At 43.8% G+C, this 115,343-nt stretch carries 111 protein-coding genes, 13 tRNA genes, 2 rRNA genes and 1 pseudogene (1 of these 127 running past the window's edge); 19 read left to right on the top strand and 108 right to left on the bottom strand.

What is annotated here, in order from left to right:
• Positions 1 to 101, bottom strand: partial view of a glycosyltransferase family 2 protein gene (locus K4I03_RS05955; RefSeq protein WP_227964025.1) — the 5' end (the start) only. 769 nt of this gene lie to the left of the window's left edge; only the first 101 of its 870 coding nucleotides appear in the window; the start codon lies at positions 99 to 101; the stop codon falls past the left edge of the window.
• A gap of 211 nt (positions 102 to 312) precedes the next feature.
• On the opposite strand from K4I03_RS05955, the gene K4I03_RS05950 reads away from it, so the two are divergent.
• A complete protein-coding gene (locus K4I03_RS05950; protein WP_227964024.1) occupies positions 313 to 1,293 on the top strand; it encodes a nuclease-related domain-containing protein in 981 nt (326 codons plus the stop codon).
• A 48-nt stretch (positions 1,294 to 1,341) separates the two neighbouring features.
• On the opposite strand, the gene K4I03_RS05945 is transcribed toward K4I03_RS05950, so the two are convergent.
• The 6 genes from K4I03_RS05945 to K4I03_RS05920 all read right to left on the bottom strand — a co-directional run bounded on the left by K4I03_RS05945 (position 1,342) and on the right by K4I03_RS05920 (position 7,604).
• Positions 1,342 to 2,757 (bottom strand): LPXTG cell wall anchor domain-containing protein, encoded by a 1,416-nt coding sequence (locus tag K4I03_RS05945; RefSeq protein WP_227964023.1) that lies wholly within the window; start codon positions 2,755 to 2,757, stop codon positions 1,342 to 1,344.
• 118 nt (positions 2,758 to 2,875) lie between these two features.
• The gene (locus tag K4I03_RS05940) at positions 2,876 to 3,805 is read right to left on the bottom strand and encodes an aldo/keto reductase (protein WP_227964022.1); all 930 of its coding nucleotides are present in this window, start codon (positions 3,803 to 3,805) and stop codon (positions 2,876 to 2,878) included.
• A gap of 9 nt (positions 3,806 to 3,814) precedes the next feature.
• Positions 3,815 to 5,593 (bottom strand): glycoside hydrolase family 35 protein, encoded by a 1,779-nt coding sequence (locus tag K4I03_RS05935; protein ID WP_227964021.1) that lies wholly within the window; start codon positions 5,591 to 5,593, stop codon positions 3,815 to 3,817.
• Entirely contained in the window at positions 5,594 to 6,955 is a 1,362-nt protein-coding gene (locus K4I03_RS05930) for a PTS sugar transporter subunit IIC (protein ID WP_227964020.1), read from the bottom strand.
• A 5-nt stretch (positions 6,956 to 6,960) separates the two neighbouring features.
• The gene (locus K4I03_RS05925; protein WP_227964019.1) at positions 6,961 to 7,278 is read right to left on the bottom strand and encodes a PTS lactose/cellobiose transporter subunit IIA; all 318 of its coding nucleotides are present in this window, start codon (positions 7,276 to 7,278) and stop codon (positions 6,961 to 6,963) included.
• Positions 7,279 to 7,286: 8 nt separating this feature from the next.
• Positions 7,287 to 7,604, bottom strand: a complete 318-nt coding sequence (locus tag K4I03_RS05920) for a PTS sugar transporter subunit IIB (RefSeq protein ID WP_321573156.1) — start codon at positions 7,602 to 7,604, stop codon at positions 7,287 to 7,289.
• A gap of 204 nt (positions 7,605 to 7,808) precedes the next feature.
• Between K4I03_RS05920 and K4I03_RS05915 the strand changes: the two genes are divergently transcribed.
• The gene (locus tag K4I03_RS05915; RefSeq protein ID WP_227964017.1) at positions 7,809 to 9,005 is read left to right on the top strand and encodes an ROK family protein; all 1,197 of its coding nucleotides are present in this window, start codon (positions 7,809 to 7,811) and stop codon (positions 9,003 to 9,005) included.
• A gap of 88 nt (positions 9,006 to 9,093) precedes the next feature.
• Here the strand turns inward: K4I03_RS05915 and K4I03_RS05910 are convergent, their stop codons facing one another.
• Together K4I03_RS05910 and K4I03_RS05905 are read right to left on the bottom strand one after the other, a co-directional pair.
• Entirely contained in the window at positions 9,094 to 9,990 is an 897-nt protein-coding gene (locus tag K4I03_RS05910; RefSeq protein ID WP_227964016.1) for a DUF7916 family protein, read from the bottom strand.
• 233 nt (positions 9,991 to 10,223) lie between these two features.
• On the bottom strand, positions 10,224 to 12,116 hold the full coding sequence (locus K4I03_RS05905; RefSeq protein WP_227964015.1) for a M13 family metallopeptidase: 1,893 nt from the start codon (positions 12,114 to 12,116) through the stop codon (positions 10,224 to 10,226).
• Between the two features lie 149 nt (positions 12,117 to 12,265).
• Between K4I03_RS05905 and K4I03_RS05900 the strand changes: the two genes are divergently transcribed.
• The 4 genes from K4I03_RS05900 to tpx all read left to right on the top strand — a co-directional run bounded on the left by K4I03_RS05900 (position 12,266) and on the right by tpx (position 15,427).
• A complete protein-coding gene (locus K4I03_RS05900; protein WP_321573155.1) occupies positions 12,266 to 12,985 on the top strand; it encodes a metal ABC transporter ATP-binding protein in 720 nt (239 codons plus the stop codon).
• A gap of 1 nt (position 12,986) precedes the next feature.
• Positions 12,987 to 13,835, top strand: coding sequence for a metal ABC transporter permease (locus tag K4I03_RS05895; RefSeq protein WP_032909605.1), 849 nt, complete (start codon positions 12,987 to 12,989; stop codon positions 13,833 to 13,835).
• 19 nt (positions 13,836 to 13,854) lie between these two features.
• Complete coding sequence (ssaB, locus tag K4I03_RS05890) at positions 13,855 to 14,784, top strand: metal ABC transporter substrate-binding lipoprotein/adhesin SsaB (protein WP_227964012.1); 930 nt, start codon at positions 13,855 to 13,857, stop codon at positions 14,782 to 14,784.
• A 151-nt stretch (positions 14,785 to 14,935) separates the two neighbouring features.
• Complete coding sequence (gene tpx, locus K4I03_RS05885; RefSeq protein ID WP_033179104.1) at positions 14,936 to 15,427, top strand: thiol peroxidase; 492 nt, start codon at positions 14,936 to 14,938, stop codon at positions 15,425 to 15,427.
• Between the two features lie 20 nt (positions 15,428 to 15,447).
• Here tpx and K4I03_RS05880 read toward each other — a convergent pair whose 3' ends face one another.
• The 3 genes from K4I03_RS05880 to K4I03_RS05870 all read right to left on the bottom strand — a co-directional run bounded on the left by K4I03_RS05880 (position 15,448) and on the right by K4I03_RS05870 (position 22,237).
• Positions 15,448 to 16,548 (bottom strand): DUF3114 domain-containing protein, encoded by a 1,101-nt coding sequence (locus tag K4I03_RS05880; protein ID WP_227964011.1) that lies wholly within the window; start codon positions 16,546 to 16,548, stop codon positions 15,448 to 15,450.
• A gap of 287 nt (positions 16,549 to 16,835) precedes the next feature.
• On the bottom strand, positions 16,836 to 19,076 hold the full coding sequence (locus K4I03_RS05875; RefSeq protein ID WP_227964010.1) for an SEC10/PgrA surface exclusion domain-containing protein: 2,241 nt from the start codon (positions 19,074 to 19,076) through the stop codon (positions 16,836 to 16,838).
• Between the two features lie 278 nt (positions 19,077 to 19,354).
• The gene (locus K4I03_RS05870; RefSeq protein WP_227964009.1) at positions 19,355 to 22,237 is read right to left on the bottom strand and encodes a GBS Bsp-like repeat-containing protein; all 2,883 of its coding nucleotides are present in this window, start codon (positions 22,235 to 22,237) and stop codon (positions 19,355 to 19,357) included.
• A gap of 227 nt (positions 22,238 to 22,464) precedes the next feature.
• Here K4I03_RS05870 and K4I03_RS05865 point away from each other — a divergent pair, with 227 nt between their 5' ends.
• The 3 genes from K4I03_RS05865 (at position 22,465) to K4I03_RS05855 (ending at position 24,098) form a co-directional block, all read left to right on the top strand.
• Positions 22,465 to 23,112 (top strand): metal-dependent transcriptional regulator, encoded by a 648-nt coding sequence (locus K4I03_RS05865; RefSeq protein ID WP_227964008.1) that lies wholly within the window; start codon positions 22,465 to 22,467, stop codon positions 23,110 to 23,112.
• A 106-nt stretch (positions 23,113 to 23,218) separates the two neighbouring features.
• On the top strand, positions 23,219 to 23,680 hold the full coding sequence (locus K4I03_RS05860; RefSeq protein ID WP_227964007.1) for a MarR family winged helix-turn-helix transcriptional regulator: 462 nt from the start codon (positions 23,219 to 23,221) through the stop codon (positions 23,678 to 23,680).
• A complete protein-coding gene (locus K4I03_RS05855) occupies positions 23,673 to 24,098 on the top strand; it encodes an EVE domain-containing protein (RefSeq protein ID WP_125410776.1) in 426 nt (141 codons plus the stop codon). The genes K4I03_RS05860 and K4I03_RS05855 overlap by 8 nt, the downstream gene beginning before the upstream one ends.
• Positions 24,099 to 24,210: 112 nt before the next feature.
• Here K4I03_RS05855 and K4I03_RS05850 read toward each other — a convergent pair whose 3' ends face one another.
• Entirely contained in the window at positions 24,211 to 24,825 is a 615-nt protein-coding gene (locus tag K4I03_RS05850; protein ID WP_227964006.1) for a CPBP family intramembrane glutamic endopeptidase, read from the bottom strand.
• 499 nt (positions 24,826 to 25,324) lie between these two features.
• On the opposite strand from K4I03_RS05850, the gene K4I03_RS05845 reads away from it, so the two are divergent.
• Positions 25,325 to 26,122, top strand: coding sequence for a DUF4037 domain-containing protein (locus K4I03_RS05845; protein ID WP_227964005.1), 798 nt, complete (start codon positions 25,325 to 25,327; stop codon positions 26,120 to 26,122).
• 93 nt (positions 26,123 to 26,215) lie between these two features.
• On the opposite strand, the gene dtd is transcribed toward K4I03_RS05845, so the two are convergent.
• The 10 genes from dtd to K4I03_RS05795 form a co-directional block, all read right to left on the bottom strand.
• Positions 26,216 to 26,659 (bottom strand): D-aminoacyl-tRNA deacylase, encoded by a 444-nt coding sequence (gene dtd / locus K4I03_RS05840; protein ID WP_227964004.1) that lies wholly within the window; start codon positions 26,657 to 26,659, stop codon positions 26,216 to 26,218.
• 56 nt (positions 26,660 to 26,715) lie between these two features.
• Positions 26,716 to 28,935: a RelA/SpoT family protein gene (locus K4I03_RS05835; protein WP_227964003.1), complete on the bottom strand. Its 2,220-nt coding sequence runs from the start codon at positions 28,933 to 28,935 to the stop codon at positions 26,716 to 26,718.
• A gap of 131 nt (positions 28,936 to 29,066) precedes the next feature.
• Entirely contained in the window at positions 29,067 to 29,351 is a 285-nt protein-coding gene (locus tag K4I03_RS05830) for a hypothetical protein (protein WP_227964002.1), read from the bottom strand.
• On the bottom strand, positions 29,338 to 29,742 hold the full coding sequence (locus K4I03_RS05825; protein ID WP_023916748.1) for a hypothetical protein: 405 nt from the start codon (positions 29,740 to 29,742) through the stop codon (positions 29,338 to 29,340). The genes K4I03_RS05830 and K4I03_RS05825 overlap by 14 nt, the downstream gene beginning before the upstream one ends.
• A complete protein-coding gene (locus K4I03_RS05820) occupies positions 29,727 to 31,082 on the bottom strand; it encodes an alpha/beta hydrolase family protein (RefSeq protein WP_227964001.1) in 1,356 nt (451 codons plus the stop codon). Before K4I03_RS05820 ends, K4I03_RS05825 begins: the two co-directional genes overlap by 16 nt.
• Positions 31,083 to 31,087: 5 nt before the next feature.
• On the bottom strand, positions 31,088 to 31,480 hold the full coding sequence (locus K4I03_RS05815) for a DUF1310 family protein (RefSeq protein WP_227964000.1): 393 nt from the start codon (positions 31,478 to 31,480) through the stop codon (positions 31,088 to 31,090).
• Between the two features lie 105 nt (positions 31,481 to 31,585).
• The gene (locus K4I03_RS05810) at positions 31,586 to 31,978 is read right to left on the bottom strand and encodes a DUF1310 family protein (RefSeq protein ID WP_227963999.1); all 393 of its coding nucleotides are present in this window, start codon (positions 31,976 to 31,978) and stop codon (positions 31,586 to 31,588) included.
• Positions 31,979 to 32,072: 94 nt separating this feature from the next.
• Entirely contained in the window at positions 32,073 to 32,474 is a 402-nt protein-coding gene (locus K4I03_RS05805) for a DUF1310 family protein (RefSeq protein WP_227963998.1), read from the bottom strand.
• A 45-nt stretch (positions 32,475 to 32,519) separates the two neighbouring features.
• Positions 32,520 to 32,912, bottom strand: coding sequence for a DUF1310 family protein (locus tag K4I03_RS05800; RefSeq protein WP_227963997.1), 393 nt, complete (start codon positions 32,910 to 32,912; stop codon positions 32,520 to 32,522).
• Between the two features lie 450 nt (positions 32,913 to 33,362).
• Entirely contained in the window at positions 33,363 to 34,019 is a 657-nt protein-coding gene (locus K4I03_RS05795; RefSeq protein WP_227963996.1) for a hypothetical protein, read from the bottom strand.
• 250 nt (positions 34,020 to 34,269) lie between these two features.
• Here K4I03_RS05795 and K4I03_RS05790 point away from each other — a divergent pair, with 250 nt between their 5' ends.
• Complete coding sequence (locus K4I03_RS05790; protein ID WP_227963995.1) at positions 34,270 to 36,681, top strand: bifunctional 2',3'-cyclic-nucleotide 2'-phosphodiesterase/3'-nucleotidase; 2,412 nt, start codon at positions 34,270 to 34,272, stop codon at positions 36,679 to 36,681.
• Positions 36,682 to 36,724: 43 nt separating this feature from the next.
• Here K4I03_RS05790 and K4I03_RS05785 read toward each other — a convergent pair whose 3' ends face one another.
• The 5 genes from K4I03_RS05785 to K4I03_RS05765 form a co-directional block, all read right to left on the bottom strand.
• Positions 36,725 to 37,477 (bottom strand): 16S rRNA (uracil(1498)-N(3))-methyltransferase, encoded by a 753-nt coding sequence (locus tag K4I03_RS05785; RefSeq protein WP_227963994.1) that lies wholly within the window; start codon positions 37,475 to 37,477, stop codon positions 36,725 to 36,727.
• Positions 37,478 to 38,431, bottom strand: coding sequence for a 50S ribosomal protein L11 methyltransferase (gene prmA / locus K4I03_RS05780; protein ID WP_321573167.1), 954 nt, complete (start codon positions 38,429 to 38,431; stop codon positions 37,478 to 37,480). It abuts the gene before it with no gap.
• A gap of 144 nt (positions 38,432 to 38,575) precedes the next feature.
• Positions 38,576 to 39,046, bottom strand: coding sequence for a GNAT family N-acetyltransferase (locus K4I03_RS05775; RefSeq protein ID WP_227963992.1), 471 nt, complete (start codon positions 39,044 to 39,046; stop codon positions 38,576 to 38,578).
• Positions 39,043 to 39,495: an NUDIX hydrolase gene (locus tag K4I03_RS05770; RefSeq protein WP_227963991.1), complete on the bottom strand. Its 453-nt coding sequence runs from the start codon at positions 39,493 to 39,495 to the stop codon at positions 39,043 to 39,045. Before K4I03_RS05770 ends, K4I03_RS05775 begins: the two co-directional genes overlap by 4 nt.
• A 9-nt stretch (positions 39,496 to 39,504) precedes the next feature.
• A complete protein-coding gene (locus tag K4I03_RS05765; RefSeq protein ID WP_227963990.1) occupies positions 39,505 to 39,975 on the bottom strand; it encodes a DUF3013 family protein in 471 nt (156 codons plus the stop codon).
• 87 nt (positions 39,976 to 40,062) lie between these two features.
• Here K4I03_RS05765 and K4I03_RS05760 point away from each other — a divergent pair, with 87 nt between their 5' ends.
• Together K4I03_RS05760 and K4I03_RS05755 are read left to right on the top strand one after the other, a co-directional pair.
• Positions 40,063 to 41,331, top strand: a complete 1,269-nt coding sequence (locus tag K4I03_RS05760; RefSeq protein ID WP_227963989.1) for a replication-associated recombination protein A — start codon at positions 40,063 to 40,065, stop codon at positions 41,329 to 41,331.
• A 265-nt stretch (positions 41,332 to 41,596) separates the two neighbouring features.
• A tRNA-Lys gene (locus K4I03_RS05755) sits at positions 41,597 to 41,669 on the top strand.
• 81 nt (positions 41,670 to 41,750) lie between these two features.
• Here K4I03_RS05755 and K4I03_RS05750 read toward each other — a convergent pair.
• From K4I03_RS05750 to K4I03_RS05635, 24 genes are all read right to left on the bottom strand, one after another.
• On the bottom strand, positions 41,751 to 42,878 hold the full coding sequence (locus K4I03_RS05750; RefSeq protein ID WP_227963988.1) for a site-specific integrase: 1,128 nt from the start codon (positions 42,876 to 42,878) through the stop codon (positions 41,751 to 41,753).
• 1 nt (position 42,879) lies between these two features.
• Positions 42,880 to 43,062: a DUF3173 domain-containing protein gene (locus K4I03_RS05745; RefSeq protein WP_125375658.1), complete on the bottom strand. Its 183-nt coding sequence runs from the start codon at positions 43,060 to 43,062 to the stop codon at positions 42,880 to 42,882.
• Between the two features lie 15 nt (positions 43,063 to 43,077).
• Positions 43,078 to 44,088, bottom strand: a complete 1,011-nt coding sequence (locus tag K4I03_RS05740; RefSeq protein ID WP_227963987.1) for a replication initiation factor domain-containing protein — start codon at positions 44,086 to 44,088, stop codon at positions 43,078 to 43,080.
• 4 nt (positions 44,089 to 44,092) lie between these two features.
• A complete protein-coding gene (locus K4I03_RS05735) occupies positions 44,093 to 44,512 on the bottom strand; it encodes a hypothetical protein (protein ID WP_125375656.1) in 420 nt (139 codons plus the stop codon).
• A 264-nt stretch (positions 44,513 to 44,776) separates the two neighbouring features.
• On the bottom strand, positions 44,777 to 46,150 hold the full coding sequence (locus tag K4I03_RS05730; protein WP_227963986.1) for an FtsK/SpoIIIE domain-containing protein: 1,374 nt from the start codon (positions 46,148 to 46,150) through the stop codon (positions 44,777 to 44,779).
• A 13-nt stretch (positions 46,151 to 46,163) separates the two neighbouring features.
• The gene (locus tag K4I03_RS05725; protein ID WP_227963985.1) at positions 46,164 to 46,385 is read right to left on the bottom strand and encodes a hypothetical protein; all 222 of its coding nucleotides are present in this window, start codon (positions 46,383 to 46,385) and stop codon (positions 46,164 to 46,166) included.
• 51 nt (positions 46,386 to 46,436) lie between these two features.
• Positions 46,437 to 46,772, bottom strand: coding sequence for a hypothetical protein (locus K4I03_RS05720; RefSeq protein ID WP_227963984.1), 336 nt, complete (start codon positions 46,770 to 46,772; stop codon positions 46,437 to 46,439).
• Positions 46,773 to 46,960: 188 nt separating this feature from the next.
• The gene (locus K4I03_RS05715) at positions 46,961 to 47,467 is read right to left on the bottom strand and encodes a hypothetical protein (RefSeq protein ID WP_227963983.1); all 507 of its coding nucleotides are present in this window, start codon (positions 47,465 to 47,467) and stop codon (positions 46,961 to 46,963) included.
• Positions 47,468 to 48,262: 795 nt separating this feature from the next.
• On the bottom strand, positions 48,263 to 50,113 hold the full coding sequence (locus K4I03_RS05710; RefSeq protein ID WP_227963982.1) for a Cna B-type domain-containing protein: 1,851 nt from the start codon (positions 50,111 to 50,113) through the stop codon (positions 48,263 to 48,265).
• A gap of 467 nt (positions 50,114 to 50,580) precedes the next feature.
• Positions 50,581 to 52,203 (bottom strand): chaperonin GroEL, encoded by a 1,623-nt coding sequence (gene groL / locus K4I03_RS05705; protein WP_002914472.1) that lies wholly within the window; start codon positions 52,201 to 52,203, stop codon positions 50,581 to 50,583.
• 23 nt (positions 52,204 to 52,226) lie between these two features.
• A complete protein-coding gene (groES, locus tag K4I03_RS05700) occupies positions 52,227 to 52,508 on the bottom strand; it encodes a co-chaperone GroES (protein ID WP_002898579.1) in 282 nt (93 codons plus the stop codon).
• Between the two features lie 203 nt (positions 52,509 to 52,711).
• Entirely contained in the window at positions 52,712 to 53,002 is a 291-nt protein-coding gene (locus K4I03_RS05695; protein WP_002914474.1) for a hypothetical protein, read from the bottom strand.
• 12 nt (positions 53,003 to 53,014) lie between these two features.
• Positions 53,015 to 53,845 carry a PTS system mannose/fructose/sorbose family transporter subunit IID gene (locus K4I03_RS05690; protein WP_002923061.1) on the bottom strand — a complete coding sequence of 277 codons (831 nt, stop codon included), beginning with the start codon at positions 53,843 to 53,845 and terminating at the stop codon, positions 53,015 to 53,017.
• A 1-nt stretch (position 53,846) separates the two neighbouring features.
• Positions 53,847 to 54,704: a PTS mannose/fructose/sorbose/N-acetylgalactosamine transporter subunit IIC gene (locus K4I03_RS05685; protein ID WP_111676703.1), complete on the bottom strand. Its 858-nt coding sequence runs from the start codon at positions 54,702 to 54,704 to the stop codon at positions 53,847 to 53,849.
• A gap of 27 nt (positions 54,705 to 54,731) precedes the next feature.
• A complete protein-coding gene (locus tag K4I03_RS05680; protein WP_002896729.1) occupies positions 54,732 to 55,226 on the bottom strand; it encodes a PTS system mannose/fructose/N-acetylgalactosamine-transporter subunit IIB in 495 nt (164 codons plus the stop codon).
• A 43-nt stretch (positions 55,227 to 55,269) separates the two neighbouring features.
• Complete coding sequence (locus K4I03_RS05675) at positions 55,270 to 55,707, bottom strand: PTS sugar transporter subunit IIA (RefSeq protein WP_002919851.1); 438 nt, start codon at positions 55,705 to 55,707, stop codon at positions 55,270 to 55,272.
• Positions 55,708 to 55,927: 220 nt separating this feature from the next.
• Complete coding sequence (locus K4I03_RS05670) at positions 55,928 to 57,211, bottom strand: ABC transporter substrate-binding protein (RefSeq protein WP_227963981.1); 1,284 nt, start codon at positions 57,209 to 57,211, stop codon at positions 55,928 to 55,930.
• On the bottom strand, positions 57,208 to 57,891 hold the full coding sequence (locus tag K4I03_RS05665; protein WP_227963980.1) for a response regulator transcription factor: 684 nt from the start codon (positions 57,889 to 57,891) through the stop codon (positions 57,208 to 57,210). The genes K4I03_RS05670 and K4I03_RS05665 overlap by 4 nt, the downstream gene beginning before the upstream one ends.
• The gene (locus tag K4I03_RS05660; RefSeq protein WP_002928969.1) at positions 57,884 to 59,197 is read right to left on the bottom strand and encodes a sensor histidine kinase; all 1,314 of its coding nucleotides are present in this window, start codon (positions 59,195 to 59,197) and stop codon (positions 57,884 to 57,886) included. Before K4I03_RS05660 ends, K4I03_RS05665 begins: the two co-directional genes overlap by 8 nt.
• Positions 59,197 to 60,183 carry a substrate-binding domain-containing protein gene (locus tag K4I03_RS05655; RefSeq protein WP_125378546.1) on the bottom strand — a complete coding sequence of 329 codons (987 nt, stop codon included), beginning with the start codon at positions 60,181 to 60,183 and terminating at the stop codon, positions 59,197 to 59,199. Before K4I03_RS05655 ends, K4I03_RS05660 begins: the two co-directional genes overlap by 1 nt.
• Before the next feature lie 279 nt (positions 60,184 to 60,462).
• Positions 60,463 to 60,858, bottom strand: coding sequence for a single-stranded DNA-binding protein (locus K4I03_RS05650; protein WP_227963979.1), 396 nt, complete (start codon positions 60,856 to 60,858; stop codon positions 60,463 to 60,465).
• 442 nt (positions 60,859 to 61,300) lie between these two features.
• On the bottom strand, positions 61,301 to 61,927 hold the full coding sequence (ytpR, locus tag K4I03_RS05645; protein ID WP_227963978.1) for a YtpR family tRNA-binding protein: 627 nt from the start codon (positions 61,925 to 61,927) through the stop codon (positions 61,301 to 61,303).
• Entirely contained in the window at positions 61,924 to 62,259 is a 336-nt protein-coding gene (locus K4I03_RS05640) for a thioredoxin family protein (RefSeq protein ID WP_227963977.1), read from the bottom strand. The genes ytpR and K4I03_RS05640 overlap by 4 nt, the downstream gene beginning before the upstream one ends.
• Positions 62,256 to 62,543, bottom strand: a complete 288-nt coding sequence (locus K4I03_RS05635) for a DUF4651 domain-containing protein (RefSeq protein WP_048772530.1) — start codon at positions 62,541 to 62,543, stop codon at positions 62,256 to 62,258. Before K4I03_RS05635 ends, K4I03_RS05640 begins: the two co-directional genes overlap by 4 nt.
• 170 nt (positions 62,544 to 62,713) lie before the next feature.
• Between K4I03_RS05635 and pepA the strand changes: the two genes are divergently transcribed.
• Together pepA and K4I03_RS05625 are read left to right on the top strand one after the other, a co-directional pair.
• Positions 62,714 to 63,778, top strand: a complete 1,065-nt coding sequence (gene pepA / locus K4I03_RS05630; protein ID WP_048771982.1) for a glutamyl aminopeptidase — start codon at positions 62,714 to 62,716, stop codon at positions 63,776 to 63,778.
• Between the two features lie 119 nt (positions 63,779 to 63,897).
• Positions 63,898 to 65,382, top strand: a complete 1,485-nt coding sequence (locus K4I03_RS05625; protein ID WP_227963976.1) for a DUF1846 domain-containing protein — start codon at positions 63,898 to 63,900, stop codon at positions 65,380 to 65,382.
• Positions 65,383 to 65,435: 53 nt separating this feature from the next.
• Here the strand turns inward: K4I03_RS05625 and K4I03_RS05620 are convergent, their stop codons facing one another.
• The 32 genes and pseudogenes from K4I03_RS05620 to pbp1b form a co-directional block, all read right to left on the bottom strand.
• Entirely contained in the window at positions 65,436 to 65,870 is a 435-nt protein-coding gene (locus K4I03_RS05620) for a hypothetical protein (RefSeq protein ID WP_227963975.1), read from the bottom strand.
• Positions 65,871 to 65,879: 9 nt separating this feature from the next.
• Positions 65,880 to 66,044, bottom strand: coding sequence for a hypothetical protein (locus tag K4I03_RS05615; RefSeq protein ID WP_227963974.1), 165 nt, complete (start codon positions 66,042 to 66,044; stop codon positions 65,880 to 65,882).
• A complete protein-coding gene (locus tag K4I03_RS05610; RefSeq protein ID WP_002896748.1) occupies positions 66,041 to 66,244 on the bottom strand; it encodes a helix-turn-helix transcriptional regulator in 204 nt (67 codons plus the stop codon). Before K4I03_RS05610 ends, K4I03_RS05615 begins: the two co-directional genes overlap by 4 nt.
• A gap of 147 nt (positions 66,245 to 66,391) precedes the next feature.
• Positions 66,392 to 67,429 carry a sensor histidine kinase gene (locus tag K4I03_RS05605; RefSeq protein WP_227963973.1) on the bottom strand — a complete coding sequence of 346 codons (1,038 nt, stop codon included), beginning with the start codon at positions 67,427 to 67,429 and terminating at the stop codon, positions 66,392 to 66,394.
• A complete protein-coding gene (locus K4I03_RS05600; RefSeq protein ID WP_045498108.1) occupies positions 67,396 to 68,094 on the bottom strand; it encodes a response regulator transcription factor in 699 nt (232 codons plus the stop codon). Before K4I03_RS05600 ends, K4I03_RS05605 begins: the two co-directional genes overlap by 34 nt.
• Positions 68,095 to 68,106: 12 nt before the next feature.
• Complete coding sequence (locus tag K4I03_RS05595) at positions 68,107 to 68,829, bottom strand: lantibiotic ABC transporter permease (RefSeq protein WP_227963972.1); 723 nt, start codon at positions 68,827 to 68,829, stop codon at positions 68,107 to 68,109.
• Positions 68,829 to 69,617, bottom strand: a complete 789-nt coding sequence (locus tag K4I03_RS05590) for a lantibiotic ABC transporter permease (protein WP_125337880.1) — start codon at positions 69,615 to 69,617, stop codon at positions 68,829 to 68,831. Before K4I03_RS05590 ends, K4I03_RS05595 begins: the two co-directional genes overlap by 1 nt.
• A gap of 1 nt (position 69,618) precedes the next feature.
• Entirely contained in the window at positions 69,619 to 70,326 is a 708-nt protein-coding gene (locus K4I03_RS05585; protein WP_125341206.1) for an ABC transporter ATP-binding protein, read from the bottom strand.
• A gap of 94 nt (positions 70,327 to 70,420) precedes the next feature.
• A complete protein-coding gene (gene folK, locus K4I03_RS05580; protein ID WP_227963971.1) occupies positions 70,421 to 71,233 on the bottom strand; it encodes a 2-amino-4-hydroxy-6-hydroxymethyldihydropteridine diphosphokinase in 813 nt (270 codons plus the stop codon).
• 87 nt (positions 71,234 to 71,320) lie between these two features.
• Complete coding sequence (folE, locus tag K4I03_RS05575; protein ID WP_002903492.1) at positions 71,321 to 71,875, bottom strand: GTP cyclohydrolase I FolE; 555 nt, start codon at positions 71,873 to 71,875, stop codon at positions 71,321 to 71,323.
• Positions 71,856 to 73,250, bottom strand: a complete 1,395-nt coding sequence (locus K4I03_RS05570) for a bifunctional folylpolyglutamate synthase/dihydrofolate synthase (RefSeq protein WP_227963970.1) — start codon at positions 73,248 to 73,250, stop codon at positions 71,856 to 71,858. The genes folE and K4I03_RS05570 overlap by 20 nt, the downstream gene beginning before the upstream one ends.
• Before the next feature lies 1 nt (position 73,251).
• Entirely contained in the window at positions 73,252 to 74,205 is a 954-nt protein-coding gene (gene folP / locus K4I03_RS05565) for a dihydropteroate synthase (protein WP_227963969.1), read from the bottom strand.
• Between the two features lie 194 nt (positions 74,206 to 74,399).
• Positions 74,400 to 75,045, bottom strand: a pseudogene (locus K4I03_RS05560) (CPBP family glutamic-type intramembrane protease).
• Positions 75,046 to 75,162: 117 nt separating this feature from the next.
• Complete coding sequence (locus K4I03_RS05555) at positions 75,163 to 75,912, bottom strand: CPBP family intramembrane glutamic endopeptidase (RefSeq protein ID WP_002896762.1); 750 nt, start codon at positions 75,910 to 75,912, stop codon at positions 75,163 to 75,165.
• Between the two features lie 143 nt (positions 75,913 to 76,055).
• Positions 76,056 to 77,249 (bottom strand): acetate kinase, encoded by a 1,194-nt coding sequence (locus K4I03_RS05550; RefSeq protein ID WP_227963968.1) that lies wholly within the window; start codon positions 77,247 to 77,249, stop codon positions 76,056 to 76,058.
• A 36-nt stretch (positions 77,250 to 77,285) separates the two neighbouring features.
• Positions 77,286 to 78,251: a class I SAM-dependent methyltransferase gene (locus K4I03_RS05545; protein ID WP_227963967.1), complete on the bottom strand. Its 966-nt coding sequence runs from the start codon at positions 78,249 to 78,251 to the stop codon at positions 77,286 to 77,288.
• 81 nt (positions 78,252 to 78,332) lie between these two features.
• The gene (gene comGG, locus K4I03_RS05540; RefSeq protein ID WP_124765832.1) at positions 78,333 to 78,725 is read right to left on the bottom strand and encodes a competence type IV pilus minor pilin ComGG; all 393 of its coding nucleotides are present in this window, start codon (positions 78,723 to 78,725) and stop codon (positions 78,333 to 78,335) included.
• The gene (gene comGF, locus K4I03_RS05535; protein WP_002901713.1) at positions 78,706 to 79,143 is read right to left on the bottom strand and encodes a competence type IV pilus minor pilin ComGF; all 438 of its coding nucleotides are present in this window, start codon (positions 79,141 to 79,143) and stop codon (positions 78,706 to 78,708) included. The genes comGG and comGF overlap by 20 nt, the downstream gene beginning before the upstream one ends.
• Positions 79,127 to 79,420: a competence type IV pilus minor pilin ComGE gene (gene comGE / locus K4I03_RS05530; protein WP_125337891.1), complete on the bottom strand. Its 294-nt coding sequence runs from the start codon at positions 79,418 to 79,420 to the stop codon at positions 79,127 to 79,129. The genes comGF and comGE overlap by 17 nt, the downstream gene beginning before the upstream one ends.
• Positions 79,386 to 79,820: a competence type IV pilus minor pilin ComGD gene (gene comGD, locus K4I03_RS05525; RefSeq protein ID WP_227963966.1), complete on the bottom strand. Its 435-nt coding sequence runs from the start codon at positions 79,818 to 79,820 to the stop codon at positions 79,386 to 79,388. Before comGD ends, comGE begins: the two co-directional genes overlap by 35 nt.
• Positions 79,780 to 80,097: a competence type IV pilus major pilin ComGC gene (gene comGC / locus K4I03_RS05520; RefSeq protein WP_227963965.1), complete on the bottom strand. Its 318-nt coding sequence runs from the start codon at positions 80,095 to 80,097 to the stop codon at positions 79,780 to 79,782. The genes comGD and comGC overlap by 41 nt, the downstream gene beginning before the upstream one ends.
• Positions 80,097 to 81,131: a competence type IV pilus assembly protein ComGB gene (comGB, locus tag K4I03_RS05515; RefSeq protein ID WP_265333620.1), complete on the bottom strand. Its 1,035-nt coding sequence runs from the start codon at positions 81,129 to 81,131 to the stop codon at positions 80,097 to 80,099. The genes comGC and comGB overlap by 1 nt, the downstream gene beginning before the upstream one ends.
• Complete coding sequence (gene comGA, locus K4I03_RS05510; protein WP_002896773.1) at positions 81,061 to 82,002, bottom strand: competence type IV pilus ATPase ComGA; 942 nt, start codon at positions 82,000 to 82,002, stop codon at positions 81,061 to 81,063. Before comGA ends, comGB begins: the two co-directional genes overlap by 71 nt.
• A 129-nt stretch (positions 82,003 to 82,131) precedes the next feature.
• The gene (locus K4I03_RS05505) at positions 82,132 to 82,512 is read right to left on the bottom strand and encodes a DUF1033 family protein (RefSeq protein WP_227963963.1); all 381 of its coding nucleotides are present in this window, start codon (positions 82,510 to 82,512) and stop codon (positions 82,132 to 82,134) included.
• A 318-nt stretch (positions 82,513 to 82,830) separates the two neighbouring features.
• The gene (locus K4I03_RS05500) at positions 82,831 to 83,937 is read right to left on the bottom strand and encodes a glycosyl hydrolase family 8 (RefSeq protein ID WP_002896776.1); all 1,107 of its coding nucleotides are present in this window, start codon (positions 83,935 to 83,937) and stop codon (positions 82,831 to 82,833) included.
• An 8-nt stretch (positions 83,938 to 83,945) separates the two neighbouring features.
• Complete coding sequence (locus K4I03_RS05495; RefSeq protein WP_002901729.1) at positions 83,946 to 85,256, bottom strand: glycosyltransferase family 2 protein; 1,311 nt, start codon at positions 85,254 to 85,256, stop codon at positions 83,946 to 83,948.
• Positions 85,249 to 85,392, bottom strand: coding sequence for a hypothetical protein (locus K4I03_RS05490; RefSeq protein ID WP_002896778.1), 144 nt, complete (start codon positions 85,390 to 85,392; stop codon positions 85,249 to 85,251). Before K4I03_RS05490 ends, K4I03_RS05495 begins: the two co-directional genes overlap by 8 nt.
• 11 nt (positions 85,393 to 85,403) lie before the next feature.
• Positions 85,404 to 86,192, bottom strand: a complete 789-nt coding sequence (locus K4I03_RS05485; protein ID WP_002896779.1) for a hypothetical protein — start codon at positions 86,190 to 86,192, stop codon at positions 85,404 to 85,406.
• Positions 86,185 to 87,342, bottom strand: coding sequence for a non-hydrolyzing UDP-N-acetylglucosamine 2-epimerase (wecB, locus tag K4I03_RS05480; RefSeq protein WP_227963962.1), 1,158 nt, complete (start codon positions 87,340 to 87,342; stop codon positions 86,185 to 86,187). The genes K4I03_RS05485 and wecB overlap by 8 nt, the downstream gene beginning before the upstream one ends.
• Positions 87,343 to 88,104: 762 nt before the next feature.
• Entirely contained in the window at positions 88,105 to 91,752 is a 3,648-nt protein-coding gene (rpoC, locus tag K4I03_RS05475) for a DNA-directed RNA polymerase subunit beta' (RefSeq protein WP_227963961.1), read from the bottom strand.
• 40 nt (positions 91,753 to 91,792) lie between these two features.
• On the bottom strand, positions 91,793 to 95,359 hold the full coding sequence (rpoB, locus tag K4I03_RS05470; RefSeq protein WP_125337894.1) for a DNA-directed RNA polymerase subunit beta: 3,567 nt from the start codon (positions 95,357 to 95,359) through the stop codon (positions 91,793 to 91,795).
• 394 nt (positions 95,360 to 95,753) lie between these two features.
• Entirely contained in the window at positions 95,754 to 98,168 is a 2,415-nt protein-coding gene (gene pbp1b, locus K4I03_RS05465; protein ID WP_002918362.1) for a penicillin-binding protein PBP1B, read from the bottom strand.
• Positions 98,169 to 98,322: 154 nt separating this feature from the next.
• Between pbp1b and tyrS the strand changes: the two genes are divergently transcribed.
• Both tyrS and K4I03_RS05455 read left to right on the top strand, forming a co-directional pair.
• Entirely contained in the window at positions 98,323 to 99,579 is a 1,257-nt protein-coding gene (gene tyrS / locus K4I03_RS05460) for a tyrosine--tRNA ligase (protein ID WP_227964816.1), read from the top strand.
• A 92-nt stretch (positions 99,580 to 99,671) separates the two neighbouring features.
• Positions 99,672 to 100,520, top strand: coding sequence for a putative RNA methyltransferase (locus K4I03_RS05455; RefSeq protein ID WP_227963960.1), 849 nt, complete (start codon positions 99,672 to 99,674; stop codon positions 100,518 to 100,520).
• An 84-nt stretch (positions 100,521 to 100,604) separates the two neighbouring features.
• Here the strand turns inward: K4I03_RS05455 and K4I03_RS05450 are convergent, their stop codons facing one another.
• Positions 100,605 to 101,735: an ABC transporter ATP-binding protein gene (locus K4I03_RS05450; RefSeq protein WP_002919877.1), complete on the bottom strand. Its 1,131-nt coding sequence runs from the start codon at positions 101,733 to 101,735 to the stop codon at positions 100,605 to 100,607.
• A 177-nt stretch (positions 101,736 to 101,912) separates the two neighbouring features.
• Positions 101,913 to 104,306 (bottom strand): SIALI-17 repeat-containing surface protein, encoded by a 2,394-nt coding sequence (locus tag K4I03_RS05445; protein WP_227963959.1) that lies wholly within the window; start codon positions 104,304 to 104,306, stop codon positions 101,913 to 101,915.
• Positions 104,307 to 104,661: 355 nt separating this feature from the next.
• On the opposite strand from K4I03_RS05445, the gene K4I03_RS05440 reads away from it, so the two are divergent.
• Entirely contained in the window at positions 104,662 to 105,264 is a 603-nt protein-coding gene (locus K4I03_RS05440) for a TetR/AcrR family transcriptional regulator (RefSeq protein ID WP_002896831.1), read from the top strand.
• Between the two features lie 203 nt (positions 105,265 to 105,467).
• On the top strand, positions 105,468 to 106,040 hold the full coding sequence (locus K4I03_RS05435; RefSeq protein ID WP_227963958.1) for a TetR/AcrR family transcriptional regulator: 573 nt from the start codon (positions 105,468 to 105,470) through the stop codon (positions 106,038 to 106,040).
• A 142-nt stretch (positions 106,041 to 106,182) separates the two neighbouring features.
• Here the strand turns inward: K4I03_RS05435 and K4I03_RS05430 are convergent, their stop codons facing one another.
• The 22 genes from K4I03_RS05430 to K4I03_RS05325 all read right to left on the bottom strand — a co-directional run.
• Positions 106,183 to 106,785, bottom strand: coding sequence for a DUF6287 domain-containing protein (locus tag K4I03_RS05430; RefSeq protein WP_004193774.1), 603 nt, complete (start codon positions 106,783 to 106,785; stop codon positions 106,183 to 106,185).
• Positions 106,786 to 106,870: 85 nt separating this feature from the next.
• Positions 106,871 to 107,089: a heavy-metal-associated domain-containing protein gene (locus K4I03_RS05425; RefSeq protein WP_004193776.1), complete on the bottom strand. Its 219-nt coding sequence runs from the start codon at positions 107,087 to 107,089 to the stop codon at positions 106,871 to 106,873.
• 4 nt (positions 107,090 to 107,093) lie between these two features.
• Positions 107,094 to 109,355 carry a heavy metal translocating P-type ATPase gene (locus K4I03_RS05420; RefSeq protein WP_227963957.1) on the bottom strand — a complete coding sequence of 754 codons (2,262 nt, stop codon included), beginning with the start codon at positions 109,353 to 109,355 and terminating at the stop codon, positions 107,094 to 107,096.
• Complete coding sequence (locus K4I03_RS05415; protein WP_004193780.1) at positions 109,355 to 109,798, bottom strand: CopY/TcrY family copper transport repressor; 444 nt, start codon at positions 109,796 to 109,798, stop codon at positions 109,355 to 109,357. Before K4I03_RS05415 ends, K4I03_RS05420 begins: the two co-directional genes overlap by 1 nt.
• 148 nt (positions 109,799 to 109,946) lie before the next feature.
• Positions 109,947 to 111,449 (bottom strand): zinc ABC transporter substrate-binding protein AdcA, encoded by a 1,503-nt coding sequence (locus K4I03_RS05410; protein ID WP_227963956.1) that lies wholly within the window; start codon positions 111,447 to 111,449, stop codon positions 109,947 to 109,949.
• 9 nt (positions 111,450 to 111,458) lie between these two features.
• Complete coding sequence (locus K4I03_RS05405; RefSeq protein WP_009659808.1) at positions 111,459 to 112,265, bottom strand: metal ABC transporter permease; 807 nt, start codon at positions 112,263 to 112,265, stop codon at positions 111,459 to 111,461.
• Entirely contained in the window at positions 112,258 to 112,968 is a 711-nt protein-coding gene (locus K4I03_RS05400; protein WP_125434554.1) for a metal ABC transporter ATP-binding protein, read from the bottom strand. Before K4I03_RS05400 ends, K4I03_RS05405 begins: the two co-directional genes overlap by 8 nt.
• Positions 112,965 to 113,408, bottom strand: a complete 444-nt coding sequence (locus tag K4I03_RS05395) for a zinc-dependent MarR family transcriptional regulator (protein WP_227963955.1) — start codon at positions 113,406 to 113,408, stop codon at positions 112,965 to 112,967. Before K4I03_RS05395 ends, K4I03_RS05400 begins: the two co-directional genes overlap by 4 nt.
• Before the next feature lie 358 nt (positions 113,409 to 113,766).
• Positions 113,767 to 113,850 (bottom strand) — tRNA-Leu (locus K4I03_RS05390).
• A 12-nt stretch (positions 113,851 to 113,862) separates the two neighbouring features.
• Positions 113,863 to 113,934, bottom strand: a tRNA-Gln gene (locus K4I03_RS05385).
• Between the two features lie 13 nt (positions 113,935 to 113,947).
• Positions 113,948 to 114,020 (bottom strand) — tRNA-His (locus tag K4I03_RS05380).
• A 10-nt stretch (positions 114,021 to 114,030) separates the two neighbouring features.
• Positions 114,031 to 114,101, bottom strand: a tRNA-Trp gene (locus tag K4I03_RS05375).
• A gap of 8 nt (positions 114,102 to 114,109) precedes the next feature.
• Positions 114,110 to 114,190 (bottom strand) — tRNA-Tyr (locus K4I03_RS05370).
• A gap of 13 nt (positions 114,191 to 114,203) precedes the next feature.
• Positions 114,204 to 114,276: transfer RNA gene (locus K4I03_RS05365), tRNA-Phe, on the bottom strand.
• 5 nt (positions 114,277 to 114,281) lie between these two features.
• Positions 114,282 to 114,355 (bottom strand) — tRNA-Met (locus K4I03_RS05360).
• Positions 114,356 to 114,374: 19 nt separating this feature from the next.
• Positions 114,375 to 114,464, bottom strand: a tRNA-Ser gene (locus tag K4I03_RS05355).
• Between the two features lie 7 nt (positions 114,465 to 114,471).
• Positions 114,472 to 114,543: transfer RNA gene (locus tag K4I03_RS05350), tRNA-Glu, on the bottom strand.
• 15 nt (positions 114,544 to 114,558) lie between these two features.
• Positions 114,559 to 114,632, bottom strand: a tRNA-Ile gene (locus K4I03_RS05345).
• A gap of 33 nt (positions 114,633 to 114,665) precedes the next feature.
• Positions 114,666 to 114,736, bottom strand: a tRNA-Gly gene (locus K4I03_RS05340).
• A gap of 7 nt (positions 114,737 to 114,743) precedes the next feature.
• Positions 114,744 to 114,816: transfer RNA gene (locus tag K4I03_RS05335), tRNA-Val, on the bottom strand.
• Between the two features lie 104 nt (positions 114,817 to 114,920).
• Positions 114,921 to 115,036 (bottom strand): 5S ribosomal RNA (gene rrf / locus K4I03_RS05330).
• Between the two features lie 116 nt (positions 115,037 to 115,152).
• Positions 115,153 to 115,343, bottom strand: a 23S ribosomal RNA gene (locus K4I03_RS05325); the annotation flags it as partial.

Genomic DNA, 115,343 nt, shown 5'->3' with positions numbered 1-115,343 from the left:
AGATTTTGATATGTCTGACGACAGACGCTGTTCACACATTCTGCTAAATACTGCTCAACATTGTAAACAGGGATGATAACACTGATTAATTCCTGAGACATGATAACTCCTATTCTTTTCCTGTCTTTTTATTATACATGATTTTTTAGGTTTGTGAGGTGTTTTTGGGAAAATAAATTTTTAAAGGGTAGTTTCCGCTTTTTAGACATATTTTGATTTGTTGTTCAATTGTTTTGTTTTTACACTTATAAAAATCTTCCGTCCTTTATTTTATGCTATACTCGAATTAGGGATTTTAAGGGAGATTAGGAAATGTTTGGATTCTTTTTCGTTGCATTTGTGGCTGTCTTTGGCATCGTCTTTTTTATCAGTTATAAGCTACTTGAAGACAGGGAAGATACGGACTCGGATTGGTCGTCCAGCCAAAGCCCAGAGCCTGACTATTTCCAGCAAACCCAGACTGCTCCTTGGGAACTAAAATATAACAAGGGAAAACAGGGAGAGTACCAGCTTGGTCAGGTCTTGAACCAGCTCTATGGCTATAAAAAGATCTTGTACAATCTCTATATCTTCAAAGAAGATGGCACTACCACTGAGATTGATGCCCTGCTGATTCATCCGTCTGGGATTTATATTTTTGAGTCAAAAAACTACAAGGGCTGGATCTTCGGCTCAGAAAATCAGCAATACTGGACTCAGGTTCTTTCCGGAGGCCGTGGAAAATCTTACAAACATTCTTTTTTCAATCCCATTATTCAAAATAAAGTCCATCTCAGATGGCTCAGCTACTATCTCAACCAATACACGCCAAATCTATATTCCTATATCGTCTTTGGCAATGACTGTCAGCTTAAGGAAATCCATCTAAACAGTGACAGGCATAAGGTTATTCAGACCTGGCAAGTGATAGGGGCAATTGACCGGCAGGCCTGCCAAAGTCAAGTCTACCTGTCGCCCGAGCAGATTGACGACCTCTATCGTATGCTCCTGCCCTTGACCAAGCGAAAGCAGGTCGTCAAAGAGCGCCATATTAACAGCATTGCTCAGAATAAACAACGTAGAGAAGCAGAAAAGATCTGTCCTCGCTGCCAGCATGGATTGGTGCTCCGTACAGCATCCAAGGGTTCTAGGGCTGGTCAGCAATTTTGGGGCTGCTCCAACTTCCCAAGATGCCGCTTTACTCAAAAATACCAAGAGCCTGTCTGCAGTCCGCTTGCCGAGCAGGTTGCGCAAGTACCTAATTTCGAACAACCTGTCGTGCAAAACCTAACTCAAACACAAAGCAACAGCTAGAAACTGCTGTTGCTTTTTTGTAGATTATTTTTCCTCTAGCTCGCAAAACTAAGATTTTTTCTTCAAGCCAAGGAAGCCAGCTCCCAGCCCTAAGAGTCCGAGTCCAAGCAGATTGGTCAATAGACTGCTTTGGCTGCCGGTCTTAGGTAGTTGTTTGGAAGAAGCTTGTTGAAGAGTTGGCTCTTGAGACGATGCTTGAGGGTCCGTCTGGCCGTTTGCTTTGTAGGTTAGATTTTCCGCTTGGCTACTCTTTGAATCAGGACTTGCAGGAGTTTGCTGCTGGGCTTGATTTTGAGAGGCCTGCTCCATATCGGCCAACGGTACGATACTCTTCATAAACTCATCTTGTGAAATGGCCCTTTCTTCGACTGCATCTTGAATACCAGTGAGGCTGACAAAATAGTAACGAGCCCAATCCTTGGTCAGTCGCTGAATACCAGCCAGACCAGCTCCTGGATACCAGAGCGGCTTACTCACTTCTTCAGCAAACTTCCAGTCACCGCCAACTTGAATACCAAGCTTGGCATCCGGGTCAGATTTTTCAGAAATACGAGCTTCTACGGAAACTAAAACAGCCCGAATGGTTTGAGGATTTGGAATATCACGGGCCTGATCAGAACCCCAGTGGGCAACCCGATCCTGCTTAGGTAATACCTCAATAGCTGTTCCCCCACCAGCCAAGGCTTCCTGACGTGCATCTCCTACGTTGCTGGACATATTTCCCTTGAATTGAGAAACCCATTGAACTCCTTGAGGGTGATCCACAATTTTCTCCCAGACATTGGAATCCTTCCGGAGCACAAAAGCCTGCATGTTACGAATATCCGCCCATGCATTGCTGGCCTTATTGTCCGTCATTTCCATCACAACGCCCCAAGGATCAAATTCGTTCATCCATTTGCCGCGTTCCTTGTCAAAGACAGCCTGTGCTTCTTCGTCAGTCATCCCTTCGCCTTTATAAGCAAGGTAGTACCAATCCGCAGCTGGGTCATAAGTCGGACGGCCGCCTAACACGACGGCTCCGCCATTAAATTGACCAGGACCGCCATTAGGACCGCGCTTTTGACGCTCCCCATTTTCTTCAACGACATTTTCCTCCGACCAAACCCAGACATCCCCTTGATTGGCTCCCATCTGAGCAATGGCGCGCTGCTTCTGCTCATCGGACATGACCTGACTGGCTGGCAGCTCGCTAGCGGCTGCAGCTGATTCGGCCTGATTTGCAGGAGCTGCTTGGGGTTCAGCTACAGCTGGATTTTCAGCCTCGGGACTTGCTTGCGCTGCTGGAGAAGCCGGCGTTTCAGCTACTGCTGCAGGAGCAGGAGCAACATCTTCCGCTTCAACTCTTGATACAGCTGTCAAAGCTGCTAAGGACAAGAGGGAAGCACATAGCAGCAAGCTGCTCCCATACTTGGCAGCAGAAGCAGATTTTGCTAGGGCTTGCCAAGAAAACTTATTATTCATATCATTCTCCTTTCATAAGGTACAGAGTCGAGCCTAATCAATGAAATATGCAGACCGATTCGCTGATCTTAGCCTTCATTGATTCTGAATAACAAATAATCTCCCTGCAAAAACAAGCTTAGGGCAGAGGATTTCCCGCGCTCTTATAAATCTTATACCAGTCAGCTCGAGAGAGCTCAATATCAAAAGCAGCCACCATTGAGCGAATTCGCTGCGGATTCATGGAGCCAACAATCGGCTGCATCTGAGCCGGATGGCGCAAAATCCAGGCGAGAACTAAGGCTTCAAAAGAAACTTGATAGTCTGACGCAAAGGCATGCAGAGTTTCTGTAAGCTGAGCATATTTAGGATGCTCTATAAAGAGTCCCTGGTTCAAGTCAACCTGAAATGGTGACCAAGGCTGAATCGTGATATGATGCAATCGACAATAGTCTAACACACTACCATCCCGAACGATTGCTAAAGGATTGAGCATATTGGCATTGAGCCCAGCATCCAGCATCGGAGTATGGGCAGGACCAAACTGCAGTTGGTTGGCAATCAAGGGCTGCTCCACACTTTTCTGCAGCAGCTCGATCTGATAAGGATTTTGATTGCTGACTCCGAAATGGCGGACCTTCCCAGCTTGGTGTAGCTGTGAGAAAGCCGCAGCCACCTCTTCTGGCTCCACAAGAGCATCTGGCCGGTGCAGGAGGAGCACATCCAGATAGTCCGTCTGCAAACGCGCCAAGCTGGCTTCAACCGAGCTGATGATATAATCCTTAGAAAAGTCAAAATGATAGTTATTGTGAACATCCCGCAGTCCGCACTTGGACTGGATGAGAACTCGGTCCCGGGGGATCTTAGCCGTACGCAGAGCCTGCGCAAACTTGGCTTCAGACTGGCCGCCAGCATAGACATCTGAGTGGTCAAAGAAATTAATTCCCACTTCTAATGCTGTTTCAAGAACAGAAACAACCTCTTCAGGAGCATGCTCTGCCAGTCGCATGCAGCCCAAAATCAGCTGACTCGCTTCTTTCAGTTCATTCCCGACTGTTATATATTTCATCGCAGCACCTCATTTCTTATAGACTGGGTGGTCAAGCAAAGTCAACTCTTCAATCTTGACATTTTCAGTTTCAAAGACGATAAATTCATTCTTTTCCTTAAGCAGGCCAGACGGCACATAGAGATAGTGAATCGGCCCTTCATTCCAGTAGCGGCCAAGGTTGAAACCATTGACCGAAATACAGCCCTTCCCATACTTAGAGCAGTCGATGAAGGTATCAGCGATATCATCCAACTCCGCTTCAAAGCGATAGAAGGTCGGTGCTTTGACTCTTTCCGGTGGAGCTGAGTAGCAGTCTAGCTTGGCCAGCATTTCCTTGTCAAACTTGAGCGCATAATGCTTCCAGCCCTTTCGGAACTGGTGGTTAATCATGATACCACCCTTGACTCCTTTGGATTGACTGGGTGCGCCCAGCTTGTAACCATAGTTGACTCGCCCCATATTTTCCACCAGCACATCAATCTGAATCCGCTCGGTATCAGCTGAGAAGAGCATCTCATCACCGATTTCTTCCCGATACTGGGTAGCTAGGTGCTCCTGATTGACATAGAAATGACAGCGGTCATGAGTCTCCAAGGCCTTGAGCCTTTCCTCATGGTATTGATTTTTGATATCAGAACGGTAGAGAATATAGCCATGATTCTGCCCAATCTGCTCCATAGGCTGCGGATAATCCAGCAGAATTTCCTCTGTGATATCCGCTGCCACATCCAGCAGATTTGCAGTACCAAGCAGTGGAAAACTGCCATAGGCCTTGGCTTGTCGGCTAATCGGCTCCATCTGCTCAAGCTCTGGAAAGACCTCGTGGGTCACCCGCTGAACAGCGTAGTATTTCTCGGTCGGCTGTCCCCACTCAGTAATAGGAGCGTCAAAATCATAGGAGGTAATCTGCGGCAAATCCTTGGTCTTGCGGGCCGAACAGCCGCTGATAAAACCAAAATTGGTCCCACCTCTCAGTAGAAAGAGGTTCATACTGCCCAACTGCAGCATTTCTTTGACAGCCTGGGCCAAATCTTCTGCCTCTCGCCGAACGATTTCCTCGCTCCAGCGGCTGAACCAGCCGTCCCAAAACTCAGTACACATAAGAGGCCATTTCTTGCCATAGCGCTCCATGAAAGCTCGTAGATTGTCTGTATTTTCCTTGGGCTGAGAGCCAAAATTCCCCGTCACAAAAATATCATCCTCAATCAAGGTTCCAGATTCCAAAGCCTCTATCCATGTCCCATCAGAAGTAAAGAGGGGAACCGTAACGCCACGAACCTTCATCATCTGCGCAATGCTGCGCATGTAGGCCTTGTCCTCGGCGTAAGAACCGTATTCATTTTCCACCTGCATCATGAGGATAGGGCCGCCCTGATTACTCTGATAGGGCAGAAGCTTGGGAAAGAGCCAGTCATAAAAATGACTGACCTTTTCCAGAAACAGCGGATGATTGACCCGCAGTCGCATCGAAGGATATCTCAAGAGCCAGGCCGGCAGACCGCCAAAGTCAAACTCTGCACAGATGTAAGGCGTTGGCCGGACAATGAGATAAAGCCCCATCTCCTCAACCAACTTGAAGTATGCTTCAAAATCCAGCACGCCCTCTGCCTGAAACTGACCTTCCTGAGGCTCATGCAATGCCCAAGGAATATAGGTTTCTACCGTATTAAAGCCCAGAGCTTTGAGATTGTAAAGGGTATCTCGCCACTGGTCTGGATGAAGCCGGAAATACTGAATAGCTCCCGATAAAATCTTAAAAGGCTTGCCATCCAAGTAAAATTCTTCTTTAATTTCAAATTTTGCCATTTATCCAAGCTCCTCCTGTTTATCTGCCATCTTGACAAAGGGCAGATATATAGCGGTCGAAATAGCGATATTAACCAGCGAAAGAATAATTGCCCGCCAGTCGAAGGCTGTCGCAAAGAAACCGTAGAGAATCGGCGGCATGACCCAAGTAACGTTTTGAGTAACCGGTGCAACCAAGCCCATAGAGGTTGCAAAGTAGGCTACTGTCACCATGACCATTGGCGTCAGGACGTATGGAATAAACATAATTGGATTCAAAACGATTGGCAGACCGTACATGACCGGCTCACCGATGTTGAAGACCATTGGGAAAATTCCCAACTTGGCCACTTCGCGATAGTGCTTGTTCCGAGATTGCCAGAGAATGGCAATGGCAACCCCAATCGCATCAAACCAGACAAAAGCACCGAAAGAATTATCCGTCCACATGTAAGGAATCGCATGCCCAGCCTGATAAGCTTCTAGATTAGCCAGCATGGTCACACCAAAGAGACTGGCCATAACTGGCGCCAGCACATTACCGCCGTGCAGTCCGAAGAACCAGAAAATCTTATTGAGAAAGACAATGAGCAGCACAGCCCAGAAACTTTGAGACAAGCTGAGAAGCGGTGCCTGAAGAATCTTGTAAATCCAATCAATCAACAGCTCGCCTGTCACCAGATTAAAGAGATAGGTCGCAATCCCCACGACATACATGGCAATCGCAGCCGGAATGATAGACAGAAACGGCTTCATGATAGCTGGCGGAACAGAATCTGGAAGTTTGATGGTCCAGTTACGATTCATGACCTTACAGAAGATGATAACAGACACAAAACCAATCAGAATAGCAGTAAAATAACCACGCGCACTAATCTGGTCACCTGGAATGACACTGTTAATCATCACAGACAGATTACTGCCGTCAAGTTTTAGCTCTGGGAGTTTTGAAATTGCCTTGCTCAGCCCCGGTGTTTTGCCAGCCAACTCAAAGGTTTTAGTAACAGAGCCACCAATTGTAATGATATAGGAAGCAACTGCTACCAGACCAGCAGATACCTTATCAGTATTGTAAATCTTAGCGATATTGACTCCGAAGGTAAAGAGGAACAAGAGGGTAACGATAGGAATACTGCCCTTAAATACCAGCCAGTTAATATCAATCAGCCACTGGAAGGTAGAGGAAATCCAGGTCCAGCCGAACTGTCCTGGCAAGTCAGATAGAAAAGCATTGACCATTAGGGCGAAAGAACCCGTCATAATCACAGGCATGGTTCCGATAAAGGAATCCCGCAGGGCAACCAAAAATTTTTGGTTGCCGATTTTATTGGCAATAGGCATGAGACGTGCTTGCCATTTATCAACCAAACTACTCATCTGCATTTCTCCTATTCATCAAATTTTTTATGCAAATCAACAATCTCCTTTGCCAAATCAACAAAGGCGATACTGGTCATGAGATGATCCTGCCCATGCACCATAAATAAACTAAATTCTGTCTTCTCTCCTTGTGCCTCCTTGCTCAGCATTTCAGCCTGGGCGTGATGGGCTTGCAGCAGAGCTTTCTCAGCCTGACTCAGTCTCTCCTGAGCTCGGTCAAAATCCTGCTTTTTAGCTGCTGCAATGGCTTCGATAGCACAAGACTTGGCCTCTCCGCCATACATAATGAGGGTCATAGCGACCTCTAAGGAATCTTTATTTTCCATAGGAGCACCTACTTCATGAGCGACTCTGCCAGATTCAGAACTTTATCCCCCTTCATCATTCCGTAGTCCGTCATAGGGATGACATCGACCGGAATGCCTTTTGAAGCTAGTTTTTCCTGCAAATTCTCCAGCAGATAGCGGACCTGAGGCCCCAGCAAAAGGACATCAACCTTTTTCTCGCTTAGATAGTCTTCTGCTTCTGACACTGGCACCGCAAATATCGTCGCAGCTAAACCTCGTTCCTCTGCAGCTTTCTGCATTTTATTGACCATGAGACTGGTGCTCATCCCAGCCGCACAGACTAACATAATCTGTTTTGTTTCCATTGGCATCCTCCTTTATGAATCTGACCTAGCCTGCAACAATGCTTGCCATTTATTTTTAATATATAAACAAAAATCCAAAAAAAGAATATTTTCAACCATGTTATTAATATTCTATAAATATTATAACTATTTTTCTGTACTATGTCAACGCTTACATTTGAGATTTTAAGCTTTTTTTGATAGTATAGCAGCAGAGGAAACAAGATGACACGAACTAGAAAACAAAACGAGCTAAGGGCAACTGTTCTGGATCAGCTCTATGCCAAACGACCGATTTCTCGGATTGATATTTCAAAAGAAACTCAAATTACACCAGCCACGACCGGCAGCATCATCAATGAACTGATCAAGGAAGGCTTGGTACTGGAGCTAGGCGAGCTCAATGACGAGAGCGTAGGCCGCAAGAAAACCCTGCTGGATATTGCGCCTCGTAGTCGCTACTATCTAGGTTTTGAGATTTCTGAAAAACAGTTGGCCATAGTCATCGCTGACAATACCGGTGAGATTGCAGAAAGCAGCATTCGGACATATCAAATCGAGGTGACAGGCGGACCGTCTGACCAGGAAATCATCCAGCTGATTCAAGATTTTCTGAAAAAGAACAGCCAATACCCCATCTCAGCGATTGCCCTCGGGCTGCCGGGGCATGTGAATCTCTCTGAGAGTGATTTTATCATTTCTAAAAACCCCCACTGGGGGCAGATTAACCTGCGGACTATTCAAGAAGCATTTGACCTTCCTGTCTACTTTGCCAATAAGTCCCACTGTTTGACACTGGCTGAACGCCTCTTTAGCTATCATCCTACAGACAGTAATTTTATCGTCTATCATGTCGCCAGAGGTATTCATTGCTCTTACATGTACAAGGGCAGCATTTACAGTCAGGATAATTATCTTATCGGGGAGGTGGGGCATACCGTCATCAATCCCGAAGGGGAGCGCTGTCCTTGCGGTAAGCACGGCTGCCTGCAGGTTTATGCCAGCGAGAGTGCCCTGATTGATAAAGCGGCTATCCTGTATCGGGCTTCCCAGACCTCGCTCTTAAAGACCCTTGTAGAGGACGTCAATGACATTGATTTGACAAGTCTGATGACCGCCTATCGCTTAGGAGACTTGGGCAGCATTGAGTTGATTCATACTGCCTGCCGCTATCTGGCCATTTCCATTTCCAATCTCTGCCAGCTTATTGATAGCGAAAGGATTTATCTGGACGGCCAGCTCTTCTCCTATCCGGTGATTGCCGAGCAGGTTCTGGCTCAGTTAGAGCAGGAAGTACCTCTCTTTCCAAAGCAAAAACAAGCAGAGATTGTTATTATCCCCTACTCTAAATACAGCATTGCCCGCTCTGCAGTCAGCCTCTGTGTCTATCATGAATTTTTAGATAAAAAAGGAAACCTATAAAAGCCGAGACATCAATCTCGGTCTTTTTTTATAAAAAATAGAGACAGGCTTTCTAGAAGCTTACCCCCTAAAAGTCTGTCTCATTTTACTATCTATTAATCGAACGTGAAATCATGGAAATGGTATGGCGCTGTCCTCTGAGAGCCTTGCTCATAGCAAAGATATTTTCAACCGGAGCCAGACAGCCGTAGCCTGAATCTCCGATATGCTGGATATCTACACCGCAGATTTTGTTGCGGATGGCCATTTGCTTGACTATATCCTCATCAGCACTCTCCTGGCTGGTACCGATAGCACTCATAACCAGAGCCCCCTTTTGATGGGCCAGTCGGACAATCTGCTTCAAGTCCTGCTCATCAAAGCCCGGCACACTGCCGACTGCCGGTGCTAGGACAATATCAACACCTGCTTCGATAAATTGAGCGATTGCTTCCAGGTCTGCTACCGGCTCATCCACACCTGAAGCATGCATTTTGCCTGCAATCAGCAGGCCTGAAAAATTCTCCTTGACCACTCGAATAGTGTCGATAATGGCCTGATTGGTGACACCAGTCCCCGGATTACCCGTCAGGCAGATAAAGTCAACACCCAGCTCTTCTGCTCGCTGAATGGTCGCTAGACTAGCCTGACGCCCCTCATTGATGACCAGGCGTTCTCCTGCCATCTGGGCCTGACTGTCCACCGGCTCTAGATTGATACCGATAGGACGGCCCACCAAGCGGTGCAGCTCCTGAACAAAATTTTCCTTGGCATCCAGACCAGCCACAAAAGGCTGGAAGATATCAATCCCATTCAGCAGAATCAAGTCAGCACCAAAAGACCGAGCAATCTCTGCATTGGTCACATCACCGATATAAGATTCTTTAAAAGCTACGTTTTCAGACAGGATAACACGGCCCTCACTGGCCTTGATGCTCTGTTTCAGCTCCGGCGCAGTCATACTTAAAATTTCTGAAGCATTTGAACTAATGAATCGTTTTACCATAAGAACATCTCTTTTCTTTATTATTCATTAATAAACACTTTGAAATCTATTCTATTTGGATATTTTGTTTGTTTTTTGTTATCAACTACATTATAGCACAAGGTCATAGAAATGTAAACGCTTTATATTTCCTTTGACAAAATAGCCTGCTTTCTCAAACAAAAGCAGACTATTGAAATGAACTCGGTTATTTTTGATTTGAGCAAGATTCGATAAGTACTCTTATCTCTGCATCACCAGATGACCACCCGCTCTTCTGGGCTCCGCCACATGCCATCTCCCTCTTTCACATCAAAGGTTGTAAAGAAGTCGTCAAAGTTTGGCAGCTGTATATTGGTCCGAAGCTTGGCTGGTGCATGGACATCGACGCTTGCTAGGAGCTTCATATATTCCTCCCGCCCCTTCATCCGCCAGATGCGAGCAAAGTTGGTAAAGAATTCCTCTGCAGAGAAATCAGCTTCTTGCTTGGCTGCTTCTAGGGCTGCTGCAATACCACCCAGATCAGCCACATTTTCTGAAACGGTCAGCTTGCCATTGACCTTAGCACCATAGGAATCTTGACCTTCAAACTGGTCAATGACCTTTTGAGTCCGTTCGGTAAAGGCTTGATAGTCGTGCTCCGTCCACCAATTATTAAGACTGCCATTTTCATCAAAGGAAGCGCCATTAGTATCAAAAGCATGAGAAATCTCATGGGCGATGACCGCTCCGATACCACCGTAATTGGCTGATGAGGATTGGTGCAGGTCATAGAAAGGAGCCTGCAGGATAGCCGCTGGAAAGACAATCAGGTTTTTCTGCGGATTATAGTAGGCATTGACCATGTGGGCTGGCATTCCCCATTCCTTGTAATCTACTGGTTGATTCCACTTGCTCCAGCTGTAAGCAATATCAATCTGGCTCAGCTCCTGAGCATTTTCAAAGAGAGTCAGCTTTTCATCGACGACCTTTCGAGAATAACGCTCAGGCAGCTCGTCAGGATAGCCAATATAAGGCTTGATGACATTGAGTTTGACAATAGCCTTGTCCCGAGTTTCTGGTGTCAGCCAGTCATTCTGGGCCAGGCGGTTTTTGTAAACTTCGATCATCGTCGCCACTTTCTGCTCCACATCAGCCTTGGCTTCTGGTGAGAACTTCTGACCGGCATACCAGAGACCTACAGCTTGATTAAAGGGACCTTGGGCCAGGTAAAAGGCTGCTTTTTTCTTATCCTGAGCCTGAGGAGTTCCTGATAGAGCACGATGATAAGCCCCTGCCAAGACACGAATGTCATCCGTTAGATAAGGCGTCGTATTGCGGACCGCAGAGAGAATCAGCAGAGCATGGAGTTTATCCCAGTTAGCAGCTGTATAGATATCCTTAGCTGCTTTCCAGAAGCGTTCCTCAGGCACAATGACCTGGTCGGGTTCTTGACCGATTAACTTGGTGAAAATATCCGCCAGAGGCAACTCTGGTACCAAGGCTTTGAAATCATCCCACTTATAAGGATGGTAGAGCTTAGCGTACTCAGAGCTTTCTTCACTAGACAGAACATACTGAGCAAAAACAGCATCCAGCTCCAAGATCTTGTCCAGAAGATCCTTGATTTCCTCTTCCGCAAAGTCAAATGTTGCCAGCAAATCTTCCTGAGCCTTGCGCCATTTCGCAAGGAGGTCCGCCTTCTGCGGATGGTCCTCAGCATAGTAGGTCGTATCTGGCAAAATCGTTCCTGGTCCGTCTGCCCAGAGGACATTGATTCGGGCATCCATAAAGTCAGGCGCCACACCAAAGGGGAAATAAGTCGGCTTGCCAGCCAGCTCAAAATCTGCAATCTTAGAAGCATAGTCTTCAAAAGATGTTAGGTTGCGAATTTCATCAATGTAAGCACGCGCAGGCTCAATCCCTGCCGCTTCCCGCTTGTCATAATCCGCTGCTAAGCGATGGTAAGCAACAAAGTTCTGCAGAATGGCATCTTCTGGCACTCCATCGCCAGCCAGCCATTTGTCTGTCGTAGAAAGCATAAGTTCCTCAATCTCATCTGCCAGATCCATGAAGCCGCCCGTCACTGGCTTATCATCAGGAATAACCGCCGTCTTGGCCCACTCACCATTAATCGCATCATAGAAATCATCTTGTAGTCGTGTCATCTTCTTCTCGCTTTCATGCTTTTGATATAACCTTATCAAAATCTACTTGTTTTTTCAAACATTTCTTATATTAATTTTAGAGTTTTATTAAAAATTAACTTGACTTAATTTTTATTTTAATGTATATTAATCTCATGGAGGTGTATGAGATGATTACGATTAAAGATTTGACTGTCAGCTATCAGGATACGCTGGCTCTTGAGCCCCTTTCATTAACCATTAAGGAGCCAACTATTACTGGGATTATCGGTCCTAACGGAGCCGGAAAATCCACCCTGCTCAAGGGCATGCTAGGGATTATTGACCACCAAGGCCAGACTCTGCTGGATCAAAAGCCACTGCAGAACTCTCTCCAGCGCGTCGCCTATGTAGAGCAAAAGATTAATATTGATTATCATTTTCCTATCAAGGTCAAAGAGTGTGTCTCTTTGGGACTTTACCCGCAGCTCAAGCTCTTTCAGGGACTAAAGAGTTCCCATTGGGACAAGGTAGCTGAGGCATTGAAACTTGTCGGTTTAGAAGACTTGGCTGAGCGCCAGATTAGCCAGCTGTCCGGCGGCCAATTCCAGCGGGTCTTGATTGCTCGCTGCTTGGTCCAAGAGGCGGATTGTATCTTTTTGGACGAGCCCTTCGTCGGGATCGACTCTGTCAGTGAAGAGATTATAATGGCGACTTTGCGGAGTCTCAAAGCCGCAGGCAAGATCATTCTGATTGTCCATCATGACCTGAGTAAGGTGGTTGATTATTTTGATCAGGTCATCCTGCTCAATCGTAAGCTGATTGCCTTTGGGCCTACCGAGACTAGCTTTACCAAGGACAATATGAAAAAGACTTACGGTTCCCAGATCTTTATGAATGGAGGTGCTTAGGATGATTTTAGAATTTTTCCAAGGGCTGCGGGACTTTCACTTTCTGCAAAATGCCCTCATTACAGCCATCGTCATTGGGATTGTTGCTGGAGCTGTCGGCTGCTTTATCATTCTGCGCGGCATGTCGCTCATGGGGGACGCTATCTCTCATGCGGTTCTGCCCGGTGTGGCCCTGTCCTACATTTTAGGGATTAATTTCTTTATCGGAGCCATCACCTTCGGACTTTTGGCCTCGATTATTATCACCTACATCAAGGGCAATTCCATTATCAAAAGCGATACAGCCATTGGGATTACCTTTTCATCCTTTCTAGCTCTAGGTGTGATCCTGATCGGCGTTGCCAATAGTTCCACAGACCTCTTTCATATTCTCTTTGGGAATATTTTGGCCGTACAGGACATTGATATGTGGATTAGTATTGGAGTCGGAATAGCTGTGCTCTTAATCATCATCCTCTTTTTCAAACAGCTATTGATTACTTCCTTTGACCCACTGCTGGCTCAAGCCATGGGTATGCCTGTCAGCTTCTATCACTATCTGCTGATGATTCTTTTGACCTTGGTCTCTGTGACAGCCATGCAGAGTGTGGGAACCATTCTGATTGTCGCTCTCTTGATTACGCCGGCAGCAACGGCCTACCTCTATGCCAACAGTCTGAAAACTATGATCCTGCTGTCCTCAGGACTGGGCGCTCTAGCTTCTGTACTGGGGCTCTTTATCGGCTACAGCTTTAATGTCGCTGCAGGATCCAGCATTGTCCTGACCTCAGCTCTCATCTTTCTCATCTCTTTCTTTATCGCCCCTAAGCAACGCTATTTAAAACTTAAAAACCGACCTAAACTAAAATAAAATTTGATGGAGGAATCCCATGAAAAAATTAGGTTTTTTATCCCTGCTTTTGCTAGCAGTCTGCACTCTCTTTGCCTGCTCCGGTCAGAAGAAGGCGTCCAGTGACTCGTCCAAGCTCAAGGTTGTTGCGACCAACTCAATTATCGCTGATATTACCAAAAATATAGCTGGCGATAAGATTGACCTGCACAGCATCGTACCAGTCGGCAAAGATCCCCACGAATACGAGCCCCTGCCTGAAGATGTCAAAAAGACTTCTCAAGCAGATCTCATCTTCTACAACGGTATCAACCTGGAAACTGGCGGCAATGCTTGGTTCACCAAGTTGGTCAAAAATGCCAATAAGGAAGAAAACAAGGACTACTATGCTGTCAGTGATGGCGTTGACATCATTTACCTTGAAGGGCAAAGTGAAAAGGGCAAAGAAGACCCTCATGCTTGGCTCAACTTGGAAAATGGTATTATCTATGCGCAAAATATCGCCAAGCGTTTGATTGAAAAAGACCCTGACAATAAGGCCACTTACGAGAAAAATCTCAAAGCCTATGTGGAAAAGCTAACCGCTTTGGATAAAGAAGCCAAGGAGAAATTCAACAATATCCCAGAAGAAAAGAAAATGATTGTGACCAGTGAAGGCTGCTTCAAGTACTTCTCTAAGGCCTACAATGTGCCATCAGCCTATATCTGGGAAATCAACACCGAAGAAGAAGGAACTCCAGACCAAATCAAAAGCTTGGTTGAAAAACTACGCAAGACCAAAGTCCCATCTCTCTTTGTCGAATCAAGTGTGGACGACCGTCCGATGAAAACTGTTTCTAAAGACACCAACATCCCAATCCACGCTAAAATCTTCACAGACTCAATCGCTGATCAAGGCGAAGAAGGCGACAGCTACTACAGCATGATGAAATACAATCTAGATAAAATTTCTGAAGGATTGGCCAAATAACGATAAAAGGTTAGGAAGACAAAATCCTAACCTCTTTATTTTTTTATAATGAGTTCTAAATAGTGACACCCTCAAATTTCCGGTCAAATTATTCGAAAAAAATCACTATTCGCTGTACAATGAAGCTATCAAATATGAATGGAGACTCCTTATGACAACTTTTCTCGGAAATCCTGTAACCTTTACTGGAAAGCAACTGCAAGTCGGCGACACCGCACACGATTTTAGCCTGACAGCAACTGACCTTTCAAAGAAAACTCTGGCTGATTTTGCTGGCAAAAAGAAAGTCCTGAGCATCATCCCATCTATCGATACTGGTGTCTGCTCGACTCAGACTCGTCGTTTTAACCAAGAACTCTCTGACTTGGACAATACCGTTGTTATCACGGTTTCAGTTGACTTGCCTTTTGCTCAAGGCAAGTGGTGTGCGGCTGAAGGCATTGAGAATGCTGTCATGCTCTCTGACTACTTTGACCATTCTTTCGGCCGTGACTATGCTGTCCTCATCAATGAATGGCACCTTTTGGCTCGTGCGGTTCTTGTCTTGGACGAAAACAACACTGTGACCTACGCTGAATATGTCGACAATATCAATACCGAGCCTGACTATGATGCAGCGATTGCAGCAGTTAAGAGTTTATAAGAGATAAAAATACGGACCTGCTAGTCCGTATTTTTTTGTGCGAAAAACTTCTGCCAAAACTGACGAAACCAAACCCAGGAACGCAAGAGGATGGATGGCCGATTCAGCAATTTCTTGAACCGAGCAATCTCTGCCTTTACCTGTTTCTGAGCACTCCGCCCCTTTCGAGCATAAGGGCTCTTAGCCGAACGATAGCCCAGCGGACCACGATTATTCTGAGGTGACTTGAACTTACGACCGCCATTTTCAATGGCAAGCCTTCGAAAGCGAGGATCCCAGACTGCAGGCGTTTTGACATCATAGCGAGTATGAGAAGCCTGATTAACCGGCCGATTGCGCTCACCATAGTTAAAGCTGGCTCCATTCACAATACCATTTTGGCTAGCCCCCTCTGGAGCGATAATATTGAGAAAACGGCCTGTCTGATCCAGGATAAACTCTGTATGAAAATCAATCAGGATTTTTATATTGGCCTGACTTGCTTGACCATCCGGATAAATAGCTTGACTAGACATCTTATCAATATAGGCTTTATTATGCAAGCGAGAGGATTCTTGAAAGTTATAAGGCAGCGCTGGAAAAGCCTTTAGATAGGAGGCCAAGGCTTCTGCATCTGTCATACCAATCTGACGGTAGTGATCTCTGACCCACTGGGCCTGCTGGCAGGAAATGACATAGCGAAACTGATGTAGCTGCCTTTTGAGCTTTTGATTGCCATCCCTTTGGCTGAAATCATCTGCCGGGAAAGCCTGTCGTAAGGTGCTTGAAAAAATCTTCCAAAAGCGATCATGCGGTGTTAGGTCTGGAGCAATTCGAGCCAGTAAAAGATCTGTCTCTGCCTTTTCTCCGCTCAGCTCCTCAGGCATATTAACAAGATTCATAGCCAAAACCAGCAGCTCCTGAGCTCCTAACCTGCTGATTTGAGTCTCCTCAGCCTGCCAGAGCTTTTGAAAAAAAGGACTGCCAAAAAGCTGAGCCCCCTGCAGGTAATCTCCTTCTTCTGACACTGTTTTTCCTTGCCCGTTATTTAACCCTGCAAAAACTTGTTCTAGCGCTGTCTGAGACCAACCGATTGATTGCAATTGTTGAAAGAGCTGCTCTTTCCCTTCTTTCGGATACATGGCTCCCCTCCTTTCTTGTAGCTATAATAGTTCAAAACTGTCTAGATTATAATAAAAAACCTAATGTACATAGAACAATTAGATTTTATCACAAACTCACATGATAACAAAGAACAAAATATGAATCCTTGGAGTGCTAACAATAAAGATGTTCTTAACAAATCACTCGATAAATAAAGAGAAGACCAAACCGGTCCTCTCTCAGTATGAGTTTTGTTTAAATGAGCTGTTCCAACTTTTCACGATTGGACAATTCATCTAGAATTCGATTTTATCAATAAATGCTCTTAAACTTTACGGCGTTTTGCAAAAGCCAGTCCCAGCGTAGAGAGCAATCCCAGACCTGCAAGTGCTAGAGAAGATTCAGCAGAACCTGTTTTTGGAAGAGCTGCCGGAGCCTGATAGGTCTGAACTGGTTTCTTTCCCTTCTTCACTCCCGTTGTAGTGACTTTCAGAACCTTTCGCTCATTCTTAGAAACGAGGTTGGTTGGGTCGCCTGTCTCAAGGGCTGCAAGAGCTGCTTTCAAAGCTTCAAGTTTTGCATTTTCGACTCTATACGTTTCTTCCTTACTTGCCAAGTTTGCTTTAGCATCATTGAGAGCCGCTTCTGCTTCTTTTAGAAGAGCAGGGGCGTTTTGCAAGCGAGTAACATAGTCTTTAGCAGCTTGAACAGCGCGTTGAGCCTCTTCCAGAGCTATAGCCGCAGCAGTTGCCTTTTCTTGAGCGGTCGCTGTAGCTACTTTCAATTCAGCAAGCTTGGCATTAGCTCCCTCAGCTGTTTTTTGCGCACTTGCTTGGGCTGCTTCTTTTTCTTTCAAGCTTGCTTGAGCTTTAGCTAAAACTGCAAGCTTAGCCTTGGTTTCTTCAGAAGCCGAATTCTTGCTATTTTCGAGTTCAGCTTGGTAAGTACGTTCCGCCTTGGCCAACTTGTCCTTAGCAGTTTTCACAACCTCACGCAGTAATGGGGCTGTCTCCTGCTTGTTCTGAGCATTTGTCAACGTACGTTGAGCAGCGTCCAACTTAGCTTGTGAAGCCGCCAAATCTTTACGAGCAGCGTCTGCCTCTTGATTATTGGCATTTGGATTAATCAAAGCTGGCGTAATTTTAGAAGGGTCCTTAATATCGTTGTCGGTATTTGGGAAAAGAAGGAAGTTAATTCGGTTAATAATGCCGTTGTTGCTAAAGTTAACAGCGACATATGCACCTTTTTTCTGACTTTCAAGATGCCCAACTACTTTTTGAGCATAGATAGTTCCTCTAGTTCTATATGCAATGTTATCTCCCAAATCAAATAATTGGAATTTAATATCATCGTAAATTGTCTTTTTCAAGTAGTCAACAGATACATTCTCTTGGCTAGCAAGGATAGGATAGGGGCCTAGTTCATTAGTACTTGCTACTCTATGCCCAAACTGATCAAGTCCAAATTTAGAAACTACATCTTTAGGAATAGCTACATGCATCGTTATAGGTTCTTTGGATTGATATTTATATTTTTCTTCACGAGCCGCTTTGCTTAGAGCTGTTGCATAGTCAATACTGTTTTGCGTCAATGTGACTGGCACTGTACCTGCTTGCTTACGGATTTGATTAATCAAATCTTGTGCATAATAGTTCAATTCCATCAGAACATCATTTGGAATAGCATTGATGTTAACCATTCGTTGCGCATCTTTTTGACTACCAATATAATTGTTGCTCGATTTTAGGGTAGCTGCTTCTTTAGCAAGTGTTTCTTGTGCCTCAGATGTTAACTTTGCTGTTCCGTTGATATTGTTACTTTTAATTGCATTTATATAAGCTTGCGATAGGGTAAAAGTATTGTGAACCTGATCTTGTGACGAACGTTTCGCTTCTTTCTCTTTGATTTCTGCTTGAGCTGCTTTAATGTCTGCTTGGGCTTGATCAATCGATGCTTGGCGTTTGGCATCTTCCGCTTCAGCTGTCTTCAACTGATCTTGATAAGAATCCAGGTTCTTTTGTGCCTTGTCAAGCTCCTCCTTTGCCTTCGTTACCTTTTCACTTACTAGTTTGCTATCCACAGCTTTTTGGGCTGCATTCACAGCATCCTGAGCAGCTTGAGTCTCGGTTTGTGCCTTAGCTGCTTGAGCTTGAGTTTCCTGAGCTACAGCTGCCTGTGTGTTTTCTGCTTTTTTAGCTGTATCAAGAGCTGCTTGGGCTTGCGTGGCTGCGTTTTCCGCTGGAGCAACTTTCTTCTCAGCTTCTGTCACAGCTGCTTGGGCTTCCGCAATTTTTTGTGCACTTGTTTCAGCATTATCTTTCTTAGCTGTTTCAACCTTAGTCTCAGCTGCTGTAACCTGTTCTTTGGCTTGGTCAACAGACGCTTTCGCTTGATTGACCTGCTCCGTTTGCTGTTTAAGAGCTTCTGGGCTTGCAGATAGAGCCTTATCTTGGTTTGCAGATGCATTTGCATCCACTGGAGTTGTATCTGCAGCTACAGTGTGAGCAATGCCAGTACTAGCAAGAACTGCTACACCTAGAATGACATGTTTTTGGATTTTTTTCATGGTTTTCCTCCTGATATGTTAATAGTATAATGAGAAAAGCTTTGTTTGTCAAACTATTTACATGTTTTTTTGAGAACTTTTCTCGCAAATATGTCCAAAAATAGAATCTCATCTCCATCGCTTCCAAAAAACCTGTGTCTCTAGCTATAATTGTATAATGAATTTGACTCTTACTAATCTTGCCAATGATAAAGTCCTAACTGATTACAAACATACTAGTCATAGAATGCAGAAAACCGCCCGTCAAGCAACGAGCGGTCTTCTTATTCACGAATTTCTTATCCTTTGATGGCAATGAAGGGAGAGCCCTCAGTATTATCCGTCGGATCTACACTCTTGACTCCAAAGAGATAGTCTACTGGATACCAGCCATTATTAGCTGCATTATAAGGGTCACGGACATAGGTTTTTCCATTGTCATAGCCTTTGAGAACCAGCTCATGAGTTACTGGATAATGGGCAAAGATACTAGTACCAACGGCACCTAGGACATGATGCCCCTGCGAAAGCGCTTCTTTGACTGCAGAAGCTGTAAACAGGGTCTCAGTCGTCAGATCCCAGTGCTGGGCAGCTCGGACAATACCACGGCTGCTGGTGCCAAATCCATCTTTATTAAATTCATTGGTATGGTTATATAGGTAATCCGCAACAGTTGTCGGAAGCACTTCTGTCCCAGTAATCCCAGAAATAACCATGGCTAGCGTTGTCGGCACGCATCCTGTCGCATCCATGCTGTAAGGACCATACTTCCTGCCACCCCAGCGACCATCGCGCTGTGAGTAGTACGGAGTATTGTAAACTGCTTTGGAGACCTGGGTCGTAGTAGCATCAACAGCGATGAGCTGACCATTGTCCTGCTTATAGTAAAGATGAATCTTGTACTCGCCAGTAGAAAGCTTATGGTCGCTAGCTCGGACTGTAATCTTATAGGTGCCATTCGCCTGCTTTTGAGCTAAATACCACTTGACATCATCCTGATCCTTATCTGTAGACCAAGTTGGCAGATAGACTGCTTGAATTCCACCTGGATTGGAGACATTTGTCACAACTACATCAAAAGTTCCTGTTCGAGCATTATTGTTTTGGATATTGATTTTTCCAGTCGCACGGATATTTTCAGGTGCTACAGAAACCATCAGCTTCTCGCCACCTGCACCTTGCATCTGGCCATCCTCGTTTAGATAGTAAAGATGAACCTTGTACTCACCTACTGAAAACTTATGATCCTGAGCTCGGACATGTTTTTTATAGGTGCCGTCAGCTTGGCGCTCAGCCGTATACCATTGTACATCGTCTTGGTCATCCTTGCTGGACCAAGTCGGTAGGTAGACCGCCTTCAGACCATCCGGGGCGACAATATCGGACACGACTATATCAAATTCGCCTGTCTGCGGATTGTTGTTCTGAATGGTGATCTTGCCCTGTGGTTGCGCGCGAGTAACCACCGTCTTTGTTGAGCCTGCACCCTGAAGCTGGCCTGAATCATTCACAAAATAGAGATGAACATTATACTCACCAAGGGAGTTCTTGTGGTTGCGGTAGCTGACATGCTTGAAATAGGTTCCATCGGCTCGTCTTTCGGCTGTGTACCATTGCACGTCGTCTTGGTCGTTAGCGGTGGACCAAGTTGGAAGACTAACAGACTTCAGGCCATCTGGGGCAACAATATCAGAAACGACAATATCAAATTCACCTGTCTGCGGATTGTTGTTCTGAATGGTAATCTTGCCTTGTGGTTGCGCGCGGTCAACCACCGTCTTAGCCGAACCTGCTCCCTTCAGCTGACCTGCATCATTCACAAAATAGAGGTGAACATTATACTCACCCAGAGAGTTCTTGTGGTTGCGGTAGCTGACATGTTTGAAATAGGTCCCATCAGCTCGTCTTTCAGCGGTGTACCACTGCACGTCGTCTTGGTCGTTAGCAGCTGACCAAGTTGGCAAGTAAACGGCTTTTAGACCATCCGGTGCGACAATATCGGACACGACTATATCAAATTCACCTGTCTGCGGATTATTGTTCTGAATGGTGATTTTTCCCTGTGGCTGCGCGCGAGTAACTACCGTCTTAGCCGAACCTGCTCCCTGCAGCTGACCTGCATCATTCACAAAATAGAGGTGAACATTATACTCGCCCAGAGAGTTCTTATGGTTGCGGTAGCTGACGTGTTTGAAATAGGTCCCATCGGCGCGTCTTTCAGCAGTATACCACTGCACATCGTCTTGGTCATTAGCGGTGGACCAGGTTGGAAGACTAACAGACTTCAGACCGTCTGGGGCGACAATATCCGACACAACAATGTCAAATTCACCTGTCTGTGGATTATTGTTCTGAATGGTGATTTTGCCCTGTGGCTGAGAGCGAGTAACCACCGTCTTAGCCGAACCTGCACCCTGCAGCTGGCCTGCCTCATTCACAAAATAGAGGTGAACATTATACTCACCCAGAGAGTTCTTATGATTGCGGTAGCTGACATGTTTGAAATAGGTCCCATCAGCACGTCTTTCGGCTGTATACCACTGCACATCGTCTTGGTCGTTGGCAACTGACCAAGTCGGCAAGTAAACGGACTTCAGACCATCCGGGGCGACAATATCGGATACGACAATATCAAATTCACCTGTCTGCGGATTGTTGTTCTGAATGATAATCTTGCCTTGTGGCTTTTTGACTTCTGCTGCTGCCAATGGACGCTCTGTAGCAGAAACTGCTTGCGCTAGCTGATTAGAAGCATCACTTTTTTCTGAGTTCTCAGCCACAGCAGGTTGATTTTCTGTCGAAGCTACAGTATCACTTTTCGGCTGGGCATTTTCTACAGGAACTGAAGAAGTAGACTGAGTACTGGTATCGGAAGACGTAGGTACCTGACTAGCGTCAGGAGTTGCAGCCTCCGGTGCTGGTGCAGCCTTATCCATGCTTGACAGACTGGTTTCTGTCACAGTCGGAGTTGCAGCTGTGCTAGCTTGGTCCTCCACAGCCTGGCTGACAGCGACACTATCAGCTGGCTGACTAGGCGCCAGCTGATCTGCCTGCACTGCTCCACCTCCAAGAAAGGCCAGACCAGTCGCAATCGCTACTGAGACTGCTCCTAGACTGCATTTGCGAATGCCAAAACGAGTAAACTTCTCTGCTCGAGACGCCATCATTTGTCTTTTTTTCATAATAGGATTCTCCTTTTGCAAAAAGGTAAAAAGCAAGCCAATTTTCTGCAAACCAGCTAAAGAATTTTTACTTTTTATTTTTTAATTCGTACGCTTTGATTATATAATAATCGTAAAACGATTACAAGCGAATGAAGAAAATCTAAACATCAAAGAAAGGCTTAGACACTGTATTCTTACAGCGATTTTTGTTATACTAATAATAGAAAGTTCAGCGAGGATGCAAGATGACCCCAAATAAAGAAGACTATCTCAAGTGTATCTATGAGATTGGCAGCCGCCACAAAAAAATCACCAATAAAGAAATCGCCCAACTCATGCAGGTTTCACCTCCGGCTGTGACGGAAATGATGAAAAAAATGCTGGCGGAAGAACTTCTGGTCAAGGATAAAAGAGCCGGCTACCTGCTGACTGATTTGGGGCTAAGGCTAGTTTCTGACCTCTACCGCAAGCACCGGCTGATTGAAGTCTTTCTGGTCAATCATCTCGGCTACTCGACTGATGAAATCCATGAGGAAGCCGAAGTCCTAGAGCACACTGTTTCTGAGCGCTTCGTTGAGCGTCTGGATGCCATGCTCCAGTACCCCAAAACCTGTCCACACGGAGGTACCATTCCAGCCAAGGGAGAGCTTCTGGACGAAGAAAACCAACTGACTCTGGAAGAGGCTTCTGCCCCTGGCGACTATATCATCAAACGGGTGCATGACGACTTTGACTTACTCAAATACTTGGAAAAATACAACCTGCAAATCGGCCAAACCATCACCTTCATCCAATACGATTCTTTCGCTCAGGTCTATCTTCTCAAGACAGAAACCCAAGAAATCCAAATCAATCCTATGATAGCCCAGCAGATTTATGTAGAAAAACTATAGACAGAACCCAGTTAGGACTTTTTAGTCTAAACTGGGTTTTTATTGACAAAAATAAGATGTCAGATTATAATAAGTGTACTTACAAAAATATCTAGAGGGAAAGCTAATGGAAAAATCGCAGTTTAACTCTATCTACAAGGATGAATACAAAAAATCAACCGGTCTGCTCTTTATCCGTACCTATCACAAGTGGCATGGGCTGATAAAAAACAAACTGAAAACGATTGATTTGACCCATCCCCAGTTTGTCGTTCTGACCACTCTTGCTGCACTCCTACGTCAGCAAGAATGGGTGAGTCAGACCGATATTGCCCGATTTTCTGACATGGATGTTATGACCGTATCCCAAATCATCCGCCTCTTGGTCAAGAAAGGTTTGATCATGCGGGAAGTCCATCCCAAGGACAGCCGCGCCAACATCATACTTCTAACGGATACGGGGCTGCAAAAGGTCAACCAAGCCCTCCCTCTAGTAGAAGGCATTGATCAGGCATTCTTTGGAAAATTAGGAAATAAAACAGAAATATTAAACCAACTCTTAATAAAACTGGAGGCAGAAAATGACTAGATTTTGGATTGGTGTCGTATCAAAAGAACATGTACTAAGAGGGGTAGAAGGTGGATTTTGTCAAGTCTGCCATGGAAAGAAAGCACCATTGAACCGAATGAAAAAGGGGGACTATCTTCTGTACTACAGCCCCAAGTATCAGCTGAATGGTCAGGAAAAGCTACAGGCCTTTACAGCAGTTGGCAAGATTCTAGATGACACTGCCTACCAAGTAGAGATGTTTGAAGGCTTTGTCCCATTTCGGCGAGATGTCAGCTACTACCAGCCGGTCAAAGACTGCCCCATTGACCAAGTCCGACAGCATCCTCAGTGGCGCCAATATGCTTCTCAGATAAGATACGGACATTTTGAAGTTTCGAAAGACTTCTTCCTTTATGTTTTTGAGCAAATGAAACTAGACAGCCCTGCAAATCAGTAGAAGCAGCTTCGTTTGACTTACACCTAAACCTTTGCTCACCTGTCATAAAATCTAAAGTTCCGATTCTCAAGGGAAATCGGAACTTTTGATTTGAAGTGAAATTATCGATTTATCAAATCAGCATAAATGCCGATAAACTACCCGTAATCACATTTGCTAAAGCATGTATAATCCAGCTAGCTACAATAGAACCATCAGATTTCTTTTCATTGACAAAGCCCATATAGGCCGCGATGCCACCCGTACACAAAATGATGAGCAGGGTTTGCTGCCAAGAGAGCACTGTTATAAACATTAAGCCATGGAGCAGACCAAAAAGAGCAGCTTGTATGGTGTTGGCTACCACAAAGGATAAGCGGCTAGCCAATCTCTTTAAAAGAAAACCTCTGAATAGCAGTTCTTCTGGCAGAGCAGTTTGAAACAGACTATAGATTAGAATAGCTGGCAAGGCTTGGAAGCCGAGGCCTGAAAAGTTTGAAGTCGCTGTCTTAAGACCTTTTACAGTAGTATATAGTAGCAAAAACGAAAGAAGTAAGAAAAATAGTGAACCTAGCAAAATCCATAGCCAGATCTTCCGGCTGCCAGTTTCTTTTAGCGGTTTTAAGCCAAGCCATTCTAAAAATGGACTTTTTCTTCTAGCACTTATCAACCACCAAACAAAAGGAAGAAAAGCAAACAAAGCAATTTGAATCAGAGCATTCAGCATCTGTTGAACTAGATTTTCCATGATAAGAGACTCCTTTCTTTTCTTTAATATGATTATACAAGACAAACTTCAAGAATTTATAAAGTAATTCTAAAATATTTCTAAAGAATAAAAGAAATCATAAACATAAACAAATCAAGGATTATCGCCACTTCAACTTGCTTACTATGCTTCTCATTTTTGGACTAAATGATGCCAAAAACTCTTTAAAGATCTATCTCAAAAATCTAATAAAAGTTGCAGATAAAAATAAGGCGATGAGTTTACAAAATAGAAAATTGACAATGCGTTAAAGAAAGAAAAAAGTCCTAAAATTTTATCACACAAAGTCAAATTTTCAGCCTATCTATCCTAGATCATTTTCTTTTTAGTCAAATACTTCCAGCTCCTGCTCATCCACTTCCTACCCCTCGGGGTTTCAATTTTACAGGCTTGGCACCATGCCAAAAGCTGTTTTTTCCTTCTTGCCAACCCGCTTACATTTTGCTACAATGATGTCAAAAATCAGTAAGGAAAAATTATGCCACAACAACTTTTTAAAGAATTTGCCCAGCTAGATCAAGCGGAAGCTATTGTTCTCGGTGGCTCTCGTGCTGGACAGCATTTTGACAAAGACTCAGACTATGATGTTTATATCTACTTAACAGATTCTATTGCTCCCCTGACTCGACGCGATATCCTCAGCAAGTACTGCTCCTACATGGAAATCGGCAATCAGTTTTGGGAACTAGAGGATGACTGTGTGCTGAAGAGCAAGATCGAAATTGAGCTCATTTACCGTACACTGGATAGCTTTGATAAAGACCTGCAGACTATAGTCCTAGACCACCAAGCTCAGAATGCCTATACCACCTGTATGTGGCACAATCTGCTCCACAGCAAAATCATCTACGACCGAAATGGTCGCTATGAAGCACTTCAAAACAAGTACAGACGACCTTATCCAGCTGAACTGAAAAAGAATATTATCAAGAAGCAGCTCCTCTTACTCAATCAAGCCATGCCAGCTTTCTCCAAACAAATAGAAAAAGCGCTCAAGCGTCAGGACTTGCTCAGTATCAATCACCGTAGCAGTGAATTTTTTGCTTCCTATTTTGACTTGCTCTTCGCCCTAAACAAACAGACTCACCCTGGAGAAAAGAGAATGCTGGAGTTTGCAAAAACCAACTGCCCGCTATTACCTCAGCATTTCGAAGAAAATATACAGACCTATTTTCAAAAGCTCTACACAGAGCCCGCTGAAGCCATAAACCTTATCAATCAGCTAGTGACGACCATCAAAGAAGCCATTCCTCAAGAAATGATTGATGGTTTTTAGAAATGTTGTAGGAAATTATACATTCATTGCTACAGAAGCAAAAAAAATTAGGAGTTTGAACACTAGTGTTCAAACTCCTTTTCATACTTCTTCTCAGCGATTCTTCGTATCCAAGATAATGGTCACTGGACCATCATTGATTAGCTCTATCTGCATGTCTGCGCCAAAAACACCCGTCTGAGTAGGCACCTCCTGCTGCAAGGCAAGATTGAAGGCATCATAAAAATTGCTAGCCATCTCTGGCGGAGCAGCCTTAACAAAGGCTGGCCGATTACCCTTTTTGGTATCTGCATGCAGAGTGAACTGGGAAATGGACAAAATCTCTCCGGCAATGTCCTTGATAGACAGGTTCATCTTGCCCTCAGCATCGGAAAAAATCCGCATATTGACAATCTTCCTGACTGCATAATCCATATCCTCCTGACTATCGTCAGGCCCTACGCCTACTAAGAGCAGGAGACCTTGCCCAATGCTACTGCGCAGCTGTTGGTCAATGCTGACCTGAGCACGTTTCACGCGCTGAATCACTATTTTCATATCTTTTCCTTTGATTTAACGGTAATTTACAGCTCAATAATGATTTCCGAAATAGATCAACCATTAGTCCGCTTGACCGAGTAGACCTCTGGCACGCTCTTGATCTTATCCACCACTGTCGTCAGCATGGACAGATTAGCAATGCCAAAAGAAACGTGGATATTAGCAAATTTCATATCCTTGGTCGGCTGAGCATTTACCGTTGAAATATTTTTAGTGGTATTAGACAGAACCTGCAACACATCGTTGAGGAGGCCAGAGCGGTTGAGACCGTAAATATCAATGTGAGCCGTGTACTCTTTGGTTGTGTTGTTGTCTTCCCATTCCACATCAATCAGCCGCTGCTCGTAATTTTCCTGGGCCTTGAGATTCATGCAGTCCTGCCGGTGAATGGCTACACCTCGTCCTTTGGTAATATAGCCGACAATATCATCACCCGGTACAGGATTACAGCATTTGKCAATCCGGATGAGGAGACCAGACGCACCCTGAATAACCACACCGCCTTCGTGCTTAACCTTGAGGGTGTCTTTTTTGTTTTCAACCTTGACTTCGCCACCCTTGACCAATTCCTCCGCTTCTGCTCTGGCCTTGGCCCGTTCTTCCTCACGGCGCTCTTTTTCTGTCAAACGGTTGAAAATACTAATGGCACCAATCTCACCGAAGCCAATCGCTGCAAAAAGTGCCTCTTCAGTCTTATAACTGGTCTTCTGCAGCACTTCTTCCATGTGCTTCTTGTCCATGTACTTATTGGCTACATAGCCATGCTCCTGAAATTGAGCCTGCAAGAGCTCCCGCCCTTTGGAGATAGATAGCTCCTTGTCTTGATTTTTAAAGAATTGACGGATTTTATTTCTGGCCTTGCTGGTCTTGACAATATTAAGCCAGTCGCGGCTCGGTCCGAAGGAGTTAGCATTGGTGATAATTTCCACCTGATCCCCTGTCCTAAGCTTGGTTGTCAGGGGCACCATGCGGCCATTGACCTTGGCTCCTGTGGCTTTCTCACCGACCTTGGTATGAATCTCATAGGCAAAGTCAATGGGTCCCGAGTCCTTAGGCAGAGAGCGCACTGCTCCATCCGGTGTGAAGACGTAGATTTCCTCAGCCAGATAGCTCTCCTTGACCGAATCAACGAAGTCCTTGGCATCATTGGATTGATCTTGAAGCTCCATCAGCTCCTTGATCCAGTTCATCCCGATGGCTGATTCTTTGCTGTCTACCTGACCCTTGACACCTTTCTTGTAAGCCCAGTGGGCTGCAACCCCATACTCAGCGACTTCATGCATTTCCTTGGTCCGAATCTGAAACTCAATCGGACCTTTGGGTCCATAAACGGTCGTATGGATAGACTGATAACCATTGGCCTTGCGGTTGGCAATGTAATCCTTGAACCGCCCCGGCATAGGCCGCCAAAGCTCATGAATATAGCCCAGCATTGCATAAACATCACTTTGAGTATCCAAGATACAGCGAATAGCGATCAGATCATAAATCTCATCAAAACGCTTCTTCTTGTCCTGCATCTTGCGATAGATCGAGTAGATATGCTTGGGCCGGCCATAAATCTTACCCTGCAGATTGCGCTCGCCAGCATAGGTCTCAATTTTTTGAACTACCTCTTCTACCAGAGCTTCACGCTCCCGACGCTTCTCCTTCATCATGTGGGAAATTTTGTAAAATTCCACTTCATTGAGATAACGGAAAGACAAATCTTCCAGCTCCCACTTGACGCTGGAAATCCCCAGGCGATGAGCCAAAGGTGCGTAAATTTCCATTGTTTCTCGGGAAATCCGCTCCTGCTTATCCTTGCGCAGATGCTTGAGCGTCCGCATATTGTGGAGACGGTCTGCCAGTTTGACCAAAATAACCCGAATATCCTCCGACATGGCCATCAGCATCTTACGGTGATTTTCTGCCAGCTGCTCCTCGTGGGATTTGTACTTGACCTTACCCAGCTTGGTAACCCCATCTACGATCACGCGTACATCCGTCCCAAACTCTCTTTCCAAATCATCCAGCGTCGCACGCGTATCCTCGACCACATCATGAAGAAAGCCGCAGGCAACCGTTACTGCGTCCAGCTTGAGCGTAGCCAAAATCCCTGCCACCTGAATAGGATGCACAATATAAGGCTCACCTGACCTCCGAAACTGCCCACTGTGACAGTCAATCGCATAGATCAAAGCTTTCTGTATAAAGGCCACATCCTCCGCAGCCAGATATTTTCTAGTAAGGGCCAATACCTGATCGCCCGTCAAATTCACTTCTTTTGGCATCTCGTCTCTCCAATTCCTGCCTACTATTTTATCACTTTTAACCCGATATGAAAACCTAGAAGACGGTCCATATAAAAACCCGCCTTAGATGGGCGGGAGTTATCCGATATGAGGTTGGTAAAAACAAAGCCTTACTTATTATCCTGCAATTCCTGAATGCCACTTCTCTTTTGCTGGGCACTTTCTTTGACTTGATTAGAAAATTGACCGATCAAAACTTGATTTAAGCCACCTATAATCTGACCCACAGACCGATCCCAGTCTGTCGCAATAGTAGAGACGTTTTTTTTGACATCATCTCTTTCCTTCTGAACTTCCGCCAATGCTGTCTTACCTAATGTCTTAATCGTCCCTAAAGCCAAAGTTTTAAGGTAAGCGTCTATATCAAGTTTAGCAGCTATTTTACTTTTCCCCATAGATATCTCTCCTTATATGAGCTAATTCTTCATCATATTTATCTGACTTTTTACGAAATCGTTTATCCAAAAGTGAACATTCCTCTTCAACCCCTTCGCGCTCTCTACGGTATTCTATCTCAAGATTATCTTGTGCTTGAAAAACTTTATCATAAAATTCATGGATAAGCTGAGCGCCTTCTGTAGAACGTCTCAAGCAAGCAACTGTATAATCTTCCATATCTTGTATTTGCTGCCTTGCAGAATGATAGAGGTCATCCGTTTCAGCCATCACTTCTTCGAAATTTCGCTTCTCATCTAAATATTTATCATACTCTGCATTATAGCGTTCTTGAGTACTCCTGAGCCGTTCATAAAGCTTATCCTTCTTATTCTCTATATGTTGCCCCATCTTTTGTACTCCCTTGCAAGCCCCTCATCCTTTTTCACTAATTCTTGAATTCCATTAAGAAGTTTAGAACTTAGTCCATCAAATTCTTCTTTAGTCTTGACGGCTTTGTTCCGCATATCTTTCAGCTCAGTTATGATGATAGTTTCAACGGTATCCTTTGTAGCTCCTACTTGAGCAAGAGCATCTATCACCTCTGCTTCACTTAACAGTCTAGAGACATTCGGCATCGCCTGAGCTTGAGCTAACAGAGCATCCCACCTTCCACTGACTTTAGATACACCATAATCACAAAAAGCCATAATTGCTTCAGTCGAAATAGCTGCCAAGTTTTGCAAACTGGATGCAAAAGTCGTAGCCTGCTCACTATCTAGGTAAATCATTTCAGTTCTAGTATAACCAGCAGCAACCATTTTCTGATAGCGTTCACTCAATGCTTTTTTCTTAATATCAAGCTGCTCCATAGCTTGCTTGGCGCGGGCAAGGCGGTAATCCTGAAGATCTGACTCTCTCACATTTAAATGACCTGAGTCATATTCATAACCACCCCACATATGTTGTTGAATCCAGTTATCTTTTCCCTTACTGTTGATTTTTACAAGTGTCCCAACAACTCCCTCGCTCCCCGTTTCTGGATACTGCATAGCAATGAAGTCTTTCGGATCAACATAGTTAAAAATTTTGTACTTGATTTTATCAACTTGCTTCCTCTGTTTATCAGTTAAGACCGGATAAGTATTCGGCCCCTCATATAGATAGGCTCCATCAATGCGCTGCAGGTAGCTGTCTTCTAGACTTGCCAAAGCGACCTGGCCATCCATTGACCCCAGAGAGTGAGCGTAGAGACTAACTCGAGCATTCGGATACTTATCCATCATTTCTTTAAGCCCCTCTGCTGCCAACTTTTGCTGTTTAGCTACTCCTTTATTAATACCAAGATATCTAGAACGCAAAATATTCGCTGCCATCTGAGTATCCGTGAATCCCCAGTCGTTTATCGAGCCATTCACCCCCTCAAAAGAAGAAAAATCAACTTCAGAGCCTTGAAATAATACTGTAATTTCTGTTACATCCTCAGGTTTAACATTTCCTCCCACCTTTTTATCTGTAATGACATAACCATCTAAACCAAACTTTTCTTCTTCCGCTCTTTTAAAAAAGCTCTGAACACTCTCCTTATCCTTTAAGGCATCTTTCATATCATTTCCAGTAGGGCCGCTAAAAATATCAGAAACATATCCAAACATCTTTCTCTGCTCACCATACTTTGCCTTGTCACCGATTTTATAACTAGTATATTCTTCCCAAGCAATTTCGTTCTTTTCTTTATCGCTATAAGTCATATAATCTACTCCTCTAATAACTGTTGAAGTTTTTCCGTAAGAGAACCACCAACTAAACTCATTCTACCATCTTCACCATATTTCCTTATACCAAATTTAAATATAGCATCCGAATCGTCATTAATTATAACATGAAACATAATCCCCCCCATCGGATTATGACGAATACTCGCATCATCTATTTTATAAGAACGAATTTTCCCCTTATCCGTTAAAGCATTCGGATCTTCTTCTTTTAATGCTTCTACAATCATTTTTCTAACTTCCTCACTGTGAACAATCCTTGTCATCTCATTCTGAAATTCTTGATTTTTGTGAGCCATGTACATTCCTCCTCCTAGACAAACAGCCACAAACAAACTGACTATAATTAGTATAATTTTATGATTTTTCTTCATGGGACACCCCCTATTATTCTTATAATCTATTATATAACATAGGTTTTACAATTTCAATTAAAGCCAGAGATTATCGCTATAACTAGAATAGTGAATCACTTGTCATCACTCCCCTACCAAAGCTTGCAAACCTGCCGATTCACTCATACCAACTGAACTTAATTGCTCACTTCCGCCATCTTTTTGAATTCCCATTTTCCCAACCATACTTATACTATCATTGACGATAATATCAAACATAATACCTCCCATTGGATTATGACGAATACTCGCATCATCTATTTTATAAGAACGAACTTTCCCTTTCTCCGTTAAAGCATTGGGATCAATTGCTTTTAATTCTTCCACAATCAATTTCTTTACTTCCTCACTGTGAACAATCCTTGTCATCTCATTATGGAATTCTTGATTTTTGTGAGTCAAGTATATTCCTCCTCCCAGACAAAGAGCTAAAAATAAACTGACAACCGATAAGATAATTTTATGTTTTTGCTTCATTAGACACTCCTACGACTATTATAATTTAGTATGTGGTATAGGTTTTGCAATTCCAATTAAAGCAAGAGGTTTTCGCTATAACTAGAATACTGAATCACTTGTCGTCACTTTCCAACAACGCCCGCAAACCTGCTGATTCACTCATACCAACCGTACGAATTTTCCCATTCTCACCATCCATTCGAAGACCAGTCTTCCCAACCATACTTATACTATCATTAATGATAATATGAAACATAATTCCTCCCATCGGATTATGCTTAATGGAGCTATCATCTATTTTATAAGAACGAATTTTTCCCTTATCCGTTAACGCATTCGGGTCCTTTCTTTTTAAATCTTCTTCAATCAACTCTTTCACTTCCTCACTGTGAACAATCCTGAACATTTCATTTTGAAATTCTTGATTTTTATGAGCTAGGTAGAGACCTACTCCTATGCAAGCAGCCACAAACAAGCTAACAACTGATAAGACAATTTTATGTTTTTTTTTCATATATTCACCTCTAAATAAAGAAATCTCCTTATGACTCTTTGGCCATCACTCCTCTAGCAACTTCTGAAGACCTTTTGACCTATCCATACCAACAGTTCGTATCTCCTCATTCTCTCCATATTTTCTAAGGCCTGTTGACCCAACAATATCAGGGTCATCATTAATGATAATATCAAACATAATGCCTCCCATTGGATTGTGACGAATGCTTCTATCATCAATTTTATAGGATTGAATTTTCCCCTTATCCGTTAAAGCATGAGAATCTAATTTTTTTAATTTCTTTTCTATTAGATTCTTCACTTCCTTACTATGAACAATTCTGAACATTTCATTTTGAAATTCTTGATTTTTATGAGCTAGGTAGAGGCCTACTCCCAGCAATATCAGTACACTTAGGCCAATAAGCCCCATAATCCTGTTTCTTCTCTTAGACATATAAACACTCCTCAATCTATATCAGTTTCATTATATAATATATTTTCCCAAAAGCAAAAACCCGCCTTAAACAGGCGGGTTGTGGTGAAGAAAGTGAAGAACTTCTTCCTTGATAAATTGACAATAAGCGTAGACAAGGTAGCAAGTAGATGCCACACCTAAAAGGGCAACAAACAACTCAAATAAGGCAGACATAGTCATGGCGGAGCTCCTCTCCTTATCAGGCAAAGAATGCAGATACGCTTCCCAGCTTAGGCAGTCTGATTTTTTCCGTTTTATTTTCCCTTCCGACTTACCTAAGCGAGCTCACTACTATTATACCAAAATATGAAAACGGATACAAGATAGTGAGACAGTTGCTCCTAATAATGATTTTATCAAAATAGATAACATGCTAAATTTGAAGCATCTAACGTAGGAATGTCACTGTTAACAATTTTTTATCTCCTTTTAATTTGATACGGTTTCTCTAAATGAATAAGCATTATCGTAATTCACAGTTACTGAATAATAGTAATAATCGTCGTTTCGGTTTGAGCTTCCAAAACCTAAAGTTGTCTGTTCTCTTTCGTTTTTGTGAAAATACTGATTGATAGTTTGATTTTGAATCGAATAATCAATATCAAACGCCCCGTTGTTGCCATTATAACTTTTGGATTTCATAGATAAAGAAGATAGAAAAGACTGATTAATCGTTAACTTTTGAAATAAGAATCCATCAAAAGGCCATAATTCTTTCGCTTTCTCCTTATCAGAAAAGATAAATTTCCCATCTATATAATCCACCCTTATTGTTTCTTCTGGCTTTTCAGTAATATCATCAGAAGCCCGTGTCTTGGTTAACACTCCAGAAATTGTGTGATTGCTACTATCCCCTTGTAAAGACATTTCGATAAGATAAGTCCCACGTTTGATATACACTTGCTCTATTTTAAACCCATCCGGAAATTGCTTAAACAAATCAAATAGATTTTCAGTGGGATAGACGCGACTCACTTCAGCTACCTTATTCTCAATCCAATCTCGGCTGCTCTTTTCTCCACATCCTATTAATCCTATCATGACTCCCCCTAAAAGTAATATTTTGAGAAAAATCCGCTTTTTCATGATATTCTCCCCTTTTATTATATTTAACAAAGTACTTATTTCAGTCACTATATAGTGTACCATAAATTTTTAAAACTCTATTTTATTCTACCTCCATTCAATCAGTCACTTATCCGCTGATGTCTTCATTCAGTATTTTCAAACCAATATTAGAAAGCATAAAAGCTCTATACTGGAAATTTCTTCTTGATGATAGCGCTTTAATATAGTATAATATAAGTCTGAAATTCATTTTAACAAAGGAGATATTATGTCTAAATCATCCCTTCAAAAAACGGTTGTGCTTTTGAGCGCAGCGGCTCTTGCGGCAGCTGTAAATGCTGTTCAAGCTGATGAGAATACTCCAGCAGTCACTGCCAATCCTGCTGCAGTAGAAAGCAGCGCAGCGGAAGCAAAACCAACGACTGCTGCAAGTTCTACTGAAGCTACTGCGACACCAGAGAGCACGGAGCCTAGCTCTGCTATTTCCCCAGAAAATGCTGGTGGAAATATCGATGCTCTGATGGCTATGGCTCGCAATGTAGCAGCTACTGAGGATACTAAACCCGTGGAGGGACAGACTGTCGACCTTCGTATCTTGGCAACGACCGACCTCCATACCAACTTGGTCAACTACGACTACTATCAGGACAAGCCGGTGGAGACTTTGGGACTGGCTAAAACAGCCGTGCTGATCGAGAAGGCCAAGAAAGAAAATCCAAACGTCCTCTTGGTCGACAATGGCGATACCATCCAAGGAACGCCGCTGGGAACCTATAAGGCAATTGTAGATCCTGTGGAGAAGGGCGAACAGCACCCTATGTACGCTGCCTTACAAGCTCTGGGCTTCGAAGCTGGTACGCTAGGGAACCATGAGTTTAACTATGGTCTGGACTATCTGAACCACGTGATTGAGACAGCTGGCCTGCCTATTGTCAATGCAAATGTGCTGGATCCAGCGACTGGTAAATTCATCTATCAGCCTTACAAAATCATCGAAAAGACCTTTACAGATACTCAGGGCCGCTTGACGACCGTCAAGATTGGTGTGACTGGGATTGTACCGCCACAGATTCTAAACTGGGATAAGGCAAACCTAGAAGGAAAAGTGGTTGTTCGCGATTCTGTTGAGGCTATTCGAGATATCATTCCTGAGATGCGCAAGGCTGGTGCAGACATCACTTTGGTGCTTTCTCACTCTGGTATCGGAGATGACAAGTATGAAAAAGGCGAGGAAAATGAAGGTTATCAAATCGCCAGCCTGCCAGGTGTGGATGCTGTTGTAACGGGCCACTCCCACGCAGAATTTCCAAGCGGAAATGGAACTGGATTCTACGAAAAATATCCTGGTGTAGACGGTATCAACGGGAAAATCAACGGCACTCCAGTAACCATGGCTGGAAAATATGGCGACCATCTGGGCGTCATTGACCTCAAGCTAAACTATACCAATGGCAAATGGAAAGTCACTGACAGCAAGGGCTCTATCCGCAAGGTAGATACCAAGTCTAATGTAGCAGATCAGCGCGTCATTGACATTGCCAAAGAATCCCACCAAGGGACTATCAACTATGTCCGCCAGCAAGTCGGTACTACGACTGCACCCATTACAAGTTACTTCTCTCTGGTCAAAGACGATCCATCTGTGCAAATCGTCAATAATGCTCAGCTTTGGTATGCTAAGCAAGAGCTGGCTGGCACGCCTGAAGCCAATCTTCCTATCCTATCTGCAGCAGCTCCTTTCAAGGCAGGAACTCGTGGGGATGCAACGGCCTACACAGACATTCCAGCTGGTCCTATTGCCATCAAGAACGTAGCAGACCTCTATCTCTACGATAATGTGACTGCTATCCTCAAGGTTAACGGTGCCCAACTCAAAGAATGGTTGGAAATGTCAGCCGGTCAGTTCAACACCATTGACCCAAATAATAACCAACCGCAAAATCTGGTCAATACTGACTACCGGACTTATAACTTTGATGTTATTGACGGTGTTACCTATGAGTTTGACATCACCCAGCCGAACAAATACGACCGCGAAGGCAAACTGGCCAACCCAAATGCCAGTCGGGTCCGTAATCTAAAATATCAAGGCAAGGAGATTGACCCAAATCAGGAATTTATCGTCGTGACCAACAACTACCGGTCTAACGGTAACTTCCCTGGTGTTCGAGAAGCCAGCCTCAATCGTCTCCTCAATCTGGAAAACCGCCAAGCTATCATCAACTATATCTTGGCTGTCAAAAACATCAATCCAAGTGCAGATCAGAACTGGCATTTCGCTGATACCATCAAGGGACTGGACCTGCGCTTCCTGACAGCTGATAAGGCCAAGAACTTGATTGGTACAGACGGAGACATTGTCTATCTAGCAGCTTCTGCCCAAGAAGGATTCGGCGAATACAAATTCGTCTACGTCGCACCGAAAACTGAACCGGTTCCTATTGAGCAACCAAGCTCTCCTACTATCGCTGTCGAAGCAGCCAACCTGCAGCATAGCAAAGTAGACTTCCCTGTCTTGACTGCTGTTGACCCTAGCACGAACAAGCAAGCGTCCCACAGACAGGCAGGAGCAGAAAGCCTCCCAGTAACCGGAGAAAAGACGTCCTCGCTCGGACTCTTGGGACTTGTCATGACCGGACTTGCAGGAATCTTCGCCTTCAAAAAACGAGAAAGACAATAATAATTAAAAAATCAGCAGACAAAATGGCTGCTGATTTTGCTTTTTAAAGACTGTCATTGCTCAATTCCAACAAAACACTGACTGCGGTCAAGGCATAGAGTGGAGCGGTTTCAGCACGCAGGATACGTGGGCCTAGACCTGCTGATACAGCACCTGCTTGGCGAAAAACTGCTATTTCATCTGGCGATAGACCGCCCTCCGGTCCGAAGATAAAGAGAACTTTTGCTCCGGTTGCCAAGCTCGACAGAGCTCGGACTAGAGCTGCAGATTCTCCTTCTTTGGCCGATTCTTCATAGGCTACGATGATGCGGTCAAAGCCTGCCAAGGCCGCCAGAAAGTCTGCCTTTTTATCAAAGAGCCGAACCTCAGGAATCAGATTGCGCTTACTCTGCTCTGCTGCTCCCTGAGCAATTTTCTCTAGCTTTTCACTCTTTTTAGCCAACTTTTTTCCATCCCACTTGGCCACCGACCAGTCCGCCGGAAAGGCCCAGAGAGCACTAGCTCCTAGCTCCGTTGCCTTTTGAGTGATAAATTCCAACTTATCCCCTTTGGGAAAACCCGAAGCAATGGTCACTTGAACCGGCAACTCTGTATTGTCTGCCAGCTCCTCCAAGATTTCCAAGCTCTGCTGGTTGGGATCCAATACCCGAGCCAGCCGTTTCACGCCATCATCAAAGACCAGTGTGACTTGGTCGCCCTCTTTGAGCCGCATGACTGAAAACATGTGTTTGGCCGTGTCCTTATCCGTGACCACCAGAGGAGACTGAGGACTTCCTTTTATAAAATACTGCTGCATCTAACCACCTATCACGCCTGAAATGTCCTGCGTTTTCTTAAAGACACAGGCATTCCATTCACCCTGAATCATATGCGTTTCCAGGAAAAATCCTGCTGTTTCTGCTGACTCGCGCACCATTTCCCACTTCTCAGAAATAATCCCACTCATAATCAGATAGCCCTCATCCTTGACCAGACGGTAGGCATCCTCAGTCAGATGGACAAGAATATCGGCCAAGATATTGGCAACAACGACATCCACCTTGATTTCTACGCCTCGGAGAAGATCACCTGGCGCCACATGAATGTTCTCCATACCTGGATTGAGCTCAATATTTTCCTGGGCCACGCGTACTGCCACCTCGTCTAAATCATAGGCGTAGATGTCCTTAGCACCTAAGAGAGAGCTGGCAATGGAGAGGACGCCACTGCCTGTACCCACATCCAGCACAGTTTCTCCGCCTCGCAAGACCTGCTCCAGCGCAAAGAGGCTCATCTTGGTCGTCGGGTGAGTGCCCGTACCAAAGGCCATGCCAGGATCCAGCTTGATAATCTTCTCACCAGCTGTCGCTTCATACTCCGTCCAGGACGGCACAATAGTCAAGTCGTGGGTGATCCGAGCCGGCTCAAAGTACTTCTTCCAGTTGTCCGCCCAGTCTTCCTCAGCCAGTTCCTGCCGAGTGAACTGAATATCTCCCGTCTCCAAGCCGAAGCCATCCAGCTCAGCCAGTCGCTCATTGGCCTGGGCCGCAACAGCCTCTATATCCACAGAATCCGGGTAGTAGCCGGTAATCCTGACACGCTCGCTCTGCTCAACTTCTGGAAAAAGCTCACCATAGTGGTCAACCTGCCCCAGATAATCTGCGCTGTCATCGATAGCCACACCCTGACTGCCCAGTTCAATCAGAATATTCGAGGCCGCCTCCTCCGCCTCACGCTTCACTTCAATCGTTAATTCCTGCCAAGTATCCATCATTAAAATACCAAGCCCGTAAAACACAAAGCCAAAATAGGAAATTCTCTGACGACGCTTGCGTATAAGAGAACTTTATCTTTTTTGACACAGTGTTTAGGGCGGGTTCAGTTTAGAAATTTAACTGAACAATCCTTTCTTTGTTTATTTCATTGTCTTCGTCATGTAAACCATATCCATGCCTTCTTTTTCGGGCTCAATATGGGTCTGATGATAGCCGTTTTTCTCATAAAAAGCGACCATGCCTTTATCTTGGAAAACCGTACACAAATCCCATTGCCTAATGGTGGAGAATGCCTCCTCAATCAGACCGAGCCCCTCAGAACCATATCCTTTGTTCTGATACTGTGGCAAAATCGCTACTGTTCCAATCCAGCCTGCTGTCTGTTCGTCATTTGTATTCAATCGAATAAAGCCCAGAATCTTCTCGCCGTCTTTGACAAAATAATAAAAACTATTGGGCCGCTCAACCAGTTTCCAGCGAATCCGCTCACGCTCCTCCAGATAGGGGTCGTATTGATCCTGATATTTCTCATAAACGGCCTTAAAACTCGCTCGCTGAATAGCAATAATGGTCTCTAAATCCTCAGCTCCTGCCCGCTCAATATAAATCATGATCGCACCTCCAAATAATCGCTCAACCTGCTCTGCAGCTGCGGAATAACCTTGTCATCAGATAAAAACTGGCTCACATCCATCATTTGATAAGCCTGCCCCTCATCGCCAAAGGCAATACTGGCAAAATCTTCCTGAGTGATGGTTCCCACCATAAAAATAGAAGTTTCTTCTGGATCAAGCATTCCTTGATATTCCTTAGCCCAGACAATGGCAGCTTCTTCAAGCTTCAAACCAAGTTCTTCAAAAATCTCTCTTTGGACGCATTCAAAAGGTGTCTCCTCACCCTCGCGGCCACCGCCCGGCAACTCCCACATATTGGGCCAAGGGATGGTTGAAATATCGTCTCGCAAGATAGTCAGTAGCCTATCTTCACAGAGTAAGGCAATCTTGCAACCAGAAAATTCCAGCTGTTTGTGCAGTAAATCTAGCCCTTCTGCATCCACCATAAGCGCCTCCTAGTACCTCGGATAAGGATAAAAGTCCGTCTCAGCCAGGTTAGCTCTGCCATTTTCAAAAGCCTCTGCATTCCAAGCAATCTCAAACTCTGCCGCCTCTGGGTCTGCTAAGAAGTCCATGAGTGCATCGAGGCCAGACTCAGCCGTTTGGGTTAGGAAATCCACGAAATAAGCCAGAAACTCCCGTGACAGCCCTTTCTTCGGCTCATAGGGTAGGGCTGCCAGATAGTCCTTTGCCTCAAAACGAGACTTGGTTGGATTATAGAAAAGCACGGCTTCCTCAAAGTAAATATCCTCAGCCGAGGCATTTCCCTCAGCATCAACCGTCTCAATCCCACCTGGATTTTGCACCTCAAGGAGAAAGGAAACCTCCACTGCGTGATTCTTCTTGTCCCAGTTTATCTCATAGTCAAAAGGAAAGCTCTTCCCCATTTCCTCGTCCAATATCTCCAAAAAACCGTACTTAGCCATGATTTCCTCTTTTCATTGTGATAAAATATTACTATCTACAATAGTAACACAAAAAGCCAAGAAAAACACTTGCAGAAAGGAAATCTTATGCCAGAAAACCTCTCCCTGCGCATGCGGCCGACCGACATCGATCAGATTATCGGCCAGCAACATCTGGTCGGACCTGGAAAAATCATCCGTCGCATGGTTGAAGCCAACCGCCTGTCCTCGATGATTCTCTACGGGCCACCCGGCATTGGCAAAACCTCTATCGCCTCGGCTATCGCCGGCACAACTAAATATGCTTTCCGGACCTTTAATGCCACCGTAGATAGCAAGAAGCGCCTGCAAGAAATCGCCGAGGAAGCTAAATTTTCCGGCGGACTGGTGCTCCTACTTGACGAGATTCACCGTTTGGACAAGACCAAGCAAGACTTTCTTCTACCGCTATTAGAAAGCGGTCTAGTCATCATGATTGGGGCGACGACAGAAAATCCTTTCTTTTCTGTCACCCCTGCTATCAGAAGCCGGGTTCAGATATTTGAGCTTGAACCCCTCAGCAACGACGACATCCGGACAGCCATTCAGCTAGCCTTGACGGATAAGGAACGAGGATTTGATTTCCCAGTGGAGCTAGACGATGAAGCTTTGGCCTTCATTGCCATCTCTACCAACGGAGACCTGCGCTCCGCCTATAACTCGCTGGACCTAGCCGTACTCTCTACCCCAAAAGATAGCAAGGGCATTCGCCACATCACGCTCGATGTCATGGAAAACAGCCTGCAAAAGAGCTACATCACCATGGATAAGGACGGGGACGGCCATTACGATGTCCTCTCTGCCCTGCAGAAGTCCATCCGCGGCTCCGATGTCAATGCCAGCCTCCACTATGCAGCTCGTCTCATTGAGGCTGGAGACCTACCTAGCCTAGCTCGACGATTGACCGTTATTGCTTACGAGGATATCGGCCTGGCAAATCCTGACGCTCAAGTCCATACGGTTACAGCTCTGGAAGCAGCTCAACGGATCGGCTTTCCTGAAGCTCGCATCCTCATTGCCAATATTGTTATAGATTTAGCACTATCGCCTAAGTCCAACTCAGCCTATCTAGCCATGGACAAGGCCCTAGCCGACCTACGGAAGAATGGAAACCTACCCATTCCCCGCCACTTACGAGACGGCCACTATGCCGGCAGCAAGGAACTGGGCAACGCACAGGACTATCTTTATCCTCACTCCTATCCTGGCAATTGGGTCAAGCAGGACTATCTACCTGACAAAATCAAAGACGCCAATTATTTCACTCCTAATGAGAATGGCAAATACGAGCGAGCCCTTGGAATGACTAAGGATAAGATTGATGACTTAAAAAAATGATGACATCGTTTGCAAAAAATCACATTTTTCTCTTGAATTTTTCAAAATTTATGGTATCATAATTATAGAAACGCTGTGGTGTACGACTTCACACTTAAGTGTTGACCGACTATTTTTTGTATTATTAGGGAAACAAAAGACTTCTAACAGCATGCAAGCCGTGTCACGCGGAAGCAGCTTCAGTTAGAGCGAGTTGCCCACCTGCTTAATTGCGCGGGTTCAATACAAATCGTGAAGGTCCGGCACCAATACAGCTTTTTCTATTGCCTCCTTAGCTCAGCTGGCAGAGCAGCGGACTCTTAATCCGTGGGTCGCAGGTTCGATCCCTGCAGGGGGCATCTAAATAAAACAAAAAAGCCTTGATTTACAAGGCTTTTTTGTTTGTCTTGATAATATTTGCCGTGTAATTTGTCGTGAATTTACAACAAACATTTTACAGCCATAAATTCCTCGCTTATCTTTTCCTCCAATGTATGACCATATACTTCTACCAGCATTGAAATATCTTTGTGACCTAAAATCTTAGCAATCACTCCCAAATCAATATTATTATGCCATAAATAACTACCGTAAGTATGTCTAGCTCCTTTAGTGGTAATGATGGGAAAAATATCAAGCTCCATCAGCATAACCTTAATAGCTTTGTTCACTGTCGCTATATCTGGCACAGCATGAGCATACCCATAATGTTGAAAAACTAGACTATCTTTATTTACAATGTTCAATGACTTATTTGCTTGAGCCTGTAGTTTTTTTAGACTATATAACAAATCAAGCATATCTGGAGTAATGGGCACTATTCTTACTGAAGTCTTATTTTTGGGAGGAGTAAACTTATGTATTGACGTATTATATCTACGATAAGTTTTCACCTGTACGTTTACTTCGTCTATATCATTCCAAGTCAAAGCAATCAACTCTGCAAATCTCATACCCGTTTTAAACAAGAAATAGATGATGTAAGGAACAATAGATCTGTCATAATCAAATTTTTCTCGTAAATAAGTTAGCACTTTTTGATAATCATACTCTGTATGCAGATACTTCTCATCTACTGCCTGTCCGCTTTTGCTTGAAAATAACTCGACATAAGCAGTAAAATCTTCAATAACAACTTTATCAGCAATAGCCATCTGAATACTTGCCCGTATACTTGAATTAAGACGCCCCAGAAAATTTCTAGAAACCTTTTTACCGTAATCATTCATAATTTTCTGGTATTCACTGGGCTTAATTTTTGAAACAGGTTTATCACCAAATAACCTAACGATGACATTCTTTCTCATGATATATTTAGCTTTAGTAACATCACTTCTACTGCTTGGCAATATCTTCAAATCTAGCCACTCTTGATAGAGCTCTGGTAATGTCATATTCGTCCTCAATACACTGCCCATATTCAGTTTATGTAGCACTTTTTCAGCCTCTATCTTTGCCTCGCGCTTCGTTTTAAAGCCACTTTTATGCTGCAAAGTTCTACTTCTCTCTCGAATCGAATATGACCATAAACGCTTTTTCCCACGTTGTTTATACTCTATATAAGCCATATTACAAGTCCATTCCTAATAATTCCGAAACTACAGATTTTGGAACAACCATGAGTCGCTTTCGCTCGTAAAATTTATAACCACGAGAAACCAGTGTTTCCCTAGCTTGATGAATAATTGCATTTGCCGTTGTAGGTTTGTATCCCATAGCTATCAAATCTTTATTTGATACTGTATCAGTCATAATACTACTTCCTTTCTATCTGTCAATTCCCCACAAGGAAGAACTTTTTTGCTCTCGAATATATTGCTCTATGTCTTTCTCATCATTATCAGTCAGCTTTGATAAGCCTTCTTTTAGTAAGCCTTGAATATAGGATTCAGCTTTTTCAACATCATAGGCTTGATACTTTGCTATATACACTTTTGCCAACGTTTTAGCTACTTGTTTCTCCGTCCAAGCCTCTGATTGACGTAGTGTGGGTTTAGTCCTTACAACGCTCAAAACTGTCTGATTTTCGGTCTTTAGATAATCTATCCACCACTTAACCTTTTTTCTTCTCCAACGGTTGCTATCTGTCTCATTAGGACGGATAAAACGATAATGACCGTTGACAGCCTCAAAATAGATAGATGATAAAGGACGCTTTAGAAACAACTGCTCCGCAATAAGATTCGCCTTTTCCTGCCAACATCTAAGTTCTGCACGAATCCAAGACGGAGATTCTACAACCTCTTGCTTGCCAAGCTGCTCCATGCGTTTATTATAGATACACCATTGTTGATTGCCTCGTGAACCTATGGCAACAGTTTCTCCAACTCGTTCGCCATTTTCTAAAATAGATTTTTCATGATATTCAAAGTGTTTCGCTTTAGAAATGCACAATCCTTTTTTACAGTAATCATATATCCTTTGAACATCTAAGCTACCGTCAAATATATCGTGAGCAATATCTAATCGAGTAAAATTCACAGTGTACTGATATAAGCGACTTATTAAAGCAATCCAATTATTCTCATTACCGTCTAAAAATTCTTCGTATTGACGACAACCTTGCCCCTTTAATTCAATAAATACTCCCATTGAAAGCCTATCATCATTAAAATATACTTTAATTTCTGAACAAGAATAGTGTCGCTGATATTTATTGATTCCCCAATTATTCAATGTGAAATCTTCCAAGGGAATCAGAAGAATATCAGTCAAAACTCTTTCTGGGAGAACATTCTTAATAGTTACTGCAAAATAATCAATTCTGACTGTATTCATAGGATTATTCTCCTAGAACTTTAATATCCTCACACACAATCTTTACACCTGCCCAGTTACTTCTTACCATATTCCAAGCCAATCTAACTTTAGGTTGAATCAATTCAACAGGAACGTTCAACAAAGACTCATTTTGAGCAAGTTTAGAAATCTTATCTAAATTTCCAATAAGTTCTAAGGTAATTGCCTTTAAATCATCAGTAGAAATTCCCATTTCAGTCAACACTTTTACTTTATCCGCATCAAGTACGGTACAGGTAATTTTAGATATTTCTTCGGTCTTAACTTTCTCACCATTGATTTCATTGTATTTATAATTTATCTTTGCTGATAAAAGAACAACCTTTTTAGGAATATCAAACTGAGCTTTATCTAAATCAAGCGTACCAATTTTAATATTTACATCTGTCATATTGTAAACCATATTTTCTCCTTTAAAACCGTATCCTACATGAAAACACATCTTATCCTCACTCTCTCAAGGGTTTGCGACCACTTAGTACAACTGACAAGCCGTAACCCCTTACTTACCAAGGGTTTAGAGTACATCTCATGTATGTGTCCACCCCCTATTAGTACTGGGGATATGTTTCTGACCTCCTGCAAAGCAGTCGGTGGGATCTTTCTCCCTAGCGAAAAGAGGAACGCTCCGCTCGATTCTGCCCCCTGGGCAATCGTTCCTATTTCGCTAGTCCGAAAGACCGTCATTGTTTCTCATACTCCAATAAAAATCGCAAGCCTTATCAAAATATTTCTCAAAATCTAGTTCATCAGACTTGAATGGAACTTCAACATATTTAGGAGTAGGAATAACTCCGTCAATTTGAATATATCCTGTTCCAATATCACAAGTCTTGTAATCAATATCTTGACTTGAAAACATCATGCGACACGAATCTGAATCAGCAGTAGTCGAACCTAATAAGAGTGCTGTACCAAAGTTTTGCCTCATATACGTCGGAATGAAGTCACTTGAGGCTCTCTGCAGACCTACTATAACTTCGATAGAGGCTTGGCGAGATTTTACTAATAGACTTCCAAGGTTCGACATTGCTTCTTGATAGGCTTGTTTCCCTTCTTTAGTCGTTTCTGCCTCTGTTTTGAAAGCAATCCCCTCATCAAGCACGATAACAAGAGGATAGTTCCCCTTAACATCAGACCAAGATAAGACTTTCCCTTTGGAAATATAGGTGTCTGGATTGTCTGCCATGACCTGAAATCGTCTATTCATTTCCTCAACAGCCTCTCTCAAAGCACCAGCAATTTGAAAGGGAGAATTATAAACTACTTTATAGCCTAACCTAGCCTCTAACTTTTTACCGACAAGCCAAGAGAGTTCTCCTTTTTTGGGGTCTAGTAACCTAATTTCAGACCCTAAATGCAAGTATTGAGCTACAAGATTCTCTATCATCACTGTTTTTCCCGATTTGGTTGAACCCGCTAAGAGAACATGTGGAGGAGAGCCAAACTTCCAACCAACTTTTTCTGAGATAGTTAACTTCTCAGTTTGAAGGGTATCTTTCCAATTCAATCTCTTTTCAGCAAATTTAGGAAAAATATACATCACAGAATTAGTATATTCAACCATTTCTTCCAACTCTAAAGATAAAGCACTGGAAAGAAGTGAGCCAAGTTGATTAGCTTTTGCATCGTACTTACCCCCATGTTTCATACAAGCAACTCGAATATCTTCTGTATTCTCTTGATACTGAAGACTGATATGGTTCATAATTTTTTCTTTACCGTTGACTACTTTACTTTCAAAGAAGCCATTAGAAACCACCATATAATTTAAAGCATATTCGATACCACTAAAATACTTCTTTTGCCTCCGTCTCCAAAATCTAAAAACAAATATAGTAATACCTAAAAAGATAATAGCAACAAATGTATTAGCTAAATTTGTTTGAAAATTAGCTATAATACTAATCGTAAGTATTCCAAAAATAACATAGAAATAAATAGAAACCTTTTTACCATACCTAAAGGGAAGATATAATATCGGTCTAAGATTTCTTACTCTCTGTTTATTCCACAAAGAAAAGCGATTAAAGATATTCATACAAACACCTCGCTTACTCAAGATTTTTTGAACGCTTTTTGTCAATGAACATTATGATGATTGCTGGAAGTTGGATAAATAATACCATTAAGGAAAGTGCAAAGGCGCATTTGATTGAAAGCCAGGGAGTGAAGGCAGTAAAGTCAATGCCTTTTGCCGTAAATCCAGCAAATACTGATATGATAGCCAATAATATGAACGTGCTACTCACCCAGAAGTAATATTGCTTATTCATTATATGTCTCCTTTTTTATTAACAGAGGGGAGGGAAGTCCTCCCCATAAGATTAGTTATAACTGCTAAAATGATGTGGTAATTTCCCATTATACTTAATGAAATCATCTAACATAGAAGAACCATTAAAGTACCTTTTTTGAGCTTCACGGAAAAATGCAACTATCTTTTGCGTATATCCATCTTCAATGCGTGTATTTACATTTGATGACCTTAGCAAATAGGCGTATGCTTCGCTATAAACGTCAGATTTAGTCTTATCCGATAAGTTAAGCCGTGCTTTATTTGCAACAAATTTGCGTTTTGCAGGGGTATCAAAGACTTGATTCATTTCCTCAACGGAACTCCGAACATGACTAGGATAGTTTGTATAACTTGTGTTTGACATAGTATTTCTCCTTTTAAATTAAATATAGTTTGGTTTTGCAATTATATCTTACATGGTGAGGATCTTGCGCTCATCTTTTCCTCCTTTGTTTTTTTGTGTAAAACTCCATAGAACTTACAACCTAAAAAATAAAGTGTATAGCACCATAGAACTTTATTGGTAAATAATAAAGATGAAACTCATCCCTATTATTTATTACTTCGTTTTGCCTTAAATAATTCAATCTCTTCCATCTTCGAACGATAATAAAGATATATAAAAATTTTGATGACGTAATTTAAATTGATTACCCTCTGCATAGAGTCTGGCTTCAATTTATACCTATAATCCTCTAAACCTTGTAACACATCACTAAACAGATAGAATCTCGGAGTAATCGTCCCAACTTCTTGTGAATAATCTACTTTTTGGCTTGCTATTTCTGCAAAGACTTGAGACCACTCAATCTCCTGTCTATCATCTTTCTTTTTTACAAAATAATAGGCAGCCTCTAAGACACTTCCACTGGATACCATAATAGACAAGGTAGGAGAATATCCCTGAGAAAAATCTTCATATTCTTTCAATATTGACTCATACTTATCTATTAGAGAACTCTTTTCACTTTTTAGCTGTTCTTCCTTTAAGAAAATAAGTTCATTTAGCCAATATTTTGTTTCGTGAGCAACTCGAACCGTTTTATATTCTCGACTCATTTCCTCTCCTTTCTTTGTTCTATCGTATCTTACACTTTAATTCTATCATATGAAATACAGAAACGCAAGCAAAAATCTCAAAAAAATTTAAATCGACCTCAAACATTAAACCCCATTATCTAATTTTTGCCGTGAATTTGCCGTGCATTATACTGTTCACAAACTCATATACCTACTTATAAAGCATGAAAAGAACAGAAAATCAATAATCGTTGAGTACTATATATTCTAATATACTTGCAGGGGGCATAGAAATAGAGAAGAAAAAGCCTTGGTTTATAAGGCTTTTTTGTTTATTTAATTTCGCTTTTTTCAACTCAATCATCTCCTTAAATTCAAAGTAGATTTTCCACAAAAAAATCCCCTTCCTTTAGACACAAGAAAAGGAGGGGCATCGCATAGAAAAAACTACGAGAGAAGACTGAAGCAAAATATGTTTGACGAAAACCTGATAAAGATGGTTACACACCGAGCATATTCCTAAGGATGTCTTATAATTTTTTTGGTTTAGGAATTAAGAAAGATTATACATATCAAGTTTTGATGTGCCTCACGCTTGCATATCCAAGCGGCTTTCCCCGTAGTTCTGAGCAACTAATTTGTTCTAGGAAACATCTTAGTTGCTTTTTATTTTAAAACAACTATATTACGGAACATCACAGTCTTGATTAACAAAAGAATACAAGATAGTGACTGATTGTAAAAAAAGCATTTTCTTGCTTTCTAAAAAATGGCTACAGCTAATCCGAGTTTGGAGTAAAAAATCTCTGTCCCTTAAGGGAACAGAGATGAAATTTATTTCTTCTTCGCACGGAAGACAACGAAGCCTACCAAGCCTACTAGAGCTACTCCAGCAGCAATCATGATCCAGCTAGCATTCTCACCCGCTTTAGGGAGAACTTTCTTGGTTCCAACATTAGAGGCATTTCCTCCGCCAGCACCATCGTCTGATTCGATGATCACAACAGTACTCCCTGTAGTACTGCTTGAGCTAGAAGTCGTGCTGCTTGAGCTACTTGAACTGCTTGAACTAGAGCTGCTCTTAGAGCTATTGTCCGAGCTAGGTTTCGGCGGTTGCGGAACTCCTGGAACTGGTGTATTGGTAATGTTCATACCATCAACAGTAGCTGTATAACCATAAATACGGTCTTCAGTAACTGAGTAGACAATATCTTTTCCATCTTCACCAGTCGCTGGCAAGTCAGTGAACTCATACTTCCATTCACCCTTATCATTCGGACCAACTTCTTTATGAGCGACTTCAGTGCCATTTGCGTAGAGACGAACGGTAATCTTGTCTGGACGTTTGCCATCTTTATCATTGTCATCATTCCAAGTCTTGGTACCTGAAGCGGTAATCAATGCCTTACGGTTGGTAAAATCTTTGTAAATAATACCAGAACCATAATTCTTGAGCTGAGCGGCATTAACCTGAATCTCTTCATCTGACAGTTGGTAACCTTCTGGTGCCTTGGTTTCCTTAATCAGATAATGCTCCTTAATCAAGTTGCTGAAAGAAGCAATCCCGTTAGCATCGCTAGTTGCTTTTTGAACAATTGTCACACCATCTTCATCATACAATGTGAATTCAGCACCTGCTAGGGCTTTACCGGCTTCGTCTTTTTTAGTCACCTGCACACCGTAGACATCCCCATGCGCATAGCCGTTTGCATGTTGGTAGCGGACAGCAACCGAAGATTTTTGCTCTTCAATATTATCTGCTCGCATGATTGCTTCATTCGGGAAGACTGTTCCATCAGTCGGAACTGTAGGGAAGTTGACACGATAGCGAACATAGAAGCCTTCATTGGCACCGATATGCCCCATGTTAATGGTAAAGGAACGCTTGTCAGCAGCAAGATTAATCGTATAATTTGCTGTCACATCCTCGCGTTGCTGACTTAGTCGGTAAGAGTTATCAGCCGGGTCAACAACCCATGAACCTTTAAGAATTTGGAAGCTGTTGAGATCAATTTCTCCGGTATTAAAGCCCAGAGTATCTGAAATAACAACATTATCCAGTTCTTGATTTTGTTGGTTGATATTCAGGCTGTAAGTAATGCTCTTGATATTATCCGCATTATTCCAGCCGTATTTTATGAAAGTATAAGGAGTTGCTTGGCCAGGAAGACCTTTGTAGTCAATTTTTCCATATTCAACAATCTTCTTGCCAACGATAAGTTTCAGAGGAATAGAGCCTTTATCTCTGGCTACTGTATGATCAACGCGAGCTAAAAGATGAACTTTCCCTTCAATATGAGAGCGAGTCAGGACATAGTCTGTATAAGTCAGTGTAAGCTGTTTAGAGCTTGCATCAACAACAGCTGTCGCTACGAGATTGCCGTCATCATCTTTGACTTCAAAATCAGCTCCCTCCAAGGCAAATTCAGCAGGAAGTCCAATGGTCGTAGTATCTCCTGGCTGAACCTTACCATAATTGAAGGCAAAGTTTGCGTCAATTTGGAATTTTTCCCAAGGGGAGAGGCCATCAGTCAATTCTTCACCCTTTTGATTGTAAACATTTACTGACGTGATAACATCGTCTACCGTGTTAGCTCTGGCAGATTGACTGCTAGAAAACAGGCTAAAGAGGAGCACAAAGGCTACTGAGAAAAAGCGCGCAATAGTATGAGATATTCTTTTCATAAATAATCCCTCCGTTTTTTTCCTTTTTTCCTTTTTATCGAACATGTAAAAATATTAAAATTCCTTTACATTTCCAATATACTACATATATTAGACTAGCATACGATTGACTATAAGTCAACTATTTACCTTTACCAGTTCAGCTTTTGTCGACAATGTGTAAACCAGTTTATTTCTCCAAAAACCTTGTCATATAAGAATTGAAAACCGTTTCCTCCGTCATCTTCTTGTATTTTTTTGAAACAAAAATGTAATATTTGGATGCATAATAAATGAACAAATATGAATTATATGACCACAAATATTCATATAAATAAATTTGTTTTTAAAAACAAGCATAATTATTAAGGCTTGCTACATAACTAGTCACAATAAAAAAAACTGAACAAATCTGCTCAGTTTTCTAATTGATAAATGTAAGATAAAGATTATATCTAATTTATAGAAATATATAATCCCGTTATTTTCTACATCATACCGCCCATCATGCCTGGATCCATAGCTGGAGCTGGGCTAGCTGGTTCTGGTTGATTAGCTACTACTGCTTCGGTTGTCAAGATAAGGCTGGCAACAGAAGCGGCATTTTGCAAGGCTGAACGAGTCACCTTAACTGGGTCAATGATGCCAGCCTCAATCATGTTAACCCACTCGCCAGTCGCTGCATTGAAGCCTGTACCAACTTCAGAGTTTTTCAGACGGTCAATGACGATTGAACCTTCAAAGCCTGCATTCAGAGCGATTTGACGGACAGGCTCTTCCAAGGCGCGGAGAACGATGTTACGACCAGTCCCTTCATCCCCTGCCAACTCAAGACCTGCGACAGCGTCCAGTACGTTGATATAGGCAGTACCACCACCTGAGACGATTCCTTCTTCTACCGCTGCACGAGTTGCATTAAGGGCATCTTCGATGCGGAGTTTCATTTCTTTGAGTTCTGTTTCGGTTGCAGCTCCAACCTTAATCACAGCTACACCACCGGACAATTTAGCCAGACGTTCTTGCAGTTTTTCACGATCAAATTCAGAAGTGCTGCTTTCAATCTGTGACTTAATAACTGCCACACGGTTAGCAATGGCTTCAGGATTGCCTGAACCTTCTACAATCACAGTGCTGTCCTTATCAACAGTGACTTTAGAAGCTTGTCCAAGCGCTTCAATCGTAGCATCCTTGAGCTCTAAGCCAAGATCATCTGTAATCACTGTACCGCCTGTCAAGATAGCGATATCTTCCAACATAGCCTTACGACGATCACCAAAGCCTGGTGCCTTAACAGCTACGACATTAAAGGTCCCGCGAATCTTGTTAAGAACCAGCGTTGGCAGAGCTTCTCCGTCCACATCATCTGCGACAATCAAGAGCGGACGATTGGTTTTCAAGATGTTTTCCAATAATGGCAGAATCTCTTGAATATTAGAAATTTTCTTGTCAGTAATCAAGATGTAAGGATTGTCCAGTTCAGCTACCATTTTTTCATTGTCGGTTACCATATACTGAGACAAGTAGCCACGGTCAAACTGCATTCCCTCAACTACATCCAGTTCCGTTTCCATTCCTTTGGACTCTTCGATGGTAATAACGCCGTCATTTCCAACTTTCTCCATAGCTTCTGAGATGTACTCGCCGACTTTCTCGCTGCGAGAAGAAACGGCAGCAACCTGAGCAATAGCTTCCTTGTTGGAAACTGGCACTGAGTTAGATTTCAGAGCTTCAACAGCTGTCGCAACGGCTGCTTCAATCCCGCGGCGGATACCGATTGGATTAGCACCAGCTGTAACATTTTTAATCCCTTCACGGACAATAGCCTGCGTCAAAACTGTTGCTGTTGTTGTTCCGTCACCAGCGATATCGTTGGTTTTTGAAGCTACTTCTGACACCAACTTAGCGCCCATATTTTCAAAATGGTCTTCCAGTTCGATTTCCTTAGCAATGGTCACACCGTCATTGGTGATAAGAGGTGAACCAAAGGATTTTTCCAAAACGACATTGCGGCCTTTAGGGCCCAAAGTCACCTTGACAGTATTCGCCAAGATGTCAACTCCACGAACCATACTGCTTCTTGCATCTGCTGAAAATTTAATATCTTTTGCCATTTTATCATTCCTCTCTTCTAATCTTACTCGACAACTGCTAGAATATTGGCTTCACTGACTAAGAGATAAGCTTCATCTCCGTCCTTGACTTCCACGCCTGCGTGATTTTCTACGAGAACCTTGTCCCCTTCCTTAACGCTCAGGGCTACCAGCTCACCGTTCAAAGTACGAATACCTTGTCCGACTGCGACAACTTCTGCTGTCTTAGTCGCTGCTTGGCCATTGCCTGCAATGACAAATCCGCCGACTTTCTGCTCTTTTTCTTCTACTTTTAAGACCACACGGTCTCCTAATGGTTTTAACATAGTTTTCCTCCAAAGATTGAATTTTTAGCACTCTGAACTATCGAGTGCTAATCTATAGTTATTATTTTATCACTTGGTCAGAAATAGTCAAGAAAAAAACCGGCTAGATGAAAGAAAAATTTTATTTTTTCTTCGCTTGGTCCTAAACTCAAAAAAACAAGTCCGAGCTAAAATCCTCTCAGACTTGTCTTTAGGGGGAATGTCTATCTTGCAAGTTTTAGTTTTGCTTCAAAATCATCAATCACTTTTTGCAGATTTAGGCGTCCTCTATAGATACCATAGCCAAATACGAGCATGGCTAAGATCCCTAGTAGAGATAAAACGATTCCTGCAATCAGTGCTAGGAGATTGGTCTCATGAAAGAGATAGATCAGAACAAGACCGATGCTGGCAATGGCAAAGAAGAGACTGAACCAGCGTCCTAGATTTTCAATCATATGCTTCTGGTAGTGAATTTCTGTTTCATAGCCTTGAATCAATTCTTGTTCTGTCATGATCTTCTCCTTTTAATATTTCAATCCTGGGTTGAAGAAACCAACTAATACACCAACAAAAGCAACTACAACGAGAATGAGCATAACTTTGATTGGAGAAAAGTTTTTCTTCGCCATCAGCCACCAACAGAAAACGATAAAGAGTGCTGTCAAGAGGCCAGGGTAGACACCATCTAACTGATCTTGCATGACCAAAAATGCTTTACCAGATGAATCTTTCAATTGGAAAGCCGTTTTTACTGGAACCCAAGTAGCAGCAACTGCTCCGATAACCATTCCACCAACGATAGATACTGATTTACGGATAGCCTGTCCTTGAGGACCTACCAAAAATTCAACTGCCTTATCACCTAATTCATAACCTTTGAAATAGGCAAATTTCATACCTGCATAGGCAAGTAAATTCCATACTACGATGTAGAAGATTGCACCTAGAGGTGAACCTCCATTAGAGAGTCCTAGAGCAATCCCTAGAATAATCGGAATCAAAGTACCAACAATAAGGGAATCTCCAATACCTGCAACCGGTCCCATAAGACCAGCCCGCAGTCCATTTATAGTTTCATCATCAACTCCATCAGCACCATTGGCACGTGCTTCTTCAAGACCAGCTGTAATCCCAACAATCAAAGCTCCCAGCTGAGGTTCTGTATTAAAGAAAGCAGTATAAGTTTGCATAGCCTTTGCCTGCTCTTCTTTATCCTTATAAAGCTCCTCCACCACTGGCAACATAGAAGCTAAATAACCAAAGGTCTGCATGTGTTCTTGTGAAAAACAGGTTAGATTCCCATAGTACCAATGATGGAAAGATTTGCCTAAAGTTTTTCTCGTTAATTTCACCATCTTAAATATCCTCCTCATCATCGTCTTCAATAAAATCTGCATTTGTTCCCGCAGTAGCTTGCGCTCTTATATTTTTAGCCATTTGAATTTCATAAAACAGAACAGCGAAAATCAGAGAAACAACAGCACAAGAAACAAGATTCAGACCCAGAGAAGCTGCCAATGTAAAACCGACAAAGAAAGGAATGAAATCAACAGCTTTTTCAACAATTTGTTTTAAAAGGATAGCGATTCCGACACATGGAAGCAGTGAGCCAACTGTAAAGAGAGTTTTCATAGGAATTCCATCCAACGGTAGAGCTGATTTCAAAGTAGTTACAGCCTCAGCACCTAGTTTACACATGATGAGTGTAGGCAGGAATGAAAAAACCAAGTGTGAAATCCAAGGGAAACCCCAATCGACTACATATAGCTTTTTAAAATCCTTTTTTTCTACTGCTTTCCAACCAATATGCTGCCAAAGCAGATTCATAGTTGCTGTACCATAGAAGAGTACTGTACCAACTGTTCCTACTAGAGTTCCCATTGATTTTGCAAGATTTGCTGCATCAGCAGAATCTAAAGTTAAACCTTGTGTCTTAATGGCAACCATAGCAAGTGGAATCCCGATGTAAGAAACAGCTCGCACATCAGCAGAGACAGTACCACCAGGAGTGACCAAAGCGATGTAAACCAATTGCATAGCAACTCCACAAACAATACCAAGCTTAATATCACCTAAGATAAGACCAGATATTAAACCTCCTACTAAGGGACGTCCTAATGTATAGTTACCAATAGATGTACCACCCAAACCAGGCATAGATGACAGACATGCAAATAATCCCAGTAAAGCGGCTTGCAGCCAAGAAATTGTCATAATAGACTCTCCTTTTCATTATTGTAATTAAAAACCAAATTTAGACTTAAAATCGCTCCAGTAACCAATGGAAACATCTGGTAAGAGCTGGAATTTGACTTTGTAGCCAGCTTTTTCAATCGCCTCAATCGCTTCTGCCTCTTCCTGAGTGATAGACTGGTTGTTGCCCAGCTTAACAGCTCCCGGACGGTCATTAGCAGGACCTACGATAATTTCCTTAACATCCCCAGGTACAAAACCTTGATCTACTAGGATTTCCTTCATGTCCACGGGATTTTTTGTAATGAGGAAATAGCGACTGTCTGACTCTGTGACCTTGCCTGATTTTTCCTTGAAGGCTTCCTTGGTCCAAACAAAAGTCTTCTTGTCAGAAGCTCCCTTGTAGGCCTGAATCAAAACCTTGTTTCCTGCCGCAGCATTATTAACTGCAATCAGGCCATCACAAGGGTATTCCTTAGCCCAGCGAGTGACTGTTTGACCGTGGATCATGCGGTCGTCAATCCGTACAAATGATACTGTCATCTTTAAAATCTCCTTTTATCTTTTATAATGTATAGCGGAAGCACTAAATGTCATCTTCATCTTCGTCAGCTGCATCGCTTACGACTTCAAATTCCTGCAAAGCAGCTGTAGCCTCGGAAAGGATGGCCTGAGCCAGCTCTTTTCCGTCCAAGATGTCTTTCATAACCAAGCCAGTCAGTCCCATGGTCAGGTTCAAACCGCCCAAGATAACTGCTGAGTCAAGCTTACCCATGTCAGCTAAGACGCTAGCTGCTGTCGTCAGAGGACTGCCTCCTACAATATCAGCCAGAACTAAGACACTGTCATCAGCGCTTAAGCCAGACAAGGCCTGAGTAAAATCAACTGCAAAATCATCAACTGACTTGCCCTCCTGAAGACCGACCGCAATCACCTGATCCGTCTTGTCTCCGGCAAACATCTTCAAGGAACTCTGCACGCCTGCAGCCAGTCCTCCATGGCTGACCAGTACAAGGTATTTCATCTTTCCTGCCTCCTTTATCCTTCAACTTCTTAGCCAAGTCAGGCTTTAGATGACGAAGGATTTATTGATGATTTTATTGTACAGAATATGGAACCGGTTTCATATTGTCAAATGTCACTTTGCCCAGATGACATTTGTTAGGAAAAATATGACATTTGTCATATTGGTCTAGTCAGCTGTACTTTTTTCTGACTTAATTGGCAATAAAATAGAAAGCAGATTATTTTCCGCTTTCTATTTCTCTTTGAATGCTCGGCAAGGCACTGTCAATCTCTTGATTCTGCATAGCATTTTGAATCAGATAGTCCATCCGGTCCATCGTATGACGGTCTACTTCCAGACTGATGTCAATGATGGAGCGATTCATCATGTGATCTAGCCTCTCAGAAGTCAAGGAATCCAAGCCAAAATCATCAGCTTGTAAGATTTCTCTAGCCTGTTGACTTTTCACTACAGATGGTAAAACAGAGGTCCCCTGCGACTTTTCAAACAAGGCCTGCTGACTTTCTTTGTCCTGTGACAGCAAGAGCATAAATTCCCAAGCCAGCTTCTCTTGCTTGGTATTGGAAGACATGGCAAAGAGCGAGGTCTTAACCTGCGTTCCCATCACCTGGCCATTGGCTGTCGGCATCGGGATACAGGTCCAAGAAAAGCTAGAATACTTGGCAACATGGTAAGGGTAGGGCTTGTAGGTCCGATACTGAGCCAGACTCATAGGATAGAAAGCCACGCGCCCCTCATCAAAATCATTAGAAGTCACCTTATAGTGCTGGCTGAGCATATCTAGCTTGCTCATAAAGGCCAAGGCTTGGTGCATCTCTGAACTGTCTACATTGATACCGGATTTATCGGTAAGATGGCCGCCATAAGCTACCAGAGCTTGCTGCCAAGTGTAATCCGTAATACCGTACTGGTCCACCATACCATCACCATTGGTATCCTTTGTCACTTTCTTGCAAATCTCATAGAAATCCGCCAGGGTCCAACCTGACTCAGGAATGCTAATTCCTTCTTTTTCAAGCAGGTCTTTATTGACACACATCATGATGGGATTGCTCTCAACTGGAAGAGCATAGCTGACTCCCTGATATTGCCCGGCTTCATAAGCCACCGGATAAAAAGCCTTTCGTTCATCATCCGTTAGGAGGGTATCCAAGGATTTAAGCGCGCCAGTCGAAGCCAACATGCTAAAGTCGTTTTCCGGTACCATAAAGAGATCCGGCTGCTCGCCTTTCAAGACTTGCTCTGCCAGCCAGTCAGCGTAATCATCCTTGGGAATACCGCTTTCATAGACGACCTTGACATGAGGATGCATCTTTTCAAATTTTTTAATCAGGCTGTCCAAAACCTTGTTTTCGCGGCTGTTAGGCACACCCCAGCTAGAGCCAGCATAGACACCGATACGCAGGACTTTTTCCTGAGCTGAAGCCCAAAAGACAAAAGCCAGAGCAACAGATATGATCAGGACAACCAGTAGGGCCAAATGTCTCAGTCTCCACTTCATTTGTCGCTTTCCTTACTAAAATCTCTCTGGGTGACTCCGGTCTGCACAGCCCAGATAGCCAGCTGGGTTCGATCGCGCAAGTTGAGCTTAGCTAGGATGCCTGACAGGTAATTTCGGACTGTCCCTTCTGATAGAAAGAGCTTAGCAGCAATTTCTTTATTGGAAATCCCAAAGCCAATCTGCTGGATAATCTTCCACTCCGTCCGGCTCATGTCCTCTATATTTTCCTCCGTCACTGTGATAGCAAAATTGGACTGGGCCATCTGTGAAAAGATTTTGAAGACCTTGGTGGCAATATTGGGATTGATCATAGCTCCGCCCCGATAGACTGTCTGAATGGCTTCGTGAAGCTCTTCTGTCGAAACCCCTTTGAGAATGTAACCAGACGCGCCGTATTTGAGAGCGGAGAAGATAAATTCATCGTCATCAAAGGTCGTCAGAATGATAATCTTAACATCCGGATACTGCTCTTTGACAGCCTTGGTACAGAGAACACCGTCCATGACCGGCATGCGAATATCCATCAGAATCACATCTGGGCGCACCCGATGAAGCTTTTCCAGCACTTCCTTGCCATCTCCAACTGTCCCGACAACCTCAATATCAGTGTGGGCTGACAGGATGATTTGCAGAGACTCACGAATCAAGGCCTGATCATCTGCTATTAAAACTTTAATCATGTCTTCCTCCTATTTTGGGGATTTCGATATGCGTGTAGAAACCGTCCCGATTTTCAAAGCGGACGCTTCCACCAATAATCATTAGGCGCTCCTGCATCTGCTTGAGGCCATAGCCATAGTGGAGTTCATCAAAGCCAACACCATCATCCTGAATGGTCATTACATAGGACTCTTCCTCCAACAGCTCAATCCAGATAGTCTTGGCATGCCCATGGCGAACAGAGTTGGTAATAGACTCCTGAATCACCCGGAAGACAATGTCTTCCTTGGCGATATCCAAGTCAATATTATCCCATTCGTAGCGGAGATGAATCTCCAAATTGGAGATAGCTTCATACTCACGGATAATCTTAATCAGTGCTTCCTTCAAAGTGTTATTTTCCAGAGCTCCCGGCCGCATCTTATTGAGCGAGCCTCGGACGTCACGGATACCATCTCGAACGACAACTGAGACATTATTGAGCTGCTCCTTAGCCCGATTGGTATCAATATCAACCAAGACCTTGACCGCATCAATACCCGCTGAAATTCCCGTTAGGGCATGGCCCAATGTATCATGAATCTCTCTGGCAATCCGCTTCCGTTCTCGGTCTTCCGCTATTTTTTCGGATAGGGCCAAGTAAGAATTCAACTCGCGATTGGCCTGAGAAGCCATGCGCAGCTCTTCCTCAATCCGATGACGCTCTGTAATAGCCGACAAGATATAGAAGAGCAAGGAAATCATAAAGACAACAATATTGAGGGAGTAGAGAAAGTTCTTGCCAAAAAGCAGTAACAGCCGGACGGACTCTGGGTAAAACCGAATATAGGTATCTAGAGAAGGCAACTTGATAAAGAGCGACATGAGGTCATAGTTGGACAAGAGCAGCATGCCAAAGCTCAAAATAATGAAAGAAAACCAGTACTTCTTGTCCTTGGAAGCATTGAACTCCTTCGAGCCATAGAAAATATCCGCAAACACCAAGAGGATCAAGCCATTGTAGGACGAATGCAAGACGGAAAAGATGACCAGCATGAGCAGGATTTCAATAATGGTCGCTTTGTCATAGACGGACAGCTGATTAGGGTGGCGCTCGCGATAGTACATGACCAAAAGCAAACTACCATAGAGGCTAATTGATACCCAGAAAATCAAGCTGGGAGAGCCCGGAATGGCATCCAAACGCTCCAAAAGCGAGTGACTGAAGCCCTTAGCCGCTACATAGTTGGTCGCAAAGAGATAGATGGACGCATTATAGACAATGGCAACCAGATTGATGACCATCAGGGCTATTTTGCTGTAAAATATACTTTTTTGAGGTCTCATTATTGCCACCCTGTAACTGTGTATTGACTGATATTATCCCTGTTGACTAAGTGAACTGGAATCAGGTATTGGCTGTCGTAGGATTTCCCCTCTTGCATCAGCTCAATTACCTGCGCCACCTTGCGTCCCATCTGAATGGGCGATTGGGCCACGGTCCCCTCTATGTCGCTAGTCGTAGCCAGAAAGTTTTTGATATCTGGTGAACCATCCACGCCATAGATTGAGATTTTCTTATCAAGACCTTGATTTTTAATAGCAGCCAAGGCCCCGATGGCTGCTCGATCATTGAGCGCCATAACTACATTAAAGTCTAAACCTTCATCCAGAGCCCCTTTGACCTGTGGCATGGTTTCCTCAGTCTGGCCTAGTGTTTCTTTCTGGGAAATAATCTTGTAGCTAGGCTGTTTTTCAATCGTATCAATAAATCCCTGAATCCGGTCCATGGCAGAGACGGCATTGCGGTGCTCTAGAAGGAGAATATTGGCAGAAGGCCGACGCTTCATCATGTCCTGGGCAATCAGGACGCCTGCTTGGTAGTTATCAGACACAATGGTCGTATCCACTTTTACATCCTGACTGATAGGCGCATCCACTACGATAATTTTAATCCCAGCTTTCTTGGCCTTTTGAAGAGAGGAAATAATACTTGGACTATTGCTTTTTACCGGATTGATGACAATGACATCAACCTTTTCTCGGACAAAAAAGTCAATCTGCTGGCTCTGCTTGCCCTCATCCAGCTCAGGATCCCGAACGTAGAGCCTGCTGCCCTGCTGGTTGGTTTTCTTCTCCAGCTCCGCATTTAAGGTCTTGTAAAAGTCATTGTTCATGGTCATGTAAGTCACCCCAATCTTGACCTGCTTCTCATCTGGCAAAACGCCCTTGAAATAAACAAAAAGCAAACCCAAGATAAGCAGAATGAAAAGCGGCCAGAGAGCCTTCTTCTGATAATGCTGTATCCGTTTTTTGACCTTAGCTGATACCATTTTTCACCCCCTATGCCGTAAGCGCCTTTATGAAACATATAGGATTATTATATTACAAAGCCGCCAAAAAGCAAAATCTTTCTAGAAATAGCTATAATAAAAGAGGCGAGACAGAATCTAAAAAATCCATGATTTTTGATTCTTGGTCCCACCTCGGTAATCATCATTAAACTTTTAAAAGCTTGAGAGAAATAGAATTCAGTCAAACAGATCTTGCATCCTGCAAAACTGAATGATGATTTTTTGGAGCAAGGTCATTTCCCAGTCTTTGCTTCTTGCTTAAAAGGGAAGTTCCTCTTCTTCCAACACCAAATCTGCCAAATCAGCTCCGCTGTTATTTTCACGCAGAGCGCGCTGAGCCCGACTTTCCAGCAGCTGGAAGCTATGACAGAGCACCTCTGTCACATAATGAGCCGCCCCCTCCTTCTCATAGCGACGAGTCCGTAGCTCACCATCCAGAGAAATCAAGCTGCCCTTACTTGCATAGCTGGCTAAAGTCTCAGCTAGACGCCCCCAGACAACCACATTTACAAAATCCGCCTCACGCTCACCACTCTGAGATTTATAAGGGCGATTAACCGCGACCGTTGCGCGAGCCACAGATTTTTCATTCGCAGTCTTGTGCAGTTCAGGCGTAGCCGTCAGCCGGCCGATTACAATTACTTTATTATACATTTTATATCCTCCTAACTTATCATTCGTAATAGGAGGCAAAAAGTGAAAAAAATGTGGTATAGTATAGATAAAAAGGAAAGTTGCAGTTTCTGCCCCTTTTCTACTAGATTTGTACGACGGAGGCTCCGATGACCATTAAACATTCCCCTGTGAAAAATATTCTCTTTATCTTAATCTCTCTGTGGTTCGGAGGTTTTTCCATGACAGAAAAATGAGTAAGAAGCAGATTCATTATACTCATCATTGTGTTAGATTGATTTTTCATCTGTTAATTATTTATTTTCTCTACCATTAGCATGAGATAGATTTATAACGCTAAATTTATTGCCACAAAAAATAAAGCGAAACGACCCTACAAATCGTTTCGCTCTATTTTATATCTCGGCTGCTGTAGGATACCTCGCCCATTTCTGAGCTTTTTTGTTATTTTAAATCTTCATTTTTATCCCTGCCAATGCTTGGCCGGATCAAAGGCAGTTCCAACTAGTTCACTATCGGCTAATTCAATGATGCCGCGTTTTTGAGGCGCATTAGGTAACTGAAGTTCCCGTGGGCTGCACATCATCCCAAAACTCTTTTCGCCTCGAAGTTCTCCCGGAAAAATCAAATTCCCTTTCGGCATCATAGCACCTGGCAGCGCTACAATCGTTTTGAGGCCGACTTTGGCATTAGGAGCACCGGCCACGATTTGAACAGTCTTATCAGCAGCCACCTGCACTTGGCAGATATTCAGGTGGTCACTATCTGGATGAGCTACCATATCAACAATTTCTCCAACCACAAACTTCGGCTGGCTGTCATTAACCAAGTCCGCTGAGAAGCCTTCCTTGCTCAACTCCTGATTGAGAATAGCCACTTGCTCATCTGTCAAAAAGACCTGTCCGCACTCTGCAATTTCAAAAAGGTCTGACTGCTCAAAAATATTCCAAGCAACAGTCTGGCCATTGTCTTCACGGTAAACACGCGCTACTCGTCCCTTGCGCTCAGCTGCCAGTTTAGCTCCTTGATTGTCCGCAGCAATAATCATCAGCACGTCGCCGACATATTCTTTATTATAGGTAAAAATCATTTTACGCTCCCTTTTTCTCTTATACTAGCTAAAAATTCATTGATTTGGCCCTTGGTCTTGCGGTCACGATTGACCAGACGGCCAATCTCCTGTCCCTTTTCCAGCACTACTAAACTGGGAATTCCGTAAATGTCCCACTCTTTGGCCAGATCCAAATAGGCATCACGGTCCACTTGGATAAAGCGATAGTCAGGATTTTCCCCTTCTATCTCTGGCAAAAAAGGTTGGATAAATCGGCAATCTCCGCACCATTCAGCCGTGAAAAAGAAGACAGTCTTCTCCCCATCATTGACATAAGAGGCCAATTCCTCTATATTTACAGGAAAAATCATGCTTCTTCCTCGTAGCTTAGCTGACCATTTTCATAGACAAAGGCAAAATGACGGTCGTCCTCTAGGACCAGACCACCAACCAAGCGTTCATCTGTGGACTCGTAGAGCTTGATATAAAGGCAGGAAATAGTACCCTGACTGGAAAAGAAATCTCGCACAAGCTCGACGATTTCCTCCCGATTACGCAGTCGTTTCTGCTCCTGTACGACTTTGGCTGCTCCAAAAGCCAGCGCTCCAGCCCCCAAAAGGGCGGTTGTGGTTAAAATGATTTTTTTAGCTTTCATGTAGAATATTTTAACACAAAAGAGCAGAGGCGACAAACAATATTCCAGATTTTCCTGGGAGAAGTTGGATTCTTGAATAGGCAGTCCTCTTGATTCATACAAGCTATAAGATTTCCCTACTCATTTACCGCAAAAAGTGATAAAATAGGGGACAGAAAGAAGGTAAGTTTATGACAACATTATTTTCAAAAATCAAGGAAGTAACAGAGCTTTCTGCTATTTCGGGTCACGAGGCACCTGTTCGCAGTTACCTGCGGGAAAAACTCACTCCCCATGTCGATGAGGTTGTCACCGACGGCCTAGGCGGTATCTTTGGGGTACGCCATGCAGAAGCTGAAAATGCTCCCCATGTATTGGTAGCGGCCCACATGGACGAGGTTGGCTTTATGGTCAGCGAGATCAAAACTGACGGGACCTTCCGCGTAGTGGAAATCGGCGGCTGGAATCCGCTGGTCGTTAGCAGCCAACGCTTCAAACTCTTTACCCGTGAAGGTCGGGAAATCCCTCTTATCTCAGGCTCTGTCCCTCCTCATCTGACGCGCGGATCTGGCGGACCAGTTATGCCACAGATTGCAGATATTGTCTTTGATGGTGGCTTTGCGGATAAGGCAGAAGCCGAAAGCTACGGCATCCGTCCAGGAGACACGATCGTGCCAGACAGCTCTGCTATTCTCACAGCTAACGGCAAGAACATCATCTCCAAAGCCTGGGATAATCGCTACGGCGTCCTTATGGTCAGCGAATTAGCTCAAGCCTTGTCTGGTCAACCACTAGACAGCCAACTCTTTGTCGGTGCCAATGTTCAAGAAGAGGTTGGCCTGCGTGGTGCCCATGCTTCTACGACAAAATTTGCCCCTGAGGTCTTCCTGGCTGTAGATTGCTCACCAGCGGGCGACATCTATGGCGGTCAAGGGGCCATCGGTGACGGAACCCTGATTCGCTTCTTTGACCCTGGTCATCTCATGCTGCCAGCTATGAAAGACTTCCTCTTGACAACTGCTGAGGAAGCAGGCATCAAGTATCAATATTACTGCGGCAAGGGCGGAACGGATGCTGGTGCTGCCCATCTCCAAAGCGGTGGCGTGCCGTCTACTACCATTGGTGTCTGTGCCCGCTACATTCATTCCCACCAAACTCTCTATGCTATGGACGATTTCCTACAAGCCCAAGCCTTCTTGCAAGCGTTGGTCAAAAAGCTGGATCGCTCAACGGTGAACACGATTACCAACTACTAATTTTAAAAGGCAGCCCGTTCTTCATTCGGGCTGCTATCTCTTTTATCTGACACTTCCCCTTTCAACTTTCCAATTTGAAGAAAATTTTGTTATAATGCTTAGCAGAGGTGAAAATATACATGAAAAAAATTGCTTTTGATTCTGAGAAATACTTAAACCTGCAGCGCGACCATATCTTGGAGCGCATTAATCAATTTGAGGGCAAACTTTACATGGAATTCGGCGGTAAAATGCTGGAAGACTTCCATGCTGCCCGCGTCCTGCCAGGCTATGAGCCGGACAATAAAATCAGACTTCTCAAAGAGCTCAAGGACCAAGTAGAGATTGTCATTGCTATCAATGCCAACAACATTGAGCACTCTAAGGCACGTGGTGATTTGGGCATTTCCTATGATCAGGAAGTGCTGCGACTAATCGATACCTTTAACGAGCTGGATATTTATGTAGGCTCAGTGGTCATCACCCAGTATTCTGGCCAGCCAGCAGCTGACCTCTTCCGCAGCCAGCTGGAAAAGAATGGCATCGCCTCCTACATCCACTACCCAATCAAGGGCTATCCGACCGATATGGACCATATCATCTCACCTGAAGGTATGGGGAAAAACGACTACATCAAAACCAGCCGTAATTTAGTCGTTGTGACCGCACCTGGTCCTGGTTCTGGTAAATTGGCTACTTGCTTGTCCAACATGTATCATGACCAAATCAATGGCATCAAATCAGGCTACGCCAAGTTTGAAACCTTCCCCGTTTGGAATCTGCCCCTACACCATCCGGTCAATTTAGCTTATGAGGCGGCGACAGCAGACCTGGACGATGTCAACATGATTGATCCTTTCCATCTGCAGACCTACGGAAAAACCACTGTTAACTACAACCGCGATATTGAAATTTTCCCAGTCCTCAAACGTATGCTAGAGCGCATCCTTGGAAAATCACCTTATGCTTCTCCAACGGATATGGGCGTCAACATGGTCGGCTTTGCCATTGTAGATAATGATGCGGCTATCGAGGCATCTCAACAGGAAATCATCCGTCGCTACTACCAAACTATTCTGGACTTCAAGGCGGAGCGCGTTTCTGAATCTGCTGTCAAGAAAATCGAACTCTTGATGAATGACCTAGGCATCACACCACTGGACCGTAAAGTAACAGTTGTTGCGCGCGATAAAGCTGAAAGCACTGGCGAGCCAGCTCTGGCCTTGGAATTGCCAAATGGTGAAATCGTAACTGGTAAAACCTCTGAACTCTTTGGCCCTACGGCTGCTGTATTGATCAATGCCATTAAGAAATTAGCCAATATTGCCAAAGAAACCAAGCTGATTGAGCCTGAGTATGTCAAGCCAATCCAAGGTCTGAAAATCAATCATCTGGGCAGCCGCAATCCGCGCCTCCACTCAAACGAAATCTTGATGGCTCTGGCAATCACAGCCATGGAAAATCAAGATGCGGCAAATGCCATGCAGCAACTCGGCAATCTCAAGGGCAGCGAGGCCCACTCCACTGTCACTCTGACAGACGAAGACAAAAACGTCCTGCGTAAGTTGGGCATCCATGTAACCATGGACCCCGTTTACCAGTATGATAGACTCTATAGAAAATAAAAACAAGCTCTGTTAAAAGCTTGTTGAGGAAGCTGGCGTCGCCAGCTTTTTTCTTAATAACGCTTGGACAGGATAAAACGCAAGAGATAGTAAAGTCCCAAAACCAGGATAATGGTCAAGGTCAGAAACTGATTGAGACTTAAGATGATTGGGAAAATCATGGACAGAACACTCAAGCACGCTGCCAGCAGCAAAAGAATATTAAAAAGTAGAGTGCGAGTCTTTTCGTCAATCATGCGATTGCGCTCATCAGTCACCAGAATGTAGAGCTTCTCAAAATTTTCCTCCCGTCTTAGGGCCAGATTATACCGAATGGTCATCAAAGTAAGCCCCAGCAGGATGCCGACCATGACTCCTTCCTGCTGATCATCCAGAGAATGAAAGTGGCTCCAGGCCAGTCCTACCAAGATGATAAAAGTTAAGATTCGCCCCACAATAACTTTCCTTTGAAGTTTTTTTCGAAATTCTTGTTTAGTTAATGTTTCCATGTCAGCCTCCTATTTTTCATACGCTTGAAAAATTTTCAAAATCACCACAATCAAGATCATTCCCACAACAGGCAGGATTTCCTTAGGGATAAAATCGAACTGTAAATGAAGAAAGATCAAGACAAGGACTACTAAGAAACCTAGTCCCCATTTGAGCATATAAGTCCATTTCATGATTCATCCTCCTCAAAGAGAAACACTTCTTCAATCCTTAAATTGAAAAAGGATGCAATTTTATGAGCCAAAAGGAGCGAGGCATTGTAGCGGCCTTTTTCCAAAGAAATAATCGTTTGTCTAGTTACTTCTAGCTTCTCAGCCAGCTCCTCCTGGCTGAGCTTTTTTCTTTTTCGCAATTCTTGAATTCGATTTTCCAAGGCTACCTCCTTTTGCTATGTAAAACAAACTTTACTTTCCAAAAATAGTATAGTCTCCTTTACATCTTTTGTCAAGAAGAAAGCGGCAAAAAAGAACTGAAAATTTAAACATTTCAGTCCTTTCATCATCTTTATTGATTTCCTTTGTTATTTGCTTTCCAAAGCTACAGCCAATTCTACACAAGCTCCTCCTTGCTCTGGATTGAGCAGGGTCAGACGACCACCATGCAAGAGAGCTACCTGCTTAGAAAAGGCTAAGCCGATACCATGATGGGGATTAGCTGAATTGCGGCTTTGGTCACTCTGATAAAAGAGCTGTTCCGCTCCCAGCAGCATCTCCTCTGAAAATGCAGGGCCATTGTTCCAGATAGCAAAAACCAACTGGTCCTGCTGCACTGATACCGTTAGCTTGACTTCCTTTTGATCCTGGTCTGCATGTTCAAGCGCATTCAGTAAAATATTGAGCAAAGCTCGCTTGAGATAGTCCAAATGAATTGACAAAATCAGACTAAGCTCACAATCTTCTTGGAGGTAGAAACGATAGCTTTCCTGTTTGCTGAACAGTCCCCAATCGTCCTGGAGATAAGCCAAAAAGTCCCCTAAGGAAAGCTGACTGAACTGATTAGAATCAATCTGAAAGGTCTTAGCGTAATCAATCAAAGAGCCACAATACTCTTCCATCTTGTGACTAGCCTGCAAAATCTCAGTAGCATAGTCTGCCTGTGGCTGGCCCAACTGCGCCAACTCCAAAAGCTCAGCATTCCCCTTAATCACAGTTAGGGGCGTCTTCAAATCGTGCGATGTCGCTGATAGCTGTAAAATCAACTCCTGATTATGCTGCTGCTCTCTTTCTAGAAGACGAGCATTTTCTTGATGGCTGCTCCGTAAATCGCTATAGACTTCTAGCATTTCCTCGATCCGAAAAAGCTGGCTTTGATTTTCTTCTAAAAGCTTCTCGCTCTTTAGCATTTTTATTTCCCTGTCGATTTTTCGGAGTAATTTCAAAATATGATAAAAAGTAATCAGGAGCAAGCTCCCTGCCCAAAAGAACAAGGTGAAAAGAACGTGATTACTTCCTTGCGTAAATTCATAGCCTATAAGCACAAAAATCAAAACATGAAAGAAGACGATTTTTAAACTGGTTGTCCAGACTAGGCTTTTGAAATTTCGGGTTCTAATTGCCATCTATAGCCTACTCCTCTCACTGTTGCAATTGCTTGCAACCCTTCTTGTTTGCATTTTTGACGAATCTGATATACGTATTCTGAGATGGAGCGAAGCTGTGTTTCTGAGCTTTCTGGGTAAAGCAAGGTATGCAGGCGTTCAGCTGAAAAGGTCTGCTTGGGATTGCTAGCTAGTAAATGTAGCAACTTAAACTCTCGCTCTGAAAATTTCAAGACTTTACCAAAACAGGCAACTTCATAGCGCTCTGGATAAAATTGACAAGAAGCAATTTCAGAATATCGCTCCTCCCGTCTTTCCTCCCGCCGAAGATGAGCTCTGACACGCGCCAGCAATTCTTTGGTCCCAAAAGGTTTGACAATATAGTCATCTGCTCCGCGAAAGAGCCCTTCCACTTTGTCCGCCTCCAACTCCTTGGCCGTCAGAAAGATGATTGGACACGAAAAATGAGGACGAATGTAGGAACACAGCTCAAAACCATTAACAGGCTCCATCATCACATCCAGCAGAATCAAGTCATATCCGACAAAATGCGTCAGCTCCAGCTCTTCTATCCGGTCAAGCGTCGTCACATCATAAGCATCGAGCTCTAGGACATTTTTCACCAGCTTCAAAATGCTCCGGTCGTCATCAACCACCAAAATACGATACTGTCTCATAATTTCCATTATAGCATACCTCTAGCGAACATCTCGTTTCAAGCTTAAGAATATAGCAGAGCTCCAAACCAAAGCTAGCCAGAACAGCTGTATCCCCAGACCTGATAAATCTATTGAATGCTGAAGCCCTTCATACTCAAAGAGATTTAGGGTAGCCAGATCGGGCAGGTATTTTGCTTCTTTGATAAAAGTTGCCAATAAACGGCTAAGACCAATCAAGAGAGGAAAGAGCACCGACACCGGCACAACCCAAGATTGAAATAGCAAAGCGAGGCCGGCAGTTAAAAAAGCCAGAAAAAGATTGCTGAGAAGACCAAAAAAGCTGTAATAAAGGAATTTCCCCAGTAAGGACCAGCTAAAGTCTAGGTCAAAACGAGCCAGCATAACAAGGAAACAGCTGCCTATCATGATACTGTAGAGGATCAGGAGCAGCATGGCCAGAAAAAGGATTTTCCCAGCTAACCAAGCCTTTCTATTTGATACGGTTAGAAAATTCGTTCGCATCCCAGACTTGACAAACTCCTGGGCAAAATAGAGGGAAGTAAAGATGACGATGACAGGCTGTGCCAGATAGAGGGCATGCAAAGCCTCACTCAGAGCCTTTGTCTGGCCAACTGCTGTTTGACTGTAGTCAAGATTCGTCAGAAAAAATGGAACAGCTACCAGAGCCACCAAGGCTGCACCAAGAGCGAGATAGTAAGAACGGAACTTAATCCATTCACTTTTAAGCAGAGCTATTATCATCAGTATCGCCCTCCTAAATCAGTCTTCAAAAAGCGCAGAGAGGTCATGCCGCCGATGACTAGTAACCATGCACCAAGTATCAACAGTCCTTGTGAGGGATTGTTGGCATATTGGGAAGTCGGCGTTGCTGCAAACAACTCTCCTGCTGGCTGAGGCAAATAAGCCCCCCAACTCGTGTGAGCTGCCAGGTAGTTTCCCAGATTATAGATCTGAGGTACGAGAAATAGCAGAGGAACTAGCATGGTCCGAGCCAATAAACCTAACAAAAATGAAAGGATTCCTAATAAGGTTAGAGATAAGGTTTTCCACAAAATCAGACTCCAAGCTGCCTGATTGAGCAGAATCGGATCAAGCCCTTCCTTTCCTAAAGCCAGATGCATGACCATATAACTAAAGTAGATTGATAAAAAGCTACTGGCAAGAGAAAAGCAAGCAAAGGTCATGAGTTTCCCCACAAGCAACTTCAGGCGGTTATTACAGGTCAAAAGACTGGTTCTCAAGCTATGAGACTGAAATTCCATAGCTCCCAAAATTCCAGCTAAGATGACCAAAACCATGCCCGCCATAGAGGCTCCATTGAGACCTAGATATTCCAGCGGATCAATGGCTTCTATCAGCCCAGGAACCGTTTCAGGTGTGGCATCCAAGCCGACAGATGAATACTGCCGGCCCTCCAACCAGGATACGACAGGCACCAATAGCAGCATGAAAGCCATACTCACTTTGAAAGCCTTGGTTGAGCGGATTTTCAACCATTCTGAATGCAATAAAGACATCGTTTCTTTCATCTTAAACCTCCTCTGTCAAATCAAAGAAGAGATCTTCTAGACTGTCTGAATCTTGCAGTACCTCTTCCAATCGTCCCTGCTCAATAATTCGCCCATGATGAATTAAGACTACATCATCTGTCACCATTTGCACCTCTGACAGGATATGGGAAGATAGAAGTACCGTTTTCCCTAAATCAGCCTGCTGACGGATGAACTTTCTAAACCACTTAATCCCACTTGGATCCAGTCCATTGGTCGGCTCATCTAATATAAGAAACTGAGGATCACCCAGCAAAGCTGCTGCTAAACCCAACCGCTGACCTTCCCCCAGAGACAGGCTTGACAAGAGGTCCTTCCTCTTATGAGCGATTCCAGTCATCTCTAAAACCTCATCGATCCGAGACTTGGGAATAGCATTACTCGCCGCAATAATTCTCAAGTGGTCATAGACCTTTCGATTTGGCAGACCGCCAATGCCGTCAAAGGCTGAACCTACCGTTCTGAGCGGATAAGTCATTGACTGGTAAGTCTGCCCATCAAAAGTCGCAGTTCCTGCTGTCGCCCGATCTAACCCCAAGAGAATCCTCAAGGTCGAACTTTTCCCTGCACCATTTGGGCCTAGAAAGGCTGTAATCCGACCGCTTCTAGCTGTAAAAGAAATATCTTCTAAAATCTGCTTGCTGCCATGCTTTTTGCAGACTCCTTCTATTTTCACCATATGTTCCATATTGAACTCCTTTTGATTTTTCTTTAGTATACAGGGGTAAGTTCAGAGAAAGTTCAGACAATAAAAAAACTTGCCTTACGACAAGCTTCTTTTCTCATTTTTCAACCGCATCCCAGAGCTGGCGGATGCTTTTTTTCTGCACGGGGTCGACAAAGTGTGGAGCGATTTCCACCAGAGATTGCAAGACAAAAGCTCGCTCAGCCACATAAGGATGAGGAACAATCAAATCTGGACTGTATATCTCCTCCTGCCCTATGTAAAGGATATCCAGGTCAATCACACGCGGACCCCATTTGATCTCCCGCACGCGCCCTAAATCCGCTTCGATGGCCAAGAGCGTCTGCATTAACTCCTCAGGATTGAGCCAAGTCTCAATTTCAACAACTTGATTGAGAAACGGATCCTGCTCAACGCCACCCCAAGGCTCTGTCTCGATACGGCTTGATGCCTGCAAAATTCTTATATTTTGCTCTGCTATTTTTTCCAAAGCTGCATCCAGATTGGCAGCTGGGTTGCCTTGATTGCTCCCCAGAGCGATAAAGGCTTTCCGCTTTTGACGTACTAACTTGACTGAGCAGGTCTCTAAAGGCAGCGGCACCGGTGCCCAAGGTTTTTTGACCTCCAAGCTGACCTTTTGCACCAAAGGATGAGTCAGAAAAATCCGATCAATCAGCTTGTAAGCCAGCGTCTCAATCAAGTCTTCCTTGCTTTCCTGACACCAGCGGGTCAAATCCTGAGCCAATTCTCCATAGTGGATAGAAGCTGTCAAGTCGCCTGTTTTGGCAGCCCAAGTCATATCATAATCCAAAATAAGATCCAGCACAAAACGCTGGCCCAATTCCTTCTCCGCTCCAAACAGACCGTGATAAGCATACACTTCCAAATTCTTAATGCGCAGCTGATCCATTCTCTTATCCTTTCTGATTCAAGTTTCTGCATTTTATCCTTGATAAAACTATCTAGCCTTTCCCGACACGCTCTACTACTGATAAGATCAATGTCCCATCAGTTTGTAAGCTTCATTTTTTAGGTCCTTGTCCGTCGCTAAAATGCCACGCGCCGCTGTAGTAACCGTTGCAGTACCAGGCTTTCTGACTCCGCGCATATTCATACACATATGCTCAGCTTCTACCCAGACCAGGGCCCCTTGAGCACCCAGATAGTCCATCAAGGCCTCAGCAATCTCTACAGTCAATCGCTCTTGAATCTGCGGTTTCTTGGCATAGACCTCTACTGTTCGGGCCAGCTTGGACAGGCCTGCTACCCGACCATTAGGCACATAGGCGATGTGAACCTTCCCGTAAAATGGCAGGAAGTGGTGCTCACACATGGAATGAAAGAAAATATCCTTCTCCACTACCATATTATTGTCAATGATTTCAAAAGACTTGGCCAGATGCTCCTCAGCAGTCTCGCCCAGCCCAGCAAAGATTTCCTGGTACATTTTAGCAATGCGCTGTGGCGTCTCCTGCAAACCTTCGCGGCTTCCGTCTTCTCCAACCGCCTCAATAATCTGGGCTACAGCTGCTTCAATTTTCTTCGTGTCCATATATGCTCCTATGTTCATTTTTATTTTTTGATAATTGACTTGACTGAGAAGGACGCTCAGCAAAGTCTAACTCGCGATTCTCAAGGATTGATTTTCTAACCTGAGCCAGAAAATAAAGAGAACCCGTAATCAGCAAAAGCTCATCCGGCTCATGCTCTACTGCTAAATAATCTGCTACATAATCCGGCCATTCTTTGTAAGACAGCCCTTGCTGCTCAGCCAAGGCTTGCATACTTTCTTTAGAAAAACTCCGCGGATCGGCAAAGGCTGTCAAGCTTATAGCTGCTTTGGGAATCTTTTGCAGCAACTCCACCATGTCATCCAAGGCCTTTGTTTGGATACAAGCAAATAAAATGTGCTTCTTATAAGTCGGATAATGCTGGTTCAGTGTCGCAGCTAGCGACCGCAGGGCATGGGGATTATGGGCTCCATCCAGAAGAATAAGCGGCTGATCCAATATTCTTTCCAAACGCCCAGGCCATACAGCAGCAAGCAAGGCCCTCTCAACCTCTGCTTTTGTCAATAAGGGCAGCGACTGCAGCTGACAGTATAGGTCGCACAAGTGCAGAGCTAGTCCAGCATTATCTGCCTGATGCAGTCCCAACAGAGCTGTTTGATACGAGTCTTTGGCCCGATAGGCATTTGAAAAGGAAAAGCGCTCTCCCTTCTCTGACACTTGAGGTTCCACTTGATAGTCTTGAGACCAAGAAAAGAGCGGAGCATCTTTTTCAGCAGCCTTTTGCTCGACTACTGCCAGAGCCTCTGGCTCCAACCTACCGGTCACAATGGGAACTCCATGCTTGATAATGCCAGCTTTCTGCTGGGCAATAGCCTCTAGACTGTCACCCAGCAAGGCCACATGATCCAGACCGACTGTTGCGATAGCAGTGAGCAAGGGCTGGCAGACATTGGTACTGTCCAAAAGCCCACCCATGCCGACCTCGATAATAGCCACATCCACCTGCTGCTGGACAAAATAATCATAAGCTAGAGCAGTTACAATCTCAAACTCAGTCACCCCCTGCAAGCCAGAGTCTGTCGCATGCTGGGCTAAGAGGTCCTGATAAAGGCTCAGCAATCGCTGAAGATCTTTGTCGGAGATCGCATGGCCATTAATGGCAATCTGCTCATTGTAGCTGACTAGGTAGGGAGAGGTGAAAGTGCCAACCCGCAGGTCTCGAACCTCCAAAAGTTGGCGCAGATGGGCAATGGTCGAGCCCTTGCCATTAGTCCCTGCAATATGAATGACTGGCAGCCGCAAATGCGGATTCCCCCGCAGCTCCAGCAAACGCTCCATCCGCTCCAAGCCAAAATTGGGACTGGCTGTCCGATAGGCTTCCAGCCAACTTAAATCAGGTAATTCTTGTTTTTTCATCTTACTTATACTGACCTAGATTGAGATCTTCTGTCTGCTGCGCTAGACGAATCGCATCGCCAACGGCAGCAGCCATCCGGTGCTTAGCCACTTCGTGCACTCTGACAACTTCAATACCTCTGCTGGCCGCAAGGCTAGTCAGATGGGCTGAAGCTGTATCACGGTTTTCAAAGCCTTCCTGTGTCTCAGAATTGACCTCAAAGCCGTTTTCTTCTAAGATACTAACGAGAAACCGCTTACGGGAAACCCCAAGAAAAATAGGAAAACCAGCTTGATGGAGACTTCCCAGCTCCTGCAAAAGGAGCAGATTCTCCCGCTTGGTCAAACCGAAACCAATCCCTGGATCCAGCATGATATTATCACGCGAAAGGCCAGCATGTTCCGCCACCTTCAAAGATCTCTCAAAACACTTCCACATTAGTTCTGCAATCGGTAGCTCTGCAAAAAGAGATAACTCTTCCTTAGTAAAAGCAGGACCAAAGCCAAATTCTGGGAAAATCCGTGAGCTGGCATGTTGAGGACGAGCCATCACTGGATTAAACATGACAATGACTGGCGCGCCATATTTCGCAGCAGTCTCTGCCATCTTTTCATCACCCAAAAGACCGGTAATATCGTTGATAATATCTGCACCCGCAGCCAATGCCGCTGCAGCCACTTCCGACTTCCAAGTGTCCACAGAAATCAGAATATCACTTTCCCGACGAATAGCTTCAATGACTGGCACCACCCGCTCTATCTCTTCTTGAATGGCCACAAAATGACTGCCCGGCCGAGTAGACTCACCACCAATATCCAGCATGTGAGCCCCCTCAGCAATCAGCTTTCTAGCCTGAGCCAATGCCGTCTCAACCGTATTGTAGCGCCCACCATCTGAAAAGGAATCCGGCGTCGCATTGATAATGCCACAGAGGCCCGTTCGGCCATCTGGAGCAATTGCTTTTAGATTCACCATTTGACTTTCATCTCATTTCTATTGGCTGCCCTGCTCTTCAACAAAAAAGGCACACTCATCTAGTGTACCGCAAAGCTCTCAGCAGATGCAGCATCCAGTCCTATGAACTGCACTCGACTTCACAAGAAGACCTTATCTAGTCCCTTGTTTCATTTACCATTTTACCATAATTCTTCTATTTGACAAAACACTTTCTAAAAGCAAAAGGGTAAAAGGCTGAGAATAATCATATTTCGAAAAATATGGGCCAGCATAGACAGCTCCAAACGCTGAAAATAAGGTCTGAGGAGATGGGCAAAGACTAGTCCCAAAACCAGATAGGACAGAAAGCATAGAGTTTCCTGAGGATTTTTCGCAAGGGAAAAGCAGAGCAAACCTAGTGCAATCCCCCAGCTCTTCCGATAGCGAAGAGAGAAGAGAGAAGGCCCTGTCAACAAATCTCGGTACCGCAGGGGATAAAACGGCAATGTCAATCCCCAGAAGCAAAAGAGAAGATGACAGAAAACTCTCCGTCAGCATCTGCTCCACCGCCTGTCCTGACTGCACCTCCTTGCCACACAGCAGAAGAACCCCCGCAGCATTGACCAAAATCATCAAAAAATACAAGAAAAGCAAGTATCGATAGTTGCTTGACTGACGCAGAGAACCTTTGATTTCCTGCAGCTCTCTGGCAAAATAAAAGGCGCAACAAAAAAGCAATCCCAGCAAGCCCACCATAAAAAGCAGATTAGCCTGACTAAAGACCAAGCGATGAGGCATTGGATGGATCATGAGCAGCAGTCCCGTCTGAGTCAACATAGCCAGTAATAACAATTGAATGATTTTCTCTAATTTCAGCATATTCTCTCCATTCTTCTCTTATCATTATAGAAGAAGTAAGAGCAAGCTGGTAGAAATCCCCTCAAATGTCCTAATTTGTGCCTCAAATGACAAAAAAAGCAGATATTCTCTGCTTTCTTACTTGTTCACCAAACCTGTCAGTATCATAATGAGTACTGCAACTCCATTTCTCAGCATGTGTGCCAAAATAGACATTTCCAAACGCTTGAATATGTAAGCAACAGCAGCTAAAACAGCACCCATACCTGCATATATAACAAAACTGCCGATATTGGTCGGACCATGAAAAAGACCGAAAAGAATAACTCCTACAACCAATCCCCAAACATAATGCTTGGTAAAAATCTTCTGAGGAATCAAGCCGCGAAAGACCACCTCTTCCAAAATAGGAGCCTGAATCACGGCACCTACCACTAATAAGATCTTGGGTACATGCTGAAATAAAGCATTCAAGGCATCCTGATTAGCAGTGGAAATAGCCTGACCTTCCAGCAGCATGATAATTGCTCCCAACATGTTGACCCCAATCATGACAACATTAGAAACGGCTAACCAGCCAAACGAAGACCATTTGAAGAAGCTAAAGTCAAGGCTCAGTAGTTCTTCTTGCTTAGCCATTCTCAGAACAAAAAAGACAATCAAAAGATATACAACCAGCACAAAGATAGTCTGTCCAGCTGAAAAACTCTTCTCAGAAGATGTCATTTGCCGGATAAATATAAATGGTATCTGGCTGAGAAATAAGACAAACAAAGTCAGTAGAATGTACTCTAATTTTTTTAGAATTGCTTTCATGTCTTCCTCCTTTTCCTTCCTAGTATAGCTCAATTTTCTCTTTTTGTATAGACAATTCTTAACTGCAAGCATTTTGTATATCACTTATTGAAAACTAGTGCTGATAGTGACTATGAGATAGAATCGCTCAATGTTTTCAAGGCCAGCAACCAAGAAAATCCGTTCTTAAAACATACAAAAAGCCCAGTCAAACTGAGCTTTTGAATTTTCTTAATTTATTGATTTTTGAAACGTTCGACGTCACGCGCAATGACCAATTCTTCATCAGTCGGGATAACCAAGACTTTGACCTTGGCATCAGGACTGGAAATCACGCCTTCTGCACCACGCACATTCTTTTCTGGGTCTACGTTACAGCCAAACCAAGAAATACCATTAATAACCAGTTCACGAATGGTCACAGAATTTTCACCGATTCCTGCAGTAAAGATGATAGCATCAGCTCCATTCAAAACAGCAAGATACTGACCAATGTATTTTTGAATCCGATCGACAAAAATGTCATTAGCCAATTGAGCCTTGGCATCACCTGCCCGCATCGCCTCATGAATATCGCGCATATCACTAGACTTCTCAGAAACTCCCAGCAGGCCAGACTCACGGTTCAAGACGCGACTAATATCTTCTGGAGTGTTAAAGTCGTCTGTGTATTGCATCAGGTAAGGAATGATGGCTGGATCAATATCCCCAGTCCGCGTTCCCATCATGACGCCGCCAAGTGGTGTGAATCCCATAGAAGTATCTACAGAAACACCCTTGTTAACTGCTGTGATAGAAGCTCCGTTACCGATATGGCAAGTGATAAGTTTGAGTTCTTCAATTGGACGTCCCAAAATTTTAGCAGCTTCCTTGGCTACATACTCATGGCTGGTACCGTGAGCTCCGTACTTGCGGACCTTGTTTTCAGTGTAATATTTAGTCGGAATCGGATAGCGATAAGCTTTTTCCGGCATAGTTGTATGGAAAGAGGTGTCAAAGACTACCACGCTGGTAATGTCTGGCAGAATTTCTCTAAAAGCACGGATGCCTGCAGCATTGGCTGGATTATGCAATGGAGCCAGAAGAGACAACTCCTCTACCTTTTGAATCACTTCTCCATCAACGAGGGCTGAATCCTTAAAGTGTTCACCGCCAGCCACAACACGATGGCCCACACCGGTAATTTCATCATAAGATTCGATGATATTAAAGCGTTTCAAATCATCCAGCAAAATTTTTACTGCCTGCGTGTGATCTGCAATATCAAGAACCTGCTTTTCTGAACGACCATCAAATTTCACTGTTGAAATAGAATCCTTGAGACCAATCCGTTCCAGCAAGCCCTTAGCCAAGACCTTTTCTTCCGGCATCAAGTAGAGTTGCCATTTTAAGCTTGAGCTTCCTGCATTAATAGAAATTGTTTTCGACATTTCTTCACCTCTTTAAGCGTTTTCAAAATTATTATATCAAAATTTTGTTTGAATTTCACTATCTTTGTACCAGTTTTGAAAACTTTGACGGAATTTAAACATTTCTTCATGATCCTGCAAATCCCGCAGAGGATAGATAAAAGGCTGAATGTTATTCGCTTCCTGTTTCCTCAAGACAAAAAGAGTTTTGGCATGCTTGCTGCTTGAGAAAATAGACTCTGGCAAGGTTATCATCGTGATAAACTGAGCCTTGGCTAGGAGCCATTTTTTTAGCAACGGAGCTTGAGCGCTGGTCAAGAGGTCATTTGGCGCCAGAAATATAGCATAACCACCTGGCTTCAGATATTTGAGTGATTGCTCCATCAGGAGATGATGGGCATAAGTGTGCTCATCCGGACTAGCCACTTCATAGCGGGAGGCGATACTGTCGTCTGGATAATAACCAACCGGTAAATCACTGATAATGATATCACTCTCTTTCAGAACCTGAGGTCGAACTGCATCCCCCTGAGCAAAGTGAGCCTTAGAGTTCATAACCTCTGCAATGCTGGCAGAAAGGTCAATTAATAAATCATCTAGCTCCAGACCTAAGTAGTCAATCTTCTTTTGGGTATGATTGAGAACAGTCTCCGTCAAATTTCCGGTTCCGCTGCCGATTTCTAATACATCAGCTTCCTCTCCGTGAGCTAGCTGGTCCAGCAAGAAAGTAATCAGAAAACCAATTGTGTCAGGTGTGAATTGATGATTGACCTGCATGGGCTCCGTCTGGGCCGCCTTCATCAGGATAAACTGATAGGCTCTCCGCCACTCTTCCTTGGTCAAATGCAGAGCGCGAATTTTTTCATCGTTGGTCAGAACTTCTTGTAAATCAGTATCTCCATCTAGGTAAATGCCATTCTGCTCAATCAGAGCATCGTAAAAATTGGTCGCCAGAGCGTTTTGGATATTCTGGACGTTTTCGAGAATCAGAGTATAAGCTTGTTCTATCTTTTCAAAATTCATGGAATCCTCCGTTCATCCTATCATACCAAAAATAAAGCCCCTTTCCAAGATATATAAAATTACAAAGATTTTACAGTTATATTAGTCCGACTTACTAGCTTCGTCCGAAATCGCTTTCTCTTTTTTGTCAGTTGCTTTCTTGTCTTCCTTTGCTTTATCCTCATCTTTCTTAGAAATGGTAAAAGTAAAGGAATAGGAATGACCGCTGCTGATCTGACTGCTGATTTCCAGTTCCTTCCCTTTCTTACGGTAGACAGCCTTGCCCTGCTCAAACTCCATCTCACCGCTATCATCCTTGGCTGTAGCTTTTGTCAGAACTGCCATTGCATAGGCTTCCGTCCTTTCCCTGTTGAAAAGCTGCAAACGCTGACTGCTGACTTGACGGTTGAGATAAAACTGCAGGAGCAGGCTAAAGACAGCAGCCATCAATAGCGCATACAGTAAAATACCAGCCTCAACTTTCTTCTTCCACACGATAGACGAACTCCCTCTCTAAGCCTTTTTCAAAGCGAAAATGAAGATGGACAAGCTTACCGTCCTGACGCACATCAGCTGCTTCCAAACCATAAATCATGGGCTGATAACCGCGACCACTCTTATCTGTTTTACGGAAATCATCTCCCTTGGATTTACCCAAGGCCAAGTCCCTGCCATCCTGTCTGATGTAGATTTTATTGTCTTCTACCTTGTCAAATTGACTTCGCGAAAGCTCCGTCTCCAGTTGGTCGGCAAACAAAAGCCACTCTTGCTGTTGATTGTTCTCCTGCTGATGCAGTTCTGAAGATAAGAGCTGGGTCATGGCCTGAAAGACTAACACCCCACCACTGAGAACCAGCAAGGCTACTAAAGTCTCTAAAAGAGTAAAAGCCTTGACTTTAAGGTTTTTGGACACGGATAACTACCTCCCCTTCGTGATAGACCAGCAGCTGCTTATCTGTCTTAAGCTGGCGCACAGTAATTCCATTGGTATGAAGCTCTTCCTGTCCCGTCTGTAGGGCCATCTTGGCTACCCGCAGGACTTCTTCCTGCTGCAGAAGGACACGCTGCTCCTTGCGAGACCGGCTAATCTGCCCTAAAAGAAGACTAGCAATAGCCGCAAAAACTGCCATGGCCACCAGAGCTTCCAGCAGAATGCTAGCTTGAAGCTGTCGTCTTTTTAAACTTGCCATTGCCCATATAAAGCTGGTAAACAACTGTCCTATCCTCCGTCTGAAAAGTAATTTTGCTGAGTGATGAATTCCCACCGGACCGGTCAAACTGAATGACTTGCTGCTCATGATTCTGCAAAGTTTGCGGAAAATCCAGTTCTTGATAGCCATTGGAAATCTGCCGTCCTGAAATCTCCAGAGAAAGCTTCTCATGCCCAGCTAAGCTCAGCCTCTGCGTCTCCTGATAGAGCCTCTCAAACTCTAAAAAGAAGAGTTGCTCTTGAACCTGATTGAAGCCAGCCCTCACCGATCCAGATAATCCTAGTAGTAGAAAACTAACAACAAAAAGAACGAGGAGACTTTCCAGCAGAGTAAAAGCCTTAATTGGCAACCGCTTGAGTTTCGCCACTGTGTTTTCCATAGTAAGCCTTATAAGAATCTGCCTGTTTCTGGCTGATATTTCCTGCACTGACTAGCTTGCTCAGGCTAGCCTCTTCATTGGTATTCTTCAGTTCATAAAGCTCCGCCTGGCTTTCTACTACCTTGACCACCGCTGCCGTTCCTGTATCTGAAACAGCATCTTTTTGCTTGGTCAGATTAGGCACAAAGAGCAGCAAGAGAACGCTGATAACTAGCAAGACAATCAGCATTTCCACAAGGGTGAATGCTTGAACTTTTAAGGTATTAAGTTTTTTCATTATAAATGAACCTCCATATTCTGATAAATGGGCAAGAGCATTGCCGCATAAAGTAAAACAATCACTAAGGCAACAAAAATAAATACTAGGGGCTGAATGAAATTCATGGCTCGGTTGATACGTAGGAAAAATTCCTCCCAAGTCTTTTCAGCATAGACTTCCAGCTCACTACCTAACTTGGATTTGACCTCGCCATACTCAATCATCAAGGACAATTCTTTCTTAAAGAAAGAATAGCTTGCCACCTTGTCCGCATAGCCTTGTCCAGCTTGCAAAGCAGCAGCCATATCTGCTCCGATTTCCTGAAAGAGCTGGGAAGGCTGCTCTTGCATAATCGCAAAAATCTGACTCAATTCCAAGCCCTGACCAATCATATTGCCCCATTCACGAGCATAATAAGCAGTCAAGTAAGCCTGGACCAAACGTCCAATAAAAGGCAGAGCTGCTAGTTTGCTGAAAAAACGAATCTTTGATGACTTTCGATAGTAAAAGAGAGCCACTGAAACCAAGACAGCTAAAGCAAGGTTGCTCCACAAAAAGATCTGAGGCAGGTGATTAATCAGCCGAGTAGCTAGATTCTGGCTGTCCAATTGAGGCAGAAGATAGTTGCGCAATCCCAGCATGATAAGGACCAAAAAGCCCAGCAGCATGAGAGGATAGGTCCCCACCTCTATCAATTTTTTCTTAACCTTGGATAGATTTTCCAGATAGACCTCAATTTTGCCTAGACTTAGAGTCAGATTGCCATGCAGCTCAGATAAGGACAGCTGGGTTACAACACTGTCAGAAAATCCCAGCCGACTGACAATCTCTGAAAAGGACTGACCAGCTGACAAGCCTGCCCGCATTTCTGCCACATAAGCCTCCTCCAGCAAGGCACTTCGCCTCAGAAAGTCTACAATCTCTGCTAAGTGAAAACCGCTGCTGAAAAGATTATGAAAGAGCTCAATAATCTTTTTTTGCTTAGGCGTAGACAATTTTTTCGGTCTGCCTTTGCTCAGCACTGATATGTCCTTCTGCAAAAAGCTGATCAATCTGCTGATTCCAGACTGCGGCTTCGTGCTCTTGATAATTTTGACTGACAAAATCAACGACACCTCCTCCCCCAATTAAACGCTGGTAACAAACACCTTGTAGCACCATTCTTAGCTCGTCCTCACTAACGCCCAATTCCAAAAGCCGCTCATAGACACCTCGAACACTCTTAGCATGAATCGTTGAAAAGACCGTAGCTCCAGTCAAACTTGCCCGAACCACTGCTCTAGCTGTCTCTCTATCACGGATTTCCCCTATAATCAAGAGATCCGGCCGATGTCGCAGAGACAGCTTAATCAGACTATCATAAGTCATGCCAATGGTTTCGTTCAGCTGCAGCTGCAGCATAGCCTCTTGCTTAATCTCAACCGGATCTTCAATCGACATGACTTGCTGACCAGAAAATTTAAGCTGAGCCAAATGGTACATCAAAGTCGTCTTGCCACTGCCGACTGGACCCGAGAAAAGATAGAGACCGCGAGCCTGAATTTTCTTGCGCAGCTCCGGCAATTGCTCAAACCAAAAGCGTAGCTCCCTGTCTTCATCATGAAGAAGTCGGATGACCAGACTTTCAAAACCACGGTAATCACCAACTGTTGACAGCCGGATTGAAACCTTGGCTTCCTCACAGTCATAATCGCAAGACCCCAGCTGACTGCGGCGCTTCTCTCCAACATTCATACCTGCGACAAACTTAAAGTGACTGATAACAGCTGACAGAAGCTCAAAATCATAAGTTTTTATAAAGCGACGTTCATCACCGATTCTCATATAAAGCTCATAGCAAGTAGTCTTAGGAATGAGGTAAATATCCTGCGCCCCCTCTTGCCGAGCCTGCCTAATCATTTCTTTTGCAATTTCTTGAACCATACATCCTCCTCACCTTACTATTCGCAAAAAATCCAGAAAAAGAAAAAACAGCGGAAGAAACTTAACTTCTAACAAGTTAGGTCTCTTCTGCTGCTCTATTATCTAATTTGCAAAATATATTCTGTCGATTTAAAGAGGCTTAGCATTTTTTAGTTTGACTGAGCAAGCTCGGTGCTTTTCAAGGCCGTTTTGCTTAGTATAGCCCGGTCGGTACTTGCTCTTAGGGATCTGGCAGTCATTCTCCAGCAAAAACAGAGAGTGGTACTGCTGAACATTCTCATCGCACTCCTCGCACCAGCGCTGATCCTCCGGATCCCAAAAAATTGTCATTAAATCACTGCGGCTCTTATACAAAGGTGACTGGTCTGCCATTTGCAGCCAGCGGTTTTTATAATACTTAAGGGCTTCATAATAATCATCGAACTGCTTTTTTGCAACGATATCATCTTCCCAGCCATCTAGGAACCACCACGGTTCATAGTCCCCGTACATCTCAATTACACAATACATACTCGTCCTCTCTTTGTACCGTATATTATATATGAATTCTTTGACGAACAAAACTATTTTGCTCAAAATCAGAAAACAAGAACTTTATTGGAACGGAGACAAGCACATCGCTCTTCATAATATGAAGATTAACATCACGGATAGTAATCTTAATAACCTTAGGAACAAATATTGTGTTCTTATAAAGACTTTCTATTTTAACGGTCTGTGAAATAAACCTCAATCTTTTTATTCAAAAAAGGTGAGACAAATGTCGTTTTGTCCCACCCTATTGTCTGCATGATCTTAAGCAAAATTTTCATCTTGCTTGTTTCTGCATTATAAAGTTTCTAAAGCAATCATCGTTGTCACAGCTGCGTCATAGTAATTATCTGACGGCAAACCTTGCATGAAGAGATATTTATTCTGCTGCACCAATTTGCGGAATTCCATATTGTTATTCGCCGCATAGAATACTGGAGCAGTAAAGCTGCCAGCCTGATTACTATTGAGAGCCTTCCCTTTCAGAGTGTAGCCTGCATAGATCTTTTCTTGACTGAGGAAGAAGTTCAACATCTTCTTCAGCATTTTTTGACTTTTTTCATCCTTGCTTTGAGCCAGGTTGTAAGGAAGTCGGCAGGCATTATAAGAATAATAGCCATCATTTGCAGATTCAACCGTATCAGCATCAGCTGCCCGAACTTTGTCGCCTTCAACCCAAATAAAGTCTGGTATCAAACCAGTCTTATTATCAGCGCTGATTGCTTCAAGTTTGCTAAGCATATTATCTCGGATTGTCAGCCACTGCTTATCCTTTGTCAACTCATAGAAAGCTTGGAACTGCTGCGGCAATGTATCAGAAGTCCGCATGAGATTATAAAATTTCGATTCTGCATTTGCCCAGTTCCCAACCGTCAAAACGCCGTTACTTTCATTATAGTTATATGCCAAGACATCTTTCAGAATGGCCTGAGCCTGATCTTGGTATTCTTTAGCCTTGTCCGGCCACTGCTTAGCAGCCTGAATCAAAGCATAGGCAATGTAGAGATCGCCGTCTGTAGCATTGTTTTCGTCTTCATGATTGCTCTTTCCATCCTTAATCGTCTGTTTCCAAGACATGAGCTGGGTATCTTTCAGACGATGAGCTAGATAATATTGGTAGAGCTTTTCAAAATCAGCCGAACTGGCATCGCCTTGCTTAGCTGCATCCACAGCAATCACCATGCCATAACCCTGTGCCTCAGACAGCACAACATCTTCAGTTTTACTGTTTGTCGTCCTGATATAAGACAATTTGTCCTTGGTTACGACATATTCTTTAGACCATTGGCTGTATATCTTCTTTTTGATATTAGGAGTACTGCCCATGCGGGTGTACAATAGGATACCAGCCAAGACAGCCAGAATTGTCACAAACCAAATAAATCTTAATCTTGTTCTTTTCACACTTTCTCCTAACCTGCAAATCGTTTTGTTTTAACCCACTTGGTTTCTTTCCGCTTCAAAATCTTGTCCAAGATAACAGATCCTACTGCATCTAAAGAAACAACGATAAAGAGCTGAGAGTAAGTCAAATAGGACACAAGGGCCAGCCAAATCTGTTTGGTGGTCGCCTGTCCAAACTGAGAAGCCAGAGCGATATTGATCTGCAAAAGATAAAGCAAAATCATCAGAAGCCAGTTAAAGAGCATCAGCTGGACGATATAGATATTCTGAGCATCAAAAGCGAAAGGAATCCGCACATCCGGTATAAAGAGCTGGGTAATCATTGCCGCTACATTGGCAAAGAAAACCAAGTCAGATAAGACAATCGCCAAATTAAACCAGAAGAAGATACAAGAATAATTGAACACTTCCAGTTTCACGCGCCAGTTACCGCCACTAAAAAGATGCTTGAAGTTGGCAAGAACTACCTCGTAATTCCCCTTAGCCCAGCGCTTACGCTGCATGTAGTAGGACTTGAGGGTTTCTGGCTCTTGCTGGAAGGCCTCTGAGTTATAAGCCAAAGCAATCAGCTTGCCGCTCTGCATAATCTTAAAGGAAATTTCCGTATCCTCTGTCAAGGCACCATTTTTCCAACCACCAATACTCTTAACAAACTCAGTGTTAATCAAGAAGTTTGTACCTGGAATCCGTCCAATCTTAAAGAGGTGCCACATACCTACGTGGTAAACACGCTGAGTTACAACGATTTCTTGGTTGATACAACGTGTCAGGAAGTTCTGGTTGGCATTCCGAGTCTTGTTGCGTCCGAAAGAAGCAACGTGGCGTTCTGGATCTTCCAAAACTTTTTTGACTAGGAAGTAAAGAGCATTCTTTTCTGGCATGGCATCCGCATCATAGACACAGATATATTCACCCTTGGCCATCTTCAGGGCGTCATTCAGCACCCCTGCCTTACCTCCCGTACCAGTACGGTCTGTAATTGTAATATTGCGTCCAGCATACTCAGGCATAGCCTGTACTTTCAGCATTTCTTGATAAGTGTCATCCGAGCAGTTGTCTGCAAAGAGCAGAACTTCTACTCGGTCATGAGGATAGTCCAAGTCCAGAATGGCCTTAGTTGTCTGAGCGATAACCACATCTTCATTGTGGGCTGGGACAACGACTGTAACCATAGGATAATGTTCCAATGGGCTGGTATCCACGTTGAAGTCACTGCGTTTCATCCAGAAATGCACGGAAGAACATAAAATTACCAAAGCCCAAGCCAGAGACATCCAGATGGAGAACAGAGTGACAATCATAATAAGTTGACTAATCATGACGAGTCACCGCCCTAAAATTTTTATTGACCCGATTGTAAATAACCAGATAATAAATGAAGAGGACCAAAAAGCTAATAGCAAAAAAGATACTTAGCACCATAGAGATGATAAAAAATACTTCTGTTAAAGACATGTGTTTACCTCCTAGTATTCTACGATAATGTCGGTTTCAAGCTGACGCTCCAGATTGCTCAAAGCGTCATCGAAATTATGGAATTTGTCAATGTTTTGAGCATTAAGTTTTAAACTGCCGGACTGAAACTGAATTTTTTGGTCAGTTTTCTTATTCTCAAAGTGCATCATCGTTAAATCGTCACGCACTTTCTCTTGGAAATATTCCTTGACTTCCTGATCCAGATCTTCTACCAGAACGAGAAAGTTACCATTGGATACATAGTAAACTGTTTCTACATTCTGGAAGTCCCAGTTAAGCAGTCGTAAAATTCTCTTGAGCATCCGCTTGTACTCCCGAGAGTGAATTTGATAAAAATGATGATTGTGTGCCCAATGGACCAACAAGGCCTGAAAGGCTGGAGCTTGTTTCTGATTTACTTTCTGAACCATTTCTTCATAGGCCTCAGCAGCATCTTCACTGTCATCCTGCACTAATCCCAAGCGCTGATGGAGATAGAAATTCACTCGGCTGGTCAGCCAAGCGCTGACAGGGAAGACATAAAGCAAGAAGAGAACCTGATTGTCCGGTAGATAGGTTACATCAAAGAGCAAGATCAAAGTTGCGATAACCACACCCAAAATCATAGCCCATGTCACCAAGAGATCAGATAGGACAAAGACACTAAAAATACCTAATAAAATCAGCGCGATTCCGATATAAAATATGTTAGCTGCAAAATTCCAACTGTAGAAAAGAATTAGTCCAATTGCCAGTACAAAGACTGCTAATGATTTTTCTAGTCCTTTTTTCCTAAACATTTTTTACTCCTGTCTTAAATTCTTCCGGCCTAGCCGTTTGCTTAAAATAGTGAGCTATTGCTTGAGCAATCCGCTCAGAAGCCTTACCGTCACCATACGGATTGCTGGCTTGGGCCATTTCCTGATAGAGTGACTCATCTGTCAGCAGGGCTTCCATTGCCTCTGCTACTGCTTGAGTTTCTGTACCGACCAGCTTCAATGTGCCGGCCTCAACTCCTTCTGGTCTCTCTGTTGTATCACGAAGTACCAGTACAGGCTTACCTAAGGAAGGCGCTTCTTCCTGCACTCCGCCTGAGTCTGACATGATAAAGTAGCTTTTAGCTGCGATATTGTGGAAATCCAACACATCTAAAGGCTCAATCAGATGAATTTTCTCATTGTCACTCAGAATTTCTCTAGCCGCTTCCTGAACCGCTGGGCTCAGGTGAACGGGATAGACAATTTCCACATCATCATGGGCATCTACAATCTGCCGTAGAGTTCGAAAGACCCTTCTCATCGGCTCGCCTTGATTTTCCCGGCGATGCATAGTCACCAAAATCATCTTGCGATCTGGATTAATACGGTCAAGAACCTCGTGCTGATAATCAGCCTGGACGGTCAGCTTGAGAGCGTCGATAGCTGTATTCCCTGTCACAAAAACTGTTTCTGCTGGATGGTTTTCCTTGAGCAAGTTAGCCTTACTCTGTTCTGTTGGTGCAAAATACAAGTCGGTCAAAGAGTCGGTCATCTGACGATTCATCTCTTCTGGGAAAGGAGAGTATTTATTCCAAGTCCGCAACCCAGCTTCTACATGGCCGATACGAACTTGATTATAAAACGCTGCAAGACTAGCTGCAAAGGTCGTTGTCGTATCACCGTGCACCAGCATAATATCTGGCTTGTTTTCCTTTAAGATATCATCTAGCTTATGCAGGATCTTGACAGTAATATCTGTCAGGGTTTGATTCTTCCCCATAATATCCAAATCATAATCAGGCTTAATCTTAAAAGTTTCAAGTACCTGATCCAGCATCTGACGATGCTGAGCAGTCACAACTGTTGTTGTCTCAAACAAGTCTGCCTGCTTCTTCAGTTCAATAACCAGTGGAGCCATCTTAATTGCTTCTGGACGAGTTCCAAAAACAACCATTACCTTAATTTTCTTCATTTTTCCTCACCAAAAATCAACATTGTTATATTAACTTTTTACTAAAAAATGTTTGTTTTAAGTAACCTTAGTTATTTTACCATCAAGCGTTTCAATAATCAAAGCATGAACTATTATTTTATACTTTCTTAATAGTAATTTACATGTTGGTAACTTATTTAAGATTATTTTAATTTTCTTAACTTAACTGTAACTTAAAATTACTGAAATTTTTCGGTTTTCTCAAAAAAATAAATAAAAAGGAAACAACTTATAGGCTTGAAGCCCTGTTTTATGCAGAATTTTGTGTTTTTTACCTATATTTTTTAATCTTTATTCATTGTAATAAAATATTATTCTATTTGTAATCTAATTGTTTTCTATTCTTTGTATTTCAAAATCCTCCCTTCATGAATGAGCTAGCTGGATAAATGCCAGCTATCGTTCTCTATAACCTCCGACCACTACCATTAAAACCAATCTCCTCTTTTTTAAAATTTCAAATCTCCCCCTCCTACTATTTTAGGATTTTTAAAATAGTATAACCTAGCGCTATCATACTACAAAAAACCAGCTACCTCCCTGATTAAAAATGAATATGGCGTCTCGCATCATAGAAAAACTGAAATAGGAAATCTTGACTGTTTCTTCTATAGTTGTTTATCCATAAAGGAGAACTTAAAAACAACTTTCTAAGTATATTATAGGATAATATTTAGTGGCGGGCAAGAAATTATCGGCTGCAAGAAAAAATCCCTCCCGATTTTCGGGAGGGAAAGTTCTTTATTTAAGAACAATATTTTCTTCAGTTTCAAATCCATCTGGCAGTTCTGTCACTTCGTCAATAATTTCAACTTCATTGACAGCCTGAGGTTCCAGATTGCGGTAGCGGGCCATACCAGTACCAGCTGGGATAATCTTACCGATGATAACATTTTCCTTAAGTCCGAGCAGATGGTCTTTCTTACCACGGATAGCAGCATCTGTCAGGACACGAGTTGTTTCCTGGAAGGAAGCTGCAGACAGGAAGCTGTTTGTCTCAAGGGAAGCCTTGGTGATTCCCATGAGGACTGGACGAGCTGTCGCAGGTACACCGCCTGAGATAACCACATCACGGTTAGCATCTGTAAAGTCGGTGATATCCATAAGAGTTCCCATAAGAAGATCTGTGTCACCTGGATCCATGACGCGCACCTTGCGAATCATTTGACGAACCATTACCTCAATGTGTTTGTCGCCGATTTCTACCCCTTGGCTACGGTAAACTTTTTGTACTTCAGCAAGCAGGTAAGTTTCAACAGACAAGACATCGCGGACAGCTAGCAAGTGCTTAGGTTGGATAGAACCTTCAGTCAAGGCAGCACCACGGGAAACTTGGTCACCCACTTCTACCTTCATGCGGGCTGTAAATGGTACCACATATTCACCTTCGCCAGTTGCACCTGTAACAAAGACCTTCTTGGTACGAGTAGATGCATCTTCTTCGATAGCAGTAACTTCACCCTTGACTTCAGTGATGACCGCTTCCCCTTTTGGATTGCGGGCTTCAAAGATTTCTTGGACACGAGGAAGACCTTGCGTGATATCGGTATTAGAGGCAACACCACCCGTGTGGAAGGTACGCATGGTCAGCTGTGTACCAGGCTCCCCGATAGACTGGGCAGCGATGGTTCCGACTGCTTCACCGACTTCAACCGCATCACCCGTTGCCAAGTTGATACCGTAACAGTGACGGCAGACACCGTGGCGGGTGTTACATGTAAAGACGGAGCGGATTGTCACTTCTTCAACACCAGCATTAACAATTTCACGTGCCTTATCTTCTGTGATCAATTCATTTGGACCAATAATGACAGCACCAGTTTCTGGATGTTTAACTGTTTTCTTAGTGTAACGACCATTGAGACGCTCTTCCAGAGACTCGATCATTTCCTTGCCTTCTGTGATAGAAGTGATAAGAAGTCCACGATCTGTACCACAGTCATCTTCACGGATAATCACATCTTGGGCAACGTCAACCAGACGACGAGTCAGGTAACCTGAGTCGGCAGTCTTAAGGGCCGTATCGGTCATACCCTTACGAGCACCGTGGGTTGAGAAGAACATTTCCAGAACAGACAGACCTTCACGGAAGTTAGACAAGATTGGCAATTCCATGATACGTCCGTTTGGCGCAGCCATCAAACCACGCATACCGGCCAACTGGGAGAAGTTAGAGATGTTACCCCGGGCTCCAGAGTCCATCATCATAACGATAGGGTTCTTCGGATCTTGGTTGGCAACCAGACGTTTTTCCAATTTCTCACGAGCTGCCCGCCACTCAGCAGTCACTGCATTGTAGCGTTCGTCATCAGTAATCATACCGCGACGGAATTGTTTAGTAATTTGTTCAACACGCTTATGGGATTCTTCAATAATCTCAGCCTTGTCTTCAACAACTGGAATATCAGCAATACCCACTGTCAGACCAGCCAAAGTAGAATGATGATAACCCAAGTTCTTCAAGCGGTCAAGAAGAGCAGATGTTTCTGTTGTACGGAAGCGTTTAAAGATTTCCGCGATAATGTTCCCCAGATTTTTCTTCTTAAACGGAACATTGATCTCAAGCTGTTCAATGACTTCCTTGATGTCTTGTCCTGACTCCAAGAAGTACTTAGCTGGCACACCTTCTGTCAAGTTAGCATTAGTTGGCTCTTGCAGATAAGGCAATTCCTCTGGCATGATTGCGTTAAAGAGAATTTTACCAACAGTTGTGATTAAAATCTTATGCTTCTGGTCTTCTGTCCAAGGCTTATTAAGACTGTCTGTTGCGATACCAACACGAGTATGCAAGTGAACATAGCCATTACGGAGGGCCATAACCGCCTCATCCATATCCTTGAAAATCATACCTTCACCTTCGCGGCCAGCCTCTTCCATGGTCAGGTAGTAGTTCCCCAAGACCATATCCTGAGATGGTGTTACAACTGGTTTACCATCTTTCGGATTCAAGATATGCTCAGCAGCCAGCATGAGGATACGAGCTTCAGCTTGGGCTTCCTCTGACAATGGTACGTGAATGGCCATTTGGTCACCGTCAAAGTCGGCATTGTAGGCTTCACAGACCAATGGATGCAAACGAAGAGCTTTACCATCAATCAGTACTGGCTCGAAAGCTTGAATTCCCAAACGGTGAAGGGTCGGTGCGCGGTTAAGAAGCACTGGGTGCTCCTTGATCACTTCTTCCAGAATATCCCAGATACGCTCATCTCCACGCTCTACCAAGCGTTTGGCAGCTTTAACGTTCTGCACGATATCGCGAGCAACGATTTCCCGCATCACAAACGGCTTGAAGAGCTCAATCGCCATTTCACGCGGCACACCACATTGATACATTTTCAATGTAGGACCAACGGCAATAACGGAACGACCTGAGAAGTCAACCCGTTTACCCAGCAAGTTTTGACGGAAGCGACCTTGTTTACCTTTGAGCATATGGCTCAATGATTTAAGTGGACGGCTACCTGGTCCAGTAATTGGACGGCCACGGCGACCATTATCAATCAAAGCGTCAACCGCTTCTTGAAGCATCCGCTTCTCATTTTGAACGATGATACCAGGGGCGTTGAGTTCCAGCAAACGAGCCAAACGGTTGTTCCGGTTGATAACACGGCGATAGAGATCATTGAGGTCAGATGCCGCAAAACGACCACCATCCAACTGAACCATTGGACGCAAATCTGGCGGAATAACCGGCAGGATGTTGAGGACCATCCATTCTGGTTTATTACCAGACTTGTAGAAGGCATCCAAGACATCCAAGCGACGGACAGCCTTGATCCGTTTTTGACCTGAAGCAGTTTTCAATTCTTCTTTGAGGACAGCAATCTCAGCTTCCAAGTCCACTTGTTTCAAGAGGTCTTGAATAGCTTCGGCTCCCATTTTGGCTACAAATGAGCCTGCACCGTACTCGCGTAAACGCTCACGGTACTCACGCTCCGTCATAATTGACTTGTGCTCTAGCGGTGTATCCTTAGGATCAATCACCACATAAGCCGCAAAATAAATGACTTCTTCCAGAGCACGTGGACTCATATCCAAAGTGAGTCCCATGCGGCTTGGAATTCCTTTAAAGTACCAAATATGTGAAACAGGAGCCTTCAATTCGATGTGGCCCATGCGCTCACGGCGAACCTTGGCGCGAGTTACTTCAACACCACAGCGGTCACAGACGATTCCTTTGTAACGAATCCGTTTGTACTTACCACAGGCGCATTCCCAGTCCTTTGTTGGACCAAAGATCACTTCGTCAAAAAGGCCTTCGCGTTCTGGTTTCAGGGTTCGGTAATTGATTGTTTCAGGTTTCTTCACTTCCCCATAAGACCATGAACGGACCTTATTGGGAGAAGCTAGGGTGATTTGCATACTTTTAAAACGATTTACATCAACCACTATTTCTTACCTTTCTTCATTTTCTAATCAGTGTGTATTCTTATTCTTTTCCTTCAGCCTCAAAAGCTGCTTTTGCTTCTTGAGCTGCTTTTTCACGCGCTTTTTCAAGATCGTCAACGTGAATCACATCATCATCTTCACCTTCGTCTAGGTCACGCAGTTCCACTTCATTGTCATCTTCATCGAGAACGCGCATATCCAGACCAAGAGATTGCAACTCTTTGACAAGAACGCGGAAGGATTCTGGCACACCTGGTTTTGGAATTGGTTTCCCTTTGGTAATAGCTTCATAAGCCTTCAAACGTCCATTGACATCATCTGACTTGTAAGTCAGGATTTCTTGCAGAACGTTAGAAGCACCGTAAGCTTCCAAGGCCCAAACTTCCATCTCACCAAAACGTTGTCCACCAAACTGTGCTTTACCTCCGAGCGGCTGTTGGGTAACCATTGAGTAAGGTCCTACTGAGCGGGCATGGAGTTTGTCATCTACCATGTGGTGGAGCTTGATCATGTACATGACACCGACAGATACACGATTGTCAAATGGCTCACCGGTACGTCCATCATAGAGAATGGTTTTAGCATCGCTGTCCATACCAGCTTCGCGCACTGTATCCCAGAGATCTTCTGAGCTTGCTCCATCAAAGACTGGTGTCGCAATATGGATACCCAAGTTACGCGCTGCCATACCAAGGTGGAGCTCCATAACCTGACCGATATTCATACGAGATGGTACCCCGAGTGGGTTCAACATGATATCAACTGGTGTTCCATCTGGCAAGTAAGGCATGTCTTCCACAGGAACGATACGGGATACAACCCCCTTGTTTCCGTGACGACCGGCCATCTTATCTCCGACCTTGATTTTACGTTTTTGAGCGATGTAGACGCGAACCAGCATATTAACGCCAGATTGCAATTCATCACCATTAGCACGGGTAAAGATTTTCACGTCACGAACCACTCCATCGGCACCATGTGGCACACGCAGAGAGGTATCGCGGACTTCACGAGACTTGTCTCCGAAGATAGCGTGCAAGAGACGTTCCTCAGCAGAAAGGTCTTTTTCACCCTTAGGGGTAACTTTACCTACTAGGATATCACCTTCCTTGACTTCCGCCCCGATGCGGATAATACCCATTTCGTCCAGATTGCGCAAGGCATCTTCCCCTACGTTTGGAATTTCGCGGGTAATTTCTTCTGGGCCAAGCTTGGTGTCGCGAGTTTCTGATTCGTACTCTTCCAAGTGAACAGAGGTGTAGACATCGTCTTTCACCAGACGCTCACTCATGATAACCGCATCCTCGAAGTTGTAACCTTCCCATGTCATGTAGGCAACGATCGGGTTTTGTCCCAGGGCCATTTCTCCATTTTCCATAGAAGGTCCGTCAGCGATAAAGTCGCCTTTCTCGACAACATCGCCAACTTTCACCAAGGTACGTTGGTTGTAAGCAGTACCTGAGTTAGAACGGCGGAATTTTTGAATTTGGTAAACATCGAGAGAACCATCTTCGCGGCGGACTTCAACCTTGTCTGCATCCGCATAGGTAACCTTACCATCATGCTGGGCAATGACCGCTGCACCAGAGTCGTGGGCAGCTTGGTATTCCATACCAGTACCAACATAAGGTGCTTTTGGATCAATCAAAGGCACAGCCTGGCGCTGCATGTTGGCCCCCATGAGGGCACGGTTGGAGTCATCATTTTCCAAGAAAGGAATACATGCTGTCGCCACGGCAACTACCTGCTTAGGTGACACATCCATGTAGTCTACTTGATCTGAAGGGAATTCTTGGTTATTACCTTGGTGGCGTCCCATAACGATAGGTTCAGCAAAGCCGCCTTTTTCATTCAGCTTAGAGTTGGCCTGCGCTACGATAAATTCATCTTCCTCATCAGCTGTCAGCCAAACGATTTCGTTGGTTACTACGCCAGCTTCACGGTCTACCTTACGGTAAGGTGTTTGAATAAATCCGTATTTGTTAAGGTGTCCATAAGAAGACAAGTTATTAATCAAACCAATGTTTGGTCCTTCAGGCGTTTCAATCGGACACATACGGCCATAGTGAGTATAGTGCACATCTCGCACTTCATAACCAGCACGGTCACGTGTCAAACCACCAGGTCCCAAGGCAGACAGACGGCGCTTGTGAGAAAGCTCAGACAGCGGATTGTGTTGGTCCATGAACTGAGACAACTGTGAAGAACCAAAGAATTCTTTAATGGCTGCAGTCACAGGACGGATATTGATGATTTGCTGTGGAGTCAATACTTCATTATCCTGAACAGACATCCGTTCACGGACATTACGCTCCATCCGAGAAAGTCCAAGACGGACTTGGTTAGCCAAAAGCTCACCAACAGCACGAATACGACGGTTCCCCAAGTGGTCAATATCATCTACACGACCGATGCCTTCAGCCAAGTTGAGGAAGTAGCTCATCTCAGCCAAGATGTCAGCTGGTGTTACAATCCGTACCTTGTCAGAAGGATTTGCGTTACCGATGATGGTCACAACGCGGTCTGGATCAGTCGGTGCCACTACCTTGAACTTCTGCAATTCTACAGGAGCTGTCAAGACAGCTGAGTCGTTTGGAATATAAGTGATTTTGTTCAAACCATTGTCCAACTGCTCTGCAATGCTGTCAATGACACTGCGGGTCATAACTGTACCAGCTTCAACCAAGATTTCTCCTGTTTCAGCATCTACCAATGGCTCAGCAATGGTTTGGTTCAGCAAGCGTGTCTTGACGCTGAGTTTCTTATTGATCTTGTAACGACCAACTGCTGCCAAGTCATAGCGATGCGGATCAAAGAAACGCGCTTCAAGAAGGGAACGAGAACTTTCAGCCGTCTTAGGCTCACCTGGACGAAGACGCTCATAGATTTCTTTCAGAGCTTCATCCGTTCGAGAGTCCATTGGGTTCTTGTGGATATCTTTTTCAATGGTATTGCGCACCAAGTCGCTGTCACCAAAGATGTCCAAGATCTCATCATCACCTGAGAAACCAAGCGCACGCACCAAAGTGGTAAATGGAATCTTCCGTGTCCGGTCAATACGAGTGTAGGCAATGTCTTTTGAGTCTGTTTCCAACTCTAACCAAGCTCCGCGGTTAGGAATAACCGTTGAACCGTAGCCAACTTTTCCGTTTTTGTCAACTTTATCGTTAAAATAAACCCCTGGAGAACGCACCAACTGGGATACGATAATCCGCTCACCACCATTGATGATGAAGGTTCCCATTTCAGTCATGATTGGGAAATCGCCAAAGAAGACTTCCTGAGTCTTGATTTCACCAGTTTCCTTGTTAATCAGACGGAAGGTTACAAAGATTGGCGCTGAGTAGCTGGCATCGTGGATACGTGCTTCTTCCAGCGTATATTTAGGCTCACGGATTTCATAGCCAACAAATTCCAATTCCATGGTGTCGGTAAAGTTTGAAATAGGAAGTACATCTTCAAAGACTTCCTTCAGACCATGATCCAAGAAATCTTGGAACGAATCCGTTTGGATTTCAATCAAATTTGGTAAATCAAGAACTTCCTTAATTCTTGAAAAACTACGACGGGTACGGTGTTTACCGTATCGAACTTCATGTCCTGCCAAGTTTTTACTCCTTTATGATAAGATACTAAGCCCTTGATAAAGCGAGAAGAAGCATATCTTTACCTCACGCTTTTTAGAGCGAGTTCTGTGAAATGTTTTCAGAGAAAAATCCTCTGTCATTTACAACGCTGCAAAACAGCCACAATCAGTCCCTTTTGTTTAATTTTCAGAAAAATTAAATTATGATTACATAACCCGTTTTTCCTAAAAATAGGCACAAAAAGAGCAGCTAAATCTGACTTATTCAAGTTTGATTTAACTGCTGTAAGCTTCTATTTGGACAATATTTCAAATAAAGCACACGACAAATTATTGTTATCATTATACCTTATTTAGCTAGAAATTGCAAGGATTTCATCCGCTTTCTGAAAAGTTAAAAACTGTTCTTGATGCGCTAGTTCCCCTGCCGATTATTATTGGAATTGGAGCTGGAATTAGAATTAGAGGTAGAACCGCCCAGTATAGCTGACCAAGCCTTCTGATAGTCCGCATCTGATGCCCCGATACCAAAGCGGTAGGTCGTGGTCGGAGCACCGTTTTTAGCCCAATAGCTAGGCACTGTCGGACCACTGAGATTAACAGAGCGGCCGTTTACCGTTACTGTACCTGGCTTTTCCCCTGTGGACTTGAGCACATCAGACTTAATGACACTTGGATCAAGAGTGAACTTATCACCAACACCCCAGGCATTTGGATCTGCCTGATAGATAGCATCTGCCATATAGGCCATGTAGGAGGCATTATTATTATAACCAGTCAACGCCGCCATAGAGCTATTATCATCATGACCAATCCAGCCTCCCAAAGTCATCTTAGGAGTAGAAAGCATCAGCCACATATCACCGTTGGTGTTGGTCGTTCCAGTCTTACCAATCCAGTCGGCTCCAGCCAAGGTTCCATTGACCTGACTGATTCTAGATTTATAGGTCGTAGTCGCTCCAGAATTGATAACGCCCCGCATGAGCTCCTGCATAATCGTAGCCGCTGCTGGACTGTAAATCTGAACAGGATTGGCCTTATGCTGGTAAATCACCTTGCCATCTCGGTCTGTGATTTTTTCAACCATATATTTTTTCTGGTAGGTTCCATTATTAGCCAAGGTTTGGAAACCATTGGTATGCTGAGCTACAGATACTTCGATTCCCCCGCCCATTGGGAGACTCTCAATGCTGTAGTCATCAATGTAATAACCCATTTTTTCCATATAGCCACGGACATTGACACCTTTTTCGCGTAATCCGCGGTAAGTCCAATAAGCCGGAATATTCCAAGAAGTATTAAGCGCTTCTTGCAGGTCCATCATGGCTGTACCACGGCTATCCACGTGCATGATTGGATCGCCGCTTGAAAAGTTAGTTGGATAATTGGAAAGAACGCTGGCACTACCCATCAGACCTTGGTCAATAGCAATCCCATAAGCAAGAATCGGCTTAATAGTCGAACCCGGTGATCGTTCCGTATCAAAGGCATGATTGTTCTGATTGGAAGCATAATCTCTTCCTCCGACAAAGCCAATCACAGCACCGGTTTTATTATCCAAGAGGACATTCCCCACTTCAACTGCACCAGTTCCGTCATCCAAGACGCCCCCATAGTTGGCTACTGCATTTTGCATAGCAGTATGAATGTTCTTGTTGATTGTGGTGGTGACAGTATAGCCGCCATCGCTCAGTTCTTTAGCAGCCAATTCCTTGTAGGCTTTGACAGTGTCGTTGTTTTTCAGCTCTTGCTGAGAAACATTGTCCCGCTGAATCAAGTATTCGTACATGGTCTGCTGGGCTTCTTCGACCGCTGTGTAATAAAGGTAGCCATGCGAAGATTTTTCCGAACTTTCAGAAGGCTTGAAATCCTTGGTCAAGTCGTAGTCCTTGTACTCCTTGTACTCTTTTTCGCTTAGATGGCCCGTCCGATACATATTATAGAGCACATCCTTGGCACGTTCCAAGCCCAGAGCCATATCCCCTGCACTCTTGAGACTGCCATCCGCTGCATAAGGCGAATAAACAATCGGACTCTGTGGCAAGCCGGCAATAAAAGCAGACTGGGGCACAGTCAAATCCTTAGCAGAGACACCAAAAATTCCTTGAGCAGCTTCTTCCACACCGGCGATATTCTGCCCCTTATTGTTGCGCCCAAAAGGCGAAACGTTCAAGTAGGTCGTCAAAATATCATCCTTGGACATGTAGCGTTCCAAAGCCAGCGCATCAACAATCTCCGCCGCTTTCCGCTTGAAGGTCGGCGCATCGCCCACCACCTGCTGCTTGATCAACTGCTGGGTAATGGTTGACCCCCCGCTAGACGAGCCAACTCCGACAACAGAGCCGAGCGTAGCCCGAAGCACAGCTTTAGGCACCACTCCGTTATGCGTTTCAAAATTCTCATCCTCTGTAGCGATAACGGCTTTTTTTACATTTTCAGAGATTGCGTCACTCTTAACCGGGATGCGGAGCAAATCATTGTCCACTTCTGCAATCAAGCTGCCATCAGCATAGGTAAGCTTGGAGATTCCAGAAATATTATTCACCTGCTTGACCAGCTCATCCTGCTTGGGCACTTCAACCTTACTGAAAAGACTAGCTGCATAGCCTATCCCAATACCAGCACCGATGACGCCACCGAAGAAGATAAACACAAAAGCCATATTCATCAGAAGTTTAAAAGTCCGCAAGAAAACAGCAAAAACATCACCGATAGACCAGCCATTGTTGCCACTAACGATCTTCTTGCTCCATTCTGGAAGATGTATTTTTTTGATAAACTGCTGGGCTTTTCCCCAGAACTCTTTTAATTTCTCTATTAATTGTTCCAAGTTCGATTCTCCTTGTTATCTTCCCATTATACCAAATATCTATGATTTATTTCAAGGAAACATTGCTATTTAAAAGCTTTATGATACAATAGAGTAACATAAATTTAAAATATAGATAAGCCAATTTCTTGGCTTTTAGAATAGGAGAGACATGATGCACATTTTTGATGAGCTAAAAGAACGTGGCTTGGTATTCCAAACTACTGATGAAGCAGCTTTACGCAAAGCCTTAGAAGAAGGACAAGTCTCTTATTATAGTGGATACGATCCGACCGCTGACAGCCTGCACCTTGGCCACTTGGTAGCCATTCTGACCAGCCGTCGCTTGCAACTAGCCGGACACAAACCCTACGCTCTGGTCGGAGGAGCAACTGGATTGATTGGCGATCCATCCTTTAGGGATGCAGAACGCAGCCTCCAAACCAAGGAAACGGTAGAAGGCTGGGTAAAATCCATCCAAGATCAGCTTTCTCGTTTTCTGGACTTTGAAAAGGGCGATAATAAGGCCGAAATGGTTAATAATTATGACTGGTTCAGCAACATCAGCTTTATTGACTTCCTGCGCGATGTCGGCAAATACTTCACTGTCAACTACATGATGAGTAAAGATTCTGTCAAGAGCCGGATTGAGACAGGGATTTCCTATACAGAATTCGCCTATCAGATCATGCAAGGATATGACTTCTATATCCTCAATCAAAACCACGGCGTAACCCTGCAAATTGGTGGTTCTGACCAGTGGGGCAATATGACAGCAGGTACAGAACTCCTGCGCCGCAAGGCTGACAAGACTGGCCATGTGATGACCGTCCCGCTCATTACCGATGCTACTGGCAAAAAATTTGGTAAGTCAGAAGGCAATGCTGTCTGGCTCAATCCTGACAAGACTTCTCCTTACGAAATGTATCAATTCTGGATGAATGTCATGGACGCAGACGCTATCCGCTTCCTGAAAATTTTTACCTTCCTGTCCTTGGATGAGATTGAAGAGATTCGCCAGCAGTTTGAAGCAGCACCACACGAACGCTTGGCGCAGAAAGTCTTAGCTCGCGAAGTGGTCAGCCTGGTTCACGGTCAAGAAGCATACCAGGAAGCCCTCAACATCACTGAGCAGCTCTTTGCCGGAAATATTAAAAACCTATCCGTCAAGGAACTCAAACAAGGTTTGCGCGGTGTGCCTAACTATCAGGTCCAAGCAGAAGACAACCTCAATATTGTAGAACTGCTTGTGACAGCCGGCGTGGTAAACTCAAAACGTCAAGCCCGCGAGGATGTCCAAAACGGTGCTATCTACCTCAATGGCGAGCGCATCCAAGATTCAGACTATGTCCTTAGCGCCTCAGATAAACTGGAAGACGAGCTGACAATTATCCGCCGCGGTAAGAAGAAATACTTTGTCCTGACCTACTAAAGATAAAAATCCGATTACCTGAATCGGATTTTTCTATGTCTTACCAAAAAGAAGTCATTCAGCTATATAAAAACAATAGAAAGAGAGCGACTATGAAACCAAAACTTGCCCGATTTGCCCAAGCTCCGGCCCTGGCCTGTCCACTCTGCCAGCAAAGCTTAGCTATGGAAGAAAACAGCCTCAAGTGCGCCAATCGCCATTCCTACGACATCGCCAAATTCGGTTATGTCAATCTAGCTCCTCAGGCCAAACAAGCTAAAGACTATGACAAAACAAGCTTTCAAAATAGGCAAGTCATCTTGGAAGCCGGCTTTTATCAACATATCCTAGACGAGTTGCTGGATCTGCTACAGACCCTGCCTGAAGAACAGACCATTCTAGACGTCGCTTGCGGAGAGGGATATTATGCTCGAAAAATCCAGGAAACATTCCCCAACAAAGAAATTTACGCTTTTGATCTATCCAAAGATTCTATCCAGTTAGCTGCCAAAAGCGATCAGAGCCTTGCTGTAAAATGGTTCGTAGGTGATTTGGCACATTTACCCATTCAGGATCAAAGCATGGATGTCTTGCTGGACATCTTCTCACCAGCCAACTATCATGAATTTCAGCGAGTATTGAAAAAAGAGGGACTTATCATTAAAGTCATCCCCACAGAAAATCATCTGAAAGAAATTCGTCAAAAAGTTGCTCAGTATCTGGACAAGAAAGATTATTCTAATCAAGATATCATCCAGCATTTCCAGAAACACTTTACCATCCTATCTAGAAAGACCGTAGAATCCACACATGCACTGCATTCTGAGGAGAAAACTGCCTTGCTGCAGATGACTCCATTACTCTTTCATGTTGAAAAAAATCTAATCAATTGGGAGCAGCTTACACATGCCACCATTTCAGCTGAGATTCTTATAGGAAAACTAAAACAAGCAAAAATCTGAGCAACTTTCAGTAAAAAAATGAAGTTATAGCAGCCATTTTAAAAACGCAGACAAGCCTGTCTGCGTTCTTTATTTATCAATTAATTAATAGACCGTCTTCTCCGTCTCTGGATCAAAGAAGTGCGCTTTATTGAGGTCAAAGCCTAGGTCAATACCTGCACCAGTTTCTAGGTAATCCCGTGAATCCACACGCGCTACAAACTCACTAGAACCCACTTGGCAGTAGAGATGAGACTCTGCTCCCAGCAATTCTGAAACAGAAATCTTAGCATGCACAACTGAATTCGGGAAAGTTTCCAAGAAAGCAGCTTCCGCATTGATATCTTCCGGACGAATACCGAAGATCAGCTCCTTGCCCTCGTAACCTTTCTCTCGCAGAACCTTGAGAGCTCCTTCTGGCACAGTCAAGCGCAGCCCTTCTGCGACAATCTCATTCCCTTCAAGCTTAACTGGGATGAAGTTCATAGCTGGGCTGCCAATGAAGCCGGCAACGAACTTATTAACTGGGTTGTTATAGACTTCCTGTGGCGTACCAATCTGCTCCACTCGTCCAATCGTTCCAGTTCCAGCAGGATTCTTGGTCGCTGACATGATAACGATACGATCCGCCAAGGTCATAGCTTCAGTCTGGTCATGGGTGACATAGATAGTTGTTGCCCCAATACGGCGGTGAATCTTGGCAATCTCCGCCCGCATAGAAACACGCAACTTAGCATCCAAGTTAGACAGAGGCTCATCCATAAGGAAAACCTTTGCATCACGAACGATAGCGCGTCCCATTGCTACCCGCTGACGCTGACCACCAGACAAATCAGCTGGCTTACGCTGCAAGAATTCCTTCAAGCCCAGAATTTCTGCTGCTTCATTGACCCGTTTTTCAATATCTTCCTTGCTGTACTTGCGCAGCTTGAGACCAAAAGCCATGTTGTCGTAGACAGTCATGTGCGGATAAAGGGCATAGTTCTGGAAAACCATGGCGATGTCGCGGTCTTTTGGCGCCACATCATTGACCACTGTACCGTCAATAGAGGCAGTTCCTTCTGTGATGTCTTCAAGGCCTGCAATCATACGCAGAGTAGTTGATTTTCCGCAACCGGACGGACCGACAAAGACGATAAATTCCTTGTCCTTGATGTCTAGATTGAAGTCTTCCACTGAATAGTGGTCGCTGTTGGGATATTTTTTATAGATATTTTTCAGATTTAATTCGACCATAATAAGCCCCTTCTTTTGAATAAAAATATTTTCTTTCAAGCTCTCGTTTGCAAAGCGCTTTCACATTGTCCATTATATCGTTTTTTTTTAACTTTTTCAAGCATTTTTAGTAAAACGTTTGCATGATTTTTGAAAATTTTTTCCATAAAAAAAGAGACCAAGTGGCCTCTTTAAAACTTAATCTTCCTTTTTTCTACTACGGAATGACAATCCAGCTGCGCCTAAAGCGCTGATAACTCCTGCAACTGTGAGAAGAGCATTAGAAGCTTGACCCGTATGCGGCAAGACTGACGCACCACTCTTACCTTCCTTGTTTTTAAGCTGAGCTAGCTGGGTGACCTTAGCTGATGAAGACTGCTCTTGTACTGATTTGGCCCCATCAACTGCTGGCAAAATACCACTAGTTACTTGGTAAGAAGGTAAAGCATCCGCTACTGCCGCGTCAGCAGCATTGACACCGCCGGTAAATTCCGGAAGAGCCGCCATCTGAGGAGCACTGTCTGGATGTGCGCTCCTGACTGATGGCTGAACGCCAGCATCATAGGCGTTGTTTTCTGTTATAGTTGGATCAGAATCATTGACGCCTCCTGTAAATTCAGGCCGTGTTACTGTTGCCGCTTCTGAATCACTAACATTGCCACTGAATTCTGCTTGTGCAGTTGCCTGGGGAGCTGTATCGGGATGAGTTCCAACTTCATGGCTGGACAAATCATATTCCGACGCCGTTGCCGTTGCTGGCTCAGAGTCGCTGACGCCTCCACTAAATTCAGGCCGTGTTGCTGTTGGTGCTTCTGAATCATTTACATTGCCACTGAATTCTGGTTGTACTGAAGACTGCGGAGCTGTATCGGGATGAGTTCCAACTTCATGGCTAGACAAATCATATTCCGACGCCGTTGCCGTTGCTGGCTCAGAGTCGCTGACGCCTCCACTAAATTCTTGCCCAGCTTCCTGTGGTGAATCACTTGGAACAGAAGAAGCTGTCTCAGCTTTAGCGGCATTCTTGACAATCGCTTCTAGATTTTCAAGAGCTTTTGTCTGCTCAGCAGCAATCTGTTCCTGCAGCTTCTCTGCTTTTTCAGCACTGTCTACACTATCATCTAGCTGCGCAATCGCATCTGTCACCGTCTTTAATACTGCTCGAAGCTTTTCTTTAGCTTGCTTTTTATCGAGTTCTGAAAGTGTTTGGTGATGTTCAATCGCTTCAATCTGTTTGTCGACTTCTTCTTCAAGCTCATCTAAAACCAAGTCTTTGCCAACTGGATGAATCGTGTCCAAGCTAGCAATGCCAGCTTCCTCAATTCTCTCTAGTTCCTCTTCGGTATCAGCCTTTTCAAGCGCTCTTTTCGCATCTGCTAGAGTTGCTTCCGCTTCAGCTTTAGCCGTAGCCCGTTCTGCATCTGACAGATTCGGGTTGCTCCGTAAGTCTGCTAGCTTATCAGACAGAGCAAGATCTAGTTTCAGCCCAGTCGTAACTTTTAGCAAACCTTGCTTCTCTGCCGCTACCTGTTCTTGAATTTTTTCGGCATCATCAGGACTTTCAACCCAAGCATTATAAGCTGCAATTGCTTTTTGAGCTATGGCTGCTGCATCTTCAATTTTCTTTTTAGCTGCAGTTTTTTCCTCAGCAGAAAGACTTTGACTCTTCTCAACAGCCTCGATAGTAGCTGTTTTTTCTTCCTGAATTTCTTTTAAGAACTGCTCTTTGCCAATGGGGTGAATCTTAGCTAAGTGGGCTATGGCTGTTTCTTTTGCCCGGTCATAGACTTCCTGAGAATCTGCTCCTTCAATAGCCTTCTTGGCCGCTTCCACCACCTGCTCTATCTCACCTCTAACTGCTTTCTTTTCTGCTTCTGAAAGATTAGGATTTGCTTCCAAGTCAGCTAATTTGGCAGCCAGAGTGAAATCTACGGTTGAACTTGCTATAAATTTGAAAAACTTATCTTCCTCGGTTACTGCCTGCTCTTGAATCACTTCCGCCTGCTCTGCTGTTGCTGCATTAACATCTAATTTCTGAATTGCATCCTCTGCTTCTGCAGCCTTCTTCCTTACAGACTCTTGGAAGCTTTTCTTTTGCTCCTCAGGCAGTAAATCGCTACTATCTACAAGTTTATCAAACTCTGCTTTTCCATTTTGGATTTCATCTAGAAGCAAATCTTTGCCGACTGGATTGATAGAGTTGATGTCTGCCAATCCATCTTCCTTAGCTTGATCAATCCTTTCTTTATCCTCAGCTGCAGCAATTTCATTCTGAGCCTTCGCAGCTGTTTGATTGACTTCCTCCTTAGCTGCTGCAAGCTCCTCAGCTGACAAATTTGGATTATTCCCAAGAACTGTCACTTTCTCAGCCAGAAACGTACCTACTTCCGTATTAGCAGCCTCCCTGACCGTTGTCAAATCCTGATTTACTGGCGATGCAGCGACCGGAGTCTCTACTGCATTTGCCACTGGCCGCTCCTCATCTGCCGCCACCATACTGTGACCTAAAAACAGAGCACAAATAAGGACTGAACTAACACCTAAAACTGACTTCCGAATAGAATATCGCAAAACTTTTTCTGTTCTTTTCATTTTATTCTCCCCTGAACATAGTTTATTATCCCGATCAGTAACCCTTAATAAAAAGTCCAGTCAAACCTCCCATAAATCTTTCAGATTAGGTAATCTTTAAACTACACTTTCTATTTGACTTCTGATAAGATTTTTTATTATTTTATCATATTAACTTGTTAAAATAAAAGAATTATCGGCTTGATTTATGTACATTTTTGTGAAATCGTCCAGTTTTTAAACAGACATGATGTCCAGAAATTAAACTAAAATTTTTTCCATTTAACAATGTGTAAACTTTTTTAGTAAAAATTCCGGGCTATTTTCTAGCTTATTTCAGACAGAAAAAGTAAAATGGTATAGGAGGGATAAAATTATGGCTCTTAATACACGAGATAGGATTTTAGATGCATTTTTTGAATTAGCAGATAAACAGCCTGACAGGTCGCGTTTTACCTTTACAGAAATCGCTAAAGAAGCCGGTTTGTCAAGACAAGCTATTTACAAACGACACTTTAATAACACTACTGAAATTATCGAATACATTCGCCAAGATATGGTAAAGCAAGCCTTTGCCCCCAACTGGAATAGCAACAATGCTGAAGCGGACTTAGATCCTTTCACTTTTTTGGCTCAAACGATTCTTCCCGCTATTTATGAGCAACGCCAACGCATTAAAATATTATATACTAGTTCTGTCGATCCCTTGTGGAGCGATTTTATTACTGCCAGTTACAAGGACTGGATCGAGCAGAATTTAAATCTTGACCACCAAAAATTAGGTATTCCTGAAGACCTGGCCAATCAACTGCTGGCCGGCTGGATTAGTTCTCTTATCGAGAATTGGATCACTCAGGATGACCCCGTTCCTTGCAAGCAGTTTTCTAAGACATTTCTCAACCTTGTATCTTCACCCCTAACCAGCTTTGCTGCTTATGATAGTCCCGCTGGTCCTTCAAACAAAATTGTTATCGCATAACCAACTAGAAGAAAAACAGAGAAATGACAGAACTGGTCCTTGTAAAGGAAGACTGGTTTTTTATATTAAATTTTAAAAATAATTGGACATTTTCTCTATAAAGTGTTATCATTTTAGTTGACAAACGGTAAACTATTTTGTTGGGATTTACTCTATTTTTAGACAAACCAGCAAGAACTTAATAAAAAAGAAGGAAGGTACTTATGCCCCAAGATACTCGAGACAAAGTCGTCAATGCCTTAATTGAGCTGGCAGAGCAAAATCCTGAAAAGTCTTATTTTACTTTTTCAGAGATTGCAAAACAAGCTGGTCTATCGCGCCAGGCTATCTATAAAAAGCATTTTAGTAATGTTGAAGACATTATCCAATACATCCGCCAGACAATTATGACTCCGTTTTTGCCCCTGTATGAAAGCTACGAAGAAGGAAGTGGAGAAAATCCGTTCTGTTTCTTTGCCAAACATATGATTCCTACCCTTTATGAACATAGGAAATGGATGAGGGTGCTCTATACTACAGCTATCGATCCTTTCTGGAGTGACTATCTATCTACCTTCTTCACTCAGTGGGTCGTGCAAAATTTAGAAATTGACTCTAAAAAATTGGGAATTCCAAAAGAAATGGCTACGGAAATTGTTGTTAGATGGATTAACTCCCTCATTGAAATATGGATTATCAAAGAAGAACCTATGCCCTCAGAAGATTTTGCACAATTATTTCTATCAATCGTTTCAACACCTATGGCTCAATTTGTTAGTTCGCACAGCGAGCCCTAGTTCAACTCAAAATTATGAAGCCCGCCTTGTTTAGGTAGGCTTTTTTTGTCTGTAAAATTTCTTACTCTCCCAAAGAAAAGAGAGCAGATAGTCTTCTGCTCTCGTCAACATATAAGCTATAAAATTAAGCACCAAGCTTCGTTTAATCTACTCGATAATAGAAGCTGCCTTGTTCGTCAAAGCTATTCAGGCCAACACCTGTCCAGATTCTATCTTGACCAACATCTGAACTATCTGTAAAGTTTTCCTTGTCTGCGACCTTAACTCCCTTGGGAAGAAACTCAATCAGAAAACCTCCACTTTCTCCCCCGTAGACACCGCCAGCAGCAGTCCCATAGTCTGTCAGAGAAGCTCCATACAATTCATAACCACTTGAAACCAAGCCCTTTTCCTCAAAAACAAGCTGGTTGCCAGAAGCATCCTGCCAGGTTCCTTTAACGCTGGCATAATTACCATTTGCAAGTGCGGAAATGTCCATCGCTTCTTTCTTTTCCTTAGTTTTTTCTGTGCTCGCACTCTCTGAGCTAGTGCTACTAGCCGCTGAAGATGCTGTTGCAGTTGATTGACTGGATGCCTGCTCCACAGAACTTGTTACTGAGCCAGTACTGCTAGTAGGCGTCTCTGATTGATTCGTAGCGCTGCCCTTTGAACAAGCTGTCATAGCTAATAAAGCAGCTCCTGCTAGTAAAAAAGGTAAAGCTTTTTTCTTCATTTTTCTCCTCTTTCTCACGGTAAGATAAAACATGTGATTAGTAACATTATAGATTATTTTATCGCTTTTTACAAGAAGAAGTCTAGCAACTGGGCAGGCGCAAAACTACTGACTTTATTCATTCAGCTTCTGCCACATCCAGAACCCTGTAGATTGTTTTTGCCAGAGCTGCTTCATAATCTGATGCACCATAAGGCTTATCAGTCGTGACGTGGGCTGCCTGCTTTTCTAGGTCTACCGCCACATCTGACACTTCCTCCATAGATAGGAAGTGCTGGGTGACGTGTTTGACACAGTTTTGACAAGATAAGTTTTCTAATTGGACTATTTGTTTCATAGATTCATTCCTCCGTATATTTCTTTATTTTAAAGCGTCCTAGACGCAGTGCATTGACGACAACTGATACTGAGCTCAAGCTCATGGCTAGACCAGCCAACATAGGATTGAGCAAGGGACCGCCGAAAAGATGCAATAGCCCCATAGCAATCGGGATGCCTAGTGTATTGTAGGCAAATGCCCAGAAAAGATTTTCCTTGATATTACGGATGGTCGCCTGACTGAGCTTGATAGCCTTGACTACATCCTGCAAATCACTATGCATGAGCACTACATCTGCTGACTCAATAGCTACATCTGCGCCTGAACCGATGGCAATTCCTACATCTGCCTGGACCAGAGCTGGCGCATCATTGATACCGTCTCCGACCATAGCCAGTTTTTTCCCAGCTTCCTGCAATTTTTTAATAGCTGCCGCCTTACCATCTGGCAGTACACCTGCGATGACTTTTTGGATTCTAGCTTTCTGGGCAATAGCTGTCGCGGTTTCTTCACGATCTCCTGTCAGCATGATGACTTCTAGTCCCATAGACTGGAGCTCCTGCACCGCCGACAGGCTGCTGGATTTCATTTCATCTGCTACCGCTAAAATAGCAGCCAGCTGTCCATCTATTGCGACAAACATGGCTGTTTTTCCTTCCTGGGATAGCTCCAACAACTGTTCTTGAAAGGCACTGCTATCAATGTGCTCTTCTTTCATCAATGACTCATTTCCCACCAGAAGATGCTTACCTTCAACCTGAGCTGACAAACCTCGTCCAACAATGGCCTCAAAATGAATGACAGGCAGCAAATCAAGCCCCTCCTCTTCAGCAGCTTCCAAGATAGCCTGAGCCAAAGGATGCTCAGAATGTTGCTCAGCGCTAGCTATTAGTTGCAACAAGTCAGACCGATTAAAATCACTCAAGGGCAGCAGATTTGTCAGACTGGGCTTACCAACTGTAATCGTCCCAGTCTTATCAAGAACAATAGTATCCAGTTGATAAGCTGCTTCCAAAGCTTGACCAGACTTAATCAGAATTCCATTTTCAGCCCCTTTACCAGTCCCAACCATAATGGCTGTCGGAGTGGCTAATCCCAGCGCACAAGGGCAGGCAATGACCAGAACTGCGATAAAGATTGACAGAGAAAAGCCAAGGCTCTCACCAGCTAGAACATACCAGCCCAGCGCAGACAAAGCAGCCAAGCTCAGCACGATTGGGACAAAATAAAGCGAAATCTTATCGGCCAAAGCCGCTATTGGAGCCTTAGACCCTTGCGCTTCCTCCACCAATCTAACAATCTGGGCTAAGGTCGTATCCGAACCCACTCTAGTTGCTTGGTAGTCAATACTACCATTTTGATTGATTGTTGCACTGGTAATGGTATCGCCGACCTTCTTTTCAATCGGGACACTTTCACCAGTCATCATGGACTCATCCACAAAGGTCTGCCCTTCCGTCACAAGGCCGTCTACCGGCATACGCTCCCCTGGCTTGATACGGATAATGTCCCCAACTCGGATATCCTCCGTATCAATGGTCACAGCTTCACCATAACGAATCACTGTCGCCTGACTAGGCACTAGCTCAAGCAGAGACTGAATTGCCTGAGACGTTCGACCCTTGGCAGAACTTTCCAGATATTTACCCAGAAGAACCAAGGTAATAATCACTGCAACAGACTCAAAGTAAAGCTGATGAACAAAGGGATGATGACCTAGAAAAACCTGACTGACAGAGTATAGACTGTAGAAAAATGCTGCGCTGGTTCCCACCGCAATCAAACTATCCATATTAGGATGCCTCTTGATAAGATTGCGAAATCCCCTCTGATAGAAACCACGACCAATCCACACAGCAGGCAGAGTCAAAAGCAGTTGTGACAGAACGAAGACCAAAGGATGCTTCATATGATCCAAGAAGCTAGGCAGATGAAGACCGACCATACTGCCCATAGAGATATAAAGTAAGGGCAGAGCCGTAATCAAAAGAATCAGTAACTCTTGTTTCTTTTTTTGCAATTTCTGAGCTTTAATCACAGCTTCTTTGCTTACATCAGACGGTTTGTCTTTTCCTTTTTCTTCTGCATGATAACCAGCCTCGGCTACAGCATCCAGCACTTGCTGGCTGTCAAATCCTGCCTTAGGCAGCAAACTGAGACGTTCTGTCGCCAGATTGACACTGACATCTTCGACCGTTTCCAAGTCCTTGACCGCCATCTCTACCGTCATAGCACAGGCAGCGCAGGTCATGCCTGAGAGCTTGTATTCTTTCTTCTCACTCATCAATGCGTCTCCTTTCCGTGACCGCAACGACATTGGCCTTGTGGGCAGTCGCATTTGACTTCCAAAGGAGCCGAGGCTCTTTTCTTATCAATGACCTGACTGAGCCGCTCCAAGTCCCCTTGACTGAACTGACTTCTCTCAATCATCGAAATCAAAAGGTCTCCATGTTTAGTATTACAGATATTGTCAAAAAGCGCCTGCCATGTACTTTCCAGATGGTCCGCTTCTAAAATCCGAGCATCGTAGTAAAACTTGCCCTCGATTTTTTCCATAGCGATAAATTCTTTGGTCTTCAGACGATTCAAAAGAGTCTTGATGGTTGCCGGTTTCCAGGAAAAATCGGCTTCCAACCGCGCTATAATCTCTGTACTGCGACTGTGTGGATAGGCCCACAACACACGCATCACTTGCCATTCTGCTTGGCTAATATTTTGCTGTTCCATTGTTTAACATTCCCTTATCATTTACATTTGTAATCTAACACTATATTAGTTTACATTTGTAATCGTAATTTGTCAAGTGTTTTTATCGTCATTTCCTGATATGCAAAAAAAGAAGGCGGGATAGTCCCGTCTTCTTACTTTATTTATATTAGTGCGCCAACATCTCTTGGGCAATTTCTTGACCGGTCAACTTACTTGGATAGTAGGTTGGCCAGTTTTCCAGCTCGTCAAAGAGTGCTTCCTGGCTCTCACCGCCATAGAAGATGTGGAAATGAGCCGCCTTGGTCGGTGCAATGTTATGGTCGCTAAACTGAACATACTTGTATTCCCCAGCATCAGCGTCTGTCGCTTCAAACATGAAGCGAACTCCACGATTTCCCTTAGAGTAAGTCAGAGTGTGCTTGCCAACGTATTTATACGTATATTTCTTGGACTTTCCATCTACCACAAATTCCATAGTCTTGTCTGTGATATTGATATTGGAAACATCTGTCTTATAGCCCTTGTCATAGTAGTCCTTGTATTCAGCTGCCGTCATTTTCCCAGTCAGCTTAGCCTTGTAGTCAAAGACTTGGTCCAAGGTACCGTCCTTCAGATAAGGGTAAACAGACTGCCACTCGCCAGCATAGTCAGACAAAGTACGATCCTTGACGGCACTGTCTTCAAAGTAGCCGTTTTGCACTGTCTTATCGTCTTCTTCTTTCTCGGTTGCAATCTCCGCTCCCTCTTGGTCAGTCGTTTTCTTGAGAGCCTTTAGATTGGACTGCATGATAGAAATATAGTCTGCTCCGTCCTTGGTCTGCTCCTCGGTCAAGCTTTCCAGCGGATTCAAGACATCAAGTTCTACTCCTGTTTCCTTAGCCAGAGTAGAAGCCAGAGCCTGAGAGGCATTCTCTTCAAAGTAAATATACTTGATTTTATTTTTCTTGATATACTCGGTCAATTCAGCCAAGCGTGAAGCCGATGGCTCACTGTCTGGTGAAAGGCCAGAAATTGGCACCTGCTTCAAACCATAGTCCAATGCCAGATAGTTAAAGGCTGCGTGCTGAGTAACAAAGCTCTTTTGCTTGGCATTGGCCAAACCATCTTCATATTCCTTGTCCAAGGCTTCCAGCTTCTTGATATAAGCCGCTGCATTTTTCTCAAAAGCCGCTTTCTTGTCAGGATAAGACTTGCTCAAGCTATCACGGATGTTCTCCACCATTTTAATAGCCCGCTTCGGTGACAGCCAGACATGGGGATCATAGGCATGATGATGTCCCTCTTCACCATGGTCATGGTCTTCTTCCTCTTCACCACCAGGCAGCAAGAGCATATTTCCAGTCGCCTTGATAACCTTTTCTTCCTTATTTTTCAAGTTTTTTAGCAAATCTGGAACCCAAGTCTCCATGTTTTCATTTTCATAGACAAAGGCATCTGCATCCTGAATCGTCGCAACTGCCTTAGCTGAAGGCTCATAATCATGCGGCTCTGTACCTGCCCCGATTAGAAGTTCAACATTGGCCTCATCTCCAGCCACCTGCTTGGTAAACTCATAAACAGGATAAAAAGTCGTGACAATATTGGGCTTGCCATCTGCATTTTTTTGATTGGAACAAGCTACTAAGAAAATACTCAGTAAACCTGCTAATAGTAAGCTAATTTTTTTCATTTTCTGCTCCTATTTCATAAATTTTTTGACCAGATTGACCAGCAAGAACAAGCCGACGAAGATAATCGTAATGCTGGCACTAGCTGGCGTCTCTGCATAGTAAGAAATATAAAGTCCGGCAATCATACCAAAGAAACCAATGGCATTTGCCAGCAAAATGACCGATTTGAAATTTTTCCCAATCCGCAGAGCAATACTGGCCGGCAAGACCATAATGGTCGAAACTAGCAAGGCTCCCGCAGCTGGAATCATAAGGGCAATCGCAACACCCGTCACGATATTAAAGAGAATGGACATGGTACGCACAGGCAGCCCATCCACAAAGGCCGTATCCTCATCAAAGGTCAAGATGTACATAGGGCGAATGAAGAGGAAGGTCAAGACAAGCACCACAGCAGCAATAACAAAGAGAGAAATCACCTGCTCCATACTGATAGTCACAATGGAGCCAAACAGATACTGATCCAGACTCATCGAGCTAGAACTCTTGCCCTTACTCATAACAATCAAGGAAATGGCTAAGCCAGTTGACATGAGAATAGCAGTACCGATTTCCATGAAATTCTTATAGATAGTTCGCAGGTACTCTAAAAAGACTGCTGCGACAATGACGACAAGCACCGTTGTGAGAGTGGGCGATAGTCCAAGAACCAAACCAAAAGCTACACCTGCCAGTGAAACGTGACTGAGCGTGTCACTCATAAGGCTCTGCCGACGTAAAATCAGGAAGGTCCCCAGAATCGGTGAGAAGAGACTCATGGCAATAACTGCCAAGAAGGCTCGCTGCATAAAATCATAGGAAAATAGATTAAGCATGACTCACCTCCTGTCCATTGTCGCTTTCATGCACATTGAAACAGCGCCAAGGTGAGTCCTGATTACGGACCAGATGAATGTTACGATCAGCATATTTGCGGACTTCCTCCGGATCGTGTGTAATCATCAAGACAGCTTTCCCATGCTGATGAGCACTATGATGCATGAGCTTGTAAAATTCATCCTTGCTGCCTGCATCCATCCCTGTTGTCGGCTCATCAAGGACAAAAATATCCGGATCCGAAGCAAACATCCGAGCAATCACAGCCCTCTGCTTTTGCCCGCCAGAGAGAGAACCAATCCGCTTATCCCGATGTTCCCACATTCCAACCGACTCCAGACTTACCTTGATATGCTCCTCATCATGCTCATTCAAACGACGAAACCAACCCTTGCGCGGATAACGTCCAGACTTGACAAACTCATATACCGTACTAGGAAAACCTGCATTAAAACTAGCAATCTGCTGAGGCAAATAAGCAATCCGCAATTTCTTGCCTCGCACATTGGTCTTGGAAATCTTCACTTCCCCATGCTTAGGCTGCAAAATACCCAAACTAGCCTTGATAAGCGTCGTCTTAGCAGCTCCATTTTCCCCCGTCAAAGTTACAAACTCACCACTGTCTAGAAAATAGTGAATATGCTCTAGCACAGGCTCCTTGTCATAGTAAAAAGAAAGATTATCCACTGTGATATATCTCATTCGCCAATCTCTCCCACTAAGGCTTCCAAAAACTTCGCGATTGTCGCCTGTTCACTAGCAGAAAACTGCTCTGCCAATTTTTGATACGTCTCCAAAGTATGTGAGTGATGATGCTGATGTTCCTTTGCAATCGGCTGAGCTAACTCAGTCAAACGGTAAAAGGTAACCCGTGCATCTCTCTTATCTTTAAAAGCTCGCAGCATCTCTTGCCGAACCAAAGATTTCACAGCCTTAGTCACAGCAGCTTGACTCACATTCAGTTTTTTTGCCAAATCAGAATTTGTCAAAGATTCCTCAGACAGAAGCATCAAAATATGCTCCTGCGTATTGGTTAAAGGCACATCACTCGTGCAAGAACCAATCAGAATCTCATGCTGATTTTCTGCTTTCAAAATAACTTCATTTAAAAATTGATCGATCTTCTGCGCTAAATGAGTCATTTCCTCCTCCTTCTCTTAACCAGTTAAAGCTTTACTGGTTAATTATACCACAAAAAAGAAAAGAGTCAAGAATTTTCAGTAAAGCTCAGATGCTTTTCACAAAAAATATTTAATTAGACAATTAGATTCTTAAGCCCTAAAAACTCAATCAGAGAATAAAAGGAACAAACCAAGCTGCCTCGTATTAGCATTCTAGATCTTATAATCCATTGAATGGCGAAATTCTTCCATATCCATTACACGAGTTAAGTGTAAATTTACAAGCAAAATCAAGATTCAATCTTCCGCTTTAGCTTGCAAATAATTACTAAAGAGAAAACAAAAAAACGAAGCTAAACACTTCGCTAAACTTAAGCTATACCGGCGGCCGGGGTCGAACCGGCACGTCCGTGAGGACACTGGATTTTGAGTCCAGCGCGTCTGCCAATTCCGCCACGCCGGCTCAAGTTTTTAACTGGGGTAGCTGGATTCGAACCAACGCATGAGGGAGTCAAAGTCCCTTGCCTTACCGCTTGGCTATACCCCAATAATATTAAATAGGCGAGTGATGGGGATCGAACCCACGCATGCCAGAGCCACAATCTGGTGTGTTAACCACTTCACCACACCCGCCATATTTAAACACGGGCAGTAGGAATTGAACCCACACTGAAGGTTTTGGAGACCTTAGTTCTACCTTTAAACTATGCCCGTAAAGGTTATGGAAGGGGAGGGATTCGAACCCCCGAACCCGAAGGAGCGGATTTACAGTCCGCCGCGTTTAGCCTCTTCGCTACCCTTCCGATTATAAAATTATGGCGCGAGACGGAATCGAACCGCCGACACATGGAGCTTCAATCCATTGCTCTACCAACTGAGCTACCGAGCCAACTATTGCGGGAGCAGGATTTGAACCTACGACCTTCGGGTTATGAGCCCGACGAGCTACCTAGCTGCTCCATCCCGCGTCAATACTATTCGTCCCTAAGGAGGATGTGGGATTCGAACCCACGCACGCTTTTACACGCCTGACGGTTTTCAAGACCGTTCCCTTCAGCCGGACTTGGGTAATCCTCCGAATATATAGTCCGTACGGGATTCGAACCCGTGTTACCGCCGTGAAAAGGCGGTGTCTTAACCCCTTGACCAACGGACCATAATATTATTTAAATGGGCACGAGTGGACTCGAACCACCGACCTCACGCTTATCAGGCGTGCGCTCTAACCACCTGAGCTACGCGCCCAAGTTCGAAAACTTGGTATGAACTATCGTTCAAAGCGGGTGACGAGAATCGAACTCGCGACAACAGCTTGGAAGGCTGTAGTTTTACCACTAAACTACACCCGCTTGAATATGGGAGTTAACGGGATCGAACCGCTGACCCTCTGCTTGTAAGGCAGATGCTCTCCCAGCTGAGCTAAACTCCCAAAGGGTGGAGTCTAGCTCAGCCAACGGTGAGAAACTTCGTTTCTCTCATCCGCCGATTGTAATTTCGATTTCCTCACAATTACAACTAAGCTAAACTCCCTTCGCTAAGCGACTACCATATCTCACAGGGGGCAACCCCCAACTACTTCCGGCGTTCTAGGGCTTAACTGCTGTGTTCGGCATGGGTACAGGTGTATCTCCTAGGCTATCGTCACTTAACTATTGAATTAACTGTCCTGCCCTCTCAGACAGGCCTTGTCAACTCAAAATTGAATACAATATCAAATCTCACATTTCTCTAAACCATTCGCTGCACTCTGATGAATTTCTTATTCTAGGATAAGTCCTCGAGCGATTAGTATTAGTCCGCTCCATGTGTCACCACACTTCCACTCCTAACCTATCAACCTGATCTTCTCTCAGGGCTCTTACTAACTTGCGTTATGGGAAATCTCATCTTGAGGTGGGTTTCACACTTAGATGCTTTCAGCGTTTATCCCTTCCCTACATAGCTACCCAGCGATGC

This window comes from Streptococcus sanguinis, assembly GCF_020729725.1.
In the GTDB taxonomy this organism is placed as follows: Bacteria; Bacillota; Bacilli; order Lactobacillales; family Streptococcaceae; genus Streptococcus; species Streptococcus sanguinis_V.
This window is presented reverse-complemented; position numbering and strand designations above follow the sequence as displayed.

Excerpts from the sequence above, each read along its gene's own strand:
- K4I03_RS05950 (WP_227964024.1), top strand. The coding sequence starts at position 313 with ATGTTTGGATTCTTTTTCGTTGCATTTGTGGCTGTCTTTGGCATCGTC.
- K4I03_RS05945 (WP_227964023.1), bottom strand. The coding sequence starts at position 2,757 with ATGAATAATAAGTTTTCTTGGCAAGCCCTAGCAAAATCTGCTTCTGCT.
- K4I03_RS05940 (WP_227964022.1), bottom strand. The coding sequence starts at position 3,805 with ATGAAATATATAACAGTCGGGAATGAACTGAAAGAAGCGAGTCAGCTG.
- K4I03_RS05935 (WP_227964021.1), bottom strand. The coding sequence starts at position 5,593 with ATGGCAAAATTTGAAATTAAAGAAGAATTTTACTTGGATGGCAAGCCT.
- K4I03_RS05930 (WP_227964020.1), bottom strand. The coding sequence starts at position 6,955 with ATGCAGATGAGTAGTTTGGTTGATAAATGGCAAGCACGTCTCATGCCT.
- K4I03_RS05925 (WP_227964019.1), bottom strand. The coding sequence starts at position 7,278 with ATGGAAAATAAAGATTCCTTAGAGGTCGCTATGACCCTCATTATGTAT.
- K4I03_RS05920 (WP_321573156.1), bottom strand. The coding sequence starts at position 7,604 with ATGGAAACAAAACAGATTATGTTAGTCTGTGCGGCTGGGATGAGCACC.
- K4I03_RS05915 (WP_227964017.1), top strand. The coding sequence starts at position 7,809 with ATGACACGAACTAGAAAACAAAACGAGCTAAGGGCAACTGTTCTGGAT.
- K4I03_RS05910 (WP_227964016.1), bottom strand. The coding sequence starts at position 9,990 with ATGGTAAAACGATTCATTAGTTCAAATGCTTCAGAAATTTTAAGTATG.
- K4I03_RS05905 (WP_227964015.1), bottom strand. The coding sequence starts at position 12,116 with ATGACACGACTACAAGATGATTTCTATGATGCGATTAATGGTGAGTGG.
- K4I03_RS05900 (WP_321573155.1), top strand. The coding sequence starts at position 12,266 with ATGATTACGATTAAAGATTTGACTGTCAGCTATCAGGATACGCTGGCT.
- K4I03_RS05895 (WP_032909605.1), top strand. The coding sequence starts at position 12,987 with ATGATTTTAGAATTTTTCCAAGGGCTGCGGGACTTTCACTTTCTGCAA.
- ssaB (WP_227964012.1), top strand. The coding sequence starts at position 13,855 with ATGAAAAAATTAGGTTTTTTATCCCTGCTTTTGCTAGCAGTCTGCACT.
- tpx (WP_033179104.1), top strand. The coding sequence starts at position 14,936 with ATGACAACTTTTCTCGGAAATCCTGTAACCTTTACTGGAAAGCAACTG.
- K4I03_RS05880 (WP_227964011.1), bottom strand. The coding sequence starts at position 16,548 with ATGTATCCGAAAGAAGGGAAAGAGCAGCTCTTTCAACAATTGCAATCA.
- K4I03_RS05875 (WP_227964010.1), bottom strand. The coding sequence starts at position 19,076 with ATGAAAAAAATCCAAAAACATGTCATTCTAGGTGTAGCAGTTCTTGCT.
- K4I03_RS05870 (WP_227964009.1), bottom strand. The coding sequence starts at position 22,237 with ATGAAAAAAAGACAAATGATGGCGTCTCGAGCAGAGAAGTTTACTCGT.
- K4I03_RS05865 (WP_227964008.1), top strand. The coding sequence starts at position 22,465 with ATGACCCCAAATAAAGAAGACTATCTCAAGTGTATCTATGAGATTGGC.
- K4I03_RS05860 (WP_227964007.1), top strand. The coding sequence starts at position 23,219 with ATGGAAAAATCGCAGTTTAACTCTATCTACAAGGATGAATACAAAAAA.
- K4I03_RS05855 (WP_125410776.1), top strand. The coding sequence starts at position 23,673 with ATGACTAGATTTTGGATTGGTGTCGTATCAAAAGAACATGTACTAAGA.
- K4I03_RS05850 (WP_227964006.1), bottom strand. The coding sequence starts at position 24,825 with ATGGAAAATCTAGTTCAACAGATGCTGAATGCTCTGATTCAAATTGCT.
- K4I03_RS05845 (WP_227964005.1), top strand. The coding sequence starts at position 25,325 with ATGCCACAACAACTTTTTAAAGAATTTGCCCAGCTAGATCAAGCGGAA.
- dtd (WP_227964004.1), bottom strand. The coding sequence starts at position 26,659 with ATGAAAATAGTGATTCAGCGCGTGAAACGTGCTCAGGTCAGCATTGAC.
- K4I03_RS05830 (WP_227964002.1), bottom strand. The coding sequence starts at position 29,351 with ATGGGGAAAAGTAAAATAGCTGCTAAACTTGATATAGACGCTTACCTT.
- K4I03_RS05825 (WP_023916748.1), bottom strand. The coding sequence starts at position 29,742 with ATGGGGCAACATATAGAGAATAAGAAGGATAAGCTTTATGAACGGCTC.
- K4I03_RS05820 (WP_227964001.1), bottom strand. The coding sequence starts at position 31,082 with ATGACTTATAGCGATAAAGAAAAGAACGAAATTGCTTGGGAAGAATAT.
- K4I03_RS05815 (WP_227964000.1), bottom strand. The coding sequence starts at position 31,480 with ATGAAGAAAAATCATAAAATTATACTAATTATAGTCAGTTTGTTTGTG.
- K4I03_RS05810 (WP_227963999.1), bottom strand. The coding sequence starts at position 31,978 with ATGAAGCAAAAACATAAAATTATCTTATCGGTTGTCAGTTTATTTTTA.
- K4I03_RS05805 (WP_227963998.1), bottom strand. The coding sequence starts at position 32,474 with ATGAAAAAAAAACATAAAATTGTCTTATCAGTTGTTAGCTTGTTTGTG.
- K4I03_RS05800 (WP_227963997.1), bottom strand. The coding sequence starts at position 32,912 with ATGTCTAAGAGAAGAAACAGGATTATGGGGCTTATTGGCCTAAGTGTA.
- K4I03_RS05795 (WP_227963996.1), bottom strand. The coding sequence starts at position 34,019 with ATGAAAAAGCGGATTTTTCTCAAAATATTACTTTTAGGGGGAGTCATG.
- K4I03_RS05790 (WP_227963995.1), top strand. The coding sequence starts at position 34,270 with ATGTCTAAATCATCCCTTCAAAAAACGGTTGTGCTTTTGAGCGCAGCG.
- K4I03_RS05785 (WP_227963994.1), bottom strand. The coding sequence starts at position 37,477 with ATGCAGCAGTATTTTATAAAAGGAAGTCCTCAGTCTCCTCTGGTGGTC.
- prmA (WP_321573167.1), bottom strand. The coding sequence starts at position 38,431 with ATGGATACTTGGCAGGAATTAACGATTGAAGTGAAGCGTGAGGCGGAG.
- K4I03_RS05775 (WP_227963992.1), bottom strand. The coding sequence starts at position 39,046 with ATGATTTATATTGAGCGGGCAGGAGCTGAGGATTTAGAGACCATTATT.
- K4I03_RS05770 (WP_227963991.1), bottom strand. The coding sequence starts at position 39,495 with ATGGTGGATGCAGAAGGGCTAGATTTACTGCACAAACAGCTGGAATTT.
- K4I03_RS05765 (WP_227963990.1), bottom strand. The coding sequence starts at position 39,975 with ATGGCTAAGTACGGTTTTTTGGAGATATTGGACGAGGAAATGGGGAAG.
- K4I03_RS05760 (WP_227963989.1), top strand. The coding sequence starts at position 40,063 with ATGCCAGAAAACCTCTCCCTGCGCATGCGGCCGACCGACATCGATCAG.
- K4I03_RS05750 (WP_227963988.1), bottom strand. The coding sequence starts at position 42,878 with ATGGCTTATATAGAGTATAAACAACGTGGGAAAAAGCGTTTATGGTCA.
- K4I03_RS05745 (WP_125375658.1), bottom strand. The coding sequence starts at position 43,062 with ATGACTGATACAGTATCAAATAAAGATTTGATAGCTATGGGATACAAA.
- K4I03_RS05740 (WP_227963987.1), bottom strand. The coding sequence starts at position 44,088 with ATGAATACAGTCAGAATTGATTATTTTGCAGTAACTATTAAGAATGTT.
- K4I03_RS05735 (WP_125375656.1), bottom strand. The coding sequence starts at position 44,512 with ATGGTTTACAATATGACAGATGTAAATATTAAAATTGGTACGCTTGAT.
- K4I03_RS05730 (WP_227963986.1), bottom strand. The coding sequence starts at position 46,150 with ATGAATATCTTTAATCGCTTTTCTTTGTGGAATAAACAGAGAGTAAGA.
- K4I03_RS05725 (WP_227963985.1), bottom strand. The coding sequence starts at position 46,385 with ATGAATAAGCAATATTACTTCTGGGTGAGTAGCACGTTCATATTATTG.
- K4I03_RS05720 (WP_227963984.1), bottom strand. The coding sequence starts at position 46,772 with ATGTCAAACACAAGTTATACAAACTATCCTAGTCATGTTCGGAGTTCC.
- K4I03_RS05715 (WP_227963983.1), bottom strand. The coding sequence starts at position 47,467 with ATGAGTCGAGAATATAAAACGGTTCGAGTTGCTCACGAAACAAAATAT.
- K4I03_RS05710 (WP_227963982.1), bottom strand. The coding sequence starts at position 50,113 with ATGAAAAGAATATCTCATACTATTGCGCGCTTTTTCTCAGTAGCCTTT.
- groL (WP_002914472.1), bottom strand. The coding sequence starts at position 52,203 with ATGGCAAAAGATATTAAATTTTCAGCAGATGCAAGAAGCAGTATGGTT.
- groES (WP_002898579.1), bottom strand. The coding sequence starts at position 52,508 with ATGTTAAAACCATTAGGAGACCGTGTGGTCTTAAAAGTAGAAGAAAAA.
- K4I03_RS05695 (WP_002914474.1), bottom strand. The coding sequence starts at position 53,002 with ATGACAGAACAAGAATTGATTCAAGGCTATGAAACAGAAATTCACTAC.
- K4I03_RS05690 (WP_002923061.1), bottom strand. The coding sequence starts at position 53,845 with ATGGTGAAATTAACGAGAAAAACTTTAGGCAAATCTTTCCATCATTGG.
- K4I03_RS05685 (WP_111676703.1), bottom strand. The coding sequence starts at position 54,704 with ATGACAATTTCTTGGCTGCAAGCCGCTTTACTGGGATTATTTGCATGT.
- K4I03_RS05680 (WP_002896729.1), bottom strand. The coding sequence starts at position 55,226 with ATGACAGTATCATTTGTACGGATTGACGACCGCATGATCCACGGTCAA.
- K4I03_RS05675 (WP_002919851.1), bottom strand. The coding sequence starts at position 55,707 with ATGAAATACCTTGTACTGGTCAGCCATGGAGGACTGGCTGCAGGCGTG.
- K4I03_RS05670 (WP_227963981.1), bottom strand. The coding sequence starts at position 57,211 with ATGAAGTGGAGACTGAGACATTTGGCCCTACTGGTTGTCCTGATCATA.
- K4I03_RS05665 (WP_227963980.1), bottom strand. The coding sequence starts at position 57,891 with ATGATTAAAGTTTTAATAGCAGATGATCAGGCCTTGATTCGTGAGTCT.
- K4I03_RS05660 (WP_002928969.1), bottom strand. The coding sequence starts at position 59,197 with ATGAGACCTCAAAAAAGTATATTTTACAGCAAAATAGCCCTGATGGTC.
- K4I03_RS05655 (WP_125378546.1), bottom strand. The coding sequence starts at position 60,183 with ATGGTATCAGCTAAGGTCAAAAAACGGATACAGCATTATCAGAAGAAG.
- K4I03_RS05650 (WP_227963979.1), bottom strand. The coding sequence starts at position 60,858 with ATGTATAATAAAGTAATTGTAATCGGCCGGCTGACGGCTACGCCTGAA.
- ytpR (WP_227963978.1), bottom strand. The coding sequence starts at position 61,927 with ATGATTTTTACCTATAATAAAGAATATGTCGGCGACGTGCTGATGATT.
- K4I03_RS05640 (WP_227963977.1), bottom strand. The coding sequence starts at position 62,259 with ATGATTTTTCCTGTAAATATAGAGGAATTGGCCTCTTATGTCAATGAT.
- K4I03_RS05635 (WP_048772530.1), bottom strand. The coding sequence starts at position 62,543 with ATGAAAGCTAAAAAAATCATTTTAACCACAACCGCCCTTTTGGGGGCT.
- pepA (WP_048771982.1), top strand. The coding sequence starts at position 62,714 with ATGACAACATTATTTTCAAAAATCAAGGAAGTAACAGAGCTTTCTGCT.
- K4I03_RS05625 (WP_227963976.1), top strand. The coding sequence starts at position 63,898 with ATGAAAAAAATTGCTTTTGATTCTGAGAAATACTTAAACCTGCAGCGC.
- K4I03_RS05620 (WP_227963975.1), bottom strand. The coding sequence starts at position 65,870 with ATGGAAACATTAACTAAACAAGAATTTCGAAAAAAACTTCAAAGGAAA.
- K4I03_RS05615 (WP_227963974.1), bottom strand. The coding sequence starts at position 66,044 with ATGAAATGGACTTATATGCTCAAATGGGGACTAGGTTTCTTAGTAGTC.
- K4I03_RS05605 (WP_227963973.1), bottom strand. The coding sequence starts at position 67,429 with ATGGCAATTAGAACCCGAAATTTCAAAAGCCTAGTCTGGACAACCAGT.
- K4I03_RS05600 (WP_045498108.1), bottom strand. The coding sequence starts at position 68,094 with ATGGAAATTATGAGACAGTATCGTATTTTGGTGGTTGATGACGACCGG.
- K4I03_RS05595 (WP_227963972.1), bottom strand. The coding sequence starts at position 68,829 with ATGATAATAGCTCTGCTTAAAAGTGAATGGATTAAGTTCCGTTCTTAC.
- K4I03_RS05590 (WP_125337880.1), bottom strand. The coding sequence starts at position 69,617 with ATGAAAGAAACGATGTCTTTATTGCATTCAGAATGGTTGAAAATCCGC.
- K4I03_RS05585 (WP_125341206.1), bottom strand. The coding sequence starts at position 70,326 with ATGGAACATATGGTGAAAATAGAAGGAGTCTGCAAAAAGCATGGCAGC.
- folK (WP_227963971.1), bottom strand. The coding sequence starts at position 71,233 with ATGGATCAGCTGCGCATTAAGAATTTGGAAGTGTATGCTTATCACGGT.
- folE (WP_002903492.1), bottom strand. The coding sequence starts at position 71,875 with ATGGACACGAAGAAAATTGAAGCAGCTGTAGCCCAGATTATTGAGGCG.
- K4I03_RS05570 (WP_227963970.1), bottom strand. The coding sequence starts at position 73,250 with ATGAAAAAACAAGAATTACCTGATTTAAGTTGGCTGGAAGCCTATCGG.
- folP (WP_227963969.1), bottom strand. The coding sequence starts at position 74,205 with ATGGTGAATCTAAAAGCAATTGCTCCAGATGGCCGAACGGGCCTCTGT.
- K4I03_RS05555 (WP_002896762.1), bottom strand. The coding sequence starts at position 75,912 with ATGCTTGCAGTTAAGAATTGTCTATACAAAAAGAGAAAATTGAGCTAT.
- K4I03_RS05550 (WP_227963968.1), bottom strand. The coding sequence starts at position 77,249 with ATGTCGAAAACAATTTCTATTAATGCAGGAAGCTCAAGCTTAAAATGG.
- K4I03_RS05545 (WP_227963967.1), bottom strand. The coding sequence starts at position 78,251 with ATGAATTTTGAAAAGATAGAACAAGCTTATACTCTGATTCTCGAAAAC.
- comGE (WP_125337891.1), bottom strand. The coding sequence starts at position 79,420 with ATGGCAAGTTTAAAAAGACGACAGCTTCAAGCTAGCATTCTGCTGGAA.
- comGD (WP_227963966.1), bottom strand. The coding sequence starts at position 79,820 with ATGGAAAACACAGTGGCGAAACTCAAGCGGTTGCCAATTAAGGCTTTT.
- comGC (WP_227963965.1), bottom strand. The coding sequence starts at position 80,097 with ATGAAAAAACTTAATACCTTAAAAGTTCAAGCATTCACCCTTGTGGAA.
- comGA (WP_002896773.1), bottom strand. The coding sequence starts at position 82,002 with ATGGTTCAAGAAATTGCAAAAGAAATGATTAGGCAGGCTCGGCAAGAG.
- K4I03_RS05505 (WP_227963963.1), bottom strand. The coding sequence starts at position 82,512 with ATGTATTGTGTAATTGAGATGTACGGGGACTATGAACCGTGGTGGTTC.
- K4I03_RS05495 (WP_002901729.1), bottom strand. The coding sequence starts at position 85,256 with ATGATTAGTCAACTTATTATGATTGTCACTCTGTTCTCCATCTGGATG.
- K4I03_RS05490 (WP_002896778.1), bottom strand. The coding sequence starts at position 85,392 with ATGTCTTTAACAGAAGTATTTTTTATCATCTCTATGGTGCTAAGTATC.
- K4I03_RS05485 (WP_002896779.1), bottom strand. The coding sequence starts at position 86,192 with ATGTTTAGGAAAAAAGGACTAGAAAAATCATTAGCAGTCTTTGTACTG.
- wecB (WP_227963962.1), bottom strand. The coding sequence starts at position 87,342 with ATGAAGAAAATTAAGGTAATGGTTGTTTTTGGAACTCGTCCAGAAGCA.
- tyrS (WP_227964816.1), top strand. The coding sequence starts at position 98,323 with ATGCACATTTTTGATGAGCTAAAAGAACGTGGCTTGGTATTCCAAACT.
- K4I03_RS05455 (WP_227963960.1), top strand. The coding sequence starts at position 99,672 with ATGAAACCAAAACTTGCCCGATTTGCCCAAGCTCCGGCCCTGGCCTGT.
- K4I03_RS05450 (WP_002919877.1), bottom strand. The coding sequence starts at position 101,735 with ATGGTCGAATTAAATCTGAAAAATATCTATAAAAAATATCCCAACAGC.
- K4I03_RS05445 (WP_227963959.1), bottom strand. The coding sequence starts at position 104,306 with ATGAAAAGAACAGAAAAAGTTTTGCGATATTCTATTCGGAAGTCAGTT.
- K4I03_RS05440 (WP_002896831.1), top strand. The coding sequence starts at position 104,662 with ATGGCTCTTAATACACGAGATAGGATTTTAGATGCATTTTTTGAATTA.
- K4I03_RS05435 (WP_227963958.1), top strand. The coding sequence starts at position 105,468 with ATGCCCCAAGATACTCGAGACAAAGTCGTCAATGCCTTAATTGAGCTG.
- K4I03_RS05430 (WP_004193774.1), bottom strand. The coding sequence starts at position 106,785 with ATGTTTTATCTTACCGTGAGAAAGAGGAGAAAAATGAAGAAAAAAGCT.
- K4I03_RS05425 (WP_004193776.1), bottom strand. The coding sequence starts at position 107,089 with ATGAAACAAATAGTCCAATTAGAAAACTTATCTTGTCAAAACTGTGTC.
- K4I03_RS05420 (WP_227963957.1), bottom strand. The coding sequence starts at position 109,355 with ATGAGTGAGAAGAAAGAATACAAGCTCTCAGGCATGACCTGCGCTGCC.
- K4I03_RS05415 (WP_004193780.1), bottom strand. The coding sequence starts at position 109,798 with ATGGAACAGCAAAATATTAGCCAAGCAGAATGGCAAGTGATGCGTGTG.
- K4I03_RS05410 (WP_227963956.1), bottom strand. The coding sequence starts at position 111,449 with ATGAAAAAAATTAGCTTACTATTAGCAGGTTTACTGAGTATTTTCTTA.
- K4I03_RS05405 (WP_009659808.1), bottom strand. The coding sequence starts at position 112,265 with ATGCTTAATCTATTTTCCTATGATTTTATGCAGCGAGCCTTCTTGGCA.
- K4I03_RS05400 (WP_125434554.1), bottom strand. The coding sequence starts at position 112,968 with ATGAGATATATCACAGTGGATAATCTTTCTTTTTACTATGACAAGGAG.
- K4I03_RS05395 (WP_227963955.1), bottom strand. The coding sequence starts at position 113,408 with ATGACTCATTTAGCGCAGAAGATCGATCAATTTTTAAATGAAGTTATT.